Origin of the sequence: Bradyrhizobium sp. McL0616 (genome assembly GCF_049993385.1) — a bacterium.
GTDB lineage: Bacteria > Pseudomonadota > Alphaproteobacteria > Rhizobiales > Xanthobacteraceae > Bradyrhizobium.
Map to the genome: position 1 here is coordinate 1,187,108 of NZ_CP188255.1, position 111,165 is coordinate 1,298,272.

Below are 111,165 nucleotides of genomic sequence, written 5' to 3' on the forward strand. Positions count from 1 at the left end.
GCGCAGAGATCGGACAGTTCCTCCAGAAGGCGATAGGGGACTTTGTCAGCGATCGAAAGGTCGTGGTCGCGTGTGAGCCATTGCAGGGTCGGCATGTTGGGGAATTTCCTAGAAGGGGCTCAATGATTGGAGCTACCATTTGTTGAGTGATTCCAAGTCATAGCTCACCCACCATCCTGCTGCCGCTGTGTAAGGCTTACCTGTACGGCCCACAAATCCTGCCTTCGCCATCTCTGCGGCTTTGCAGTGAGCGACGGCCTGCTTTCAGCGCCTTCACAGATGGCGTCAATCGCCGTGCGCCGCGTCTGTCGCGGTGCTTCTCGGCACCCACGTTCGCTGCGTTGGAGGTCCACAGATTGGAAAGTGTTTTCCTATTTTTTCTGTCAATTCAATACGCTGGACGAGTTTGCGTATCAATCTCCACATAAATTTGGGGAATGAGACCTGGATTTCACCCTGTAATAGAGTCGTTGCGCTATCTAGGCGCCCGGTGGCGGTGCTCGAAAGGAGCGAATCGCACCATCCGGTGGAGGGCCCTCTATGTCGAGTGCGAAGCTGAAATCCGTCGCTGAAATGATCCTCGCGTGGTCGGCTACTCGACCTGCTTGGCAGCAAGACGCGCTTCGCCGTATCGTTGTCGGGGGCGCACTCGATGCGGCCGGCATCGCAGAACTGGTTCAGCTCTGCAAGAAGGGATGCGGCGCCCCGGACATTGCCCTAAGCCCTATACCGTTGTCTCCTGCTCATTTTCCTGCCGCTGCAGCCGTTCGAGGCCAAGACATCGTATTGACCACCATCGCGGATGTAGAGGGCGTCAATCGCCTCGCGGCGGGCCAGGAGCTTCTGTTCGCCGCGCAGGGCATCACGGTCGTCTACGGTGACAACGGCGTTGGCAAGTCGGGTTATTCCCGCATCTTGAAGCGCGCATGCCGAGCCCGCTTCCCTGGGGAAATTCTGCCCAACGCCTTCGATCCCATGGCGCCAGAGCAAGCCTGCGCAACGATCGCCTATATGGCTGGCGGGATACCTGCGGCCCCGATCGCGTGGAGGGATGAGGGCACACCGCATTCGGTTCTCGCGGCGGTTAGCGTGTTTGACCGCGACAGCGGTCAAGTCCATGTCCAAGGGAAGAACGAAGTCGCCTTCCGTCCCTTCGGCCTCGATATCCCGGACGATCTCGCTGCGCTTACCGTCGCTGTGAAGGAAGCGCTCACGAGTGAGCAAGCCAGACTGGAAGGTGCGCGAGATGGTGCCTTCACGCAGCCGACGTTCAGCGCTGAAACCGCTGTTGGTAAATTCCTCAGGGCCCTCTCGGCTAACACCGATCTGGCGCCGTTGGAGGCCCTTGAGACGCTTACGTCGGAGGAGGAAGGCAAGCTTCAACGGCTCAATGCGGACCTGCTCCGCGATCCTTTGAAGGCATCGGAGGAGCAACGAATTTTGGCCGGTTCGCTCACGCGCCTCGCCAATGATCTGGCCGCTGTGCTCGCCAGGACGGCTGACTCCCCGCTATCGCATCTGCTCCTATTGAGCGACGAAGCCCGAAGCAAGCGTGCGGCAGCGGTCCTTGCAGCAGAAACTGCCTTCGCTGGTGCCGCCATGCCCGGAGTCGGGGAAGCAACGTGGCGCGCTCTCTGGGACGCAGCCCGGCGTTACTCGTCCGAGGTTGCCGGCAAGAGTTTCCCGCACCCAGGCTCGGACGCAGTTTGCGTTCTATGTCATCAGCCCTTGTCAGAAGCCGCCGGTAGGCGCATGAGCGCGTTCGAGGCGTTCGTCAAGGCAGACACAGAACGACAGGCCAAGGAAGCAGAAGCGGCGCTCGCCGAATGCTATCAAGAGCTGTTGGCTAAGCCGGTGAAAATATCTGGCTTCAGTGTTCGTCAGCAACTCGTGGTTAGGAAACCCGACCTTGCCCGCTCGATCTTGCGCTGCTTGGCGGCAGCACGCCTCCGGCGAGCCAGCGCACTCGCTTCAGCAATGACCGGTGGCGAGGTGCACATGCCGGAACTGCCGCCTAGCCCTGAAGCTGCGATCCGGCAGCTGGCAAGCGAAGCACTGGTCTATGCGAACGAACTGGCGGAGGTAGCCAGTCTGGAAGGGCGCAAGCGTCTCGAACATGAACGCGATGAGTTGCGTGACCGAGCGGCCTTGGCGGAGTTGTTGCCAAAGGCACGAACGGAGGTGGCTCGGCTCGCTTCACTTGCCCTGCTGAAGAAATGCCTGTCCGAGACGGCTACAAATGCTATCACTGGCCTGGGCAACAGCATCGCGGACGAGGTGATCACCCCGCGCGTGAGAGACCGCTTCCAAGAAGAAATTCAAAAGCTGGCAGCCAGCCGAGTTCGGGTCGATATCGTCAGATCCGGTGGCAAATATGGATCGCCCCACTATCAAATCCGGCTCTTCGCCAACGAGAAGGCGAGAGTGGGTGAGGTATTGAGTGAGGGGGAGCAAACCTGCGTCGCACTCGCCGCATTCCTAACGGAGATGGCGACCAGCGCTGACCGATCGACTCTGGTTTTTGATGATCCTGTGTCGTCCCTCGACCATCGCTGGCGGCACAAAGTAGCAGAGCGATTAATCGAAGAAGCGGGCGTCCGACAGGTCATTGTCTTCACCCATGACCTGATCTTTCTGAATGACTTGCAATCCCTCGCTCTGGAGAACGGAGTCCCGCTCAGCGCATTCTCGCTGAGACAGTCCGCGGATGGCGCGGGAATAGTTAGCACTGACCTACCCTGGATCGCTGCGAAAGTACCCGAGCGCGTCGACAATCTTGAGAAAGAGGCTTGCGCCGCCAAGATACTTTTCGACACCCAGGACGATGCCGGCTACGCGGAAGCAGTTGCCAAGATATACAACAGACTTCGCAGCACCTGGGAACGTGCTTTGGAAGACGTGGCATTCTGCGGCGTGGTGACGCGACACCGCGATTATATTAACTCCAAGGACTTAATGAAAGTGACTGCGCTGGAAGAGCCTGACGTGAAGCTCTTCCAAGCCGGTTACAAGAAATGCTGCGACCAAACTAACGCGCATGATCCTTCTCGCGGCCGGAACGCACCTTCACCGCCTCCCGATGAAGTCTTGGCCGATATCGGACAGTTGCGTCCATGGGTGGACGGAATCCGGAGCCGCCAAAAGGCGATCAAGTGAGGTCAACTAGCCCGGCGAGATTGCAGACCGCAACCTTGTAGTTTCTCGCTTGGATCGTTGCGGCGTGGCCCGCTGACTTGATCGGCCAAGTCAGCAATCGACGGCGACCCGTGCGAAATTCAGGGCACGCGCATTCGCGCCCGAAAGTTCGCAGTTCTGCCGGGGTAATGACAGCCTGCAATATCGGTGCGGCGCAAAAAGCGCTAACATCCTTGCCGATTTCATTGCGCGAAGGCGGTCGCTGTGTGCCCATGCCGTTGGATCAGTACGGGCGCATGGCGGCAGCCTGCTCAGTGGTCGGAATCGACGTCGCGGACCGACTTGTGCGAAATGGGCTCGCATTTGATTAGCCGCGCTACTCCAAGGGCAAGTACGCGGCTGTTCAGCACGACGCCGAACGCAGCGGGCGCGGCATGTGGTCGGACAGCTATGTTCTGCCTTGGCTTTACCGAACGTGCATCAATCAAGGCGGGAAGCTGGCCGACTGCTCTGACGACCAGAACGCGCATCCCTGAATTGGCTAGACGGTCCCATGAGAGCGAACCGATCTGCATGGCGTGGCCGGGCCGGATTTCGCACTCATGAGATGGAGCCGGCACCACCATCGGGACCGAAGGCGGTTGCCCGATCGCCGCAGCCCGCCATGAAGAAGAGAGAACATAATGCGAACGCGAGATCGGTGCGTTAAGTTTCCAACGGATCTTCAAGGTTAAAGGAAAAAGCCCATGGCAATGCTCTTCAATCCTGACCGCACTCAAGGCTTCGTCGGATTCCATCTGCCGCCAGATCAGCTTGCCAGGCTGGATCAGGTGCGCATCGAATTGCGGCTGAGCCGATCAGAGTTGATGCGGCAGGTGATCACTGCGCATCTGCAACGGCTTCAGACGGCCGCGAGAAAGCCCACGGCGTTGGCGCGCCATGGGCTTTAATTCATCCATCATTTGTTCAACCTGCTCAGATCGAACTGAAATCAACATGCCTGAAAAACACTTTGAAATCAACATCAGTCGAGTGCGCCGCGCGATCGACTTCTGGCCGGAGTTTACCGGCGGTGAGAGATCGGTCGCTGGGGTGATCGCCGATCACTTCAATGCCGATGAAGGGTATGCCTTCCCGTCTTATCAATACCTTGAGTTCGTATACGGATTCAGCAGCGCCACGATTGCAAGAACCGTGGAAAAAATGCGCAAAGGATTGATGACGATCGACCAATCAGGAGGAAACACTTCCGAACATGCTGAAGGTGGAATCCATACTGGCCGACTGGAAAAAGAAGCGGAAGGAATGGAATGAGATCAAGGCGAAGCGGCGTGCTTCGCGAGGTAAAGCTGCTTCACGAGGTGAAGTACCCACTTCACTAGGTGAGGTACCCGCTTCACTAGGTGAGGTAGGAGCGCTTCGTGAGGTGAAGCGTAACGTCCAATCCAACGCCCAACCGAAAGCCCAACACGAACGCGCGAAGACTCCCGCCTCCGGCGAGCGTAGACCGGTTGATTTGGATGGGGATGATGTAACCCTGCCCGAGTGGGCAAGTCACCCTCAAGGAGTCCTTGTAGGAGATTGGGCGTGGGATGATAGGCAGTTTCAGCCGGCGATCGATTTGCTAGGTTTCGACGAATACGAAATGGACGCTGAAATCGATCGTTTCATCAAGCACCATCGAGGCGAGCGACGCCACGATTGGAATCCCCACTGGCTGGAATGGATTCAAGCACTGAATGCGCGCCAGTCATCGGCTCGACTGCCGGAGCAGTGCGAAGAAGAGCCGTTCTAGCCGGTCATTTTCATCTTATCATTCGACCATACAGGCCAGCCCTCAACCGAGAGCCGCGAAGAATTTCGATGATCACCGAGGCCATGATCCGCACCGGCAAGACTGACCGCCGGCCTTATGGCAGAGACGCTGTATGCTGGCTCAGCCACGGGCTCCGTGCCGGATGGTCGGATCTACATCGAGCGGATCAACCACCCCTTCATTTCGCGGAGGCGGCGCTGAAGATCCGGAAGACCCAGTTCGTGCTGGACGGCGAAGCCGTCGTGCTCGGGGTCGATGGGGTCTCGGACTTCAACGCGCCCCAGTTGCGCCGGCACGATCACGAGGTCCAGCTCTACGCCTTCGACTGCCTCGCACTCGGCGGCGATGACCTCTCCCGCCTGCCCCTGTTCATGCGCAAGACCAACCTGGCGCAGCTGCTGCGCGGGCGGCCAGAGGGCATCTTCGTGGCGCCGTTCGAGCAGGGCGAGATCGGGCCCGGCCTGTTCGACGCGGCGTGCCGCATGGGGCTCGAAGGGCTGGTCTCGAAGCACCGTGAGCGCGCCTACCGACCCGGCCGGTGCGACCATTGGGTCAAGGTGAAGAACCGGAAGCACCCGGCGTTCAGCCGCGTGAAGGACCAGTTCAGCGCGTAGGCGCCCCGCCCTCTATGGATCGTTGTCCGGCTCGATGGTCCATGTGCGGCGCAGCCGCCGCCACTCCAGCCAAAGCAGCACCCGGCGCGCGCGACCGGGGCGTGGCTCAAGCACCCGCAGCAGCTCTTCCCGCAGGCTCAGGAGCCGGCTCAGCTCGTCAGGTTCGTGCCCGAGTAGATCCATCGGCCTCACTAAACCAGCGCGGCGCGCCCAGCGCAATTGCCCTAGAGTCCAGCGCGGAGCGCTCGCTACACTCGGTCGCAGGAACATGGCGCCGCCCAGCGCTTTGGCAGCCATGGACGACAGAAAGTGGATCGCAGTCATGGTCGCGGGGATGCTGCTTCTGATCGGCGTCGCGGGCCTGCTTGTGCATCAACCGGAGCTGGTCACCAACACCCACGCGGTGATGAGCCGATAGCGCGGCCGCGCTCGCTACCTAGCGTGGTTGTCCTCTTCGAGCATGTCGAGTTGGTGCGCCAATCCCCTGAAGCTTTTCGAGATGTTCGACAGAAGCGCGACCCGCCTCGCCGAAATGCCAGGCTCGTTGGCCTGGGCTTTGTGTTCGTCTGCGAGCTGCCGGCACTGTGTTGCGGTGATCGTGACGCGGCGCTCTGTCATGCTGGCAAGCATGACCGCAGATATCGGTAGCGGCACTTACATTTGTTAGCGCGGAGCGCTCGCTACACTCGGGAACCGGTGGTAGGATGGTCTCGGCACAACCGAGGGGATGATTCATGACCGACCGCTCCGCTGAGACGGCCAGATTGATGAGCGTGTGCGAGGCGATCGTCGACGAGTTTGGCGCCAGGGCGTCCACACAGTCCTCGCGGATCTCGGGTTCGATCCGATGCAGTTGGCCATTGCGGTGATCCGGGCGGCGGATGGCGTCGTGATCCCCTTCCCCTTCCCCGTCAGCCGCGGCTGACCCGGCGGCGATCGCCCGGAAACTCCCCCGGCGCCATGGTCGGGCGGCCGGCGCGGATGTCCTCCAGGATGGCCGCACCGTCTTCTGCGCATCCCATAAAAGCGAATTCCATTTCGCGCTCCATGGGGAGCCGTTTGCATCCGGACTTGACAAAACAGACCACCCGTGGTAGGAATTGGGACACGATACGAGAATATCGCAAGCAAGATCGCCCACCCGAAAGGTGGGTTTTTTCATGCCTAAATCCAACCAAGCCCGCCGCCTCAAAAATTGAGCGCGCGGGCTTTTTCTATGGAGAATCGAATGGCGAACAAATTTGACGCCGCCGAACTCGTTAGCTCGCCTATGCGGAATACCAGCCTTCTGTTGCCCCAGGTGCTCCTGGACGAAATCGATCGAGCCGCAGTGCGCGACGATCCTAGCGCACCAAACCGTTCATCTTGGATGCGACGTGCGCTAGTCGAACGTCTCAAGCGGGAGGCCGCGTGATAACCGACCCAATTGAAGATTTGATCGCTTCTGAGGCTGTCCGTCAGGGCCTTAAAATGAACGCGGAAGCCATGCGGACGGCAGCAACGGACCTCGCTGGCAGCGCCATGACGAAGGATAAGCTAATCCACATGCCCGGGAAAGGCAGCATCAGCCCGCGTGACTACGTCAACTCGCTCCGCGATCTCATGCCGACCGCCTTCACGCCCGCCGTCACCGACAAGACGACTGACCCCGATGAGCGCCGAACCGACGAAACACTGACCACTTACATGCGCCGTCAGATCGGGGCTGGCCGGAAGCAGATTCTGCTTTCCGATGACTTCGACCAGGTTCGAAGCCGGTACGCTGCCAGCACTCTCACTGCCAAAATGATGGATGAACTAGCGGCATCCCGTCGCCACCCAGGAAACAACAACCAATGACCCAACCCTATCGTCGCTTAGCCAGCATGGCTGCCACAGTCGCAGGGCTCGCAAGCGTGTCTTCCGACGTCCGGCAACAGCGCGTTGCCCATCGGCAAGATCGTGAGCGCCAGCAGCGCCTCGCAGAGGCGCAGGCTGACGTTGAAGCCGCTCACCGCGCCCTCGCGCGGGTCCGCGATACCGCGGCGGAGGAAGCCGCGCTTGCTGAGGCTCAGAAACGCCTTGTCGAGATTGAACGCGAGATCGCGAAAGCCTGATCAGTCTCTGCCTGCTGGCATCGCACCGCGCCTGCTCACTACTCAACAGGTGGCCGCATATCTTGGGTTTGGCAATACCAAGTCGGTCACCGACCTTGTGCGGGGCGGCGTCATTCCGCCGCCCGTATTCGGCAAGAAATGGGACCTACGCGCGATCGATGCTGCCCTCGATCGCGTTTCCGGTCTAAGTTTGAAGGAATAGGTCTGGACGGCGGCTTGGTTTCTTTCGAGAAATGCCGTCCAAGGGGAAGGCGCGCCGTGATTTCGAGACAACTCGCAGCAATGTTTATAATCGCAGCGTTGGCATTCGCTGGCGCGCCCCTCCTTGTACTTTCGACACCGGGCATGGCTGAAAGCCCATATCCGACACCAACTCAAGATGGCCGAGAGCGCATCCAACGTACCGGCGCTTGCTCTACGGGCTACATTGGCAAGGGACAGTTCTGCGAGGCGCTGCACCAGGACACGCCGCGTGCCTTTCCGGTCATCCCAGGAACAGCATGTCCGCCCCGGACGTTCCGGAGCGGCGGGGCGTGCGTCGCGTTTCGCTAATTGGCGAGCATCGACGCAACGGCTGACGCGCTGTAGGGGTTCCCATTGGGCGTCTTGTAACCGGCCGTCGATAGCTCCGCGCTGATCTGGCGTAGGGATAGGCGAGGGCGCTGATCGCTCAGCCTGCGGGCCAGCGCTACCAGTTCAGGATTGGACTCAGCATAGGTCCGGCGACCCTCGACCTTAACGCCAGTGCGGCGCTTGCGCTCGCGAGCCCCGCGCAACTTTGCAACAGTCATTGCCTTATCAAACTGTGCGACTGCACCTAGTATCTGCCGGACCATTACGGCCGTTGGGCTGTCATCTGCAAAGCTGTCCGGCTTATCAGCCGCGATCAGGTCGATGCCCTCGGAGCGCAGTCGCGAATATCCCATTTCCTGAACCATCAGGTCACGGGCGAAGCGGTTCGCCGTCTCGACGATGATCGTGCGGACACCATTGCCAGCAATCTTCTCAAGCGCAGCGGCAAAGCCGGGACGGCAATCGATGGCGTCGGTGCCGGTGACGGCGGGATCATCGAACCAAGCGACAATGCGGAAACCCGCCCGGTTCGCGTAGTCCTGTATCGCCTTGCGCTGCCGCGCGACCGAGTCCTTACCCTCACCGATATTCGCGGCTGAACTGGTCCGCGTGTAACCGATCGCGGGCTTTCTCTGGCGTTTCTCTTGATCTAACATCGGCTTAGTCGTGATTTGTACTGAATTCCTGAGAAAACAGTACAATGCAGGTTTGGCAGGGTCAACGAAAATCTTCCTCCAGCCTGCCGGCTGTGCGGTGGTCCTGGTGGCCCCTGTGCTGGCCGCGCTGTGGCGAAGGCTGCCGAGATGCCCACGGCTAAGGCGGTGCTCGGTCGCCAGCCTCCAGCGCTCAGCGATCGTCCGCGCTCGCGTGGTGGCTGTCAGTCATCACTAGGCTGGTGACGCCGTCCGTCCATGGTCTGATGGCTGCCATCTACTCGACGGATCGTTCGTCCCTTGGGTGATCCAGCACGACGGTGACGGGCAGCGCAGCCATGACCGGGACTTGCACGCCCTTCCACTGTCTGCCGGCGCGCGCCACTACCTCCGCCATCGTCATCGCCACTCCACGCGCTGCGAAGGTTTCCCAGCGGTCTGCGAGCCAGAGGGGCAGCATCGAAGTTTTTGTAAGGACGTGCCGCCCTATCGAGAGTCCGCCCGAAATTTTCGATTTGCAAAAAGCGAATTACAGACCCCACCCCGCCTTCAGATGTACCCCCACCCATCTTTGGAGGTTCACGTATCCGGTCGCATTTGCCAGCCGTGATCATGTGATCACCATCAACTAGAGACAGATCACTCCCAATGTCCGAAGAAACCTTAGAAGTCCGCGCTCGGTTCGTCGCCGTCAACGAAATGTCGCCAGCGATCAGGCGCGTTATCGCTGACTTCAAGAAACTTGAGTCCGTAGCCAATAGCGTTAGCGGCTCATTCGCTAACGCCGGTCGCGCCGACATGGAATCCTTCGCCGGTCTCAACCGCACCGCTCAGGCAGCAGTCGCGCAGATGCGAGGTATCAGCAACACCGCCAAGGCAGCCAGCCACTCCTACGTCAGCGATTGGCGAAAGGCGACTGATCAGCGGTTGAGCGACGCGCGCAGAATGTATACGCAGCTTGACCGGCTGGAAGCGCAATATCAGCGGCAAATCGTGCACCGCGTTGCTGCTGAGCGTCGGGCCGAACGAAGCGCCACCGGCCGAGTCGGCATCGGCAGCACCGGCCGCATTCCTGCGCCACGCCTCGGTGTGATCATGCTAGGCGGCGGAGTGATCGGAGCAGGCGTCGCCGGTGTCCTCAAGAAGCGCATGGAAGTGCAGAGCGCCGAAGTTCGATCGCAGATGTTTGGCGACCTGAGTGCAAAGGAGGTCCAGGATTTACGCAAATCTTATGCCGACCGCGCGGGCATCAGGTTCGGCGTCGGCACTTCGAAGGCGCTCGACGTGGCGACGGAAGGGCTCAAGGCTGGTATCGCGAAGCAGTTTGCCGGTGACTTCGGAGAACTCGCCCTCAAAGCGCAGGCTGGTCTAGACATTCCGGTTGAAGATACAGCCAAGCTTATGGGCCGGCTCAGTTCTCAGATGGCTTTCAACAAGGCCCGCTACAATCAGACCTTGAATGCAATCGCTGTTGCCAACAACGCCACTGCAGCTGACGGAAAAGAAATTGTGGAAGCCATGCGCCGGAGCCTGTCGGCGCTCGCGACCACTAGGATGACACCGGAACAACTGGCAGCGCTCGACTCCACGGCTATCTCGCTCGGGGTTCAACCCTTCAAAGCTGGCACATTCATATCGTTTCTGACTTCGCAAATTGCCGGTGCGGACAGCGCCCACGGCCAGAACGCGAAGGACCTAAACAGCGCTGCATCTGCGCTTGGTTTCGGCGGTCGCGGCGCTATGGCCGCCATGATGCGCGACAACCCCGTCCAGGCTATCCAACAGATCCTGGATGGTCTTGCGAAGATGCCAGAAAAGCTGCGGACAAAGGTCGCCAAACAAATCGGAGGTCGCGAGTGGATGGACGAATTGCTTACGCTTGTTCTCGGCAAGGACAAGCTGAAGGACGTGCTCCAAGACGTGGCGACAAAGCAGGGCTTCATCGACAAGGTTGCCTTGCAAAAGATTCGATCCATGCAAGGCCGATGGGCAAGCATCCAGGCCGCGTTCGGTCTGGTCTGGGAGAAGATCGGGGCTGGCTTTGAGTCCATCTTCGAGCAGATCAGCGATGCTGTCATTGAGCTTGCGGACAGATTCAGCTTCGACAGCATCAAAGATCACTTCGCCGCGTTGATTGATGGTCTCCGCGAGGGCTTTGGGCTTCGTGACTGGGGCGAAGTGGTCAAATCCGTTGCTGACAATTTCGATGCCGCGACGGTTGCGAAGTGGCGCGAGTTCGGTAAAGGCTTCGCGGAAGGCATTCGCGAGTTTGCCAGCGGACTGAAGTTCGCCCTTTCAGCGCTCAGTTTCCTCGCCGGTAAAAATCCAGCTGACGCGCGAGAAATGGGAAACTTGGTCGCACAGTTGACCGGGCTCACCGTCGCCCTCGCTGCATTGTCGCCGCTGCTGTCCGTTTTTAGCGCGGTTACCCTTGGCCTGAACGGACTCGGAACTGCGCTCGCATTCATTGCCGGCATACCGGCTGCTGTCGCATTGCTGAGCATGTTTGCGGTACGGAATCAGAATGCAGGAGTGCCTGACGCCAACGTGAAGCAGCCTGGTGAAACCACAAGCCAATGGCGTGAGCGTCAGCGAGCCCACAAGAATGGCCTCTATCACAAGAGCAGCTACGAAGGCGGCGCGACAGACTTTTCGGGCATGCGGCGCAGCAGTGTGGACGATCTAACTGACCAGCTCCAGAAATTCGGTGGCGCAGTGCAGCGCGCGGCCTTCATCGGCAGCGGCTTCAGCAGCAGCAGCTTTGGTGATGCCTTCAACGATGGCAGGGTATCCACCAGCTTCACCGCTCTCGGCAACGGCAGCGGCAGTCCAACGGCGCTGTTCAACAGCACACCGGGCGGCAGGCTTCCGGACTTCAGCGTCGGCTCTCGCGGCATCATTAAGCGCGGCGGTATCCCGTCATTTTCTGCCGCTGGTGGAGGCGTTGGCGGACTCAACCGCGCTGCCTTCGACCGCAAGTTTGCCGGCACCGCTTTAGCTGGCAAATATGCTCAGATTGTTGCCGCAGCAGGGGAGAACAATATTGATCCGGCCTTGCTTGCCGGGGTGATGTCGCACGAAACCGGCAATGGATTGGTCCTCTCGGGAAACAACCCTGGCGGCATCAAGGACCGCGCCACTGGCATGTCACGCAAGATGCAATTCGGCAGCCTCGACGATGGTATTCGGAAAACTGCGCAGGTTGTCGGCAAGCGTTACCGCGAGGCCGGTGGTGACCTTGACAAACTTGGAGGCGCCTACGCCCCGCCCGGTGCCGTCAACGATCCTCATGGTCAGAATGGCGGCTGGGCCAGGGGTGTTAGGAAGCAAATGAACGCGATGGCCGGTGCAGACGTTGGATCAGCCGGTCCCGGTGACGCAGTTGGATGGGCCGAAAAATACAAAGGCATGAACGAGTATACCGATTACCGAGTGCTGGCATCCACACTCGGCGGCGATGTCCGCGGCAAGTCTAATGCCTGGTGCGCACGCTTCGTCAACACAGCGCTTGCGCAGGCCGGCGGCAAGGGCACGGGCAGCGCGGTGGCTAACAGCTACCAGCGCTGGGGCACGACCATCAATCCGCCTGACGTGAAGCGCAACGACGTTCTGCTACAGCCGAACGGCCGAGGCTATAACCGCCCCGGCGGGCATGTTGGTCTCGCGACTGGCGAAACGCGCATGGCCAATGGCCGTCTACAGGTCAAGATGATCGCTGGTAACGACGGTGACTCCGTGCGGGAACGCTGGATCGATGCAGATAGGAACCTGATGGTTCGCCGCGGAAACTCGATCGGCAACGTGCCGACGCCTGCCGAGGCCATCCGCAACGTTCCTGAGGCACCTTCGGCTGGCGCTCTCGGCGGTGGCATGATGCGGGGTGGTTTCGGCCCCTCGACCATCAACATCAACGGCAACAGCCATGATCCGGAAGCCCTAGCCAACCTCGTGCAGCGCCGCATCGACGAGTCAATGCAGTGGCGCATGCACGACACCGAGTCCGAGTACACCTAATCCTCAAGCAGAGGATGATAGAGCCATCATGCGCAGGCGGATGTAACTTCGCGTGGTGGCTCTATTAGCTTGAATGCAAACGTGACCTTCAGCACGGTAGAGGTGCTTCCGGTTGAACGCCGAAAAGGGATTGCTATGAACCAGACATATCGAAACTACAGTATAGCCAACGAGAATGGACGTTACGTCGCCAGACCGACAGACGGGGACCGGTTGGAAATTTCCTCTATACAAGAATTCAGACTACGGGGTGGCATTGATACTCTCTGGCTCACCGCGTCCAAAGTCAACAAGTCTGGCATGGACGTGGACAGGCTCGCCGTGCCTCTTTGGGTTCGGGAATGGTTGATGCGTCCTGTCGGCAGTATCGACCTTGACGACGCTTACAAGCGCGGTGCCTGCTGATCGATCATTGAATTTAAGAGAACCCGACAAATCCTGCCGCGGTTTTTCACTACGAAAGGAACCATCACTCTGTGGGAGCTCACTACTTGAAACCGATTAATGAGATGATCTTGGCGACAGTTGCCAATGATTCACACATGCGCAGGGATGATCACGTTGTCGCCGGTGCTCTGCTCTCGGCGTTCAACAAACACCTTGGCTACGCTCAGGTGTCCTATTCGCAGCTCGTCCAAAGGACAGGCCTTACCCTTGGAGTCATTCGTGGCTCGGTCAATCGACTTGAACGGCATGGCTACTTCAAAAGCTTGAATCTGACACAGCGGGAGATTAGCGAAGGCCTACACTGTCTCGGTCATCGTTACGTTCCTGCCAAGGACCAGAGCGTGCACTCGTAAACCCGGGCTGCAGTCATGGCGGATATGAAGTCCGCTTTCTCCCCGATAGCGGTGCAATAGCCGGCCTCGCCAGGTCCGAGTTGGGCCAAATCGAGCCTATAATGGGCTGGCGTCATCGCTGGGTAAAGCGCGATCTGCATGCACCTGCACGGACCCGAGGCATTTCGCGATTCAGAATGCGCTCGCCGCCGACCTGCGGGATCGGCAAGAATATGCTAGTCTCTCCGGCGCTCTTGTGTGGACCTCAGACGATGAAGCATGATCCTAATTTTGAGCGGGAAAAGTGGCGTGTTGAGGCGGAACTACGCCAGCGCGAATTGAGCCTAAGGGAACGTGATCAAGCCAATCGGGACGCCGAGCTTGATTTAAAGCGGAAGGATCTCGCCGGTTCGAAATGGCGCAGCCCTTTGGTGGTGGCGATTTTCGCTGCTGCAGTTGCAGCACTAGGCAATGCCGGTGTCACGTTCGTCAACGGAATACTTCAACGCGATCTGGAGAATGCGAAGAGCGATGCAGAATTGAAGGTCGAAGAAAGCAAGGCCGAATCAGGCCGCATTCTCGAAATGATCAAGACCGGCAACACTGATGAGGCAGCCAAGAACCTAACATTTCTGCTTGATACTGCCCTCGTCTCCGACCCCAAACGAGCAGAAAAGCTGAGAGCGTTCTTAAATTCACGCGCAGCCCCAGTCTTGCCACCAAATTCTCGGCCGGGGCCTGATCCATTGAAATCATTTAAGAGCAGGGAGAATCGAGACTTCGAAGGGCATGATTTTCGAAAGTTTCCGAATTCGGATCTAAACACCTGCGCGTCGGAATGTGAGGGGAATTCGCAATGTGCGGCCTTTAGCTTCGACCACTTGAATCGGTACTGTTTCCTAAAAGATGGCGTTCCAGACGCGCTACAACTAAATCCAGGAAATACAGTGGGCGTTAGGCTATCGTTGGAGCTGCCAACGATATCGGCGGCGCCGGTCACAATCGCGATTTATAGCAATAGGCGGATCGTTGATCAGCCAACTGACGTAAAGACGACAGCCAATCGGTTTACATGCCAAGCTTCCTGCGCGAATGATCTTCGCTGCGTTGGGTTTAACTTCTTCAAAGAGACGAAAAGTTGCGAACTGTTTAGTTCCATCCTTGGTGTTGAGCGGAACGATACAGTGGACAGTGGAATCAAAAGACAGCTCCCGCCTTAACCGGCGTTAGCAATCCGGGGAATATCGTTGATCACGTGGGCCATGGCGATCACCGAAACATCGCCATAATCCTCGCCGGACGTTCGCGGTGCGTGACCTTGAATGGCGTCAACGACTCGTGGATCGAATCTAAGGTTGCGGGCGATCGTCTTGAGTCGGTGTCGCCATGCGTGGTTCGGCTGGACGCGCTTGTCGGTCACGACTGTCCGAACAAAATCCAGAACCCGCTTGTAGCTGCCTTTAGCAAACAGCGGACCATCGCCCGAGTCTGCAACAAAACGTAGCAAGCCAAGTTCGATCAAATGCGGATGGATCGGGACCAGCCGGAACGTTCCGGTTTTGATGCTACCGGCCAAGGGATTGAGATCGAAGACATGGTGGCCAGCCTCATTTCGGATGTCTTCTTTGCGAAGCTGTAGCACCTCGGCAATTCGAGAGCCGGTATAAGCCGCTATAAGCGGTGCCCATTTCTTAGCGGCTGCAGTCTTACCATCCTCTTTCGGCTTCTTTGCATAGGCGCGGCAAGCCTCGAACAACGCGCTTGCTTCCTGATCGGTGAAGCCCTTCGGCCGACTCCGGATTTTCTTCTCCGACTTGACCTTGATTGCATCGGCCGGATTCGCTGCCAACTTACGATTGTCTACAGCCCATCCAAACACGGATCGGATTCCCGGCAGATCACCATCCTTCAATGTCTTTGCCGATACCACCTTGAGCCGCGCATCCTTGAAGCCGAGCATGTCGTCCTCGGACACGCGGCCAGCATCATCGTGCCCCAGGTGTTTAGTCAGTCGGTCGATGGCCTGCTTGTAAGTACTATAAGTTGACTCGGCCCTTCCCGTCGCCTTGGCTTCCTTCCACCACGACTCTAACAAGCCGCTGATCGTAATCTTTGGCTGCACCGCTCTCACGGTTTCGATCGCAGGAAAGCGTTGCGCTTTTGGATCAGGCGAGTAGTCGCCTTCGGCATTGCGCCTTAGCTGCCATCCTGCATCAAGCGCAGCGGTCCCGATAAGCCTTAGAAAGCGATGCCGATCACTCCCGGCAAGATGAATCCGGTGCCGTATGAGAACCCAATCGCCAATCGGCCCAAACCGATCTTCTAAAGCGTCATATTGTCCGACTGGTAATGCATTCACAGCTTCGGTCAGATTGTCGATGGTCCCAAATTGCTCTATCGCGGCTGCAGCTTCGTTCGGCATCAAGACGGCAGCAGGTGGATTCTTGATACGCCCTTCAAGCGCCGCGCGGTGAAATGCCTTATGATAGGCCCAATCGCTTGGCTCGCCGGGATTGCGGCCGTGTATCTCGGTGTAGAGCTGATACGCGGTCCCAGATAGCGCAACCAGATCTTTGTGCGAGAGGTTGACCGGGCTGGCCTGCGTCATCTCGAACAGCCTGCGAAGGTGATCTAGGGCGTTGGCCTGTCGTGCCTCTGCAATGGTCGTGTCGTCAGTTCCGAGGCTAAACGCTACGTCGTTTCCGATCGTCACCGTTCGGACGAATGGAGAGTCATCCGAGTTCGAGAGACTGAGCAGGATACGCTTGCCGCGCAGCTTATCGACGACTTTGGCAGGGACCCGGATTCGGAATTGGGGAACGGTTGATCTGGCTCGTTTGGACATAGAATGCTTCAAGGAAACCATTGGTCTGTGTGGCACTTTCGTGTGGCACTCAGGACCGAATTTCCAAGAAAATCAATGCAGCCAATAGGATGGATGGTGCTGCCAGACAGGATTGAACTGTCGACCTCTCCATTACCAATGGAGTGCTCTACCACTGAGCTACGGCAGCAGGTGCTGGGATGAGAATCGGCCGCCACGAGGGGCCTACCAAGCGGGCCGATATCTGCCACATGCCCCTCCACTGTGCAAGCTTGCCGGCCGCGTGAAATCGATAAAATCGGCCCGCTTGCGGGCCGGAATCGGCTATTTCGTCCCGAAATGACCGGCTTTCGGCGGATCCGGTTCCGCAAAATCCCCAACCAACTGGCCAGTTGGCCGATGCATCGGTTTCGTCCCATTTTGGAGTTTCGCACGATCGGATCGCGCGGGCCTCTTGAGCTGCCGCTATTCGGTGGCATCCTGCCGCCGATCGCTGTGATGGACCCGTGATGGCTGACGAGAACGACAAGAATACGAGACAGGCGAGGGGATCCCGGGACGACCGGCTGAAATCGGCGCTGCGTGAAAATTTGAAGCGGCGGAAGGTGCAGGCGCGCGAACGCGCCGCAAGCACCGACCCCTCGCAGAATGACGATGCCGCCCTAGATGAGGGGATCGCCGGCAGGAGCTTCGACAAGACCGGCGATTAGATTTTTTGGAGTTAAGTGGACGTGGCAATGGGGCAGGACGGACCGGAACGAACCGACGAGGATACGATGATGTCGCGGTTCTCGCGCCCCGAGCAGACCTTTCCGGCGCTGACATCAGCCGAGATCGCGCGGATGCGGAATTTCGGCGAGCTCCGCTCTTATTCGCATGGCGAGCTGTTGTTCGAGACCGGCAAGCCGGGGCCGGGCATGTTCGTCGTGCTGAAGGGCCACGTCGCCCTCACCCAGCGCGACGGGCTTGGTCATGTCACCCCGCTGATCGACCAGGGGCCGGGGCAATTTTTGGCTGAGCTCAGCCAGCTTTCCGGCCGGCCGGCGCTGGTGGACGGCCGCGCCGAAGGCGATGTCGAGACGCTGCTGCTGCCGCCGGAGCGTCTGCGCGCGCTGCTGGTCGCCGAGGCCGAGCTCGGCGAGCGCATCATGCGCGCGCTGATCCTGCGCCGGGTCAATCTGCTCCAGGGCGGCGTCGGCGGTGTGGTGCTGATCGGACCGTCGAATTCGGCCGGCGTCGTCCGCTTGCAGGGCTTTCTCACCCGCAACGGGCAGCCGCATCATCTGCTCTGTCCCGAGCGTGATCGCGACGCCGCTGAGGTGATCGCGCGCTATTCGCCCAAGCCTGAAGACTGGCCGCTGGTCGTCACCTCCGGCGGCACCGTGCTGCGCAATCCCGGCGAGACCGAGCTTGCGCGCGCGATCGGCATGATCGGCGGCCCGCGCAACGATCGCATCTACGACGTCGCGATCGTCGGCTCCGGACCGGCAGGGCTCGCCACCGCGGTGTATGCGGCGTCCGAGGGCCTCTCTGTTGCCGTGCTCGACACCCGCGCCTTCGGCGGCCAGGCCGGCGCCAGCGCGCGCATCGAAAATTATCTCGGCTTTCCGACCGGCATTTCCGGCCAGGCCCTGACCGCGCGTGCCTTCAACCAGGCGCAAAAATTCGGCGCCGACATCATGATCCCGATGACGGTGAAGTCGCTCGACTGCACGCGCACCGACGGCGCATTTTCGGTGGCGATCGACGGAGGCGATCCCTTGCGCTCGCGCGCGGTGGTGGTCGCAAGCGGCGCACGCTATCGCCGGCCGGAGATCGAGAATCTCGACAAGTTCGAAGGGCGCGGCGTCTGGTACTGGGCCTCGCCTGTGGAAGCGCGGCTTTGCTCCGGCGAAGAGGTCGCTTTGGTTGGCGCCGGCAATTCGGCGGGCCAGGCCGCCGTGTTCCTGTCGGGTCACGCCAAGAAAGTGCTGATGATCATCCGCGGCGGCGGCCTCGGGGCCAGCATGTCGCGCTATCTCATCGAGCGCATCGAGGCGACGCCGAACATCGAATTGATGTTCAACACCGAGATCTCAGCGCTCGAAGGCGACGAGGCTTCGCTGCTGCGGCGCATCCGCTTGCGGAGTCGGCTGTCCGCGGACGAGGATTCCGTCGACATCCGCAATATGTTCCTGTTCGTCGGCGCCGATCCCGCCACCGGCTGGCTCGACGGCTGCGGCGTGACACTCGATCGCGGCGGTTTCGTCGTCACCGGCGCGCAGTCCGAGCAGAACCAGGGTCGGCTCGTTGCGCCGCTCGAAACATCCGTGCCCGGCGTCTATGCCGTCGGCGACGTCCGCTCCGGCTCGGTCAAGCGCGTCGGCGGCGCCATCGGCGAGGGCGCACAGGTCGTGGCCGCCCTGCACGGCTATCTCGGCGACGCGGCAAAGCCGGCGCTTTAGTCAAGGACAAGACAAGCAAATGGCAAGTCGAATGTGACTTGCCATCTTGCCGTGTCCCACGGACTATCACCGCGTCGCGAAACCAATCGCGCGTGGAAAAACAAAGATTCAACGGGAGGACTAAATGGCCGAACTCGTCGTGCTCTACAAGACGCCCAAGGATGCTGCCGCCTTCGACAAGCATTATGCCGAGACCCACATTCCGCTCGCCAAGAAATTGCCCGGCCTGAAGAAATATGCCGTCAGCAGCGGGACGGTCGGCTCCCCTGCCGGGCCTTCCGGAGTTCACCTCGTCGCCATTCTCACCTTCAACAGCGTGGCCGACATCCAGGCGGCCTTCGGCAGCGTAGCAGGCAAAGCGGCAGCGGGCGACGTGCCGAAATTCGCCAGCGGCGGCGCCGACCTGCTGATCTTCGACACCAAGGAAGTGTGAGACTCAGCGCAAGCGCGGCCTGCACATCGCGGGCCGTGCTTGTGAGATCGGATTCAACTTTCGTCGAAAACCTGCCGTCGTTTGTGACAACGCTGCAAAAAATAAAAGCACGGCGTTTGCCGATTCGCACGATGACGCATGGCTTGGCACGCATGTGTGATACCGGCGCATGTGGCAATCCGATGAGGACCGTAATACTAATCTCTTGATCTCAATATTGAGAGTAGGAGAGATGCCATGGTTCTTGGGTTGAGCCTGCCCGCCTTCACGTTAGTCCATGTCATCATCAGCCTGATCGGAATCGCCGCTGGCCTCGTCGTGATGTTCGGCCTGCTCGGCTCGAAGCCGATGCCGGGCCTCACCGCGATCTTCCTCGTCTTCACCATCCTGACCAATGCGACGGGCTTCCTGTTTCCATTCAAGGAGCTGCTGCCCTCGTACATCATCGCCGCCATCTCGCTGGTGCTGCTCGCGATCGCATGCATCGCGCTTTACGGCATGAAGCTCAAAGGCGCCTGGCGCCCGGTCTACGTCGTGACCGCGATGATCTCGCTCTACTTCAACGTCTTCGTGCTGATCATCCAGTCGTTCCTGAAGGTGCCGGCGCTGGCCGCGCTCGCACCGGCCGTGCCGCCGGCGCCGCCGTCGGGCCCGGTGTTCGCCGTGGTGCAGGGCGTCGTGCTGGTGTTCTTCGTCCTGGTCACCATCGGCGCCTGGCGCCGCTACAGGCCGATGGCGTTCGCTTGAGCGTTTCTGACTAAGGGAGGGTCCAATGCCCACGATCACCACCAAAGACGGCGTCGACATCTTTTACAAGGATTGGGGCTCGGGCCAGCCGATCGTGTTCAGCCATGGCTGGCCGCTGTCGGCCGACGACTGGGACACGCAGATGATCTTCTTCGCCAATCAGGGCTACCGCGTCATCGCACATGACCGCCGCGGCCATGGCCGCTCGTCGCAGGTCTCTGACGGCCACGACATGGATCACTATGCCGACGATCTCGCGGCGGTGACCGCGCATCTCGATCTGAAGAACGCCATTCACGTCGGCCATTCCACCGGCGGCGGTGAAGTCGTGCGCTACATCGCCCGTCACGGCGAAAGCCGTGTAGCCAAGGGAGCGATCCTCTCCGCGGTGCCGCCGCTGATGGTCAAGACGGCAGCCAATCCCGGCGGCCTGCCGAAGAGCGTGTTCGATGACTTCCAGACCCAACTCGCCGCCGGCCGCGCGGCGTTCTACCGCGACGTCGCCGCGGGTCCGTTCTACGGCTACAACCGTCCCGGCGCAAAACCCTCGGAAGCGGTGATCCAGAACTGGTGGCGGCAGGGCATGATGGGCGGCGCAAAGGCGCATTACGACGGCATCGTCGCGTTTTCGCAGACCGACTTCACCGAGGATTTGAAGAAGATCAGCGTGCCCGTGCTGGTGATGCATGGCGACGACGACCAGATCGTGCCTTATGCCGATTCCGCGCCGCTGTCGGCCAAGCTGCTCAAGAAGGGCACGCTGAAGACCTACAAGGGCTTCCCGCACGGCATGCCGACCACGCACGCCGAGACTATCAACGCGGACCTCTTGGCGTTCTTCAAGGAGTGAGGCTGAGGCACCTCACCCCAGGATTTCCCTGATCGCGTCAAACGTCCGCTTCACGAAAGCTTCCGGTTTGTCGCGCGGACCTTCGCTGAGCCAGCTCTCGCCGCCGACGCGCATCGCGCCGGTGGCGATCATGGCGACGAGCCGCGCCTTCAGCCGGTCCGATTTGCGGCCGGAGCGTTGCGCAAGCCCGTCCGCCAGCGCGCGCTCGAGCTTTTCGTATTTGAGCTGGTCGCGTGCCTGCAACGCGGGATTGTCGCGCTTGAGCCGCGACATCGCTGCCGCCTCGGTCGGATCGATCCGCTTGACCGCCGCCGCAATTGCATTCTCCGCCGCCGTGAGCATGGATTCGTCCGCGGGCCGCGCCAGGATCTCGGCTACCAGCGCGGCAGCGGCATCCTCCTGCCAGGCGGCGACGACGTCCTCCTTGGACACGAAATAATGGAAGAAGCTGCGGCGCGACACGTCGGCCGCAGTCGCGATGTCGTCGATGGTCGTGGCCTCGAAGCCGCGCTCCAGGAACAGCGCCATCGCCGCGCGCTTCAGTCGCTCGCGGGTCTGCTGCCGCTTGCGCTGCCGCAGGCCGGCTGCCGCCGGTGATTTCTCTCCGGGGGACAAGGGCTTGGCGCGTGTCTTGGTCGGCTTCGAAACCTTCAAATTCTTTCACCTCTTGCAAATTTGCACTAAGTGCACATTTAGACCGGTCGCGGGCCTCTTCCAACCCCCGAAAGCCTGGAGATCAAGGCATGACCGACTGGACCACGGCAGATATCCCCTCGCTCAGCGGCAAGACCGTCGTCGTCACCGGGGCCACGGGCGGCCTTGGCTACGAGACGGCGCTGGCGCTGGCGGGCGCCGGAGCCATCGTCATACTCACCGGGCGCAACGACGCAAAGGGCCTGCGGGCGATCGAGGGCATTTGCGAGCAGTTTCCCAACGCTCTGATTGCCTATGAACATCTCGACCTCGCAAGCCTTGCCTCCGTCGCCGATTTCACCCGGCGCTTTGCCGCCAGCAACGAGCAGCTCGATCTCCTGGTCAACAATGCCGGCGTGATGGCACTGCCGAAGCGGCAGCAGACCGAGGATGGTTTCGAGATGCAGCTCGGCACCAACTATCTTGGCCATTATGCGCTGACGGCGCGGCTGCTGCCGCAGCTTCGCCGCGCCAAGGCCGCGCGCGTCGTCAATCTCTCAAGTCTTGCGCACCGTTCCGGTGCGATCAATTTTGACGACCTCGAGAGCAAGCGGTCCTACCGCCCCTGGCGCGCTTACTGCCAATCCAAGCTCGCGATGCTGATGTTTTCGCTGGAATTGCAGCGTCGCAGCCTTGTCGCCGGCTGGGGCGTGCGAAGCGTTGCCGCGCATCCCGGTTATGCGCGTACCGATCTCATTCCGAACGGTCCGGGTCAGGACCGCTGGCTCTGGCAGATCAATAAGCGGCTCCAGCCTTTCATCAGCCAGTCTGCCGCCGACGGTGCGCTGCCCACCCTGTTCGCGGCCACTGCACCGGCCGCAGAGCCCGGCGGCTATTATGGTCCGAACTGGTTCTACGAATTGAAGGGGCCGCCAGCGCCGGCGCGGATCATGGCGCAAGCAAAGGACTTCGCGTCCGCCGCCATGCTGTGGGATGTCTCGGCGACGCTGACCGGTGTATCCTTCGACGAGATCGCGGCCGCCGCATGAGCCGCGACATCGTTGGGGACGTCCCGATGCAGGTCATCATCTTCGGCGCGACCGGTATGGTCGGGCAGGGTGTTTTGCGCGAGTGCCTGGTCGATCTCGGCGTCGAGCGCGTCCTGGTGGTCGGCCGCAGTCCGACCGGCGTGCGCAACGCCAAGCTGACCGAAATCATCCACGACGATTTCACCGACTATTCGGCGATCGAGGCGCATCTCACCGGCTTCGATGCCTGCTTCTTCTGTCTCGGCGTTTCCTCGATTGGCATGAGTGAAGAGCGCTATCGCCACCTCACTTATGACATCACGCTCGCAGCGGCGACGACGCTGGCGCGGCTCAACCCACAGATGACCTTCACCTATGTTACCGGAACCGGCACCGATTCCACCGAGCACGGCTCGCGGATGTGGGCGCGCGTCAAGGGCAAGACCGAGAACGATTTGCTCAAGCTGCCGTTCAAGGCGGCCTTCATGTTCCGGCCCGGCGCGATCCAGCCGCTGCATGGTGCGCGCTCCAAGACCGCCTGGGTGCAGGTCGTCTACGATTTGAGCTGGCCGCTCTGGGCGGTGCTACGCCGCCTTGCGCCGCGCCTGGTCACCTCGACCGAGCAGATCGGCCGCGGCATGATCCGGGTCGCCCGCGAGGGTTATCCGCGGAAAGTGCTGGAGATGGAGGATATCAATGGCCTCTGATCCATCCGCTGGTTAGTTTCGCGGATATTTTTGCACCTCAGCGCGTTGTGCCGCAGCTGCATCGCAGGAGAAAGGTCGGCGAATGTCTCCCCAGCTTAAACTGATCGCGCTCGACGCCGATGATCTCGCCGTGATCTCGACCCATGTGCAGGATGCCCTGGTGCAGGCCTCCGACATCATCTGGCGGCAGGGCGAGAAGCGCCTGGTGGTCGGCATGAGCCGGCTGGACTGGGAGCAGACGCTGGACGGGGAGGCCGAGCCGCGCCGGCTGGTTTCAGCGCTCCGTTTCGACCGGGTGCTCGCCTGCAAATCGCGCAACATCGACCTTGCGGCGTCCCAGACCGTTCTCGACCTCGTCGGCATCGAATTTCACCCCCAGGACGGCCGCGACGAGGAGCCCGGCGGCAGCGCGCTGCTGCTGTTCGCCCAAGGCGGCGCCATCCGTCTCGACGTCGAATGCCTGGAATGCGAGCTCACCGATCTGGGGACGGACGAACTGGGAACGGAGCTGGGGGTCGAGGGGTGAGGCGGTATACCAGCGAAACTTGCTCCGACGTCGCCCCGGCCAAGGGTTGACGGCGGGGGGCCGCCGCGCCATTGAGCAGGGGGTCTTGTGATGCCGATCCGCCCCGAACACCAGCCAAAAGACCATCGAAAAATGCCCGTTCGCCTCGACCGCAGCAGCGCCGATTTTGACCAGCGATTCGCGGCCTTCCTCGTCGCCAAGCGCGAGGTCTCGGCTGACGTTGAGGCCGCCGCGCGCGCCATCGTCGACGATGTGGCCAAGCGCGGCGACGCGGCCCTGCTCGAGGCCACGCAAAAATACGACCGGCTGACGCTGGATGCGGCCGGCCTTCGCGTCACCGCCGCCGAGATCGAGGCCGCGGTGAAGGCCTGCGATGCCGCGACGTTGGATGCGCTCAAGCTCGCGCGCGACCGCATCGAGACCTACCACGCCCGCCAGCTGCCGAAAGACGAGCGCTTCACCGACCCGCTCGGCGTCGAGCTCGGCTGGCGCTACACGGCAATCGAATCTGCCGGCCTCTACGTGCCCGGGGGGACCGCTGCCTATCCATCCTCGGTGCTGATGAATGCGGTGCCCGCAAAAGTCGCCGGCGTCGCGCGCCTTGTGATGGTGGTGCCATCGCCCGACGGCAAGCTCAATCCGCTGGTGCTCGCGGCCGCCAAGCTCGGCGGCGTCAGCGAGATCTACCGCGTCGGCGGAGCGCAGGCCGTGGCCGCGCTCGCGCACGGCACCGCGACGATTGCGCCGGTGGCAAAAATCGTCGGCCCCGGCAACGCCTATGTCGCCGCCGCGAAGCGGCTGGTGTTCGGCAAGGTCGGCATCGACATGATCGCCGGCCCCTCCGAGGTGCTGGTGATTGCCGACGACACCGGCAATGCCGACTGGATCGCCGCCGACCTCTTGGCGCAGGCCGAGCACGATACTAGCGCGCAGTCGATCCTGATTACCGACTCCGTGCGCCTTGCCGCCGATGTCGAAAAGGCCGTCGCAGCGCAGTTGAAGACGCTGTCGCGCGCAGCGATCGCCAGCGCCTCCTGGGCCGATTTCGGCGCCATCATCATGGTGAAGAGCCTGAGCGAGGCGATCCCGCTCGCGGATGCCATCGCCGCCGAGCATCTCGAGATCATGACGCAAGATCCTGACGCGCTCGCGGCAAAGATTCGCAATGCCGGCGCGGTGTTCCTCGGCGCGCATACGCCGGAGGCGATCGGTGATTATGTCGGCGGCTCCAACCATGTGCTGCCGACGGCGCGCTCGGCGCGATTCTCTTCAGGCCTGTCGGTGCACGACTTCATCAAGCGCACCTCCATCCTGAAATGCGGCCCGGATCAGCTGCGTGCGCTGGGTCCAGCCGCGATGACGCTCGGAAAAGCGGAGGGGTTAGATGCCCATTCGCGCTCGATTGGATTGCGCCTCAATTTGTCATGACCCAGCCGCCCGAACAGGACGACTCGACCAATCGCATCGTCGCGGTCACCCTCGACGAGGACTCGATCGGCCGTTCCGGGCCCGACATCGAGCATGAGCGCGCAATCGCGATCTACGATTTGATCGAGCAGAATTTGTTCGCACCGGAGAGCGCGGACGGGAAGGGGCCATTCACGCTGCATATCGGCATCACCGGCAGCCGGCTGATGTTCGACATACGCCGCGAGGACGGCACGCCCGTGGTTGCGCATCTGTTGTCGCTGACGCCGTTCCGACGGATCGTGAAGGACTATTTCATGATCTGCGACAGCTACTACCAGGCGATCCGCACGGCCACGCCGGACAAGATCGAGGCCATCGACATGGGCCGCCGCGGCATCCATGACGAGGGTTCGCGCACGCTCCAGGAGCGGCTGAAGGGCAAGGTGCGGGTCGATTTCGAGACCTCGCGCCGGCTGTTCACGCTCATCACCGTCCTGCACTGGAAGGGTTAGGGCATGGCCCGGAAAAGTGTGCAGCGGTTTTCCGACAAGGCCATGCCCTCCATCAAAGAAGGCTAGGCGCGATGGCGGGTCCGCCACGCGCACGCGATCCGCAATCGGTGCTGTTCGCCTGCGCGATGAACAGCGTGCGCTCGCCGATGGCCGAGAGCTTGTTGCGGCACATGTTTCCGCAAGGCCTCTACGTGAAATCGGCCGGGGCGAGGAAGGGCGAGCTCGATCCTTTCGCGGTCGCAGTGATGGACGAATTGGGGCAGGACATCTCCACCCACAAGCCGCAGACCTTCGAGGAGCTCGAGGACTGGGAAGGGCTGAATTTCGACCTCATCATCACGCTCTCGCCCGAGGCGCACCACAAGGCGCTGGAGCTGACCCGGACGCTCGCTGCCGACGTCGAATATTGGCCGACGCATGATCCCACCACCATCGAAGGCAGCCGCGACCAGAAGCTCACCGCCTATCGCGACGTCTGCGACCAGCTCCTGATGCGGATCCGCCGGCGGTTTGCCAAGGTCGGTGCTGCCAGCGGGTAGCATTCGCCGCCCGTAACACCCGCGTCACAGACTATGGGCACACGCATCGTGGGCCCATCGAATCAGTAAAGTCCGGGTTCCCGGGTTGTGAAATCAGCCCCCTTCCGATAGGTTCCGCGCGCAATTCACCCCCTGCTTCATCCCCAAAAATCACCTGATGCTCGGCCGCCCCAAATTCGTTCTTGCCTCCGGTTCGCCGCGGCGCCTGTCGCTGCTCAACCAGGCCGGCATCGAGCCGGATGCGCTCCGGCCCGCCGACGTCGACGAGACGCCGAAGCGGGGTGAGCTGCCGCGCGCCTGCGCCAACCGGCTGGCCCGGGCCAAGGCCGATGCGGCGCTCAAATCGGTCCAGCTCGACGACGAACTGCGCGGCGCCTTCATCCTCTCTGCCGACACGGTGGTGGCGGTCGGCCGCCGCATCCTGCCCAAGGCCAACCTCGTGGATGAGGCCGCGCAGTGCCTGCGGCTGCTGTCGGGGCGCAACCATCGCGTCTACACCGCGATTACGCTGGTGACCCCGCGCGAGGCCTTTCGCCAGCGCCTGGTCGAGACCCGCGTTCGCTTCAAGCGCCTCTCGGAAGACGACATCCAGGCCTATATCGGCTCCGGCGAATGGCGCGGCAAAGCCGGCGGCTATGCCGTACAGGGCATCGCCGGCTCCTTCGTGGTGAAGATGGTCGGCTCCTACAGCAACGTCGTCGGCCTGCCGCTCTACGAGACCACCACGTTGCTCGGCGGCGAAGGTTTTCCGATCCGCTTCGGCTGGCTCAACGCCGTCGGCGTGTGAGGGCGGCGTTGGCCTCGCGCCAACAAAAAACTCGAAAACAACCCCATGCAAAGTAGAATAGCCGGCGGCCCCTTGGCGGGGACGCCCGCGCCGCCGCCTCAGGAACCTGTTTACGGACAGGCTCTTGAACTCCCTCACCTCGCAAACGCTGCCCGGATCATGGACGACCACGTCAAAAAGCCCGCCAGTCCCCTCAAGACCTGCTCGATCTGCGGCAAGCCGCAGTCCGAGGCCACCCGCCCGTTCTGCTCGTCGCGCTGCCGCGACGTCGATCTGAACCGCTGGCTGAAGGGCTCCTACGTCATCCCCGGCCGGGATGACGAAGCGGACGGCGAAGAATAACACTATTATATCAATTATTTAAATGCCGAAGGCCCCGCCGTGCGCCGTTCCCTCCGAGCCACGCCCCGTCTTGTGCACAGCCAGGCCGCGCCCCGCTAAACCATCGGCGAAGCGTGGGTGGACAGGCAGCCTTCAGCCCACTATAAACCGCCCGCTCGATGGGCTTTGGCCCCTCTTTGGAGCACGCCCAGGTAGCTCAGTTGGTAGAGCATGCGACTGAAAATCGCAGTGTCGGTGGTTCGATTCCGCCCCTGGGCACCAAATTACGCTTTTCCACGCTGGAGCACGATCTTGCAGGATTGTGTTCGCGGGACGGTCGGCGCTAGCGGCGCTCGCCGATTTCTCTCCCCAGGGGTCGTTAAGTTCACGTACGTTTAAATCCTGCCTCGCAACACCCGGATTCTTGCGATATCGGCGCAGACGACCCGTGAGGGGCGCCTTTCGCGTTTTGGCGACCACTTCGCAGAGATCGGGTGTTGCGCTCCCCGCAACCAAGTTAGAAAACCCGGCAATCTCAATCGATTGTCGCGCACGAACCGGCTGCCGTTAAAGCGGTCTGGCCGGGCAGTCTCTTTCATCTCGACTCGGTAACATCCTCTGGAGGATTTCCTCGATCGAATGTGGCGAAATGCCAAGCTCGGCAAATCCAGGCATCTCCGGTGATGACACAGAGTCGATCCGCATCAGCTCGACCTGATTGCGGGTAAGGGGTGGACGAGGGAGCGTTTCGGAGGCCCATGCCAGCGCGTGCCAAACGGCAAACGGGATCGGAATCAGGAGAGGCGCGAGGCCAGCTTGATGCGCAATCGCTGTGAGCAATTGCTCGTAAGAGGTGGGGGTCGGGCCGCCGAACTCAAAGACCGTCGGGTGAGTCTCGGCTCGCTCCATGATTCGGGCAATCGCCTCTGCAACATCTTCGACATAGGCCGGTTGCAATCTGGTCTGGCCGCGGCCGAACATCGGATAGATCGGAAGCCGACGAAGGAGCTTGAGGACGGTGCTAAGAAACGCGTCGTCCGATCCGAACATCACAGCCGGGCGGACGATAAACGCATCGGCGAATTCCGCACGGACCGCCTGTTCGCCTTCGCCGCGCATTCGGATGTAGTGGGATGGCGAGCCGGCATCGGCACCGATCCCCGAAACGTGAACAAGCCGTTCGACTCCGGCCCGGCGGGCCTGGGCTGCTACAAGTTGAGCCGCCTCAACGTGAACGGAGTGAAAAGTCTCCCCTCCGCGCTCGCGATAAAGGCTGACCGTGTTCACGGCGCCGTAGGCGCCGGCCAGCGCGTTCGCGACGGATCGCTCGTCGTGAATGTTGGCCGCTACGGATTGAAGCTGCACGTCCGGATGCCGTGACGCGATCCGGACGGGATTTCGTGATTGCACAGATGGCGAACGATGCGGCTACCGAGAAACCCGGTTCCGCCGAACACAGTGATGGTGCGCGCGTTCGTTGCTGCCTCCGGCTAGCGTTCGCGGCTCCACGGGAAGAGTGAGGCCGGGAAATCCGCCGCATAGCGGTGACCTATCGGTGGGCGGGGCTGTTGTTCCGGCGGATTCGGGTCAGGCTCGACCACCTTCCGATAAAGATGCCAAGTGGCATGACCGAGCACCGGCAGTACGACGGCGAGGCCGACGAAGAACGGCAGCGAGCCGATCGCCAGCAGTGCCGCGACAACCAGACCCCATGCCGCCATCGGAATTGGATTTTCTCTCACGGCCCGCAGCGACGTCCGGATTGCGTCGATCGCAGTTGCGTGCCGATCGAGCATCAGCGGAAACGACACAACGCTGATGCACAGGGCTACGACGGCGAACAGGAAGCCGACGCCGCAGCCGACGATGATGAGCGACCATCCTTCCGGTGTCGTCAAAACACGCGTTGCGAAGTCAGGGATGCTTGCAGCCGGAGCATGGCCGAAGGTCGCAACGTAGATCGCGTCCGCGGCGCCGATCCAGACCCCGAACAGAACGAACAGGAGGGCGCCGAGTTCGAGCATGGCGCCGAAGGACGGTGCACGCAGCACCTCCATTGCATCCCAGGCCGCGGCTTCCTCTCCGCGCTCGCGGCGGCGGCTGAGCTCATAGAGGCCAAGCCCGGCAAAAGGACCGATCAGGGTAAAGCCGGCGGCGAGCGGAAACAGCAGCGGCAGCACCGAATAGCCGACGACAAGTCTGAACAGGACAAGTCCGAGAACAGGATAAATCACGCATAGGACGATGGCGTGAGTCGGGATAGCCTTGAAGTCTTCCCAGCCCAGGCGCAGCGCGTTGCCCAAATCGGAAAGGCTGATCTTGCGAACGACAAAGGGGGTAGAGACGCCAAACACTTGCAGTTTGGGTCTTGCGAATACTGTTGCCATGGCTCCGGTCTCCTTGCCTGTGATCGCAGGGGAGCGGAGCGCACTCAAATCGCACGCATCCGTCTCGTGCGCGAAATTCGCGATCGAGCCCGGCAAATCAGGTTCAACGTGAAGGAGCTTTGCCGGACGACATCTGTCGCGACCGGTACAGTCAAATTAGTCCGATATGCGATAGAAGCAAGATAGCGCTCGTCGTTGGGTGAATTGTGCATCCGCACAAATCGATTTGCTGCATCGCGCCATCGAATGGTGGCGTCGGCGGGTGTCCGTCGGCTGCGTTGCATCCGGGCCAGTCCGCATCCGGACTGAGGCGGGCATACTCCTCTATTGACTCTATTGACGCCGGGCTCGACGGGGACCATCTTAAAAGCACTGAACGGCCCCGGCTCCTGTGAGATGATCGGTTTTGACGTGCAGTTCGTGTCGACCTTTTACGTCGCAACCGGCCGAATGGGCGAGACAAGAGGCACGATGATGGCGAAGATGACATTCGCCATTGCCACAGACGTGAGCTCCGCCCTCTAGCTCGTATCCGCAGCCTTAATTGGCAAGGATGCATAAGGGATGGCTGTAGCGATCATACTGCTTTTGGTTGCACTGGCCTCGGTGCTGTTTCACATTTTCAGCCCGTGGTGGTGGACCCCGCTTGCCTCAAACTGGCGCTACATCGACGACACGATTACCCTGACATTCTGGATCACCGGGGCGGTTTTCTTCGCGGTCGTCGCTTTCATGGCCTATTGCGTCTTCCGCTTTCGACACACGGAGGGAAGGCGGGCAGCCTACAATCCCGAAAACAAGAAGCTCGAATGGTGGCTCAGCGTCGCGACCGCAATCGGCGTCGCAGCCATGCTCGCACCGGGCCTGGTTGTCTGGCACCAGTTCGTCACGGTTCCGGCCGACGCGACCGAGGTCGAGGTCATGGGACAGCAGTGGCAATGGAGCTATCGGCTTCCCGGAAAGGACGGCCGGCTGGGGACTTCCGATGCGCGCAATATCAGTGCCGAAAATCCCATGGGGTTGAATCCCGGCGATCCCGCCGGACAGGACGATGTCGTCATTCAGAATGACGACCTGCACCTGCCGCTTGGGAAGCCGGTGAAGATATTGCTCCGCTCGATTGACGTCCTGCATGATTTCTATGTGCCCGAGTTTCGGGCGAAGATGGATATGATCCCGGGTTCGGTCACATATTACTGGTTCACGCCCACCCGCACCGGAACATTCGAGGTTCTCTGCGCCGAACTCTGCGGAGCCGCGCACGCGCAGATGCGGGGCAAGGTCGTCGTAGAGGAAGAGAAGGAATATCACGCGTGGCTGGAGAAGCAGCACACGTTCGCCGAGCTTTCGGGGCAGCGCGACGTCGCGAAAGCGGCTTACAAGTCAGGAAGCGAATGAAAACACCGACGAGGAGATCCCACCTGTCGTAAGGCGAACTCCTCACTGAAGCGAGACCAAGGAGGGTATTCCGATGGTCGATGTCCCGTTTGACACGGTTGCAGGCGTTCCACCGGCTGAAGTCGGCGAGGTCGAGCTCTATCATCCGAGAAGCTGGTGGACGAGGTACGTTTTTTCGCAGGACGCCAAGGTCATCGCCATCCAGTACTCGATCACGGCGATGTCCATTGGAATGGTTGCGCTGGTGCTGTCATGGCTGATGCGGCTGCAACTCGGATTCCCCGGCACGTTCTCATTCATCGATCCGAACCAGTATCTCCAGTTTATCACCATGCACGGCATGATCATGGTGATCTATCTTCTCACCGCGCTGTTTCTGGGAGGCTTTGGCAACTACCTTATCCCGCTGATGGTCGGCGCCCGGGACATGGTGTTCCCCTATGTGAACATGCTGAGTTACTGGGTCTACCTGCTTGCGGTCGTGGTGCTGGCCTCGACCTTTTTCGTGCCCGGCGGGCCCACCGGGGCCGGCTGGACGCTATACCCGCCCCAGGCGATCCTCTCCGGCACGCCCGGGCAGGAATGGGGCATCGTTCTGATGCTGGCCTCCCTGATCCTGTTCATTATCGGCTTCACCATGGGCGGGCTCAACTACGTGGTGACGGTGCTGCAGGCGCGCACGCGCGGCATGACGTTGATGCGTTTGCCGTTGACGGTGTGGGGCATTTTCACGGCCACCGTCATGGCGCTGCTGGCCTTCCCGGCGCTGTTCGTCGCCTCGGTGATGTTGCTGCTCGATCGTCTCCTGGGGACCAGCTTCTTCATGCCCTCGCTGGTCGAGATGGGCACGCTGACGAAATATGGCGGCGGCAGCCCGATCCTGTTCCAGCACCTGTTCTGGTTCTTCGGCCATCCCGAAGTCTATATCGTCGCCCTGCCGGCCTTCGGCATCATTTCCGATCTGATCAGCGTCCACGCGCGGAAGAACATCTTCGGCTACCGCATGATGGTCTGGGCCATCGTGGGAATCGGCGCTCTCAGCTTCGTCGTGTGGGCGCACCACATGTATGTCAGCGGCATGAACCCGTATTTCGGGTTCTTCTTCGCCACCACTACGCTCATCATCGCCATCCCGACTGCGATCAAGGTTTACAACTGGGTGCTGACCCTGTGGCGCGGCGACATTCATCTTACCATCCCGATGCTGTTCGCGCTTGCGTTCATCGTCACCTTCGTAAACGGCGGACTGACCGGCCTGTTTCTTGGCAACGTGGTCGTGGACGTTCCGTTGTCGGACACGATGTTCGTTGTCGCCCACTTCCACATGGTGATGGGTATTGCGCCGATCATGGCCGTGTTCGGCGGAATCTATCATTGGTATCCGAAAGTCACCGGACGCATGCTCAATGAGGCGCTCGGACGATTCCACTTCTGGGTCTCGTTCCTCGGGGCCTATGCGATCTTCTTCCCGATGCACTATCTGGGCCTGTTGGGCATGCCCCGCCGCTATCACGACATCGGCGAAACGGCCTTCGTTCCGGCATCCGCCCATGACCTCAATGCGTTCATGAGCGTGGCGGCCCTGATCGTCGGCTTCGCCCAGCTCGTGTTCCTGTTCAATCTGATCTGGAGCCTGTTCAAGGGAAGAGAGGCTGGCAGCAATCCCTGGGGTGCGGCGTCCCTGGAATGGCAGACGCCTGAGACACCGCCGGGGCATGGCAACTGGGGCAAGGATCTCCCGATCGTTTATCGCTGGGCCTACGATTACAGCGTCCCCGGCGCCGCCGGGGATTTCGTGCCGCAAAATGAACCGCCGGCCGGATTGGCGGCGCAGGGGTCCCATCCATGAGCGCCATCATCCTGTTCATGGCCGGAATAGCGGCAATTGCGGGTTGGTGGCTCTCCCATCAACGGTTGACGGCCAAGCCATGGCTGGAGGAAGGAGTGATGGTCGATCTTCGCGAGGAGCGCACGTCGTCCCTTCCGCCGGCGAAAATCGGATTGGGCGTGTTTCTCGCGGTCGTCGGTTCGTTGTTCGCACTCTTCATCAGCGCTTACTCCATGCGCATGAACATGGTGGACTGGCGGGCGCTGCCGATGCCGGGGCTGCTATGGTTCAACACCGTCGTCCTGGTCCTGAGCAGTGTGGCGCTGCAAGGCGCACACGCGGCCGCGCGCCGGAACAATATCGACGGCGTCATCGTCGGTCTGTGCGCAGGCGGAGCATCCGCCGTTACATTCCTTATTGGGCAGCTCCTGGCGTGGCGCGAACTGAGGCTTGAGGGGTATTTCCTCGCGTCCAATCCAGCCAACTCGTTCTTCTACCTGATCACTGCCGTGCATGGGTTGCATCTGATGGGCGGTCTGGTGGCCCTCGGCAGAACGACTGCCAAAGTGTGGCACGGCGCGGCGGTGACCGACGTGCGCCTGAGCGTGGAGCTATGCGCCATCTATTGGCACTTCCTGCTGTTGGTCTGGCTGGTCCTGCTCGGCCTGCTGACGGGCTGGACAGACGATTTCGTCGACATCTGTCGCCAGTTGCTGAGCTAGGGGAGGCAAGGACCAGATGGCAGAAACGGCGCTGATAAACAACGTAGAACCGCCGGCGCGGCCTGCAGGTTGGCGAGGCATCGCCGCCGACTGGTCCTCGGATCAGCGCGCCTTCAAGAACGTTTCCTGGGGGAAGGCCATGATGTGGATCTTCCTCCTCAGCGACACCTTCATCTTCAGCTGTTTTCTGCTGTCGTACATGACGACGAGAATGACCACGACCGTGCCCTGGCCCAACCCCAGCGAAGTCTTCGCCCTCGCGATCGGAGATAAGAAAATCCCGCTCATCCTGATCGCGATCATGACCTTCATCCTGATCAGCAGCAGCGGGACGATGGCGATGGCCGTCAACTTCGGTTATCGCCGCGACCGCGCCAAAACTGCAGCCTTGATGCTGGCGACAGCGGCATTCGGTGCGACGTTCGTCGGGATGCAGGCGTTCGAATGGACCAAGCTGATCATGGAGGGCGTCCGGCCCTGGGGCAATCCGTGGGGTGCGGAGCAGTTTGGATCAAGCTTCTTCATGATCACCGGCTTCCACGGCACCCATGTGACGATCGGTGTGATTTTCCTGATCGCTATCGCGCGAAAAGTTTGGCGGGGAGACTTCGATGTCGGAAGGCGCGGCTTTTTCACGAGCCGGAAGGGGTATTACGAGATCGTCGAAATCACCGGCCTGTACTGGCACTTCGTCGATCTCGTGTGGGTGTTCATCTTTGCGCTTTTTTATCTGTGGTGAGGTCGCAGCATGACAAACGTCGCGGTACATCTGGAGGCGCAGCAACCCTCGCTGCAAGCTCACGCGCATGACGCACTGGCATTAGGAACCACACACACAAAGGGCCAGCAGCATCCGATCAAGCTTTATCTCGTGGTCTGGGGATGGTTGTTCGTTCTCAGCACCTGCTCCTATCTCGTCGACTACTTTGGCCTCCAGGGCCATCTACGATGGTCGCTGATCCTGCTGTTCATGGTGTTGAAGGCTGGCCTGATCGTCGCGGTCTTCATGCACATGGCCTGGGAGCGGTTGGCTTTTGCCTACGCGATCCTGCTGCCGCCGGTGCTGGTGTTGGTATTCGTGGCGATCATGGTGTTCGAATCCGACTACACGCATCTGCTCCGGGTCATGTTCTTCGCGCCAACGGCGTAGCTGGGAGGTTCGTGGATGCAATTTACCGTTGGGCTCAAGCTGAATGGAAAAGCAGACCATGTCGTCTTGGACGCACAGGACGCGCTCGCCGCCGCGCTGAAGGTGAAGACAGAGTTTCCGGAAGCCGTCATCATATACGTGCGCCCACAAAACCGGCGTGGCGATACACGTCATCCGTCACATCCGCTCGCCGAAGACGTTCTTCGGCGAGAAAGGCCGGCGGAACCGGGATAGCGACATAAAAGATGAACCGGAAATCTCCGTCGGGCCCATGATGGATCGAGCCGGGAGCGGAGCTTTTTCGATCGGTTAGCGGCGGGTAACCTGGCTGGATCGGAACCATCAGCGAATGTCGGTATCGGTGATTGCGCCTCCCGGAATTGGACCTAGCCAGGGATTCGCACGAGGGGCAGCTCCCGCGATTGCGGGTTTCGCGATGCATCGAAAGGATTCGCAATCGCTGGTTCGAAGCCCAACGCCACACTGTCCCAACGCGGCTGGTCGTTGCCGATCGTAGGCTTGTCGAACGTCGGGAAGATTTCCCAACACACCGCGGGCAGGGCTCGTTGGACCGTTCTTGTCCGCTCTGATCCAATCCAGCCGAACGGCTTTCTCGCGGGCTGCGTGATGAGTTCGCTCTTCGGTCGGCGAAGCAGCATGCATGTCGTGAGCAGCGCCCGGATCCACGAACTCCGCTCCAGCGATGAGTAAGAGCTTGCGCACGAACGCTGCCAGAGCGGCAATCCTTGCTGTGGGACTTTTCGTCACGACCTCTTTGCTTGCTGGTGATCGTCAATATGGTCAAGGCGCAAGTGATGCTGCGATCAAGATCGGCCAGACGATGCCCTATAGCGGTCCGCTCTCGGCATCCTCCGTGATCGGCAAGGTGCAGGCAGCCTATTTCCGAATGATCAATGATCATGGCGGCGTCAATGGACGCAAGATCACGCTGATTTCCTACGACGATGCGGCGGCGCCGTCCAAGACTGTCGAGCAAGTCCGCAAGCTCATAGAGAGCGACGAGGTGTTGTTCACATTCCAGACGCTCGGCAATGCCTCGAACATCGCAGTCCAGAAATATCTCAATGACCGCAAGATCCCTCAGCTGTTCGTGGCCGGGCGGTCGACGCGTTTCGAGGATCCGATCAACTTCCCTTGGACGATGGGATTTGCTCCCAATCTGCGCACGGAGGTTCGCGTCTACGCGCGCTTCATCCTGGATAACTATCCGAATGCCAGAATCGGCCTGCTCTATCAGAACGATGAGAGCGGCAGAGATTATCTGACCGGGTTGAAGGAAGCGCTCGGCGCAAGGACAGCCGAACTCATCGTCAGTGAAGCTTCGTACGATGTGTCGGACCCGACCGTCGACTCGCAGGTCGTGCGCCTCAAGGCGGCCGGTGTCGACGTCCTCGTCAACATGGCTGCTTCGAAATTCGCCGCCCAAGTCATCCGAAAGATGGCAGAGCTTGAGTGGAAGCCCGTTCACCTCCTTGGCGTCGGCTCGTCCTCGATCGACGCGGTCCTGAGCCCCGCGGGCATCGAGAACGCAAAGGGCATCATCTCGGCGAGCTCGTTCAAGGAGGCCGATGACCCGACCTGGCGAGATGACGAAGGCATGAAGCGATGGAGCGCCTTCATGGACGGCTATTATCCGGGAGGCGACCGGAAAAGCATCTTCACGGTCTATGGCTATAGCGCCGCCGAGCTGCTGGTGCAGGTCTTGAAGCAATGCGGCGACAATCTCTCGCGCGAGAATGTCATGGCACAAGCGACGGGCCTGAAAAACGTGAAACTTGATCTGCTGCTCCCGGGGCTCTCCGTCAACACCGGCCCGACCGACTATCGTGTGGTCAAGGAGTTCCGAATGATGCGTTTCACGGGCGACCGATGGGAGGCGTTTGGGCCGATTGTCACCGATTGATCCCGTGCGGCCGCCGTTCCCGCCACGTTGGCCGTTCTACCGGCGTAGACGTCGTCCATGCTGAGCCGGCTGAAGTGGTCGGGATTGAAGGCGCCACCATGCTAAGGACAAACAGCGGTTCGTCCTGTCGGTGGTTGCGTATGATTCCCTCCCTGGGCACCATGGCTCTTCCGCAAGGGCTCGCCGGTACGGATCTGAACCCAGGTTCAGCTAGCCTCGGCTCAAAGTCACTCCCTACACCGGGAACGTCAGCGACTTCGCCAGCCTGACCAGATCGACCTGGCGCCGACACCCCGTCTTTTCGAAGACATGAAGAAGGTGGCTTTTCACGGTGCTGACGGAGATGCCGAGCAATTGCGAGATCTCGGCCCGTGTTTCGCCTTCGCAAATCAGCTCGAAGATACGAATCTCGGCCGGCGTCAGATCATAGATCTGGTTGAGAGCATCGTGAGGGAGCTGCGGCGGCCCGGAGGCCGACGCCACGAACAGGGCGGCGGCGGCTCTCTGGTTCAAACCGGATCGCATGTGACTGCGTCGCAACGGCAGAACGTGGATGACAAGAGGCGCACCGCCGAGGCCAGGGATCGGGATGCCAATGCCCTTTTGGCCGAGCGTTGCCTCGTCGTTCGCGGCCTGCGCGATGGCTGATTGCAATGTGCCGGTGGTCGCCGCGGATCGAACGGCGATCCGGCCATCTCGAACCACGATCGGATCACCGGCTGCGAGCATGACTGTGGCTGCGGCGTTGCTGTGAACGATCTTCGAATTCTCGTCGGCTAGGACGACTCCGACCGTCAGGGCCTCCACTGTCGCGGCAAATGTCGCGGCTTCGACCGTCTTCATGTCGAATAGATTGCTGATCGTCACCGCGCGGCGGATGTGAGGTGCCAGAATGCGCAATCCGTCGAGCTGCGCATCGCCGATGGGGCCGGCCGACTCATGTTGGCTGAAGATCGCATTGCCAACCATCATCCTGTCGCGCACGAGGCCGACGGCAACAGCGTCGAACAAGCCCTTGGGCAGGGCCCACTCCCGATAATAGCGATTGCTGGCAATGACGTCCTGCCGGACGGCCTGGGATTGAACGATCGGTTCTCCGAGCGGGTATTGCTGAATGCGCTCGACGCCGCCCCAGAGTTCGATGATGTCAGCCCCATAGGCGACCCCGTTCTGGGCCATCTCGGCCAGGTCGCTCCCCGAGACCGCATTGACGCCCGCCCTCATGTTCGAGAGGCTGGCGACCGAGAGCGCACCGGTGGCAAACCCGAACTCTGCACAAATCTCGTCCAGAACCCCGGTCCATCGTTCGGGCGTGATCACACAATCGTAAATGGCGCCGATGAGGTCTGAGTATTTTTCGAACGAAGCCTGCTGCATTCCGAATTGCCCGCTTGGTCGTCACTCACTTCACTTGAAAGTCGCCTCGCGAGCAGCATCATCCGATGGAGGGTGTCACAGCCTGCCAGCTCTGGTCTTTAACACCTCGATTCCGCAACACAACAGGAACGTCGAACACGATGTCTTGGGCGGCTGCGATGATTCGCGCATGGTGGGCCGTTCGCGCCTTTGCGGGAAATCCGGCTCTCGGTCCGCTCGGGGGGCTGATTAAAGCTGAGGCAGATACGTCGCTGTTGGCGCGGCGGCAGAGCTGCGATGAGATGCATGATCCGACGATGCAACTTCAACTGACGCGTGATAGAATTCGGCTCCGGGATGGAATTGACTGTCCCCGCATTTGGAAGGACATGGCCATGACGTTGTCTTTTCGCTTCGTTGCGCGTCCCGCTGTCGCTATTCCATCGATTGCACTGCTGCTGTGCGCGCTGAGCGGCACTGCAATGTCTCAACCGACCCCCACCGACAACCAGCTTCCCGGCGTTACGGTCGATGCGCCGAAGCAAGTGGCGAGGCCTCACAGGCCGGCGCACCATTCGGCAGCGCGCAGCACGACGTCCCGACCAGGATCAGCTGCTCCGACGATCCCGGCGTCGTCGGTGTCGGAAGCCGCGCAGCTTGCCAAGCTTGCGACTACGATGGGCAACTGTGTTGATGGTTGCCAGACGAGCTTCAGATATGGCAACGCCCCCTGGCACGGATGTTCCATTTCGAGTGGCGGCTATTCGCAAACGTGCCGAAACGCCGGCAACTTCAAGACCTACGACGAGTGCAAGGAGGCCGGCCGGATCACCGGTTGGAGAACCGCTGAAGCCTCCTGGTATTGCACCAGCCTGGCGTTGAAGTAGCGACGTCGCGGGTTGCTGACGAAGTGATTGCGGCGACAGTGCACTCAATGCGTGGCCGGACTATCGGTCAGTTTGACCGCCGGCAGAAATCGCTGAGTCGAGTGCACTGTCACCGTCGTTCGGTCATTTGACGTTACATCGGTGGCACGATGCCGTTGGCGCCGACGATCACGAAGCCGGCAGTGAGCGTGCCGTCGGTGCCGCGTTCGGTGGGCACGAAGACGGTGGCACCCGGCTTCAGATCCGCCGCGATGGCGGGCGCCAAGGTGACGACGACCGTGCCGTCCGCAACTGAAATCGTCTTGTCCTTGCCGTTGACCTTCACCGTTATCTCATGCCCATCGACTTCCTTGACGGCGTTCGAGACGGTGGCATTGGTCATCGTGCTCTGGGGTTTGAGATCCCAGGGATAGCTGCCCTCGCCGGTGCCTTTCATGGCCGCCGGGAAAATGAGAACTTCAACGGCACCATCGCCACCCTTTGATTTCGGCAATGAAGCGATGCCTACGAAATCGCCAGGCTTGATATCTTCAACGGACGCCTTTGCCACGGCCATGACCTTGACGCCGGTGGCCAATGCGATCGCCGTCGATGCGCCCTCGCGGGTCTTGACGGTCATTTTCGATCCGTCCGACGTCTCGATCACGCCGCGAACGCGCACGATGTCTGCTGCGTTGGCTGCAGCATTGAAGCCGGTGAGGATTACGGCGCCGATGCTCAGCGCTGCGGCAGTCAACTTCCAATTCATAACTCTTCCTTTTGATGATGGATCATCATTGGCAAGTACGTTCTGCTCGTCAGAACGTTACGCATCGGAATTCGCAGCGCGGTCACGAAGGGGTGATATGGAGGTCGCCGCTTCCACAAATATCGACGCGGTGACGGGTGATCGAAGGGGCCTCAAAACGAAAACCGGCCCACCGGCGAACGCGCGTTCGACGATGGACCGTTCCGGGTGGATGTCGCGAAACTCGTATCGCGCCACAGACCGTTATCCCAACTCCTCAGTTGGATCGACGTTCCTGTCAGGCGCCTCGAGCACAAGTTAGAGCACTCCCAAGCGCCACGCCGGGGGTGTCGATTGGAACTCAGGGAGGTGGCCCGTGTTGCCGTGCGCAACCCACCAAGATGTCATGAATCAGAAAAATTCGATCAACGAGCCAATTTCGGATCTCCGAGCAGGCAAGGCGTCTGATCCCGCGCCGCTTCCCCGAGGCAACAGCTTTGAGCACCTGAGCGATCAGAGCGTGCTCCAACTGTATGAAAGCATTCGACATCAGGTCGAAGCCGATAGAGCGATGGGCAACAGGTATCGGCTGGTCGGCAATGCGGCTAAAGAACGGGCGGAACGATTGCGATCGGAACTGGTCCAAAGAGAACTGAGGTTCATGCCGATCATCTGGCCGCGACTCGAGATGATGGGCACGACCACCGCATCTTCCAGGGGGCCATGGCCGCTCAAGAGCCCGTGTCGGGTTGTGACAAACCATAATGCAACTCGCAACGGAGCGTGATATTCTTCCGTTCAGGGATGGAATTGACCGTCCCTGCATTTGGAAGGACATGGCCATGACGTTGTCGTTAGGCTTCGTTGCGCGTTCCGCTGTCGCACTCCCATCGATTGCACTGCTGCTGTGCGCGCTGAGCGGCACGGCAATGTCTCAACCGACCCCCACCGACACCCAGCTTCCGGGCGTCACGGTCGATGCGCCGCAGCAAGTGGTGAGGCCTCACAGACCGGCGCATCATGTGGTCACCCGCAGCACCGGGTCCCGCACGTCGTCAACCATTTCGACGGCGACGGGGGCGCCGATGTCGGACACCGCGAAGCTTGCCAAGCTTGAACGCGAAACCGGCAGCTGCGTCGGCGGTTGCCAATCGAGCTTCAAGACGGCTAACGCGCCGTGGGTCGGCTGCAACGCCACGGGTGGCGTGTACTCGGCGACATGCCGAAACGTCGGCAACTACAAGACCTACGAAGAGTGCAAGGAAGCAGGACGGGTCACCGGCTGGCGATCCGGCGAAACCATGGCGTATTGCAGCAGCGTGGCGTTGGCGGCGGGCTGGCGTTGACGTCGCGTAGGCTGCGGCTGGAGCCTCCGAACTGAGAGCCGTTCGGGGGCGCCAGCCTATGTGATCCTGGCAAAGCTGACGACCCCACGCCCCTTGTTCACCGAGCGGTCGAAGACGGTGAAATAGTTGTTCATCAGCGGCAGCCCGAGAATCGACGGGCTGTCTCCAGTGTAAAAAACCAGCGAGGCATGGCCGGCTTTTGGGGCATTGGTCTGCCAGTAGGTTTGCGGGGTGACGTGCAAGGTGACGTCGCTGCCCAGCGCGCCTTCCAGGACGAAGGTCAACACCGGCCAATCGGCCAGCTTGAGCTTGCTCATGGGCAAGTACCCGGCGTGAAATTCATCCTCGAGACCGAGAGACGAGAACCGGGCGAGGACCTCCTTGAAGACGGGCTTGTCGAGATAGATTCCGTTAGTGCCGCTGTCCACGATGGCATTGGACGCGTTGCCGCTGGCCTTTGTCGGCGGCAAGACCTGGATAGGTGCGCTCTTGCCGACCTGGACGGATTTCAAATTGACGTTGTAGTAGATGTCGTGAACCACGCGCGCGACCTGGAAGGTCCCGGTGTAGAGATCCGTTTGCTCCTCACCCCCTCCGAGGATGAGAAATCCGCTGTTCAGCGGATCGGATTTGGGCTTCGCCGTCGCCATGCTGACCATTGAGCGCAGCGTGTAGAAGGCGAATTTGTTGGCGACCAAGCCTGTGGCCTCGAGTTGCGAGAAATAAGGCTCGACATGGGTGACGTGGCCGGTCTGAATCTGGTTGTAGGTGTAGTGAGGCGGAATGGTGGGGCCCGGCATCTCGTAGGCATCGTTGAGCTTGGTGTAGGCGAGGCCGAGGATGCCGTGCGACAGCCCGAACATGCTCTTGGTCGCGTGATACGCGACAGCGGTATGGACCTTGGGCAGGACGAGGGGCTGAGCGGAATTGACGCTGATGTCGGTCAGAACGATGCCGCCGACCCAGCGGCTGCCGTCGTCATAGCCGATCTCCTGGCCGATGTTGGTGAGCTTGGCTGCGCTGTCCTTGGTGGGATCGTAGACATGGCCATCCACCGCCAAGGTGCTGCTGCCGGTATCGAGAAGCACGTCGACCTCAACCCTCTTGCTGCCGACATAGATCTTGCCGCTGTAGTCGCCGTCGTTGAGGACGTTGGTGATGGGCATCCGCACGGTGGTTGCGGAGATTTTTCCGCCGAGGGCCGCCGCAGCGCTGCGGATGTTGGGAGTCGCTTGTGGTGCGATCATCGACTTTGGGAGAAAGGCCTTCTTCGTGGCTTTGACCATCACGCACCTCTCTGTCTTGCGGCTTGGCCGCGTGCAATCAGGTTGTGGCGAAATTCTCAGCGGATGCTGGCGATGACTCCCCGGGCAGGCGAAGGCGTTGCTGCGAGTCGCTCCTGTTCGGGGTATTGCTTGATCAAAATCGATATTTCAAATTCCATCGGGAAGAGCTTGCGATCACCCCGAGGCGAGTTTCAGCATAAAGCGAGAATTCAGGCGGTGCAACGTAAACGTGATTCAGTGATCTCTCGCGGCAAGTTGTCGAGCAGCACAATTTCCGTGACTGGCCACCGCGTTGCGATCGTCTAAGATAGGCCCGCGGTTCGCCGTGGCCGTCCCCGCAATCCCGTGAGATTCCCGCAATGCTCCCCATTCCCGCCGACATTTTCACCGAGCAAGAGGACGTCTCGCCCGACGGCCTTGCCAATCTTGGCCCGCTCCGCCGTCTCGCCGGCGTGTGGCAGGCGGACAAGGGCATCGACGTCAATCCGAAGGCGGAAGGGCCGGAGCGGCGGGTGTTCATCGAGCATATCCGGATGGACCCGATCGATCCGCAGGCCAACGGGCCGCAGCTCCTTTACGGGCTGCGCTATCACATCCATATCAACACGCGCGAAGAGGACATCACCTTCCACGACCAGGTCGGCTACTGGCTGTGGGAGCCCGCGACCGGGCTGATCATGCAGACGCTGGCGATCCCGCGCGGGCAGGTGCTGCTTGCGTCAGGAAAGGCCAAGCCGGATGACAAGACAATTTCCGTCACGGCGAAGCGCGGCGATACGGCTTACGGGATCTGCTCGACCGATTTCCTGGAACAAGCCTTCCGCACCGACAGTTATCGTTGCGACATCACCTTCAACGACGATAACAGCTGGAGCTATTTGATCCAGACCGAGCTTTTCGTGCGAGGCGCCCCGTTCAACCATCATGACAGCAACACGCTCAAGCTCGTCGCGCCGCCAAAGCTCAATCCGCTCGCGGTGATCGTGAACGATCGCGCCAACGGCAAAGGGCCGGCGGCTTGAGAAACGGTTGCGGAGAATTGGCATGAAGCCGTACGTCATCTGTCTGATGCACTCGAGCCTGGACGGCCGCACCCATCCCAGCCGCTGGCGCCCGAAGAGCGCGGGCACCGACTGGTTCGAGAAGATCCATGACGAGCTCGGCGGCGATGCCTGGGTGATCGGCCGCGTCACCGGCTCGGAGTTCGCCAAGGGCAAGCCCTATCCCGCGACGTTGAATGAGAGGCTTCCGCGCGAAAACTGGTTCGCGCGGCGCGATGCAAAGACCTATGGCGTCGTGCTCGACGCGCAGGGCAAGATCGGCTGGGGCCGCTCCGATATCGGCGGCGATCCGATCGTCGTGGTGCTGACCGAGAGTGTGCCGGATTCGCATTTGGTCGGGCTGCGCGGCGAAGGCGTGTCCTACGTCTTTGCCGGGAAGTCCGAGATCGACCTGGCGCTGGCGCTCGACATCCTCAATCGCGAGCTTGGCGTGAAGCGCCTGCTGGTGGAGGGCGGCGGCGTTGCCAATGGCGCGTTCCTGCGCGCCGGTCTCATCGACGAATTCAACCTGATCCTCAGTCCCGCGGTGGATGGCGCCAGCGGCGCGCCCTTCGTGTTCGATTCGACGGAGGCCGACAGCGACAAACGCGCGCCACTCACCGCGATGACGCTGGAAAGCACGCGGCAGCTCGGCGGCGGCGTCTTGCTGCTGCGCTACCTGATCCAGAACGACGTCGCGGGCAAGTAAGCAGCGGCAATGTCGGACAAGTCAGAGCACATCGTCATCGTTGGCGCGGGCGCCGCCGGCCTGATCGCCGCGCGCGAGCTTGCGCGCGCGGGCAAACGCGTCACGATTCTGGAAGCGCGCGACCGCTGCGGCGGGCGTATCCATCCGTTGCCCGCTTCGCAGTTTGGCTATGCCGCCGATGGCGGTGCCGAGTTCGTCCATGGCGAGGCGCCGGTCACGCGCGGTCTGCTGGGCGAGGCGGGGCTGTCGCTGCAGGCGATCGAGGGCACGCAATGGAGTTTTGGCGGCGCAAAATTTTCGCGTGAAAGCCGCGATGATCCGCATGAGACCGAGCTTCATGCGGCGCTGAAGGAGCTGAAGGACGACCTCACCGTCGCCGAATTCCTGCGCCGGCATTTTTCCGGTGATGAATATGCGCGGATGCGGCGTTCGATCGAGCGAATGGTCGAGGGCTACGACGCTGCCGACCCGGAGCGCGCCTCGACGCTGGCACTGCGCGAGGAGTGGATGGATGGCGGACACCACACGCAGGGGCGTATCGTCGGCGGCTATGGCGCGCTGATCGCGTTTCTCGCGGCGGAGTGCAGCAGGCATGGTGTTGCGATTCGCCACGGTTGCGTGGTGGCAGCCATCGAGGAGAGCAGCGGCGATCTTGCCGTCCGCTGCGCCGGTGGCGAGGTGCTCTCGTGCGGCAAGGTGATCCTCACCGTGCCGCTGCCGCTATTGCCTGAGATCGCGTTGCCGATCGGCGCGCGGGAGAAGGCCGCGCTCGCTGCCGATATCGGCTTCGGCAATGTCGTCAAGATCCTGCTGCGCTTTACGAAGCCATGGTGGCTCGACTGGACGGATGATCTCACTTTCCTGCTGTCGGATAAGACGATCCCGGTGTGGTGGACGCAGCGTCCCGCCGAGTATCCCGTGCTCACCGGCTGGTTCGGCGGTCCGCGGACGGCGGAGCTCGCGGGCCTCGATCCGCACGCGTTAATCGACGCCGGGATCTCTTCGCTGGCAACGATATTTGGACTGCCGCGTCATGATCTCGCACGCGATGTCGTGGCGGCCGTGGCGACGAACTGGGCGCACGACCCGTTCGCGCGCGGCGCCTATTCCTGGGCCAGGCCGCAGACGCGTGCGGCGCAGACGATTTTGGCGCGCGCCGACGGCCCCGTGCTGTTCTCCGGCGAAGCGCTTTATCGGGGCCGCGACATGGGCACGGTCGAGGCCGCGCTGGCGAGCGGGCTCGAGACGGCGGGGATGATCTTGCGCGGATGAAAAAAGGCCCGCGAGCTTGCGGGCCTTTCGTTCACCAATGATGACCCGTTTACCAGCGACTGCCACCGTAGCCGAAGGTCACGCCGGGGCGGCCGCCGCCGTAGTAACCGTACGGTCCGCCGCCATAGTAGCCGTGCTGGCGCGGGTAATAGCCGTAGCTTCGGTAGTGCGGGCGATGATGATGGTGGTGCCGGTGTTGCGCGCTGATGTCGGTCGATTGGCTGGCGTTCGGTTTCGCTTTTCCGCTGCCGGCCGCGTTCGCCGCGGATCCGCCGGCGAGCGCCGCAGCGCCGACAGCCATCGCGACAAAGAGATACTTCATGTCATCACTCCAGTTGAGATGTCGAGTGACAACAGATGGGCGTTAGCCGCGTTCCGGCGAGAGCGGGCGTCGAAACGACGCAGACGCGAATTGCTGAAGCGCGTTGAGGTTTATTGTCGCACCGCTGCGAGCGAAGTGATCACGTCATTCGCAGTCACAATGCGGGCGAATTCGCCGTTCAGGTTCGACAGCGTCATCGCGTGGATCGCCTCGGCCGAATGCGTATCGCCGTCAGGCCCGACGCGGTCGAACGTCCAGGTCGCATCGCGCACCAGGCCGGCGTCGAAGCCGAGATTTCCGGCCATGCGCGTCGTCGTCTCCACGCAATGATTGGTGGTGGCGCCGCAGATGACGAGCGTTGAGATGTTGCCTGCGCGTAAGCGCCTTTCGAGATCGGTGCCGATGAAGGCGCTGTTGACGCGCTTGACGATCACGGGCTCGCCGGCCTGTTCGCGCGCCTCGTCCTTGACGGCATAGCCGGAGTTTTCGGGGCGGAACGTCGAGTTCGGCTTGGTGCCCTCGTGTCGGATGTGGAAGATCGGCGCACCGCTCGCCCTGAACGCCCTCAACAGGTCGGCGATACGCGCCACCGCGTCCGGATTGTTGCGCCGCTTGCCTGCCGCCTCCCATTCATCGAATGCGCGCTGGACGTCGACGACGATGAGAGCGGGGAGGGAGCGGGCCATGGGAAGCGGATTCCGGTTTTTGTCGAGACCAGTATGCGAGGCGGTGGCGGGTGCACGCAATGCCGATTTCCCCTCGTTTCAAGACGAGTCCCGTAGCCCGGACGAGCGAAGCGATATCCGGCACCACGGCTCCCGCATGTCGCCGCGCTCATGCGGGCTTCGGGTGAAGGCTCACCGCAGCAGCGTCACAAAATGCTGGCGCACCATGTGAAGCAACGCCTGGGCGGTGCGCGACAGCGGCTTGTCGCGCCGTGTGATGACGCCGAGGCTGCGGTGGATGCTGGGGTTGCGCAGCGGCACGGCTGCAAGGCCCGTCACGCCCGGCAGATTGCCGGCGATCTTGGGCACGATCGCGATGCCGACATGCGACAGCACCATCCCGACTGCGGTCTGGAGGTGCTGGACCTCGTAGCGCCAGTTCAGCTTTTCGCGGCGGTGTCCGAGCGCATCGTCGATCAGCACGCGGTTGCCGGCTTGCGGGCTGATGCGGATCAGCGGTGCGGTGCCGAGTTGCGACCAGTTGATGAAGCGGCGCTTGGCCAGCGGGTCGTCCTTGGCGCACAGCAGCACGAAGGGCTCTTTCGCCAAAACCTTGACCTCGACGTCGGCGACGTTCGGCGACACGATGGTCAGGCCGAACTCGGCGGTGCCGGATTGCACGAGCTGCGCGATTTCGCGCGCCGAATTGTCGTAAATCTTCACCGACACGTTGGGGTAGGCCGCGCTGAAGTCGTGCAGCACCCGCGGCAGCTGATAGGCCGCAATCGTCGGCAGGCATCCGATGGTGACGCGCTCGACCTTCTTGGCGCCGTGCCCGCGCACACCTTCGAGCGTGTCGGACAGCTCGTCGAGCAGCGCGCAGGCTCTTGGCAGCAGTTCGAGGCCGACTGCCGTGAGCGAGACCTGCCGCGTCGTGCGCACGAACAGCGCGACGCCGAGATCCTCCTCGAATTTCTTCATCCGATGACTCAGCGCCGTCTGCGACAGATTGAGATGGGCGGCCGCGCGCAGGAAGCTGCCGCGCTCGGCCACGCTGACAAAGGCCTGCAAGCCCAGAAAATCGATCCGCATTCCCGTCCCCGGCACTCCTGCCGCCGGACCTTACTCTGCCGGCGTTTGCGAAAGCCACACTGCACGCGCCGGAACCAACATTCAACTCGTGCGCGTCGCGGGAAAAGGCGGGAAGATCAGAGACGCTGCAATTAATGCGATCCGGCTTCGCCCTGCCGCAGGACCGCGGTCCAGTCGAAGGCTGCGACGGGGATGGGCGCGAGCGGCTTCGGCCGCGTCCCCGCCGGCTCCGCGACGACTTCAGGGCCGAGGGTGGCAGCGGCGGCGCTGCGGGAGGCGAGGCGTCCCGCGGCGCCAGCGTCAGCGCGACCCGCGCGCCGTCCTTTTCGAGCACGGCACGGCCGCGCTGTACCTGCCGGACCGCCCAGCCATTATGCTGCTCGCCGACCTTGAGGCGTATCGCGCGCTTGGCGTTGTCATCGATGAAGATGCCGATCCCTCCGGCTGCGTCGGCCGCGGTCACTGTCCCGAGCAGCGACAGCGCCGGCCTGTCGGGCTGCGCCTGCGTCTGCTGCGGGGCGGATGTTGCTGGATCTTCCTTCGCCGGTGGGCGTGGCGGGCGGCGCGTGGCCGTGAAGATCGGACGCTTGCCGGTTGCGCTCAGCTCAGCGAGCGGCACGGCCCAGAGCGGATTGCCGCTTCGCCTCGTTGGCGCGGGCTCCGGGTTTTGACCGGGCTCGGCGCCGGGCAACGCGGCCACCATTTTCGCCTGGCCGAAGATGAGCAGGCCCGTCAGCACGAGCGCAGGGAATCGCATCGTCAATTGTCACGCGGGAAAGTGGATTGGTCTGGAAAGAGACGCTGCGCGCCAGCCCTTAAGTCGGGGCGTGGCGCGCAGCGCGTTGGCGTCACCTCTGGGCTTCGTCGCGCCGCCCGTCGTCGTCATGCCCGTCGTGCCGCCGGTCGTTCGTGCACACCAGCGTGGTTCCGTCGGCATGGCACCGGGCCTGCGGATAGTCGGGCGAGAACAAATAATTCCCGACGAATTCGCTGACCGGCGGCTCCTTCTTCGGCGTATAGGCGACGAAGTTGGCGGCGACCTTGGGATCGAGCCCGGGTGCCTTCAGCCGCGCCACCGCCGGATACGGATAGACCGGGCGCGAGGTCGACGTCGATGTGTTACTGGCAACGATCGCGTTCGGCGTGGTGTTGGTCTCGACCCAGGACATCAGCGGTGTGACGATGTCAAAGGTGTTCGGCCCGAGCCCGCCGCCGCAATGCGCCATGCCGGGGAACAGATAAAACCGCGCGAACCGGTTGACTTGATCGTCGCCCAGCAAATCGTTGACGGCGTGCCAGTACTTGATGGTGCCGCACGGCGGGATGTGCTGGTCGGCCCAGCCGTGCCACAGCAGCAGCTTGCCGCCGCGGCGCGCGAACGGCCCGAGGTCCGGATTGTTCGCGGCATAGACGGTCGAGGTCGCGACCGTGTTGTTGAAGCCGGATACGGTGAGCTTGAGGTCGTTCAGCGTCCAGCTCGCATTGTAGGTGTTGAAGAAGGTCTTGTAGGCCGCCCACGAGGTGACGAAATTCTCGCTGCCGACGGACGCGCCCTGGGCGGCCGGCACGAACAGGCTCCAGTCGAGTTCGCCGCCCCATTCGGAATTGGCGGTGGGCTCGAGCCGCTGGCCATCAGCAGTCACCGCGCCATCGTGGATGCGTCGGACCACATCGGCTTCCGCTTGCGTCAGGCAGCCGGTCTCGTTGCCATTGTTGCTGCACACGAGTGTCTTGGTGTCGAAGTTGCAGGCCCTGGGATCGTCGATGACGCCGTCGGCGAGGCCGTCGATTGCGTCACAGGCGGCCACCGTCTTGGCGTGGACATAAGCGAGCTTGGCGGCCAGCAGGACATAGGTGTTCCTGGCCGGAATCGGGATCGTGCCCGGCGTGGTCTGGTTGGTGAGAACGCGCCAGCCATGGTGATAGGTGTTCTGCACGTCCATGTCGCTTGCCGGCGCGCCGGCGGCGATGCCGTCGAAATCGTGCGGGTAACGCTGCGCAGCCATCAGCGCCTCGCGGCCGCCATCCGAGCAGCCGCTGAAATAGGAATAGGCCGGCTTCTTGCCGTAGAACTTGGCGATGATTGCCTTGGCGACCTCCGAGGCGACGTGCACGCCGCGATAGGCGAAGTCGATCTGCGCCTGCGGATTGTTGACTGACCAAGTCGGATCGGGCGGGCCTGGCGGGCCGGCATGACCCATATTGGTCGTGGCGCTCGCGATCGTGCCGTTGGTGATCGGCACGCAGCCGGTCGACTGGGTGTAGCCGATGTTGTCGTTGCCGCACTCGCCGCCGCAACCAGTCTGGAGATAGCGCTGTGTCCAGGCATTGGTCGGCAGCCGCATCACAATGGAGTTGGCGCCGGGCCCGATGTTGCCGCGCACACCACAATAGTCGGCTGGATTCGTCGCCGACGCCGGCACAATTGCGGCCGAAGTGATGGTGACGGTGCCGCCGACCTTCTTGCCGACGTCGCTCAGGTCGACGCCGACGAGCGAGCTGCACGTCATCACCGGTGCGATCGACGGCAGGTCCTTGAGGCCTGCGGCGCTTGCGCGCGTATCGGGCGCAAGCATCATCGCTGCGGCCGCGAGGCCGAGCGCGATCTTTCCGATAGATGCAAATTGAACACTGGCACGCTTGTCTGTCATAAATAGTCCTCTCTCTTGGTTCGGTACTTCGGACAGCAGATGGCGTCGTCGCATCCGGCCATGACGCGTCGATCCGGCAATCCAGCAACAGCGTTGCCGGATCGTCAGCGTCGGACGTCTGATCGGAGAGCGAGATCGATGAAATGGTGCGCCGGACAGGCGAGCGCAGCATCCCCCCAGGATCGTGTCGTGTTATTTCACACGAAAGTCGGATTTGGCGGCCGACAAAGCAAATGAATTGTTTGGTGACATTTATGAGCGGATTGCATCCTTCGCGGGGATGCGAGCGCGAGTGAACTTGCGAAGGTGCAAGCGAGTCTCACCGCTGTCGGCAGGCGCGTGTGGATCGTCGCCGCGATCAATCGCCTATTTGAACGGATCCTGGATCGACGGCACCGACTGCCGGATGCGGCGCACGCTCACCGGCTTGCCGTCGGAGACGAACAGCAGCTCGTATTTGCGGCCCTCGCTGTCGGTCGCAGAGCAGGTGACGTCGTTCACCTTCTTGGCGGCGAAATTGCCGGTCTGGCGGCAGACTCCAGTGGAGGACTGTTCCGTCGGCACCGGCAGGCCGTCGACCTTCGGCCGGTCCTTGGAGTTGAGCAGCATGCGGTCGATCAGCAGCTCGTAGGAATTGTCGTCGGCCCGCTTGCCGTTCTCTCCGGAGAACGACACCACGTGGTTCTCGTCGCTGGGGTCGTCGACGGCGACCGCGAAATTGACCCGGCCACCGTCGCCATGGGCGTAGGCCACCGTCTTGCAGGCGAAGGTCCGCCCGGCGACTTTCAGCGTCTTGCAATGGCCGGACATCAGCGCCAGCAGGTCGACAAAAGAGCTCTGCTGCGCGGGCGGATTGTTGACCGGGATCGCGCTGGAAGTCCCAGCAAAACAAGGGCTTACGAGGCAGACGAGGATTGCAGCCAGGACCGGTCGGCGGAGGCGCATCATCAGGCTCACGTGCCAGGGGGCCATGGAATCATTCATGGACAAGTTCCGTCCGACAACCATCCAACCACGAATTGGTTGCGATCCCGTTTGTTCGGCCAAGCCCGTCTGGAATACCACCGTGCCACCCATCCGCGATTCACTACGATCGCCCCGACCCGTCCCGGCAGGCACTTGCCGCCAGACCGGTGTTTTTTTCGTGGCAGAGCTCAAGCCGTCGCCTGCCGCCAGCGAGTATCGCGCAAGGACGGGCGGCGGTGCAAGCGGGCATCGAGCAGGGTGCGGGCGCGCGGCAGGGCGCCGCTGCGCATCAGGGCGACGACAAACGTGTCCTCGAGCAGTTCGCGCTGGGCGTGGCTGCCGCCGATGCGCACGACGTCAGCGAGGACAGGGGAGAGCGCTTGCACGCAAGCGGCATAATCCTCATCCGCAAAAGCCGCCAGCGCGCGGCAGATCGCCGGCACCACGGGACCGGCCGGCAGCTTACCGTCGGCAAGGCGCTGCTCGATCACGGCGAGCCGCGCGGCAAGTGCCTCACGATTTTGCGTCGCGGCGGCGAACAGCGCCATGTGGACGTCGGCGAAAGGCAGGCTCGATTTCGGGAACAGTTTTTGCGCGGCAGCGTCGGCATCAAGCCAGAGCGCCGTCGGCACGGCATGGCCGTAAGCCGACAGGCGCCACAGCAGCGAGGCGCCGTCCGTGATGATGTTGAGCGGCGGCGCCTGCGTCGCGGAAGGCTGAAGCACGTCGGAATAGATTTTGAGCGCCCGTGCCGCATCGCCGTGCTCGAGCGCGCCGAGCGCCTGGTGCCAGAGGATGTGGCCGTGCAAAATTCCGGCGCGGCCGTAAGAGGGGATCCAGTCGTCGATGAGACGGTCGGCCTCGTCGATCGAGCCGTCCTCGAACATCGCATGCAGCACAGCGTGGGCGGCATGGGCATTCTGCCGCCGCAAACCGAAGCCGCGCTCCGTGACTACGCGGCCGCGCGCGACGTTGCCATTCTCGGTCATCGCCCAGCCGTACAGCGTGAGAAACCACCAGTCCTCGCCGTAATGCTGCGCGACGCGTTCGCACAGATCCTGCCGCGCCTGGTCGTGATCGGCCATGCCGGAGAAGGCAAACAGCCCGAACGCGCCGAGCGGCAGCGACAGCACCACTGCATCGCGCGGCCATGTGTCGATGTGCCTCAGCGTCGCTGACCGTGCTTCCGGCAAACGTCCTTCGATCGCGAGCGCCAACGCTTGGACATGCGAGCGCTCGCGACCGTCGCCGCGCTTCGCCACGAGCTCGCGTGCTACGGCGGCCTTGGCGCGTGCGAGGTCGCCCTGCTGATAGAACGCGTGCAGCCGCGCCCGCGCGATATGGGCCAGCGCAAAATCCGGATCGGCAGCGATGGCGCGCTCCAGCACCTCCGCCGTGCCGGTCCAGCCCGCGAGCATGAGATCGACGCCCTCGCGATAGGCGTTGGCTGCCTCATGCGACGAGGTGGAGAGCGGCAGGCCGCAGCGATCTTCCAACGCCATCGTCGTCTCCCGCTCTTACGCCGTCCGCGCGCGGCGGCCCTCGATCGGATATGCGGGGTCGTTGTAGCCCGGTGTCGAGGGATGGCCCGGCGTCACCAGGCGGTCGATCAGCGCCTCGTCCTCGGCGGTGAAGCGATAGTCGAGCGCGCGGATGTAATCGTCCCACTGTTCTTCGGTGCGGGGACCGGCGATCACCGAGGAGACGAAGGCTGAGTTGAGCACCCAGGCGACCGCGAGTTGGCCGGCGGTGATGCCCTTCGTCTCGGCGTGGCTCTTGATCTCTTGCGCGAGCTTCAGCGATTCCGGCCGCCATTCGGTCTGCATCATGCGGGTGTCGTTGCGGCCCGCGCGCGTCTCCTTGTCCGGGGTAGTGTCCGGCCGGTACTTGCCGGTGAGCACCCCGCGCGCCAGCGGGCTATAGGCGACGATGCCGAGGCCATAATAGCCGCAAGCCGGAAAGTGCTCGACCTCGGGCATGCGGTTCATCGCATTGTAATAGGGCTGGCTCGCCACAGGCCGGTCGATGCCGAGCCGGTCGCAGATGTTGCAGATCTCCGCGACGCGCCAGGCGCGATAATTCGAGACACCGAAATAACGGATCTTGCCGGCGCGGATCAGATCGCCCATCGCGCGCACCGTCTCCTCCAGCGGCGTCGCATGGTCTTCCTTGTGCAGATAGTAGATGTCGATGTGGTCGGTGCCGAGCCGCTTCAGGCTCTCGTCGGCCGCCTGCAACACCCAGCGCCGCGACAGCCCGACGCGATTGGGATCATTACCCGTACCAGTGTTCATGGGATTGGCGAGTTTTGTCGCCAGCACCCAGGCATGACGATTGTTGCCGATGGCGCGGCCGACTACCTCTTCGGAGCCGCCCTTGGAATAGGCGTCGGCAGTGTCGATGAAGTTGATGCCGGCCTCATGCGCCTTCGCAATGATCCGCTGCGAGGCGGCCTCATCCGTCGGCCCGCCGAACATCATGGTGCCGAGACAGATCGGCGAGACCTTGAGGCCAGTGCGGCCGAGTTGGCGGTATTGCATGGGCGGGTCCTTTGCTTCTTGTGGCGCCACCATAGCCGCGCAGTCCCGTCATTGCGAGCGCAGCAAAGCAATCCAGAGATGCGCCTACTTCTCGTCGTCCCGGTCTTCGACAGGCGACAGGGGAGTGTGCGGCGGCAGCGATGACCTACCCCGGCCCCTTCAAGATCTTGAACACGCCATTCGCCATCACCACGCAGCGGCCGTCCACCGTCACCTCGGTACTCATGAAAATCAGGCTGCGGGTCGCGCGCACCACGCGCGGGCGGGAGATCAGGAGGTCGCCGATCTGGCCGGCCTCGACGAAATGGGTGTCGAGCTGCACGGTGGCCATGAACTCCTTGCCCGAGACATAGCGGGCAGTCATGCCGCAGGTGCGGTCGGCAAATGTCATCATCACGCCGCCCTGGACCATGCCGCGACGGTTGTGGTGCTTGTCCTCGGTCGCAAGCGCGAATTCGTATTGGCCGTCGACCTTGCGCTCCCAGAGTGGGCCGACCAGGTGCATGAAGCCGGTGGTCTCGAGAATGGTCCAGCCGTCTGATTTTAGCTTTGCGGCGGTCTTGTCGATCATCTCCCGGTCCATCCTTGCAACGCGATCTCTCCTCGTTTCATCAGATGCGGTCCTGGTGTAGTCAAGCATCATGAGACCTTTCGACGATGCCACCAGACGGAATATCGCAAAGGCCTGCGCGGCATTCTCGCGGCTGCCTGATGCGGCCGACCCGTCGGCATTGAAGCGTGCTGCGGTGGCGATTGCGTTGACCGCGACGGGGGAGGGCGACGGCACCGCGCTCCTGCTCACGCTGCGCGCATCACACCTGCGCGCGCATCGTGGTCAGTGGGCGCTCCCGGGCGGACGCTGCGACGTCGGCGAGACGCCGATTGAGGCTGCTCTGCGCGAGCTCGATGAGGAGCTTGGTCTCGCGCTCGGAAGCGGCGAGGTGCTCGGCACGCTCGACGACTATCCGACGCGCTCCGGCTATCTGATCACGCCGGTGGTGGTGTGGGCCGCCGACAGCGGCGTGATCCGGCCTAATCCGGATGAGGTCGCATCCGTCCATCGCATCGCGCTCGATACCATCGAGCGCGATGACGCCTTCGACTTCGTCGCGATCCCCGAAAGCGCGCGCCGCGTGATCCGCTTCCATCACGAGCGGAGCCTGATCCATGCGCCGACGGCGGCCCTGATCTATCAGTTCCGCGAGATGCTGGCGGGGCGGCAGACCCGGGTGCGTGAGCTGGAACAGCCGGTGTTCGCCTGGAAGTGACGATGGTAAACGGCACGTTAACGTGACGGTTACCGGAAGCTTGCTAAGAGGGCGGAATGCACCCGTCCCCGATTCGACGCGCCCTGACGCTGGTTCCATTTGCGCTCGTACTGCTCGCGCCCGTCGCGCGAGGCGGCGACGCCGAGGCGCTGCCGCCGGCTGTCAGCAATGCCAAAGCCCAGCTGTTGTCGCAGTTTTTTGCGCAAGGTGGCGCGTCCCCGGCCGTGCTCGAATATCGCCGCAAGCTGCAAGAATATCAGGCCGTCCGCGGCGCCTTCGATGCCGAGGCCGGCGCCTATTGGACCCAGATCTCCGAGAAGCGGCGCGGCCGCAACGCCAAGCGACGCAGCGGACAGCAGATCACGCTCGACGATTACGTGCTGGAGCAGGCGCCGCTCTATAACGGGCCGAAGCGGCCGGTGAATCCGGAGCCGGAGGAAACGCCGGAGCGTCCCGCCCGCAAGCCGCTTCCGGTAGCCGCGGATCTCGTGCGCGCGGCGCAGGATCTCTATCAATTCACGCCGCAGCGGCCGGCGTCCGAGGTGGAGTTCAAGCGCGTCTATGCGCGCTATGCGCTGGCGTCAGGACTCACACGCGAGCAGGCCGTGCGGGTCTATTCGTTCGAGACCGGGGGCACCGGCAATTACGACGTGCAGGCGGGCATCGAGCATGGCGGCAAGCGCGCGATCTCGACCGCGATGGGCTACAATCAGCTCTTGACCACCAATAGCGTCGAGCTGCTGGCCGAGCAGGGCCACGAATTCATTCGTGCGCTGAGCGAGAAGGTGGCGCAGACCTCGGGCCCGGCGCGAAAATCGCTGGACTACAAGCTGTCTGTGCTGAAGCGCATGGTGGCGCAGGCGAAGTCGGTGCCCGACACCTGGTCGGAGCACGAGAAGATCGGCGACACCGCACAGGGCTGGGCCATGCATGCGATGGTGCTCGACATCGATATCGGGCCGATGCTGCAAACCCACAAGCTGCTGACCTCGGTGCTGTTCGCGCGCGCCAAGGGTTACACCCGTCCGCTCAGCGCCGCCGAGCTCGAGATGATGAACCTCACCGGCGACGGCACCGGCCTCGACATGGTGACGATGCCCCAGGCGATGCGCGAGCAGGTGCCGACCGCGAACTTCTTCCAGCGCGGCGGCTACGAGCGCAATCCGGTCGCGATCCGCCACAACACGGTGGCGAAGCTGCTCGCGGTGACCGATGCGCGGATGGATTCGAACAGCAACAATGCCGGGGCAAGGGAGCTGGCGGCGGCGTTTTAAAGCTAGCTGTCCTGCCCCGCGAAGGCGGGGCATCCAGTACGCCGCAGCCTCTCGGCTCAACAACGACCGCCTCTGGAATACTGGATCGTCCGCCTTCGCGGACGATGACACCGACTGTTTGGCGGACGGCCTTGCCGTCCCCTACTGATTGGACCCGAACTTGAACTTGCCGTCGCCTTCCAGATACGTGCCGCTGCGCATATAGAGCTGGCCGTTCTGGCCGATGAAGAACAGCGTGCCCTTGGGCACCTTCTTGGCGCCCTTCAAGAGCTCGCCGGCATTGCTGGTGCCCATCTTGTAGGAGAAGGTCTTGCCTTCCTTGTCATAGGCATAGCCCGTGTCGGGCTTGAGCTCCCACGGCGTCGCCGCAGTTTGCGCGAATGCGGGGGCGGCGAACGCGCCCAGCATGGTTACAAGCGCAAGGGTCTTCGTTGAAAAAGCCATCATCCCATCCTCCCCATCATTGGGGTACCCTGACTGAACAAATCACGAACGGTGTCTCCGGGTCAATTCTCAACTGCGCCGCAGCGCATCACGTCTTGCCCAGCAGTTTGTGATTTTCACTTCGTCCCCTCGCGACTATGTTCCGCTTTCAGTCTAGAACGCAACTCGACAAAGATATTGGTGGGGGATGATTCGAATGCGCCACGTCATTAAATTTTGCTGGGCTGCTGCACTGTCGCTGACGGCGCTGGCGCCGGCCGCCCGGGCCGACGAATTCCAGCTCAGCCACAACCAGCGGATTTCGTGCAGCCGCGGCCTTGCTCCCGGCAAGCTCAACACCGCGACCTGCAAGTCCTACACCTATCTCTTCAACACCAAGACCTCGGAATATTTCCGCTGCCAGGTCTCGCTGGCGCTGACCCGCGACAACAAGGAAGTCATCAACGTCCAGACCGACGGCGGCTGCGCCAAGAAGCCGCGCATCTTCGAGACCGACGGGCATTATGATTTCGACGCGACCGAGACCGAGCCGCCGAACACCAACTCGTTCTTCGGCCCCGGCGGCTACTCGGTCTGGGCTGCCGACATGAGCGCGCAGAAGATCCGTGGCTGCATCACCATCTCCTCCGGCCTCGGCTCCGACATCTCCAAGTGCCTGGACATGACGTTTCAGTAAGAACTTGCCAGTGAGAGCAAGGCGCGCGTAGCCCGGATTACACTTCACTCCGTCCGGGCTACAAAGAAAATAACAAGGGAGAACGCGCGATGGACCGGCTCAAGGGCAAGGTTGCGATGGTGGTGGGCGCCGGCTCGATCGGGCCGGGCTGGGGCAACGGCAAGGCGACCGCGGTGACCTTTGCGCGCGAGGGCGCGCAGGTGTTTTGCGTCGACCGCAACGGCGCGGCCGCGGAAGAGACCGCCAAGATCATCACGGGCGAAGGCGGCAAGGCGACGGCGTTCACCGCTGACGTGTCGCGGGCAGCCGAGGTCGAGGCGATGGTTGCGGCATGCCTCAAGGCCTATGGCCGCATCGACGTGCTCGACAACAATGTCGGTATCGCCGAGATGGGCAGCGTGGTCGAGGTCACTGAGGAGAGCTGGGACCGCGTCTTCAGCGTCAACCTCAAGAGCGCCTATTTCGCCATGAAGCACGTCATCCCTGTCATGGTGACGCAGGGCGGCGGCTCGATCATCAACATCTCCTCGATCGCCTCGATCCGCCACATGGGGATTTCCTACGTCACCTACGGCACCTCGAAGGCGGCGATGAACCAGATGACGCGCACCACCGCGATCGAATTCGCGCGCCATCATGTGCGGGTCAACGCGATCCTGCCGGGCCTGATGAAGACGCCGATGGTCGAACATTCCGCAGGTCTCGCCGCGAGCTACGCCAAGGGCGATGTGGAGGCAATGTGGCGCGCCCGCGACGCCCAGGTGCCGATGGGCCACATGGGCGACGCCTTCGACGTCGCCAACGCCGCGTTGTTCCTGGCGTCGGACGAGTCGAAATATGTGACGGGGATCGAACTGGTGGTGGATGGCGGGATCACGTGCAAGGCGGGGGCGTAGCCTACGTCGTCCTGGACAAGCGCAGCGAAGCGGAGCGCAGATCCAGGACCCATTACCCCAGCAGCTAGTTTGACGAACGCTGTGGCTGCAGCCAGTTTGAACAATCGGCATTCGGGGTAATGGGTCCTGGCTTCGCCAGGACGACAGTGGAGAGTGTGGGCGCACCCAACTCATCCCCCCGCGCTCAACTCCGCGCGATCGAGCTCTTCCTCCAACCGATGAAACGCGTCGTCGCCGATCACCTCGGTGGCGCGCAGGCTGAAGATCGATTTTCGTGCGGCCTCGATGGCGCGGCGGCGCAGGGGATCGGCGGGGAGTTCGCCATTGGCGATGCCGCCGTTCGGATCATCGTCGGCCTGCATCAGGATGGCGCGATATTCGAGTCGCAGGATTTCCGCCTCCTCCGACGGATCGTCATCGATCGCATCGAGCGCCGCGCGATAGGCCACCGCGCGTGCGCGCGCGACCTCGATGCCGACGGGATCGTCGTCCTTGAGGCCGAAGGCCAGGATCAGCGGCCGCAGCGTCAGGCCCTGGATCACCAGCGAGCCCAGCACCACCGCAAAGGCGACGAAGACGATGAAATCGCGATAGGGAAAATTCTCCGGCAACGCAAAGGCGGTGGCGAGCGTGACGAGGCCGCGCATGCCGCACCAGGAGATGATGAGGCCGCCCTTGGGCGAAGCCACCTGCTTTGGATCCTTGGGATGATAGACGCCGTGCCCGATCAGCACGCGCAGCGTGGTGCGGTAAAACGTGATCCAGGCCAGCCGCACCAGAATCACCGTGAGCAGGATCCAAGCGGCCGCCACGCAATATTCCCAGCGCACCTGCTGGTCGAGGCGCGTCCAGATCGGCCGCATCTGCATGCCGATCAGCATGAAGGCGAGCACGTTCAGCACGAATACCATCGTCTCCCACACCGCATAGGACGGCACCCGGAGCCGCGCCGGCATCCGCGCCGGCGCCGTTTGCGCCATCGTGATGGCGTAGACGACGATGGTGAGGATGCCGGAGAGGCCGAGATGCTCGGCGGCGATCCAGACCATGAACGTGGTGGCGAATTGGACGATGATCGCGCTCGGCACCTCCCTCACGCGTTCCAGGAACAGCGGGATGATGCGGCCTGCGAGAAGACCCGCGAGGACACTGCCGACCAGCCCGAGCGCGATCGTCGGCGCCACCTCGCTCCATTTCAGATGCTGCATTGCGACCGCACCGACGGCGATACGATAGATCAGCAGCGAGGTGGCATCGTTGAGCAGGCTTTCGCCCTCCAGCACCTTCATCATGCGGTAGGGCAGCTTCACCTGGCTCAGGATCGCGACAGCGGCCGCGGCGTCCGGCGGCGCTACGATTGCGCCAAGCGCAACCGCGGCAGCCCAGGGCATGTCTGGAAACAACCGGTGTGCGACGAAGGCGACGCCGACGGTGGTCAGGCCGACCGCGGCCACGACCAGGGTCGAGACCGGAACCCAGTTGTTGCGGAGATCGCGCAGCGAGGTGTCGAAGGCGGCATCCAGCAGCACCGGTGCGACAAAAAGCGCCAGCGCCAGGTCCGGCTCCAGCGTCCAGGACGGGCTGTTCGGCACAAAGGCGATCAGCGCGCCGCCGATGGCGAGAAAGGTCGGGTAGGGGACCTTGATCCGCCGGGCCAGCGCCGATAATGCAACGGCGCCGAGGAGGAGCGCGATGGTCCATTCGAATGTCGACAATTGAGAGCCCCGAAACCGATTTGAGCGACGCCATAGGCTAGCATCAATCCGGCCGTATGATGGATAGTGTGGTTACAAAGCAAGAGCTCCCGACTGCGACGCGCATGCGTTTTTTTGCGCGGATTCAATTTTCCGGTGCTGTGCTGCTGTTGGCGCTGTCACTCGTTGCAGCCCACGCCGCGACCGGGGGCGAGCCGGCCGCGGTCCCGCAGGTCGACGTCGCGTCATGCCTCACGGCTGCAGCGGCCGACGATATGGACAAGGCGGCCTCGGCCTGCGCCGCTGTCATCGACAACGAGAAGACTGCAAAATCCCACCTGATCAAGGCGCTGATCACGCGCGGCGCACTGTTTGCGCGGCATGACCAGATCGACCGCGCCATTGCCGACGACAGCCGCGCTCTTTTGCTCGATCCCACGCTCGCCGACCTCTTCAACGCGCGCGGCGAGCTCTGGCTGAAGAAGGGCGACAAGCCCAGGGCCGTGCAGGATTTTGGCGCAGCGCTGAAGATTGACCCGAACCACGAGAAGGCCAAGGCCAATCACAAGGCAATGGCGCGCGAGCTCGAGCGGATCGGTGCGCAGATGGCGGTTGCCGGCAAGCCCAGCTTCAATTGCGGCAGCGCGCGCAGCCCGCTGGAGAAGGCGATCTGCGCCAATCGGGAGATCGCCGATCTCGACCGCGAGGTCTATGCCGCCAACGCCCGCGTGATCCGCGAGGCGCGCAACGCCGGCGAAGCCAAGGCACTCCAGCGCGAGCAGGATGAATTCACCGCACGCCGGAATGCCGGGTTCGGCCGGCCTGGGTACGATCTGAAGAAGGCGATGCAGGACAGATTGCAGCGGCTGAACGGGGTGGACGGGTATTAGCGGCGCTCTTCTTGAGAGGTCGTCATGCCCGGCCTTGTGCCGGGCATCCACGTTCTTCGTCATCAAGCCAAGAAAGACGTGGATGGCCGGGTCAAGCCCGGCCATGACGGTGTGGAGTGTGGACAGGCCCGATTTGAACCCGTACCTCGCCAGCCGCGACAATGTTGAACACCTGATGTCACGGAGTGCTTCGGCATGCGCACGCGTTCTTCCGCGCAAATATCCAAAATCTCGCTGCGCGCCTTGCTCTTGGGTGCTGCACTGAGCCTCGTTCTCGCTGGCTCAGCCTCGGCCGCCGTCGATTGCGTGGCCGGCAGCAAGGCTGCGCCTGCCGAACTGATCCCGGCATGCAGCGCCATCATCGACCAAACCACAAATTCGACGTCCGACCGTGTTGCGGCGCTGCTGGTTCGCGCTGACGCCAATGCCAGGACCTCGGGCGGCCTCACGGCGGCGCTGCGCGATATCGACCGCGCCATTGCGCTCGACAGCAAGAATGCGCGCGCCCCTGGCGTCTGCGCGGCGACCTGCTGCGCGAGGCTGGCGGCGATCTCAATCGGGCGACAGCTGACCTGAGCAAGGCGATCGAGCTCGATCCGCAGGATGCGGAAGCCTATGAGCTGCGCGGCGTCGCCTACACCAATCAGCGCCGGCTCGACCGTGCGATCGCCGATTACAATCAGGCGATCAAGCTGAAGCCGGATTATGCGCAGGCCTGGTCCGACCGCGGCGCGACCAATTATCTCAACGGCGACAACGAGAAGGCGGTCAGCGATCTCAGCGAGGCCTTGCGGCTCGATCCGAACCGGGCGCGCAGCTACACCAATCGCGGCGCGGCCTACATGAAGCTTGGCCAGCTCGACAAGTCCGTCGCCGACGACAGTGAGGCAATCAGGCTCGATCCAAAAGTGCCGGAATATTACGACAATCGCGGCCTGTCGCTGGCCGCGATGGGCGAGCACGACAAGGCGATCGTCGATTACGACTAGGCGCTGCGGCTGGCGCCGCGGCCGAATTTTTTCACCAACCGCGGCGATGCCTACCAGTTCAAGGGCGAGTTTGGTGCAGCGCTCAGCGACTACGATGACGCGCTGAAACTCGATCCGAATTTCGCGCTGACCTACAACAACCGCGCCGTGCTCTACAAGAAGATGGGCGAGCGCAAGAAGGCGCTGGCCGATTACGAGACTGCGCTCAGGCTCGATCCAGGCAACGAGAACGCCGCTGGCGGACGCCGCACCATGATGGCGGAGATCGCAAAGTTCGGTGCCGAGCCGCCGCGTCCGCTGGCCGCGAATTCGGGCAACGGCCCGTCGTTCGATTGCGCGAGTGCGAAGCGCGAGGTCGAGAAGGTGATTTGCGCCGATCCGCAGCTTGGCGTACTCGACCGCCAGATCGCGGAGACCTATGAGCGCGTGCTGAAATCCGCGAGCGGACGCATCGCGAGTGACCTGCGCAAGTCCCAGCGCGATTTCCTCGTCACCCGCGATGCCAGCTTCCGCCGCCCCGGCTACGACCTGAAAAAGGTCATGCAGGATCGGTTGCAGCGGCTGAACGCGATGGATAGCTGACGGGTGTGCTCTTCACCTCTCCGCGCAAGAACGGGGAGAGGGAGAAGATGGGTTCTTTTCAGCTTGAACCGCGGCCCGTTCCCGGGAAAATACCCCTCAAACAACGCCGGCAGTTGATCTTGGTCATGGCGGGACGAAAGTCCTGCCGTCAGGTCAAGGCCAGGCGAATAAAGGGAACGGGAGCGCGGGAATGAGTGTCCGAGGAAACGTCGACGGAAACAGCCGTTATCACGAGGTCCATGCGCGTTCGCTGGCCGATCCCGCGGGCTTTTGGGCCGAAGCGGCGCAGGAGATCGACTGGATCGAGCCGCCGAAGACGATCTTCGATCCCGCGCAGGGCGTCTACGGCCGCTGGTTCAGCGGCGGCGTCGTCAACACCTGCTATAACGCGCTCGACCGCCATGTCGAACGCGGCCGCGCCGACCAGATCGCGCTAATCCATGATTCGCCGCTGACCAATTCGGTCACCAAATTCACTTATGCCGAGCTGTTGGCCGAGGTGCAGGCGCTCGCAGCCATCATGCAGGATTTCGGCGTCGTCAAGGGCGACCGCGTCATCCTCTATATGCCGATGGTGGCGGAAGCCGTGGTCGCGATGCTCGCCTGCGCGCGCATCGGCGCGGTGCATTCCGTCGTGTTCGGCGGCTTTGCCGCCAAGGAACTCGCCACCCGCATCGACGATGCGCAGCCAAAGCTCATTCTCTCCGCAAGCTGCGGCATCGAGCCCGGCCGCATGGTGCACTACAAGCCGCTGCTCGACGAAGCCATCAGGCTTGCGGGCAGCAAGCCGAGGGCCTGCATCGTGCTGCAGCGTCCGCAGCACATCTGTGATCTCACGCCAAAGCGCGATTACGATTGGGCGAGCCTGCGCCGCAAGGCGATGAATGACGCCAAGCAGGCCGCATGCGTGCCGGTCGCTGCGACCGATCCGCTCTACATCCTCTACACGTCGGGCACGACCGGCATCCCCAAGGGCGTCGTGCGCGACAATGGCGGCCATCTCGTCGCGGTGAAGTGGTCGATGTTCAACCTCTATGGCGTCAAGCCGGGCGAGGTCTGGTGGTGCGGCTCCGACATCGGTTGGGTGGTCGGCCACAGCTACATCATCTACGGCCCGCTACTGCATGGCGCGACCTCGATCATGTATGAGGGCAAGCCGATCGGCACGCCCGATGCCGGCGCGTTCTGGCGCGTGATCAGCGAGCACAAGGCGGTCGCCTTTTTCACCGCGCCGACCGCATTCCGCGCGATCCGGAAAGAAGATCCGGAAGGCAAGTTCATCCGGCAATACGATCTCTCCAAATTCCGCACGCTGTTCCTCGCCGGCGAGCGCGCCGATCCGCCGACGGTGGAATGGGCGGAGCAGCAGTTGAAGGTGCCGGTGATCGACCATTGGTGGCAGACCGAGACCGGCTGGTGCATCGCGGGCAATCCGGTGGGCCTCGGCCAATTGCCGGTGAAGCATGGCTCGCCGACGGTGCCGATGCCGGGCTACCAGGTCGACGTGGTGGATGAAGCGGCCAAGCCCGTCGCCCCCAACACTATGGGCTCGATCGTCATCAAGCTGCCGATGCCGCCGGGCTGCCTGCCGACGCTGTGGAATCAGGATGTGCGCTTCAAGGAGGCCTACCTCACCGAATTCCCCGGCTACTACAAGACGTCGGATGCCGGCTACAAGGACGAGGATGGCTACGTCTTCGTCATGGGCCGCACCGACGACATCATCAATGTCGCCGGCCATCGTCTCTCCACCGGCGGCATGGAAGAGATTCTGGCCTCGCATCCCGACGTCGCCGAATGTGCCGTGCTCGGCGTCAAGGACGCGATCAAGGGCGAGGTGCCCTGCGGCTTCCTGGTGCTCAAGTCTGGCGTGAAGCGCGCGCCGGCCGAAATCGAGAAGGAGATCGTCGCACTGGTCCGCGACCGGCTCGGCCCCGTCGCCGCCTTCAAGCTCGCCATCACGGTCGGGCGCCTGCCCAAGACGCGCTCCGGAAAGATACTGCGCGGCACCATCAAGAAGATCGCCGACGGCGAGGCCTGGACCATGCCGGCGACGATCGAGGATCCGAAGGTGCTGGATGAGATCGGGGAGGCGCTGAAGGGGCGGGTGTGAGGCGCGGGTGTTGCGGACTTACATTTTCCTCATTCCACGCTACAAGTGCCGCCAATAAGGGACCTCGTATGCCGATCTCGACCGCGCCGCGCTTGCTTACAGCGCTACTCCTCGCCATCGCTCTCTCCGCCTGCGCCGCGCGCTACCAGACGCCGACGGCGATGGGCGGCGACGACGACGATGCGGTGTGCCAGGGCCGCGGCTATGCGTCCGGCTCGCCCGAATACGTGGCCTGCCGCAAGGACCGTGATGTCCAGCGCAACGCCGCGGTCGCCCACTCCGATCGCCGTCAGCGCGATCTCGGCGAGTACATGCTGAACCATCCGGATCGGCCGTAAGGCGTGACCTCCTGGCTTTCACCAGGACGACGCCGGGAGGGGATGCCGCCTCTCGACCAAGTGGACACCCAAAACAAAAACGCGGCAGGTCACCCCGCCGCGTTCAAATTGCAATCGATCGCGAAGACCGAGGACTACTCCTCTTCCTCCTGCTTCTTGCCGCCGAGTGTCTTCAGCTTGGCGAACACGGCGTCGACGTTGAGGTCGTCGCTGGATTTCTCCGACGGCTCGAACTCGTCCTTCTTGGTGGTCTCGGAGGCCGGCAGCAGCGTCGCGCCGCCATAGGCTGTATCGATCGGCTTTTCCTTGGCCGCGCGCGCCACCTCGAAATCGAGCTCGATCTGCGAGCACAGACCGAGCGTCACCGGGTCGATCGGCGTCAGCGACGAAGTGTTCCAATGGGTGCGGTCACGCACGCTCGCGATCGTGCTCTTGGTGGTGCCGACCAAGCGCATGATCTGGGCATCCTTCAGCTCGGCATGGTTGCGCAGCAGCCAGAGGATGGCGCTCGGGCGCTCGTGGCGGCGCGACACCGGGGTGTAGCGCGGACCCTTGCGCTTGGGCTGGGGCGGCAGCACCACCTTGCTCTCCTGGAGGCGGAGCCGGGCGTCCGGGTTCTTCTCGCCCTTCTCGATCTCCTCGCGGGTCAACTGGCCGTTGGAAATGGGGTCCATGCCCTTGATGCCCTGGGCGGCGTCGCCATCCGCGATCGCCCGGATCTCCAGGGGGTGCATCTTGGTGAAATCGGCGACCTGGTCGAAGGTCAGCGCCGTGTTGTCGAGCAGCCAGACGGCAGTCGCCTTGGGCATCAGAGGTGCGTTGCTCATGGCAAATCTCCTTTGTGCTTCGCCCACCCCTTTGGAGGCGAAGCCGGTGGTCATCAGCGATGACTGGGAATTCGCGCTATATAAGCCCGGAGGGGGTAGCCACGCAATGGTTCTGCTATAGATAGTGCCTTGACAGCGCCCGAAAGGGGGCCCAATTCCCTGTAAGCCCGTACCCAATCCCTATTCCATCCATCGACCGCTTCCCGCCCATTTGGCGAGGTGATTCGGTCCCGAGATTGCTCAATGTCAGCCAAACCAGACCTCAAGATCGTGCTTTGTTCTCCTCGCGGCTTCTGCGCCGGGGTGGTCCGGGCGATCGATACCGTGGAACGGGCGCTCGATAAATATGGCGCCCCGGTCTATGTTCGCCATGAGATTGTGCACAACAAATACGTCGTCGATGGGTTGAAAAAGAAGGGTGCAATCTTCGTCGAGGAGCTCGCCGAGATCCCGGTAAACACCACCGCGCCGGTGGTGTTCTCGGCCCATGGCGTGCCGAAATCGGTTCCGGCCGACGCTCAGTTTCGCAATTTGTTCTCGCTGGACGCAACCTGCCCGCTGGTGACCAAGGTGCACCGCGAGGCCGCGATCCATTTCAAGCGCGGCCGCGAGATCTTCCTGATTGGCCATTCCCATCACCCCGAGGTGGTCGGCACGCTTGGCCAGCTTCCGGTCGGCGCCGTGACGCTGATCGAGACCGCCGATGATGCCAAGACCATCGCCCCGAAGGATCCGAACAACCTCGCCTTCGTGACCCAGACCACGCTGTCGATCGACGACACCGCGGAGATCGTGGCGCTGCTCAAGGAGCGCTTCCCGAACATCAACGGGCCGCACAAGGAAGACATCTGCTACGCCACCACCAACCGCCAGCTCGCGGTGAAGAAGGTGGCGCCGGTGGTCGACGCCCTGATCGTCGTTGGTGCGCCGAACTCGTCAAACTCGCAGCGCCTGCGCGAAGTCGCCGAGCGCGAGGGCTGCAAGGTTGCGGTGCTGGCGCAGCGCGCCGCCGAGATCGACTGGAAGCGGTTCGAGAACATCACCAGCCTTGGCATCACCGCGGGCGCCTCGGCGCCGGAGGTGATCGTCGAGGAGATCATGGACGCCTTCGCCGAGCGCTTCACACTGCATGTGGAGACGGTCTCGGCCGCGGAAGAGAACGAATTCTTCCCGCTGCCGCGCCAGGTACGCCCCGAAGCCGCCGCCGAGTAGACTTTTATGGCGGTCTACACCGACGTTGCCGCCGACGAGCTTGCGGATTTCCTCAATCGATACGATCTCGGCGAATTGCTCTCCTACAAGGGCATCGCCGAGGGCGTCGAAAATTCAAACTTCCTGCTGCACACCACTCAAGGCTCGTTCATCCTCACGCTCTACGAGAAGCGCGTGGCGAAAAACGATCTGCCGTATTTCCTCGCGCTGATGACGCATCTGGCGGAGCACGGCATCAACTGCCCGCTGCCGGTCAAAGCGAAAGACGGCGAGGCGCTGCGCGAGCTGTCGGGACGGCCGGCGGCGATCATCACCTTTCTCGAAGGCGTCTGGCCGCGCAAGCCGAGCGCCGCCCATTGCGCCGGCGTCGGCGATGCGCTGGCGAAGATGCATCTGGCCGGCGCCAATTTCGCGGTTCGGCGCGCCAACGCGCTTTCGGTCTCGGGCTGGCGGCCGCTGTTCGATGCGGCCTCAGCGCGCGCGGACGAGGTGCAACCGGGCCTGCGCGCATTTCTCGCCGCCGAGCTCGACCATCTCGAGAGCGGTGTCTGGCCGAGCACTTTGCCCGAGGGCGTGATCCACGCCGATCTCTTCAACGACAACGTCTTCTTCCTCGGTGACAAGCTGTCGGGGATCATCGACTTCACCTTCGCCTGCAACGATATGCTGGCCTATGACGTCGCGATCTGTCTCAACGCCTGGTGTTTCGAGCCGGATCACGCGTTCAACGTCACCAAGGCGCGCGCCTTCCTCAACGCCTATGGCCGTGTGCGCAAGCTCAGCGACGCCGAAGAGGCTGCGCTGCCGCTGCTGGCGCGCGGTGCCGCGATCCGCTTCCTGCTGACGCGGCTGGTCGACTGGCTCAACGTGCCTCCAGGCGCGCTGGTGAGACCCAAGGACCCGCTGGAATATGTCCGCAAGCTGCGCTTCCACCAGAGCGTTGCCAGCGCGCGCGATTACGGGCTGATGCCGTCAGGACTGGTCGCGTGAGCGAGCTTCCCACTGTCACGATCTATACCGACGGCGCCTGCTCGGGAAATCCCGGGCCTGGCGGCTGGGGCGCGATCCTGAAGTTCGGCGACAAGGAAAAAGAGCTGCACGGCGGCGAGCGCCACACCACCAACAACCAGATGGAGCTGATGGCGGCGATCTCGGCGCTGGAAGCGCTGAAGAAGCCGTGCACGGTCGATCTCTACACCGACAGCCAATATGTGCGGCAGGGCATCACCGGCTGGATTCACGGCTGGAAGCGCAACGGCTGGCGCACCGCCGACAAGAAGCCGGTCAAGAATGTCGAGCTATGGCAGCGGCTCGATGCCGCGCTGAAGGCGCATGACGTGCGCTGGCACTGGGTCAAGGGTCACGCCGGCCACCCCGAGAACGAACGCGCCGATCAATTGGCACGCGACGGGGTCGCGATGGGCCGGTTGAAGGCGTAGGTGACGGAGTAGCGAGGGCGCACAGTCCCTCCGCTCGTCATGGCCGGGCTTGACCCGGCCATCCACGAGCTACCAAGAACGTGGATGCCCGGGACAAGCCCGGGCATGACGTCGTGGTTGCAGTTTTGCGAAGCTTACAGCTGCCCGAGCAGCGTATCGCCGCCGGACACCTCGACCTTGCCGGGCATCGCCTCGAGGTTCAGCTTCTTGACCACCCCGTCCTCGATCAGCATCGAGTAGCGCTTGGAGCGGATGCCGAGTCCGTTGGCGGAGGCGTCCAGCTCCATGCCGATCGCCTTGGTAAAATCGGCATTGCCGTCGGCGAGGAAGGTGGCTTCGTCGCGCTGGTCGGTGTCGCGCTTCCAGGCGTTCATGACGAAGGCATCGTTGACGGAGACGATGGCGATGCTGTCGACGCCCTTGTCCTTGATGGCGTAGGCGTTGAGGAAGATGCTCGGCAGATGCATCTTGTGGCAGGTGCCGGTGTAGGCGCCGGGCACTGCGAATAGCGCCACCTTCTTGCCCTTGAAGATATCGTCGGTGGTCTTCACCTGCGGGCCTTCCGCCGTCATCACGCGGAATTTCGCCTCGGGCAGCTTGTCGCCAATCTGGATCGCCATCGTCGTTTCTCCTGAAAAGGGGTGGGCAAGTTCTAGAGCATTTTACCGGCTGAGGGAAACGGCTTCACCGCGCTGTGATGGGATCGGTTTGCCGATTTTCTCGTCATTGCGAACCAACGGGTCCGCGCGAAGCGCGGCCCGATTACAGGCTCCGCGAAGCAATCCAGAAATGTCGCCGCGGAGACACTCCGGATTGCTTCGTCGCGAAGAGCTCCTCGCAATGACGGCGGAGAGGGCTAGCTTACGCCGCCTGCGCCTTCTTCTCGTCGCGAAGCTCCCGGCGCAAGATCTTGCCGACATTGGTCTTCGGCAAATCGGCGCGGAATTCGATGTGCTTGGGCACCTTGTAGCCGGTGAGCTGCCCGTGACAGAATTTGATCACGTCCTCGGCGGTGAGGTTGGGATCCTTCTTCACCACAAAAGCCTTCACTGCCTCGCCCGATTTGGAATCGGGGATGCCGATCACGGCGCATTCCAGCACGCCCGGATGGCTCGCGATCACTTCCTCGATCTCGTTCGGATAGACGTTGAAGCCGGAGACCAGGATCATGTCCTTCTTGCGGTCGACGATCTTGGTGTAGCCCGTCTCGTCCATCACGCCGATGTCGCCGGTGCGGAAATAGCCGTCAGCGGTCATCACCTTGGCGGTCTCGTCGGGCCTGTTCCAATAGCCCGCCATCACCTGCGGGCCCTTGGCGCAGATCTCGCCGGGCTGGCCGAGCGGGACCTCGTTGCCGTCATCGTCACGGATCGAGATCCAGGTCGACGGCACGGGGACGCCGATGGTGCCGTTGAACTCTGAATTGGTCGCGGTGTTGCAGGTCAGCGTTGGCGCCGTCTCCGACAGGCCATAGCCCTCCGCGATCGAGCATCCCGTGAGCGCCTTCCACTGTTCGGCCACCGGGCGTTGCACCGCCATGCCGCCGCCGTTGGAGATCTTCAGCTTTGAGAAGTCGAGCTTCTTGAAGTCGGGATGATGCATGAGCCCGTTGTAGAGCGTGTTGACGGCCGGGAAGCTGTTGACCTGGTACTTCGCCAGCTCCTTGATGAAGCCCGCGATGTCGCGCGGGTTCGGGATCAACAGATTGCAGCCGCCGGCGCGCACCGCCAGCAGGTAGCAGGCCGTCAGCGCGAAGATGTGATAGAGCGGCAGCGCGCAGACGATCATGAGCTGTTCGACATGCGGCGGTGCTGCGATCGCCGGCTGGAGCCAAGCGTCGTTTTGCAAGACGTTGGCGACGATGTTGCGATGGAGCAGCGTGGCGCCCTTGGAAACGCCGGTGGTGCCGCCGGTATATTGCAGGAAGGCGACGTCGCCGGGCGAGAGCTTTGGCTTGTTGAAGGGCAGGCCGCGGCCGGCCGAGAGCGCGTCGTTGAACGACACTGCACCCGGCAGCGAATAAGACGGCACCATCTTCTTCACGCGGCGGACGACGAGATTGACGATCACGCCCTTGAGGCCGAGCAAATCGCCCATGCTGGCGACGATGACATGCTTCACAGCCGTCTTGGCGATCACCTGCTCGACGGTGTGGGCAAAGTTCTCCAGCACGATGACCGCTTCGGCGCCGGAATCCTTGAGCTGGTGCTCGAGCTCGCGCGGCGTATAGAGCGGGTTGACGTTGACCACCGCGAAACCGGCGCGCAGCACTGCGGCGGTCGCGACCGGATATTGCAGCACGTTCGGCATCATGATCGCGACGCGCGCGCCGCGCTGGAGGCCGCGTCCCTGCAGGTAAGCGCCGAGCGCCAGCGACATCTGGTCGAGGTCGCGGTAGCTGATCGACTTGTCCATGCAGATGAACGCCTTGCGGTCGGCGAACTTGGCAAAGCTCTCCTCAAGGAGATCGACCAGCGATGCGTATTGGGTCGGCTCGATATCAGCTGGCACGCCGGGCGGATATTGCTTGAGCCAGATGCGCTCCATGGAAAACTCCCCTCATCTACCTGAGCCCGTTGTATCTCGGGCTTGCCTCATTGCCGGCAGTATCGAGCCTGCCGGAACTGCTGGCAAGCGGTCGTGGCTTAAGGCAAAGGCCGGAGAGGGGCTACTGGAATCCTCGCAAATCGCTGCCGCAGGTGCGAAGCGCGGGCGCAACGGAATAGGCTCGCGCCGTTAACCTAACTGTTGTTGGGCGCGGGTTTAGGCGCAGGCTTCGTGGCCGCCTTGGGCTTGGCGGGCTTGGCCGCCTGATCGCCGCTCGCCGCCGGCTTCGCCGCCGCATCGGGCTTGGCTGCGGCGTGCTTTGTCCCTGCCGGCTTTGCCGCGCTCTTGGTATCGCCCTTCGCATCAGGCTTGGCGGTATCCGGCTTCGCCGCTGCCGTCTTGCCATCGCTGCCGGCGTCGGGCTTCTTGGCGACGCGCGACTTCTTGCCACGCGCCTTCGGCGTGGCCTGCTGGTCGGCGTCGGCGGCGACTGCCGCGACCAGGGCGGCACCGGTGCGGGTCGGACCGGTATAGACAATCACGGGCTCTGCGGCCGCCGGGGCCGAGGCCATCAGCTCGGAGGCTTTCATCAGGGGCGGTTGCAGCCCCGCGGTGAAGAAGGTCACCTGGGCTTCGCCGCCAGTGGCCGAGGCCGATCCGGTCGCGCCGCCATTGGTCGCGATCAGCGCATCGTCGTCGTCGCTGGCCGGCCGCTTGCGGTGACCGCCGCACATCTCCTCGCGCAAATTCGGCGGCGAGGCGTCGACCGGCACGAGGTTCTCGACGGTGCCAAGCGAGGGGCGCAGCCACGACAGATTGTCCTGGCTGAAGCCGCGCTCCAGAAGCTGCGCCGCCTTCACTGCGCGCGCGGTGCCGGAATTGGCGCCGAGCACCACCGCGATCAGCCGGCGGCCATTGCGTGTGGCGGATGCCACGAGGTTATAGCCGGAGGCGCAGATGAAGCCGGTCTTGAAACCGTCGGCGCCGGGATAGCGGCCGATCAGCTTGTTGAAATTCCCCGTGACGCGCTTGCCCAGGCGGATCGCCGGGATGTGCACGAAATATTCGTATTCCGGCAGGTCGCGCAGGAACGAGCGTGCGAGAATGCCGAGGTCGCGCGCGGAGGTGATCTGGCCGTCGGCGGGCAGGCCGTTGGGATTGACGTAGCTCGTCTGCGTCATGCCGAGCTTCTTCGCGGTGTCGTTCATCATCACGGAGAAGCCGTCGATCGAACCGCCGACGCCTTCGGCGAGCACCACGGCCATGTCGTTCGCCGACTTGACCAGCATCATCTTGAGCGCGTTGTCGACGGTGAGCTGCGTTCCCGGACGGAACCCCATCTTCGAGGGCGATTGCGAGGCCGCCGTCGGCGACACCGTGACCAGCGTGTCGAGCGTGATCTTGCCGTCCTTCACCGCCTTCAGCGTCACATAGGCGGTCATGATCTTGGTGACGGAGGCCGGATACCAGGGAATGGTCGCGTTATCCGCCTGCAACACCTTGCCGCTGTCGGCCTCGATCAGGAGCAGCGCTTCGGCATTTGCCGTGCGCGGTGCGAGCAGCGCAGCGACCGCCAGGGTCGCAGCGAACAGGTTGAACAGCGAATTGCGAAGCAGCGGGCGAAAGGCGTGCACTATCCGATTTCCAGTCGTTGGAGACCCGCCGGTTCCGGACGGCTCTCGTGATCTCTGTTCGGTTCTGAAATCCAGCGCCGCCGCTTGCGGCAGCGCAAACCTATACCGGCTGTTGCGTCGAGAATAGGGGTCTCTGCCTGGTATTCCGCGATGAAATAGGCCGAATTTCGGCGGTGCTACGGCGACCTGCTATGGGGATTTGGCCGCGGTCGCGATAGCCTCAGCCGGCGTCACGCTGGCCCGTGCATTCGCTTGAGATTGTTCCTGCACCATGAACTGGGCCTTGGCGAGCTCGGCGAAATAGCCGCCTTTGGCCACGAGTTCATCGAAAGTTCCGCTTTCGATCACCCGCCCATTCTCGAACACCAGAATCCGCGTGGCGTTCCGGATGGTGGAGAGGCGGTGGGCGATCACAAAGGTGGTGCGGCCCTTCATCACTTCATCGAGAGCGGCGTTCACCTTGGCTTCGGTGACGGCGTCGAGCGCGCTGGTCGCCTCGTCCAGGATCAGGAGCGGCGGGTCCTTGAGCAGCGCACGGGCAATCGACAGCCGCTGCCGCTCGCCGCCGGAGAGCATACGGCCGCGCTCGCCGGCATTGGTCTCGAAGCCGCCGCTGCGGTCGATGAATTCGAGCGCCTGGGCGCGCTCGGCCGCCTTGCGCATCTCGGCCTCGGTCGCATCCGGCTTGCCGACGCGCAAATTCTCCGCGATCGAGCGGTTGAACAGCAGCGCCTCCTGGAACACCACGCCGATGTTCCGCCGCAGCGATGTCAGCGTGACGCCGCGCACGTCCATGCCGTCGATCCTGATGAAGCCGGATTGCGGATCGAAGGCGCGATGCAGCAGCGCGATCGCAGTCGACTTGCCGGCGCCGGTCGCGCCGACCAGCGCGATGGTCTGGCCGGGCAGCGCGGTAAAGGAGAGGTCCTCGACCGCCGGCCGCTTGCCGTCATAGGAAAAGGTGACGTCGTTGAACTCGACGAGGCCGGAGAGCCGGCCGGCGTCGATCGCGTCCGGCCGGTCGTGCACCGCGGGCACCGCATCAAGCACGTTGAAGAATTCGCGCAGGCGCGGCGCTTCCATGAACACGTTGTTGATGAAGCTCACGACCTGTTCGAGCTTCTGGATCAGCAGTGTCGCGAAGCTCACGAACATCACGATCTCGCCGACCGAAGTCAGCCCCTGGTCGTGCAGCGAAATACCGAGCGCGAAGATCGCGAGCACCGTGATGGTGGTCGAGGCGCGCGTGATGACGGTGACGAGCGCCCACCACGACAAGACCGGCATCTGCGCCGCGAGCAGCTGGTCGGCGACGGAGCGCAAGCCCTTCACCTCGGATTCGACGCGCACAAAACTCTGCACCAGCGCGACATTGCCGAGTGCGTCGGAGGCGCGCGCGGAGAGCTCGCTATAGTGCTCCTCCACCTCCATCTGCATGCCGAAAGTCCTGCGCACCACGAAGGTTGTCAGCGCGGTAAAGACGACGCAGAGCACGAACAGCAGGATCGCCATCCGCCAGTTCAGATACAGCGACAGCGGCAGCAGCACCACGACCGAAAGAATCGCGGCAAAGTGCTCACGGAAGAAACCGAGCCACAGCCGCCACAGCGCGTCGGTGCCGTTGAGCATGACCTTCATCAGCCGACCCGAATGGGTGCCGGAATGGAAGGTCAGCGGAAGTTGCAAAATGTGCTCGAAATAGTTGGTCAGCACCGCCTGGCGCTGGCGGTGGGAGAGCCGGTCGGCTTGCAGCGCCACAAGCGCGCTACAGGCGATGGTGAACAGCCCGAATGCCACCCAGGCCATCAGGAACGGCCAGGCCGAGCTCGATCCGGACACCGTCTTGCCGGAGAGCACATCGACGATCCGGCCGAACAATACCGGTTCGGCAAATTGCGAGGCGGCCAGCAGCAGATTGGCGAATGCCAGCAGCCAGCCCAGCCGCGCCTCCTTGCCGAGCAGCTCGAGGACGCGGGTGTAGAGGCTGAAAATGGACATGCGGGCGCGAACTCGAGCGGATAGAACGAAGTGAGCCCTTATTCTAATCAGGGATCGTCCGCGAGATACAGGGGAAGCTGTCAGTTTTGCTCAATTGATCAGCCGCCCTCTGACCGGCGGCAGGAACCGGTCGTCGAAGATATCGCCGGCCGCAGGCCGCTTGTCGAATTTGAAATCCTCTGCGATCTGGTCGATCGAGCGCTCCAGCCGCGCCGGGTCGACGCCGCCGAGGCCGTTGCGCCTGACCTCGTCGGTCAGGATGTTGTCGGCGAGCACGGTGCGCAGGCGTGAGAGCTCCAGGTCGCGGTCGCCATCGTCGATCCGGCTTGCGGCCTCGTCCGCCGCGCGTGCCGGCTCTCTGACGGTTGCGTTGATGCCGGCGATCAGTGCACGCACAAAGCCTTTCACCGCGTCCGGCTTCGCAGCGGCAAAGGCGGGATTGGCCACCACGGCGAAGCCGTAGGCTTCGCAGCCATAGTCGGCATAGCGGAGCACGGCGAGATCATCGGCCGGCACGCCGCGATCGCGTAGGTTCACGGCCGAGAGATAGGAGAAGCCCGCCACCGCATCGACCTGTCCTGCCGAGAGGACCGGCTCGCGCACTGCCGCGCTCATCTTGAAGAACTTCACATGCGAGGTGTCGATGCCGTTCTGGCGCGCGAGTGCCGGCCACAGCCGGATCGACAGATCGCTGTCGGCGACGCCGACGGTCTTGCCGTCGAGATCGGAGAGCAAATGAATGCCGCGGCTCTTGCGCGCGACGATCGCGTAGGGCGCGCGGTTGAACAGCACGAACATTGCCTTGACCGGCGGCGCATCGGCCTTGTCGCGAAAGCGAATGAGCTCGTTGATGTCGACGAGCGCGAGCTCGCTGTCGCCTTTGGCGACGCGTGCGAGCGCTTCGGGCGATCCGGCCGCGCTGTTGAAGGACACGTTGAGACGCTCGGCGGCGAACTTGCCATCTTTTGCTGCGATGAAGAACGGCGCCATGCTCGCATCGAGCGGACGATCGAAGGTGAAATGGATCGCCACTGACGCCGCGGCAGTTTCGGCCGCATTGACGTCGCGCGCGGCCAGTGCGGCCAGCGCGATCGAGAGCGCCAGCAGGCAGCGAGAGGCGATCGTCTTCAATCCCAACATCGGTCGCGCCGGTTCCGCATTGTTATGGTTTCGTGACGCTCGCAGCCCCGGCCGGTGATCATCGTGTCCGCATCAACATGAACGGCGGATGAGCGGCGGCTGCGTCATGATTACGCAACCCCGTTCAGCTTCTGTTGGGGTTGGGGAACCGAACATGGGCTGCGGGTGTTTGAGTGACATGAGCCTGTCGCGAGGCACCATTGAAGGTCCCAAGGAGGGTCCAAAGTATGTTTGACCGATTTTCGAAATTTGCTGGCCGCAAGGCCGTTTTCGCCACCGCCGCGGTGCTGGCGCTGACCACGGTTGCTCCCACCGCATCGTTCGCAGGCGGCCGTCATTGGCATGGCGGCGGCGGCGCGGCATTTGCCGGCGCGGCCATTGCCGGCATCGTCGGCACTGGCCTTGCGATCGCGGCGAGCCGCGACGCCTACGCCTATGACAACGGGCCCTATTATGGCGGTCCGGCTTATGGCGGTCCGGCCTACTATGATGGCGGGCCGGGCTATTACGGCGGCGATTCCTATTATGGTCCGCGCCCGTACCACCGTTGTGGCGGTCCCTATCAGTCCGCGCAGGGCGGCCAGGGCAACATTGCGACCTGCTACTAGGTCCGGCTGCCAAAGGTTGACCATAACAGGCCGTCGCGCTTGCCGCGCCGGCCTGTTTTGCCTTTTATCGTCGGCGTTAACGCGCTCGCCATTGGTTTAGAGTAGTTTCGAGTCCCATGAGTGATTCGCTTGAGCGGCTATATCTGGCTGTGCTCGCGGCCAGAGACCTTGATCCGGCAACATCGCGCACCGCGCGGTTGTTTCAGCGCGGCCCGTCCAAAATGGCGAAGAAGCTGGCCGAAGAGGCCATCGAGGTCGTCATCGACGCGGTCAATGGCGATAGCGAAGCCGTGATCCGGGAAAGCGCCGATCTGCTCTACAATCTCACCGTGCTCTGGGCCTCGGCCGGCGTGCGTCCCGAAGACGTCTGGCGCGAGATGGCGCGGCGTGAGGACATGCTCGGTATCGCCGAAAAGCTGCCGAAATCGACGATGAAGCTGCCCAAGGCCGCGTCACCGCGTGTTGCCGCGCGGCGGCCAATTGTCGCCCTCGAGGGCCGCGCGGCACGCAAGCGCCACTAGAAACGTCACAAATCGCTCAAAAACTGGCGATGGACAAATCCGTCCCATGGTGCTTCATCGCGGCGCCATGCTGAAACGTATCTACGACTGGTGCATCGACGCCGCCCACAAGCCCTACGCGCTCTGGATCATGGGGGCCGTGGCTTTCGCAGAAAGCTCCTTCTTTCCCGTCCCCCCGGACGTGATGCTGATTCCGATGTCACTGGCGCGCCCGCAGCGCGCCTGGATGTATGCAGCAATCTGCACCGCGACCTCGGTGGTGGGCGGCCTGCTCGGCTACGCCATCGGCGCGCTGCTGTTCGACTCGGTCGGCCACTGGCTGATCCAGGTCTACGGCCTCGGCGACAAGGTCGATGCCTTCCGCGCCTCCTATGCACAGTGGGGTGCCGTGATCATCCTGCTCAAGGGGCTGACGCCGATCCCCTACAAGCTCGTCACCATCACCTCGGGCTTTGCCGGCTACAATATCGGACTGTTCATCCTGTGCTCGATCGTTGCGCGCGGCGGACGTTTCTTCATCGTCGCCATCCTGCTCAATCGCTATGGCGACTGGATCCGGGTCAGGATCGAGAAGCATCTCGGCCTGTGGGTCGCGCTCGGCGCCGCCGTGCTGGTGCTCGGCTTCGTGGTGGCGATCAAGCTGATCTAAACCCCAATGCTTTGACGATGGGCCGGCTTCGGTTACGGTTGCCGTCATGATGGTTCGATCCGGCAATCCGGCGGTGCGGCTGGGGCGGCTTACTTCAGCGGTGCTGCTGTTCCTGCTCGGCTCCGGCGCGGCGGGATGGCCGCAATCGGCACCGCCGGCGCTCGGTCTCCAGGAGCAGGGGCCGCAGGCCGCGCCGCCGCCATCGACGCCTGCCCCATCCGCGCCGCCGGCGCGCGAGGACAATCCCGGGCTGATCAATGAAATGGGCAAGCTGTTCGACAAGCTGCCCTCGATCCTGCCGCCGATCAAAAGCCCCAGCGAGACCATGAACGATTTGTCGCGCTTGGCGAAACCGTCGAGCATGGTGTCTGGGCGCGTGGCCTGTCCGGCCTCGTCAAACGGCGGGCCGGACTGCAAGCAGGCCGCCGACCAGCTCTGCCAGAGCAAGGGCTACAAGGAAGGCAAGGGCCTGAACGCCGACTCCGCCGAAAAATGCTCGGCCAAGGTTTTGATCCCGGGCAGGCAGCGCAAGCCGGACGACTGCCGCACCGATACTTTCGTGACCAGCGCGCTGTGCCAGAACTGACGCGATGACCTGCGCGCATGCAACAAGGAGCGCACATGAGCCGTACAGAGCAGGATTTCCTCGGACAGCGTGAGATCGCCGACGACATCTATTACGGCGTCCAGACCATCCGCGGGAAAGAGAACTTCCACATCACCGGCATTCCGATGAACCAGGAGCCTTACTTCGTGAAGGCGCTCGGTTACGTCAAGAAGGCCGCCGCCATGGCCAATCGCGATCTCGGCGCGGTCGATGCAAAAGTGGCCGACGCGATCATCCTCGGCTGCGACCGGGTCATCGCCGGCGACATGATGGATCAGTTCGTCACCGACTTCATCCAGGGCGGCGCCGGCACATCCACCAACATGAACGCCAACGAGGTGATCGCCAATCTCGCGCTGGAATCGCTCGGCTTCGCGAAGGGCGACTACCAGCATGTGAGCCCCAACGACCACGTCAATTACGGCCAGTCCACCAACGACACCTATCCGACCGCGTTCCGGCTGGCGCTGATCCTGCGGCTCGAAAGCTACATGACGGCGCTGCGCCAGCTCCAGGAAGCCTTCTTCACCAAGGGCCGTGAGTTCGAGCGCGTGCTGAAGATGGGCCGCACGCATCTCCAGGACGCAGTCCCAATGTCGCTCGGCGCCGAATTCCGGGGATGGGGCACCACGATCGGCGAGGAGGTCGACCGCATCTCGGAAGCCCGCGCGCTGCTGCGCGAGATCAATCTCGGCGCCACTGCGATCGGCACCTCCGTCACCGCGGCGGTCGGCTATCCCAAGCTCGCGGTCCGGCATCTGAGTGCGCTGACCGGCGTCGACTTCATTCTGGCCGGCGATCTTGTCGAAGCGACGTCCGACACGGGTGCCTATGTGCAGCTCTCCGGCGTGCTCAAGCGCACTGCGAGCAAGCTGACCAAAATCTGCAACGACATTCGCTTGCTCGCCTCAGGTCCGCGCGCGGGCTTCAACGAGATCAACCTGCCGCAATTGCAGCCGGGCTCCTCGATCATGCCGGGCAAGGTCAATCCGGTGATCCCCGAAGTCGTCAACCAGACCAGCTTCCTCGTCATCGGCCTCGACATGACCGTCACGCTGGCAGCAAGTGCCGGTCAGCTCCAGCTCAACGTGATGGAGCCGGTGATCTCGTTCGCGCTGTTCTTCTCGATCCGCACCATGGAGCGCGCCGTCAATAGCCTGCGCGAGAACTGCATCGTCGGCATCACCGCGAACGACGAGCACACCCGCAACATGGTGTTGAACTCGCTCGGTATCGTCACGGTGCTGAAGCCGCTGCTCGGCTACAAGCAATGCGCCGAGATCGCGCGCGAGGGCTACAAGAGCGGCAAGTCGCTGCACCAGATCGTCGTGGTCGAGCGCAAGCTGCTGACGCAGGAGAAGTGGGACGAGATGTTCTCGTTCGAGCGGCTGATCAATCCGGATATGATCGGGTAGCTGTTCGCTATCCGCAGCTCTCGCACCGCGAGGAGCTTGCGGCAAAATTGCGAAGCAATTTTCGCGCGGATGCGACGAAGCAATCCAGCGTCCCTCCGCGGAGACAGTCTGGATTGCTTCGCTGCGCTCGCAATGACGGTGAAGACGGATAGGTTGTACAGGGACGGAATTCCGCGCGTTGGAATTGCGGTAGCCGCATCCGCCGCGGCGACAAAACGCAATACTTGACAGTGGAAAGATTGCCTTGTTGGTATGGCCTCCAGCTTTCGATTTGCTCGCCAACCCAAGGATCGTTTCGCCTATGTCCATGCCTGCTCTGTTCAAGGGACGCCTGTCGATCCCCGTGATCGGTTCGCCGCTCTTCATCATCTCGGTGCCCGATCTCGTGATCGCGCAGTGCAAGGCGGGCGTGGTCGGCTCGTTTCCGTCGCTGAACGCCCGGCCGCCGGAGCTGCTCGACGAATGGCTGGCGCGGATCACCGAAGAGCTCGCGGCCTATGATCGCGCGCATCCCGACAAGCCATCGGCGCCGTTCGCAGTCAACCAGATCGTGCACAAGTCGAACAACCGGCTCGACCACGACATGCAGCTTTGCGCCAAGTACAAGGTGCCGATGGTCATCTCGTCGCTCGGTGCGCGCGAGGAATTGAACCAGGCTGTGCACGGCTGGGGCGGCATCGTCTTCCACGACGTGATCAACCAGAAATTCTCGCACAAGGCGATCGAGAAGGGCGCCGACGGCCTGATCCTGGTCTCGGCTGGCGCCGGCGGCCATGCGGGCACGATCTCGCCGCTCGCCTTCGTTGCGGAAACGCGAAAATGGTTCGACGGTCCGATCGCGCTGTCGGGCGCCATCGGCAACGGCAAGGCGATCCGCGCCGCGCGCATCCTCGGTGCCGACTTCGCCTATATCGGCTCGGCCTTCATCGCCACCAAGGAAGCCAACGCGGTCGAGAAGTACAAGGAGATGATCGCGGGCTCCACGGCCGACGACATCGTCTATTCCAACCTCTTCACCGGCGTGCACGGCAACTATCTGAAGCCCTCGATCCTCGCCGCCGGCATGGATCCGGAAAGCCTGCCGACGTCCGATCCCTCCAAGATGAACTTCGGCACCGACGCTTCCGGCGAGCGGGCCAAGCCGAAGGCGTGGAAGGAGATCTGGGGCTCCGGCCAGGGCATCGGCAGCATCGACAAGGTCTTGCCCGCTGCCGAACTGATCGCGCGCTTCAAGAAGGAATACGACGAGGCGATCGATCCGCCGTTGTGATGGGCCGTTGAGATTTCAACCGTCGTCCCGGCGAAGGCCGGGACGACATTGATTTTCGAACGCCGAGCGGTTCAGCCAACTGAGATTTGAACGATGCCCGCCATCTATCGCGTCGACGGCAACAGCGTCTTCACCAGCCCTGACGCCGCAGGGCCGTGGGACCGGCGCATGCAGCACGGCTCGGCGCCGGCTTCGCTGGTGACATGGGCGGCCGAACGTATCCCGACGCCGGTGCCGATGGCGATCGCGCGCGTTACCATCGATCTGATGCGCCCCGTCCCGGTGGCACCGCTGACAATTGAGACCGAGGTGCTGCGCGAGGGACGCAAGATCCAGCTTTGCGAAGTCAAGCTGCTCGCCGACGGCGTGCAGGTGGTCAACGCCACCGTGCTCAAGATCAAGACGCAGGCGCTGACGCTTCCCGACGATGTCAGGGAGCTGCCGGTCAATCTGCCGTCGCCCGAGGACTCCCTGGTTGAGGACGGCCACGCCGCCACCAGCCCGTTCGTGCGAGCAGTCTCGATGCGCGCCGCGCGCGGCCGTTTCGGCCAGGCCGGCGCCGGCGCGATCTGGTTTCGCGTCGATCATCCCCTGATCGCGGGCGAGGCGATCTCGCAGGCGATGCGGGCCGTGGTGGCCGCCGATTTCTCCAACGGCACCGCCTCGACGCTCGACTTCCGCGCCTGGACCTACATCAACGCCGATCTCACGGTGAATTTTTCGCGCCAGCCGGTCGGCGAATGGATCCTGCTCGACGGTGAATCCTCAATCGGCCCTGACGGCGCGGGTCTCGCGATGTCGCGCCTTGCCGACAGGCAGGGCTATTTCGGGCGAGCGGTGCAGAGTCTGGTGATCGAGAAGCGGTGAGCGTGACGGCTTTGGCCGCGCCAAGTCCGGGTGCTGTTTGTGCGGGCGCCATTTGAACGGCAGACTTCCGCCGCCGCGGAAGGGATGCCCTGGTCGCGAACCTCTTCTTGTCCGGAGGCCCTCTTGTTCGACGCCAGCGTCCTGCCAGTTCAGATGCCGTAGAAGATCTTGATCTCCCACAGCACGACAACGATAGCCGTGATCAACGTGACCGCAGCCACCGCACTTTCCAAGGAAGCGACTCTCATTTGCTACTCCGCTTCCCAGCCCCATTTAGCGATCTAGTTGATTCGTGGATTCGACGGCAATTGCGCGCGCACCGCCTCCACACGCTCTGTGGCGCGCTGTTGTTTGCCGGCCACAATAACCCCGTAAAATCCCGGGTGCGGACACTGCCATGCGCCGACTTTCGCGCGGCATGTCGGCGGGGAGGGAGAGCGGGCTTCGGCCCCGAGCACGGTTAATCCCGCAGAGCTCCGCCCGGCCGCACTTAACGGCAGATTAACCATCGCCCGCCAACAATCCCCCTCACGGCCGCCAATCAGGACCGAGAGAGACAGGCGATGGACTTCGATTTTCTCAACTCCAAGACCCAGGCGTCGCTGGACGAAATCCGCGTCCGCGTGGCGCATGCGCTGGCCCGTCATCCGATGTGCCGCAATGTCCGCTTTGACATCCTCAGCGTTCCCCGCACCCGCCGCGGCGGCAACTGGACGGTGACGCTGCAATCGGTCGAGCCGCGCGCGGTCTGGGAGGCTTCCGAGATCGTCGCCGACATCCAGGACGCCTATGATCTGGCACTAGCTGCCTGATTTTATTGGATTTTTCACGCGGTGTCGCCGCAGTCCCGGCGATTGCCGCTGCCAAGGCACGGTTAGGCCATATTTCTCGCCCAGTTTCCGGGCATTGATCACATGGACTTGAAGTTGGACGCGGAGGGACGTTTGTCCAGAGCCATCACCATCATCGTGCTGACCTGCTTCCTTGTCCTCGGTGCCGCCACCACTGCCATTCTCGGGCGCGACAGCGTGCCCAGCGTCAGCGCCGAGATGATCACGCCGGCACCCAAGTCGCTCGCCGCCAACCGTGCTGCCAAGGCCGACCGGCTGGTTCCCACGCTGGCGCTGGCCTCGGCCGCGATCAACCCGGTGCAGGTTCCCGCCGACAGGCTGTCGCAGACGCCCGTGCTGACCGAACCGCTGCGCCAGGCCTTTGCCGCGGCGACGCCGTCCGATTTCCCGATGTCCAAAGCGAGCGTGAACGAGGCCCCCGAAGCGCCCGCCGCTGTCGAGGCTCCGGCCAAGACGAAGGTCGCCGCGAAGCCGCAGCCGCAAAAATCCTATTCGCTGCTCTCCGACGTGCAGATCGCCGGCATCCGGGATCGCCTGAAATTGTCGTCCTCGCAGGAATATTACTGGCCCTCGGTCGAGACCGCGCTGCGCAACGTCGTCCGCAAGATCTCGGCCAACAAGCTCTCGAATCCGAACGGCCCGAGCGTGCCGATCGATCCGAATTGCGACGAGGTCCAGCAGCTGAAGTCGGCCGCAATGCCGCTGCTGTTCCAGCTGCGTGACGATCAGAAAGAGGAAGTGCGCAAGCTCGCCCGCATCATCGGGCTCGAGCAGGTTGCGCAGCAGATCTGACGCGCGGTTTCCCTGGAGGGAACCGCCGATATCGGGAACATCCGGCAATCCTCATGCGTTGCCCGCTCCGAACAGGGAGTGGACCAATGCGCGCCTCGACAGCCTATTTCGTCGGTGCCGGATCGATCGTTGCGGCCATCGCCATTGGTCTCGGCGGCGGTATCGTCGCCGGCAACATCATGCATCCGATCGCGCCCAAGCAGGGGCCGGATACCGGTAAGATGGCGCAGCGCGCTGAACCGGCGGCCACCACGACCGCGACGAACGCGCCGTCCGAGCACGTCCAATATCTCACCGGCTCGCAGACCTTCGGTGGGCTGATCGCTGCGCCCGTGCAGGCGCAGGACGAAGCCAAGCCGGATGTTAAGCCGGATGCGCAGGCGACACAGGCCAACGCTGAGCCGCCGGCGCCCCCACCTCCGCAGACGACAGTCGCGGTCGAGCCGCCGAAGCCGTCACCCGCGTCGCCTCCGCACGTCGCAAAACCGGTCGAGCAGCAGGCATCGACAGAGCCGGCTTCCGCACCTGACAACGCCTATGCCAAGGCCAGGGATTCTGACGTGAAGCGTACCGCGACCGAGCGGCGGCGAGCGGAGCGGCGCGAACGCTGGGCCGAGCGCCGCCATTATGACGCGCGCGATGCACGCGGCATGCGCGATCAGACCAATTGGGATGATGTCGCGCGCAACGTCCGCCAGGATTCGGATGTGCGCGATGGCACCAGCCGTCCACGCAGCGGCTTCAGGCTGTTCGGCAATGGCGACGATTAGCGCTTGATGCGCCCGCCGCCGCGCACGCGATCGTGAGCGGCGGTTCGTTCTGTGGCAGCGCCTGCCGCAAATTTCAACTTCCGGATGATCTTCGTTCAAGGCATGATTGACGCTCGCCAGCCAGAGGCCGCGTCATGGGAGTACCGCTGCTAGCTTGGGGACGCTTCTTCGGTCCGCACGGCGAGCGCGTGACCGTGCCGGCGCCCGTCGATGGGCACGGCGCGCCCTGGTTGCTCGATTTCCTCGCCACCCATGTTCGCGCGCTGCGCAATGTCGGCTTCACCGCGATCCAGCTGCCGCCGACGTCGAAGGCGCAAGGCGGCGCGGGTCCCGGCTGTGACGGCTATGGCGTGTTCGATCCCCGCGACATCGGCAGCAAGAGCCAGCAAGGTTCCGTCTCCACGCGTTACGGTCCGAAAGCGTCGCTGACGCGTCTGGTCGCCGTTGCGCATGCCTGCGATATCGACGTCTATCTCGATCTCGTTCTACACCAGCGCAGCGGCGAGAATGGCGGCCCCGGCGTGTTCCGTTATCTCGGCGCGGACGGTGGGACGCTGAACGGCAGGAGCACCACCGCGCCCGGCTGGTTTCGCGGTGTGCCGCCGGACGATCTGCCCGACGATGACGTGCCGAGCCCGCCCAACGATTTTCCGTTCGGCCGCGAGCTGTCCTACCAGCACTGCCGTCCGTCGCGCGTCACCATCGAGGATGCGCTCGACTTCGGGGAATGGGTGTTCCGCACCACTGGCGCGGACGGCGCGCGCTTCGACGACGTCAAGGGCACCTGGGCGCCGTTCGTGCGGGAGTTCATGACCCACGGAATCATGGCCTCGAAATTCTTCTACTCGGAGTATTTCGACGGCAATCGCGCGGTCCTCAACGGCTGGACGACTCAGCCGCCGCTCAGCGGCCGGTCGCTCGTCGCCGACTTCCCGATGCATTGGGCGCTGCAATCCGCCTGCGACGGAGGCAATGCGCGCATGCTCGACGGCGCCGGCTACACCAGTTGGCGTCCCGATCTCACCTGCACCTTCGTCGACAATCCCGACACCGATACGTCGCCGGGCCAGCAGGTGATCAGCAACAAGCTGCTCGCCTATGCCTTCCTGCTGTCGATCGAGGGCTACCCCTTCGTCTACGGCAAGGACTATTTCCCGCCCAGCGTCTGGCCGGGCGCCTACGGGCTGAAGCCGTGGATCGACAATCTCGTCTGGATCCACGAGCACCTCGCCGTTGGGCCGACCAGCGGCCGCTTTCTCGATGACAAGGTTATCGTCCTCAACAGGACCGGTGCGCCCGGCCTTCTGACCGCACTGAACTTCGACACTCTGAATGCGCGCACGATCAGCTGTCAGACCGCATTTGGGGCCAACGTGCATCTGCACGACTACACCGGCCATCACGACGATATCTCGACCGATGAACATGGCGTCGCGAGCTTCACGATTCCGAGCAACGGCTTCAGCAAGGGCCAGAGCTATCTCTGCTTCTCCCGCGCCGGCTTGAACCTCGCGTCCATCCGGCCTGCGCGCCACACCACGCAAACGATTTTCGGCGCCGCCGATCTCGATACGCGGCCTGCCACCAATGCCGAGACGGAGGCGGGACGGATCTGGGTGGAGCAGGGCTCTGGGATCGCCCTGCGGGTCGGCCTCGATCGCCGCGGCGTGCCGGCCGATGGTTCGCTCAAGGTCACCGTCACCGATGCGCAAGGGCGTAGCGTGGTCGAGGCATTGTGCAGCGGCGACCATGTCAGCGCGGAAGGAAAGGCCGGTGTGACCGGCGAACATCATATCCGTGTCGCGGGCCGCCAGCTGCCGGAGCACGGCGCGGCCTTTTCGATCGACGTCACTTATCTTGCTCCACAAGTCATTTGAGTGGATCTCATGTCATTGCATCTGTTGTGGACGTCCATCGACAGCCTGATTGCCGCCTTCGCGCTGTCCTTCGTTGTGTCGGGGCGGCACGCGTTACCGCTCGCTTTGATGTTCGGCCTGTGCGACGGGCTTGGCTCGGCACTCGGCGTTAGCTTGCCGCTCGCGGGTGGGCTCGCCGCCATCCTGCTGACGGCGTCAGGTGCGGCGCTCCTCGTCGGCCTGCTCATCGCGCAACGTCTATTTGCGACGCCGGGCTGGCTCTACGCATTGCCGCCGCTGCTGGCGATCGACAATGTGGTGTCGCGCACGCCGGATACGCCGGCTTTTGCGGTGCTGTCGAGCGCGATGATGGCCGGCCTGGGCTTTGTCTGCGGGGCCGTCGTGTTGAACTGGTGGCGCGCCGGCTTGCGCGATGCGCGGCCGCTGGCGGCGGGTTGCCTGATCGCGGCCGGAAGCTTGCTGGCCTGGGGAGCCTGACCATGGCCGTCTCCGTCACGACTCGCAGCTATGATGCTGCCAGGACTGGTGCGAACAATGCCGAGACGGTGCTGACGGCGACCGCCGTCCGCACCAAGGGCATCGCAAAACTCTTCAGCATTCCCATACCCGACGATTCCCGGCTCGAGGCGCAACCGCTGGCGGTCGGCGCCGTGCACACGGTCGATGGCAACACCCGCGACCTGATCTTCCAGGCCACGATGGGCAACTGGGTCTATGCGTTCGATGCGATGACCGGCGAGAAAATCTGGGCGACGAATCTCGGCCGTCCCATCGTCGGGACGCCGGCCATCGACGGTCACATGACCAACGTCGATTGGGGGATCCTGTCGACTCCCGTGATCGACGAGGGCGCCGGCATTCTCTACGCCTGCGCCTGGATCAGCGATGATGGCAGCGTTGCCAGAGCGCAGCATTTTCTCGCGGCGCTGCGGATCAATGACGGCTCGAAGGTACACGGGCTCTTGAACCTCGAAGGCGCGGTCTACGCCCCGCCGGGCGGCCTTCCCGTGCAGAAATTCGTCTCGACCCAGCGCAAGCAACGCAGCGCGCTGACGCTGACGCAGAACCACGTGCTGATCCCCTTCGGTACGGTCAGGGAGACTTCGGCGACGGCGCGGGGCTGGCTGATCGCGGTCGACGTTCACGCCTGGCATCTTGCGGCCGCGTGGTGCTCCACCGTCACGGGCTCCGGCGGCGGGCTGTGGCAGAGCGGGGCCGGCCCGGCCATTGCTCCCGACGGTTCGATCTATGTCATCACCGGCAACGGGGCGTTCTCGCCGCAGCTAGGCGATTTCGGCGAGAGCGTGGTGCGGCTGGCCTTGCACACCGGACCTCGCGCGCATTTCGAGGTGCTGTCGTGGTGGACACCATGGACAGACGCCAACCGGGTCGGCGCTGCCGCCGCTGCGCTCCTCGACGATGATGATGACGCGCACGCGCTGCCGTCGAACGTTTCGCTAACCGCGGTGATCGGCCATGCCAAGCGGATGGGAATGGCGCTCACGCCGCTTCATGCGAGGGAGATGGCGCATGTCGCGGTGACGTCCGGGCCCGACGCCATGGATGCGCAGATCGCACCGGTCGTGGCGCGACATCTGGCGGCGATGAATGAGTCGATGTGGAGCGACCAGGACTTTGGCTCGGGTGGCCCGGTCTATGTCGGACCGTCCCACGCCGTGCTCGCAGCGGGCAAGGACGGTATTCTCTATACCGGCAATGCCGAGGCGCTCGGCAATACGCAACAAGTCGATCTTGCAGCGGGTCACTTCGCCGCCAATTATGCCAAGCTCAAGATGCCGCCGATCCTCTACACGTTTTTCGATCCCGCGGTGCCGCCGGCGCCGGCCTCGCCAATGCAATTGAATCTGTATCCGGGCGGCGCGACGCGGCATCTGCATGGCACGCCGCTGCTGTTTACGTCTGCCCTCCATGGCGTGATGCATTTCGTCGGCGGTGAGAACAGCGCATTGCGGGCATGGTCGATCGCGGCCGACGGGACGTCGACCTATCTCGCCGGATCGAACGAGATCGCTTCGCCGCAGTCGCCGCGCCCGTCGGGCGGCATGCCCGGCTGGAGCATCACGCTCGCCGCCAACAACGGCACTGATGCCATTATCGTCGCGATGGTCCCCTACAAGGACAGCAACATGCTGCTCAGCCCGGGCCGCTTCCTAGTCTATGACGCGCAGAATTTTGCCGTCAATCCGGACGGCTCGCAACGGCTCCAGGTGATCTGGGACAGCGAGAACTGGGGTCCGGAGCACGCCTTCACGCATCCGAAGTTCAACCGCCCGATCATCTGGAAAGGCCGCATCTATCGCCCGACCTATGACGGGCGCCTCGACGTCTATGGTTTGACCAACTGACGCGGAAGAATCACCCGCCTGTAACATCATGCGGGGATCGCGGTCGGCTGTGCCGAGCGCATCGCGGCGTAGCGCACCGCTACTTGCTCGCCAGCGGCGACGCCGTCTTCGCCGAGGGCAGTGCCGGTGCGGGTAGGCGCTGCACCGTGATCTTCGCCGTGCCGGTGTTGTTGTGGTAGTAGAGATCCGGCGGTCCTTGGAGGATCTGGAGCCACGACGGGACCATCCACTCCGGCATGAGCTGCGGGAAAATTTGCACGGCATTGTTGACGTAGAAAAACAGCTCGCCCGAGTCGGGCGCGACGAACTCGGCGACGACGCGGTCGGTCAGTCCTTCCTTCCTCCAGACCTGCCCTGCATCATCGAGCATGGACTGAGGGATTGGTTCGAAATTGCCGAGCGTTTTAAGGCCGCCCTTGAACTGGTCGATGTCGTCGAGGCTCACTGGATATTGATCCTGTCCTTTAACATCGTCCTCGGCAGGAAGCGTTGGATTCGTCCGACGCGGCAATGCGTCAGCCGGGATCACGTTGACGGCCTGCAACGGCAGATCATTCATGCCTTTCGTTCCGATGCGAACCACTGGTTGGAACCAATTTGCCGCGTATAGACGCAACTCCGGCAAAGCGACGTAATGGCGTAGCCCGTGCGTCTGGAAGCCATTCGCTCCACTCAGGGTGGTACGGTCGAACCAGGGGTCCTTGACCTCTACAAAGACGCGGTATTTGCGGCCCTTCTCGACGGCGAGCCCGCTCCACCAGCAGAAGGTCTTGGTATCGAACAGGGCGGTTGCGTCGGTCGGCTCGTCGCGCACCGGCGTGCCGATCTGAGGTGCGGCAGGATACTGGCTCGTCGTGCAGACCTTTCCGAGCGCAACGCGCCCGGTGAATAGGCTGTTCGACAGCAGAAGCGCCGCCGAACCGAAGACGGCGAGTAGGAAGACCGCCGGCACCAGCCCTTTGGTGATGACCAGGCCTGCCGGTCCCGCATTCATCCGCATCCGGTGGCCGAACTTCAGGAGCGGGCCCGGCTCGTCGATGTGACTGAGGCTCGCCTTGCGGCGCGGCGTATTCCAGGCGAGACGCGCGCGCTCCTGGATGGAGTCGCGCAGCTCCGAGTTCTTGTTCCAGACCCACCAGGTCAGGGCCACCATGATCGAGGTCAGGAAGGGATAGTAGATCGCGATGTTGAGCCAGGGCGCGGCATAAGACGGCAGCACGTCCCTGACGAGGTTGGCGAGCGGAGCCACCACGGCGCCAAACACCCAGTCGATGTTGCCGATGATGGAGATCCCTTGGTGGCCCACCGGATCTTTGGACCATTGCACCAGCGGATGCGCGATCAAGGGCCAGGCGGCGATCAAGCCGACCATGAACAACAGCGAGAAATAGGCGACGCGCCGCCACCAAACGGTGTCGCGCGCGAGCGAGGCCATCGCGGCGTCCGGCATGCTCATCGCGGTGAAGGCGTCTGCCTCCTTCTGCCGTCGCGGTCCCCTGGCCTTCGCCAGATAGGCCGTCTTCATCGCCTCGCGAGTCCCATCGTGGGTGAGATCGAGCTCGTCGCCGTTCGGCATCAGCACCCGGGCGTCGGCAGGAAGCATGATCGGCGCATAGTCGTCGCAGCCGTGCAGCATGCGCTCGACCACAGCGAAATGCACCACAGGCGCGCCGCCATTCGCTGCGCCCGCCAGGACCGGACGCGGGCCGTAGCGGTACAGCACCGCTGCGCCGCTGCGTGAATCATGCCTTGGCCCGATCGCCGATTGATAGTCCTTGAAGTGCTGGATGGTGCCGCCCTGGAAGCGGAGCTTGCCGCCGAGCTGATCGACCATCCAGACCAGCGGGACGAAGGACAGTGTGCATTCCGGATAGCCGCCGCCGATGTCAGAATGGACGCCGACGAACCATACCTCCTTGACCGTCTGGTCTGCCGCCAAATGGCTCTGGTCGATCCGCAGCGGATGGAAGGTGGTGCGCTCGTCGTCGAGCGCGAGCGCGTGACAGATGTGCTTCGCCTTGTGCGAGGGCCGGTGATTGCGGAACGAGATCGGCCAGATTGCCCAGTCGATCGCGACGCGCAGCTCCTCGACTGGAACGCCAAAGGCCTCGACCGTGTCGAACAGCCCGAGAAATTCGATGTTGACGTTCTTGCGGCCGTTCATTGCCGCGCGAACATCGGCGTAGGAGCGGTGTCCGCAGATCAAATGATAAAGATAGAGCAGGACGTCACGGATGAAACGCGCGATCCAGATCGTCGGCAGGCTCTTCTTCAGCGGCACGGTGTCGCGGCGGTATTCCCGCCAGGCGGACATGGCATTGCGCTCCATCTCTGCATGCGACACCGGGGTGTCTCCGATCACCGCAGGCACCAGACCCTGGCTCGCGATCAAGGCTGCCAGCGTGCGCGCGGTGAAGGCGCCACGGCTGAAGCCGAAGATGTAGATCTCGTCGCCCTCGCGCCAGTTCCAACATAGGAAGCGATAGAGCTTGCGGACGTTGGAAGGCACGCCAATTCCGGTGGCGCCGTCGATGGCCGCAAGTGGCGCCCAGCCTGCAGTGCCGACGCCTTTGATGTAATGCGCAATCTGGTCTGGCTGGGTATGGTCGAGCGCCTCGTAAAGACGCCAGATGCTGGATTCCTGGGCCGTGAATGCGTTGCCCGTTCCGTCCGCGAACAACACGAGCTTGCGCTTCGCCTGACTGGCGCCGGCATTCGCCTGGTTGCAGTCGTCGTCTTGAGCGGAATGAACAGCACGATCTTCCACGTCGTGGTGCGACATGAGCCCCTCCGGCAATTGCGGGAACGCGTCCGATTCCGGATCGGGCGGTGCCCGAATTCGATCAATGATTGCGTAATCAAAATATGAGTGCATTCTGTGCACAGACCCGCCGAGGTAGCAAGTGCGATTGCGGTGCCTCGCCGTGGCGGCTCGCAGCGGAATGAAGACGAAAATGCCCGGGGCAAGCCCGGGCATGACACGTTTTGTGACGCGCCCGTTCGCGGCGCTGCGCAGCAGCGCGGCGAGGCCGCGTGCTCAGCTCTTATCTGCCGTTGCCGCGGCAGGCGCCGCCGGGACCGATGTGGTAGCCGCGCGGGCAGGCATGCGCGGCGGGATCTTCGAAGTTCTTCAGGCAGCCGCCATTGGGGCCGCGGTGCCAGCCGGCGCCGCAGCCACCGGCGACGGCGATGACAGCGCCATTGGGCTGCGCGCCAAACGGCGCCAGCGGCATGGCCTGCGCAGAGCTTGCGATCGCGCCGAGCGCGAGCGCCGCGGCAAAGAAAGTCCGTATCATGCGTGTGCTCCCTGATGTCAGTGGGTGGCGGCGAAGGCGATGCCGGCGCGGACTTCGGCGATCGCCTGGTCGATCAGTCCCAGCGCCCGTTCACGATGGCCGCCCTTGTTGGGCTCGGCCTTGGCAAGCTCGGCGCGGGCCGACTGCAGGATCGCGACGGCTTCGTCCATATGCGGCTGCGCGCCGAGCGCATAGCCGATGCAGAGGCTGGTCGCGATGACGCCGCCGAGCACGAGGCTGCGGGGTAGAGAGATTCGCATGTCGTTGTCTCCTCCAGCGGGCGTCAGGCTGGGGCCGCCCGGTTGCCCGGACGCGATTCGCATGTGGCGGGATGTCGCATCCGCTGCCTGAATAGGCTGGGGGTGTACGGTTCGTCTTGGACTCTCCGGCGCCGGTCGCACGCCGGCTTGGACTGACCGGCGCCGCTTGAATCAGATCGCCGTGCTGGTAGCCTGTGACCGTCGGCCTTCAGCGCGGGTTCATCCCCGGCCTGCAAGGCTCGGCCGTTTCGCGCACGATTTTTTCCGAAAAAGTCTTTCCTGGAAGTCCATATCGATGCCCGTCATCAAGAAGACGCTCTCGACCGACATGCTGCCGCAGGGTCTGTCCGACCGGCAGCGCTTCATCCGGTTCGCCGAATTGTTCGAGCACTTTTCCAACACCGGGGAGCTCGACCCGGCCGCCGACGTGCCGTTTCGCGCGACGATGAATTCGATCCACATCGGCACCACCATGCTCGGCCGCTGCGATGGCAGCTTCGTCACGGTGCGGCGGGAAAAGCGCCAGGTGATTGAGACCGGCGACGACCGCTATTGCCTCGCGCGCAACACCGGCGACCGTCCCTCGCAGGTGATCCATCGCGGCCGCGAATTCACCATGCGGCCGGGATCGATGGTGCTGTTGAAGCTCGACGAGCCGTTCTCCGCAGCCGACGGTGCCAGCCACAAGCGTTTCACCAACGTGCATCTGCCGGTCACCACGCTGCGGGCGATGGTGCTCGATGTCGACGATCTCGTCGGCTGCGAGCTCGAGCCCGGCGGCGCACTGTCGCTGGCGATGGATTACAGCGATCTCCTGCTGCACCATCCGGCTGCCGCCGACGAAGCCGGCATGGCGATCGCCGCCCATTTGCTCGATCTCACCGCGATCGGCCTCGGCGCCCGCAGCGACGTCGCCATCGCGGCGCGGCGCCGGGGCTTGCGCGCGGTGCGGCTGAAAGCCGTGGTGACGATCCTGGAGGCGCGCTTCCACGAGCCGGATTTTTCCGCGCAGAGGCTCGCGGCCGGCGCCGGTCTCTCCGAGCGTTACGTCAACGAGCTCTTGTTCGAAGCCGGCGCGAGCTTCACCACCCGCCTGACCGAATTGCGCCTGCGCAAGGCGGTCGACCTGCTCGCCCATCGCGAAGGCCGCATCAGCGACATCGCGTTCGCCTGCGGCTTCAACGATCTCTCTTACTTCAACCGCTGCTTTCGCCGCCGGTTTGGGCTGACGCCGACGGCGGCGCGGGGGAAGTGAGGTCTTCGTTTTCGCGACTGTCAGAGGGGGGTTACGCCTTACAGGTTTACCCGTTGTGCGACCGAGATCGTAAATAGGCTAATCCACCCTACGAAATCTCTACCCGCGGCGGCGGATAGCGCTGGGCCAGCATCGATAGCGGCAAGCGCCGCTCGTCAGCCGGCAGCTCCAGCCAGGCCAGCACAAGCGGCCGCTTCCAGTCGCCCACGCCGAACTCCATCGCCACCCATTTCTGCGGCTCGGGCCCTTCGAGGCCCCGGACCCAGACGAAATAGCGGGGAAGCGCGTCGGCGTCTGTCTCCGTCGTGCGTCTCCTGGCCATCACATGCTCGCTATATCGACACGCGTTGCCGGTAGGATATAGGCATCGGCTCGGTGAAGTCGAACCGGCCGGTGAATGCGCAGGTCCAAAAGATATGAACGAAGCCGCGATGGATAGCTGGGGTGACGCCTCGGAGGTGACGACAAAGCTGATTGGCTCCTGGTCCTTCGACCGACTTATCGAGGGTCAAGCCACGATGCAGGGCATCGCGACCTTCACGCCATTGGACGAGGGAAGCCTGGCCTATCGGGAGCAGGGACATTTGAAGCTCCAAAACGGCACTGAGCTTGCGGCAGAACGCGAGTACATCTTCAGCAACAGCAACGGAGGATTCGAGGTCCTCTTCAAGGAGAATCCGCCGCGGCTATTCCACGCGATCTCACTGTCTGCCTCCATGGGAGGAGAGCTGAGCGGACGCGCGGGCCATCTGTGCAATCTCGACGACTATCAGTCGACTTACACGTTCCTGGCCGATGGCCGCATCGTCATTCGTCATGTGGTGTTGGGTCCACGCAAGGACTACACGATGACGACGACCTACACGCGGGTCGGATGATGCGCGCCGCCGCTTCGTGGCGTCACTGCCAGAGCTCGCAGGTCGCCACGCGATTGATGTCGGCGAGCCTGCGGTTGGGATCGCCGCGAAGATCGAGGCTTGCGACCAGCGTCAGCAGGCGATGATAGGCGTCGTTGGCGATTTCGACCGGGAGCGGGGCCTCGTCAAAGGCCTCGACATAGCCGCCGACAAGGTTGCTGAGGAGACGGCACAGGCCGCGCTGGGCGGGGTCGTTCCGGCCGAGCGTGTCGAGCTTCTGCTGAAAGATACGGAAGGTCCGCAAACCGTGGTGCTGTTCGGAAAGCCACGCGTGCAGGTCGTTCATATGAGCCTCTTCGGTCAAGGGAAGAAGCTGCCGATTTATATAGTGGGGATGTGACGTTTGCTAGGGAGAGGGGATGGCGCTTCATCGCGGCAGTCCGTCTTCGCCAAGAGGCTTCGCCGGACACGCTTCGCTCTTTCGGTCTCGCATGGCCGCGCCACGCGAAGCCCGAAAGGGCGAAGCGTGGTGCCCCTGGCCGGAATCGAACCAGCACTCCTTGCGGAACTCGATTTTGAGTCGAGCGCGTCTACCAGTTCCGCCACAGGGGCCCTCGGTTGGTCCCAGGAAGGTTCCTCGCGAAGCCGGCGGACTATAGCCATGAACAAAGCGAGGTCAACCCGCGCCAAAGTGATCCCGGCCGTTCTCGACAGGGCTGCGGGCCGGAGTTAGAGGCTTGGGGCCACGACCCATCCGGAGGGCTGCCGTGACGAGCCATAGTGCCGCAATACCTGCCTTCAAACCGGCTTCCAGCGCGCCTGCGCTGACGGCCTCGCTGGCCGTCACCCTGATCGCCGCGGCGACGATCGCGGGCGCCTGGTTCTTCCAGCTCGTGCTGGAGATCCTGCCCTGTCCGCTCTGCCTCGAGCAGCGCTACGCCTATTATCTCGCGATCCCGCTCGGTGCGCTCACCGTGCTGGCGGCAAGGAGCGGCGCGCCGCGGCCGCTGCTGCTCGCAGGGCTGGCGATCCTTGCGCTGGCGGCGCTCGCCAATGCTGGCCTCGGCACCTATCACTCCGGCGTCGAATGGGGGTTCTGGAAGGGGCCGACCGATTGCTCCGGCCCCGTCGTCAATCTCGGCAGTGCCGGCGACCTGCTGTCGCGGCTCGACACGGTCAAGGTCGTGCGCTGCGACGAGGTGCAGTGGCGCTTTCTCGGCCTCTCGCTCGCCGGCTACAATGTGCTGATCTCGCTGCTCATGGCCGCGATCGCCGCCTGGGGATTTGTGCAGACTGCGAGGCGCGTGTAGCTAAAGCGCGCTTGCCGCTTCGTGCTGGAAGCCGAGATAGCTTGCCGCAACCTGCTCGTTTGCGGCGACGTCGCTGGCCTTGCCGCTGAGCACGAACTCGCCGAGCTCCATCACGTAGGCCTGGTCGGCGATCTTCAGCGCGGCCTGCGCGTTCTGCTCGACCAGCAGCACCGAGACGCCGCTGGCGCGCAGTTCAGTGACGATCCGGAAAATGTCGGCGACGATGATCGGCGCGAGACCGAGACTCGGCTCGTCCAGCATCAAGAGTTTCGGTTCGCCCATCAGCGCGCGGCCCATTGCGAGCATCTGCTGCTCGCCGCCGGACAAGGTGCCGGCGAGCTGCTTGCGCCGCTCCTTCAGGCGCGGAAACAGCGTGTAGATCCGCTCGATCGAGGCCTTCGCCCGGCTCCGCTCGATGCGGAAGGCGCCGAGCTCGAGATTGTCCTCGACATTCATGGTCACGAACAATTCGCGGTGCTCCGGCACGAGCCCAAGCCCCATCGCGACGCGGTCTTCGATATCGAGCCGCGCCAGGTCTTGTCCAGCAAAGGTGACGCGGCCCTTCAGCGGGAAAATGCCCATGATGGCGGAGAGCAGCGTGGTCTTGCCGGCGCCGTTGGCGCCGACGATGGTGACGATCTCGTTCCGCCCCACTTCGAGCGAAACGGAACGGACCGCCTCGACCTTGCCATAGGCGACATGGGCATCAGTGACGGATAACAGCGCGCTCATGCCGCCACTCCGAGATAGGCCTTGATCACTTCGGGATTGGTCTTGATCGTGGCAGGCGTGCCTTCCGCGATCTTGGTGCCGAAATCGAGCACCACGATGCGGTCGGCGAGGTTCATCACGAAGCCCATGTCGTGCTCGACCAGCAGCACGCTCATGCCGCCGTCGCGCAACTCGCGCAGCAGTTTTGCGAGCTGCTGCTTCTCCATGTGACGAAGGCCGGCGGCGGGTTCGTCGAGCAGCAGCAGCATCGGATCGACGCACAGCGCGCGCGCGATCTCGACGATGCGCTGCTGTCCCAGCGACAGCGAGCCTGCGAGCTGGTGCATCTGATCGGCCAGGCCGACGCGCTCGATCTGGCGCGCGGCTTCCGCGAGCAGTTTTGCCTCGTCGGCGCGGTCGAGCCGCAGCATCGAGGCGATCGGGCCGGAATGGCCGCGCAGGTGCGCGCCGATCGCGACATTTTCCAGTACGGTCATGTCGGGCACCAGCTTCACATGTTGGAAGGTGCGGGAGATGCCGAGCTTGACGATCTCCTGCGGCGGAGCCCTGTCGACCTTCTTGCCGAGCACCGAGATCGAGCCGGACGTGGCCGACAGCACGCCGGTGATCAGGTTGAACGTGGTGCTCTTGCCGGCGCCGTTCGGGCCGATCAGCGCGACGATCTCGCGGGCCTGGACCTCGAAGGAGACGTTGTTGACCGCAATTACGCCGCCGAACTGCTTGCGCGCCTTCTCGACCTGAAGCAGGACGCTGGACTTATCCGCCGCGCGGGTGCGCGCCTCGAGCTTCAGCGAAGTGTCGGGCTTCCTGCCACTGGTACGCTCGGGCAGGAACGATATCAGCCACGGCCAGACACCGCCGGGCGCAAGTTGCAACAGCGCCACCAGCATGATGCCGAACACGATGGTCTCGACCTGGCCGGAGCCGGGCAGGATCAAGGGCAGATAGCTTTGCAGCACCTCTTTCAGGATCACGACGATCGCTGCGCCCAGCACGCCGCCCCAGACATAGCCGGCGCCGCCGACCACCGCGATGAAGAGATATTCGATGCCGGCCTGTGCACCGAACGGCGTCGGATTCACTGCGCGCTGGAGATGGGCATAGAGCCAGCCGGAGAGGCCGGCGAGCACGGCGGCATGGATGAACACCAGCATTTTGGCGCGCGGCGTCTGCACGCCAAAGGCTTCGGCGGCGACGTGGCCGCGCCGCAGCGCGCGGATGGCGCGACCGGTGCGGGAGTCCAGCAGGTTCATGGTGAGCAGGGCCGAGACGATCACGGCGACCCAGATCGCGTAATAGATCGATCCGGGTGAGAGCATCTTGAACGAGCCGATCGACAAAGGCGGGATCGCCGAAATGCCGTCGTTACGCCCGAGGAATTCCAGCTTGCTGAACAGATAGAAAAGCCCGAGCCCCCAGGCCAGCGTGCCGAGCGGCAGATAGTGGCCGGAGAGACGGACCGTGACCAAGCCGAGCAGCACCGCCAATAGTCCGCTGACCAGCAGCGACAGCGGTAGGGTCAGCCAGGGCGACAGGCCGTAGGTCGTCGACAGCACCGCGGTGGTGTAGGCGCCGAAGCCGACGAAGGCCGCCTGACCGAATGAGGTGAGGCCGCCGACGCCGGTGAGCAGGACGAGGCCCATCGCGACCAGGGCGGTGAGGCCGATATTGTCGAGCAGCACGATCCAGAACGGCGGCATGCCCGGAACGAACGGGATCGCCGCCATCACAGCTGCGAAGATGAGAATGGGAAGCCGGCTCTGCATAGCGCCTCAGTCCTTCTCTTCTTCGACCGCGGGGGCTGCGAGCGAACGCAGCAGCAGCACGGGGATCAAGAGCATGAAAACGATCACCTCCTTGTAGTTGGAGGCATAAAAGGACGAGAACGCCTCGACGATACCGACGAAGAGCGCTGCGACGGCGGTGAGTGGATAACTGACGAGGCCGCCGATGATCGCGGCGACGAAACCCTTCAGGCCAATCAGGAAGCCCGAGTCATAGTAGAGCGTCGTGATCGGCACGATCATGATGCCCGACAGCGCGCCGATGACGGACGCCAGCAGGAAAGCGATCTGCCCCGACAAAGTGGTGCGGATGCCGACGAGCCGCGCGCCGAGCCGGTTGACCGCGGTGGCGCGCAGCGCCTTGCCATACAGCGTCAGCCCGAAGAACAGCCAGAGGCCGACGATGAAGGCAACGGTGATGCCGTAGACCGTGAGGCTCTGGCCGGTGAAGCGCAGCGAGCCCGCGGTGAACGCGCCGGACAGCACTGCAGGTCCGCGCTGGCCTTCGGCGCCGAAGAACAGCAGGCCCAGTCCCTGGAGCGCGAGATGGACGCCGACCGAGGCGATCAGCAGCACCAGCACGGAGGTATGCGCCAGCGGCTGGAACGCAATCCGATAAAGAAACAGGCCGATCATCGCGACGATCAGCAGCGACAGCGCGATGCAGACCGCGACCGGCGGCTTCTGGCCGGCGAAGTAGAGCGTGATCGCCAGCACGATGGCCGGCAGCACGATGTTGGTGAGGAAGGTCCGCACGATCAGCCGGCCATGCAGCGCCTTGCGGGCCACGAACAGGTCGAACGCGAAGGCGACGATGCCCATGGCCAGCGCGAGCTTGGCCGTGCCCGGCATCTGGCCCGAGGCCAGCGAGGCATAGGTCAGCGCGCCATAGGTGACGAACTCGCCCTGGGGGATCAGGATGACGCGGGTGACGGCAAACACCAGCACCAGCGCCAGGCCGAGCAGCGCATAGATGGCGCCATTGGTAATGCCGTCCTGCAACAGGAACAGCATGATAGTGGTGTTCAAGACCGGACGCTCCCCCTCAAAGATCCGGACCCCCGATTGCGGTGGACGGTCCGTTCACAGCCATTGAAAAACGCTGGCGATATTTGATATAGTCCATAACAATTATCAAATATAATCTCAAGGGCAGCAAACGACCTGTCCCGAATTTAGCGGGATTACGAGCACGAGGCGATGACCGTTTCCAAAACCGTTGAAAAGTCTGCTGAAAAATCCGCTGATACGGCCAAGGGCCGCAAGGACCCGCCCGAGGGCTTGCCGGAAGCCCTCCAGCTCGGCGAGCTCTCCGAACAGCTCGGCTATGTGCTCAAGCGCGCCCAGCTCAAGGTGTTCGAGAATTTCTTGCGCTGCATGGCCTCGCTCCAGCTCACGCCGGCGCAGTTCTCGGTGCTGCTGCTGGTCGAGAAGAATCCCGGCCGTAACCAGACCGAAATCGCCTCCACGCTCGGCATCCTGCGCCCGAACTTCGTGGCCCTGCTCGACAATCTCGAAAGCCGCGACCTCTGCGCCCGGATCCGCTCCACCAACGACCGCCGCTCGCACATCCTGGTGCTGACCGACAAGGGCAAGGCCGTGCTGACGCGGGCGAAAAAGCTCGTCGCCACCAAGCACGAGTCGCGGCTCAACCAGCTGCTCGGGCAAGCCAACCGCGAAGCGTTGCTCGAGATGCTGTCCAAGATCGCCAATGAGTTTTGAGCGGGCGGTCTCCCACCCCTCCCTCCAGGGGAGGGTAAGAGCTCAATCCACCAAGATCACTCGAATATCGTTCACGTTCGTGAGCGTCGGACCCGGCATCAGCAGATCGCCCGTCGCCTCGAAGAACGTCGTCGCATCGTTGTTGTCCAGGTACGCCTGCGGCTGAAGCGCCAGCGCCTTCATCTTCGCGAACGTCGCCGCGTCGATCAGTGCGCCGGCGGGATCGGTGGGATGGCCGGCGCCGCCATCGGCGCCGTCGGTGTCGCCGGCAAGGGCCGAGATCCCGGCCGTATCCTTCAACAGGTCCGCAAGCGCCAGCGCGTATTCCTGGTTCGGGCCGCCGCGGCCATTGCCGCGCACGGTCACGGTGAGCTCACCGCCGGACAGGATCGCAATGCGCTTGCCTTCCGCGCGGGCCTGGAGCGCGCGTTTGGCGTGATCGGCGGCGACCTCGCGCGCCTCGCCTTCGAGATCGGCGCCGAGATCGATGGTCTCGTAGCCGGCGTCTTTTGCGAGTTTCACCGCGGCGTCGAGCGATTGCTTCGGACGCGCGATCAATTCGAAATGCGCGCGCGCAAACGCGGCGTCGCCCGGCTTGGCGCTTTCGTTGGCGGGATCATCGAGCGCGCGGCGCACGGCATCGTCGATGTCGAGCTTGTACTTCGCCACGATCGCGCGCGCATCGGCCAGCGTGGTCGGATCGGGCACGGTGGGGCCGGAGGCGATCGCGGACGGATCGTCATGCGGCACGTCGGAGATCGCGAGCGTCACGATCTCGGCGGCATTTTCGCCGGCGCGCGCCAACCGTCCGCCCTTGATGCGCGACAGATGCTTGCGCACGATGTTCATCTCGCCGATCGGCGCGCCCGAACGTAACAGCGCCTTGTTGACCGCCTGCTTCTGCGCAAAGCTGATGCCGTCCACCGGCGCGATCCAGTTGGCCGAGCCGCCGCCGGTGAGCAGCACCAGGAGCAGATCGTCAGGACCGGCCTCGCTTGCGAGTGCGAGCGTGTCGGCCGCGCCTTTCAGGCCAGCCTCATCCGGCACGGGATGGCCGGCCTCGACCACGCGAATGCGGCGCGTCGGCACGCCGTAGCCGTGGCGGGTGGTGGCGATGCCGACCAGGCGCTCGGGCGCAAGTTTCAGCGTATCGAGATAATGCCGTTCCGCGGCCGCGGCCATCGCGGCTGCGCCCTTGCCGGCGGCGAGGCAGATCACGCGCCCTTTCGGCGCGGGCCGCAGATGCGGCGCCAAAATCGTGTTGGGATGAGCGGCGGCAACGGCGGCGTCGTAGAGCGCGCGGAGCAGGGGACGTCGGTCGGTCATGACGATGGCCTTCGGCAGAGCAGACTGAAGTGATGGCGATGAACGCGCCATTCACCTGCCTACCGCATCGGGCGCGAAAGCGTAAGCTGGCTTTGCCGTCATTCGATTGTGCAATCGCGTAATCATAATCGGCGCACAGCAAAAAGCCCCCCGCGATGGTCTCGCGAGGGGCCTTTGCGCTTCTGTAGTTGAGGCGGCTAGCCGCCGACGTCGGCGCTGATCACGTCGCCGAACAGATCCCACTTCTCGCCCTTGAATCGCTCGAGCTGGAGCTGGCTGATCGGCGCAAAGTCGGTCGGGGAGGTGTTGATCTGGATCCCCGGCAGCAGCACCTCGGTGCGGAAGTTCTTCAGGTTGGCGGCCTGCCTGATGACGTTCTCGCGCGTGAGATCGTCGCCGCACTGCTTCAGGATCTGGACCAGGGTCTGCGCCACGCCGTAGCCGACGATGGTGCCGTGGTCGAGCTTGTCGCCTTCAGGGAAGTATTTGGTCATGAAGGCGAGGAAGTCCTTCATGCCGGGATCGCTGTTCCACTGCGGGTCCGAGACGTCCTTCAGATAGTCGGCGGAGACGATGTCCTGCGCATTCTCGAAGCCCGCGGGCTTAAGCACGCTTCCGACCGAGCCCGAGACGTTGTTGAGGAAGTGCAGCGGCTTCCAGCCGACCTCCGCAACCTTCTTGATCGCTTGGGCTGCGAATTTCGGCGTCGTGATGTTCATGAAGACGTCGGCGCCGGTCGATTTCAGCCTGACGATGTGGCTGTCGATGGTCGGCTCCGATGTCTCGTAACTCTCCTCGGCAACGATCATCGACGCGGCCTTGGCACCCAGGCCGTCCTTCAGGCCCTTGAGATAGTCCTTGCCGTAATCGTCGTTCTGGAACAGCACGGCGATCTTGGCGTCCGGCTTGTTCTTGAGCAGCCATTTCGCGTAGATCTGCGTCTCGCTCTGGTAGGAAGGCTGCCAGCCCATCGTCCAGGGAAAATTCTGCGGATCGTTCCATTTGGTAGCGCCGGTGGCGACCAGGATCTGCGGCACTTTCTTCGAGTTCATGTATTTCTGGATCGCCGAGTTCGACGGCGTGCCGAGCGAGTTGAAGATGAACAGCACCTCGTCGCTTTCGACCAATTTGCGGGCCTGCTCCACCGCCTTGGGCGGTGAATAGGCGTCATCGTAGGAGACGAAGTTGATCTTGCGGCCATTGATGCCGCCTTCCTCGTTGATCTTCTTGAAATAGGCGGCCTCGGTCCGCCCGATGATGCCGTAGGCGGAGGCCGGTCCGCTGTAGGGCATGATGTTGCCGACCTTGATCTCGGTATCGGTCGCGCCAGTGTCGTATTTCTTCTGGGCCGATGCGATGGAGGTCGAGGCCGCAATGAGCGCGAGCGCCAGTGACGCGGCCGCAAGCTTACCGGTGACAGCGGGCATTCCTATCTCCCTCTTGGTGTGTGTGCGTTCCTCTTTTTGTCTTGATTGTTTTTGGCCGACGCGGTCGCAATTCAATACGATTTGGCTGGTGCCTTCAACAGAAAGCCCCTGCGACCGAGTCGCAGGGGCTGCTTCTTTAGTAGTCAGGAGCGCCTGAGATCGGCGTGTGCGACTGCGAGAAGGCGGACTTCCTTGAATTGTTTTATGGTATCCAGACTATTTTGAGTTGCCGGCCCTTAATGGCTCAATTCGCTCGAGATGATCTCGCCGAACAGCTCCCATTTCTTGCCCTTGAACCGCATCATCTGCAGCTGCTCGATCGGCGCGAAATTGTCCGGCGCGGTGTTGATCTTGATCCCGGGCAAGAGCGTATCGGGTTCGAAATCCTTCAGATGTGCGGCCTGCTTCATGATGTTGTCGCGGCTGAGATCGTCGCCGCACATCTGCAGCACCTTCACCATGGTCTGCGCGGCGGCATAGCCGAACACGACGCCGGCATCGAGCTTGTTGGCTTTCGGATGGTACTGCGCGAGGAAGTTATAGAATTTCTTCATGCCGTCATCGGAGTTCCATTGCGGGTCGGATCCGTCCTTGATGTAGCTCGCCGACAGGATGCCTTGCGAGATCTCGAAGCCCGCCGGCTCGATCACACCGCCGACCGAGGCCGAGACGTTGGAGATGATGTGCATCGGATGCCAGTTGATCTCGGCCGCCTTCTTGATCGCCTGGGCGGCGAATTTCGGCGTGGTGATGCTGATGAAGACGTCGGCGCCCGCGGCCTTCAGCTTCACGACGTGCTCGTCGACCGCAGGCTCCGAGGTGTCGTAGCCTTCTTCCAGCACGATCATCGAGGCCTTGGCGCCGAGGCCGTCCCGCAGGCCCTTCAGATAGTCCTTGCCGAAATCGTCGTTCTGGTAGAGCACGCCGATCTTCGCGTCCGGCTTCTCCTTCATGATGTATTTGGCGTAGATTCTCGCCTCGCTCGCGTAGCTCGGCTGCCAGCCCATGGTCCAAGGATATTGCTTCGGGTCGTTCCATTTCGAGGCGCCGCTTGCCACGAACAGTTGCGGCACCTTCTTGTCGTTCATGTATTTGCGGATGGCGCCATTGGTGGAGGTGCCGAGCGAGCCGAAGATCAGCAGCACCCCGTCGCTCTCGACCAGCTTGCGCGCCTGTTCCACCGTCTTCGGCGGCGAATAAGCATCGTCATACGAGATGAACTTGACCTTGCGGCCGTTGATACCACCCTCGGCATTGATCTTGTTGAAATAGGCGTCCTGGGTCTGGCCGATCGCGGCATAGGCGGAGGCCGGGCCGCTATAGGGCATGATATTGCCGATTTTGATCTCGGTATCGGAAGCGCCGCTGTCGTATTTCTTCTGCGCCAGCGCCGGGTTGCACATCGCAGTGCACAACGCGAATGCGGCCAAAAGGGCCGCAACCTGAAATCGAACGGCAGTCATTGCACTCCCACCTCGGCTGGATCGGCCCGCATTGAACAAAATTGACGCATCACGTCAACAAAAAGCCCCCGCGTTCGTTCGCGGGGGCTTTTCAGGCTTTGGACTTAAGCCTTGGACTATTGCGTCAGCGAATTATTCCGGAGCGACGTCGCCGTTCAGGATCTCGCCGAACTGTTCCCATTTCTCGCCCTTGAAGCGCTGCATCTGGAGCTGGCTGATCGGGGCGAAATCGCTCGGGCCGGTGTTGATCTTGACGCCGGGCAGCAGGGTGTCAGGCGAGAAGTCCTTCAGGCTCGCCGCCTGCTTCATCAGATTGGCGCGGGTGAGATCGTTACCGCACTGCTCCAGCGCCTTGACCAGCGTCTGTGCGGCACCGTAGCCGTAGACGACGCTGGAATCGGTCTTGTCGGCGCCGGGCATGTACTTGTCGAGGAACTCCACCCACTTCTTCATGGCCGGATCGTCGTTCCAGCGCGCGTCGGCGCCGTCCTTGGCATAGGCCGCCGACAGCACGCCCTGGGAGGCTTCGAAGCCCGCCGGCTTCATCACGCTGCCGACCGAGGCCGACACGTTGGTGATGATCTGGAGCGGTTTCCAGCCGAGCTCTGCGGTCTTCTTGATGGTCTGGGCGCCGAACTTCGGCGTCGTGTAGATCAGGAGCACGTCGGGATTGGCGGCCTTGATCTTGACGATGTGGCCGTCGATCGAGGGCTCGGACACCTCATAGCTCTCCTCCATGATGATCATGGACGAAGCCTTGGCGCCAAAACCGTCCTTGGTGCCCTTGAGGTAGTCTTTGCCGAAATCGTCGTTCTGATAGAGGATCGCGACCTTGGCGTCGGGCTTCTCCTTGATCAGCCATTTCGCGTAGATCTGCGCTTCGCTCTGATAGGACGGCTGCCAGCCCATGGTCCAGGGGAAGCTCTTCGGGTCGTTCCACTTGGTGGCGCCGGTGGCGACGAACAGCTGCGGGATCTTCTTGCTGTTGAGGTATTTCTGGATCGCGCTGTTCGAGGGCGTTCCGAGCGGGTTGAACACGGCGAGGACCTCGTCGCTTTCGACCAGCTTGCGGACCTGCTCGACCGCCTTCGGTGGCGAGTAGCCGTCGTCATAGGTGACGTAGGTGATCTTGCGGCCGTTGATGCCGCCCTTGTCGTTGATCATCTTGAAATAGGCTTCTTCGGTCTTGCCGATGATGCCATAGGCCGAGGCCGGACCGCTGTACGGCATGATGTTGCCGATCTTGATCTCGGTATCGGACGCGCCGGTGTCGTATGTCTTCTGAGCAAGTGCTGCGCCGGAGGTGAGGGTCGCGACCGCCGTTACGAGTGCGGTGGTTCGCAGTATTCTTCCAAGAAACAAATCTGGTCTCCTTCTCTAATGAGGTTCAGTTCTTTCTGAGCTTTCCGGCGAGTTGCTGGCCCAGGATTGCGATTTGCCTTGCGCCATGCGGCACGAGGTAGATGACGCCGAACAGAAGCACGCCGAACACGGCGCCGGAGAGGCCCTTCGAGATGCCCTCCGCGATGTTCGGCACGAAGATGATGAAGGCGGCGCCGACGATCGAACCGGGCAGCCAGCCCACCCCGCCGACGACCATGCCGAGGAACAGCTGGATCGCGAGCGTGATGGTGAAGCTGTCGGGCGCGACGAACTGCACCGCGATGGCGCTTAAGCCCCCGGCGACGCCGGTGATGGCCGCGGAGACGCCGAAGGCCAGCGTCTTGTAGAGCGCGACGTTGATGCCCATGGCGGAGGCCGCGATCTCGTTGTCGCGGATCGCCATGAAGGCGCGGCCCGAGCGGGAGCGCAGCAGGTTCACCGAGAAGATGTAGATCGCGAGCACGACAGCGAGCGTGAAGTAGTACAGCCACATGTCCTGCGACATCTGCAGCCCGAACGGCGCATCAGGCTTGGTGACGACGAGACCCTGCACGCCGCCGGTCCACTTCTCGAGGAAGTTCAGCTTGAGGAGCTGCGGCATGGCGGTGGCGAGCGCGAAGGTCGCGAGCGCGAGGTACACACCGGAGAGCCGCAGCGCTGGCTGGCCGAACAGGAAGCCCGCGCCGAAGCAGACCACGGCCGCGGCCGGCAGGCAGAGGAAATAGGGGACGTTGAACTGCTCCATCATCACCGCGGTGACGTAGGCGCCGATGCCGTAGAAGGCGCTCTGGCCAAGCGAGAACTGGCCCGAGCCGCCGGTCAGAATGTTCAGCGCCAGCACCGCGAGACCCAGATACAGCAACTGCGTCAGCTGGAAGATGACGAAGTTTTTCGCAAACAGCGGCACGGCAATGAGAAGCAGCAGCACCAGCAGCGAGGTGCCCGTGCCCAGCGTCATGGCCCGCTTCGGAACCGCCTCGACCGCCTCGTGGCCTTCGGCGACGACTTCTTCTGCTGCGCTCATGATCAAACTCGCTTGACGATGTGCCGGCCGAACAGACCAGCGGGTTTGACGACCAGGACGGAGATGATCAGCGCGAGCGCGATCGGGAGCTTCAGCTCATTGCCGACGCCGGGGATATAGGTGCCGGCGAGGTTCTCGAAGATGCCGACGAGGAAGCCGCCGACCACGGCGCCGAACGGGCTCGTCAGTCCGCCGAGCACCGCGGCGGCAAAGCCGTAGATCAGCACGCCGCCCATCATGTTGGGCTCCAGGAACACGACCGGGGCGATCAGCATGCCGGCGATGGCGCCGATGGCGGACGCCATGCCCCAGCCGAGCGCGATCATCCAGGAGGTGTTGATGCCGACCAGGCGGGCCGATTCAGGCACCGAGGCGGCCGCCCGCATGGCGAGGCCGATCCGCGTGTACTGGAAGAAGAAATAGAGCGCGATCAGCAGCAGCACGGTGACGCCGATCATGCCGGCCTGGTGGGTCGAGATCAGCTGGCTGCCGAGGAACGGCGAGGAGCCGAACGGGGTCGGATATTGCTTGATGGTGAAGTCCCAGATCAGGCCGGCCGAGGAGTTGATGATCGCATAGAGTGCGATGAAACCGGCGACATTGGTCAGGATCGGCGCCTTGGCGAGCGGCTTGAACAGGATGCGTTCGATCGCGATGCCGCCGACGAAGGAGAGCGCCAGCGCGAGGACGAATGCGCCCCAATAGGGCACGCCCCATTGCATCAACTGCCAGGAGATGAAGGTCGAGAACATCGCCATCTCGCCCTGCGCGAAGTTGAGATGGTCGATCGCCTGGTAGATCATGACCACGGCGAGCGCCATGCAGGCATAGATCGCGCCCGTAGCGATGCCGGCCAGCACTTGATTGGTGAAAAGCTCCATCGTGCCGGCTCCTCAGTAACCCAGATAGGATTTGCGGATTTCTTCGTTGTTCGCGATGTCCTTGGCATTGCCTGACATCACGATGCGGCCGGTCTCGATCACATAGGCCTGGTCGGCGAGCTCGAGTGCGAGCTGGGCGTTCTGCTCGACCACCAGGATCGACACCTTATCCTCGCGATTGATCTTGCCGAGGATGCCGAACAGGTCGCGCACGACGAGCGGCGCAAGGCCGAAGGACGGCTCGTCCAGCAGCATCAGCCGCGGCCGCAGCATCAGCGCACGGGCGACCGCGAGCATTTGCTGCTCACCGCCGGAGAGCGTGCCGGCCTGCTGGGTGTGCCGCTGCTTCAGAACCGGGAAATGCGCATACATGCGCTCGATGTCGGAGACGATGCCGGCATTGTCCTTGCGGGTGATGGCACCGAGCTGGAGGTTTTCCTCCACCGTCATGGTGGTGAAGGTGCCGCGGCCCTGCGGCACATGGGCGATGCCGAACCGCACGATGCTCTCGGTGGAGCGGTTGTTCAGCGGCTTGCCGTCGAACTCGATGCCGCCGGTGGAGCGCACCATGTTGCAGATCGCGCGCAAGGTCGTGGTCTTGCCGGCGCCGTTGGCGCCGAGCAAGGTCGTCAGCGAGCCCTCGTTGAGCGAGAACGACAGGCCGTGGAGCGCCTGGACCTGGCCGTAATAGGCGCGCAGGTCCTTGACGTTGAGCAGCGTCGTCATTGGTCCTTGCTCCCGAGATAGGCCTTGATGACGTCGGGGTCCACCTGCACCTGGGCCGGCGTGCCTTCCGCGAGCTTCTTGCCGAAATTCAGCGCGACGACGTGGTCGGCGATCGACATCACGAGACCCATGTGGTGTTCGACCAGAAGCACCGTCATGTGGCGCTCGTCGCGGATGCGGCGGATCAGGTCGCCGAGCACATAGACTTCCTCATGGTTGAGGCCGCCCGCGGGCTCGTCGAGCAACAGGATCTTCGGGTCGGCCGCGAGCGCACGCGCCAATTCGACGCGCTTCTGCGTGCCGAAGGGCAGGCCCGACACGATGCTATGGGCGACGTCCTCGAGGCCGAGATAAGCGAGAATCTCGTGCACCTTCTTGTTGATGCTGCTCTCGCTGCGGCGGATCCAGGCCAGGCGCAGCGAGTCGCTGATGATGTCGCTGGAGGTGCGGGCGTGCGTGCCGACGCGGACATTGTCCATCACCGAGAGGTTCGGAAACAGCGCCACGTTCTGGAAGGTGCGGCCGATGCCGATTTCGGCGATCCGGTGCGGAGGCCGCTTCAAGATGCTTGCGCCGTCCATCAGGATGTCGCCGGAGGACGGCTGGTAGAGCCGGGAAAGGCAGTTGAAGAGCGTGGTCTTGCCGGCGCCGTTAGGGCCGATCAATCCGAGGATCTGGCCCTTGTGCATGTCAAAGGACACGCCATTGAGCGCGACGATGCCGCCGAACACGACGCTGACGTCGCGAACCGCGAGCAGAGGCGATGTCCCCTGCGCGAGCTGTGCCTGCGTCATCTCGTCTCGCCCACACCGTTTTGTGGGCGATGGGGCGATGCGAACCGCTCCCGGCAATGACAAAGGCTATCTGAATCCCTCGGCCACACGCGCAACTTTTCCTCCTGATTTCAGCTTTTTGCTGACTTCTTTTTTGGATTGCGGCACCAGTCCCCCGAGTGCCGCTTCGATGTTCCTTACCATCGCAAGCAGACGCGGTCCAATGTCGTTGATCAAATGCTCTTCCGTGAAGCGGAATGCAGGTGCGCCACAATTGAACGCATAGGGCCCGGTTCCGTCGTTGAGCTTGAGCGCGACGCCGGCGGCGCCGATGTCGTCGTGCCAGTCGCCGACCGAAATCGCAAAGCCGTATTTTGCGACGGTCTCGCCGGAACGCTCCAGCCCGTCGCGCATCTTCGGCCAGCGGCTGCCGTAATGTTCGCGCAGGACGCGCGACAGTTCGGCGCGGTCGTCTTCACCCAGCGACCAGAAATAGGCACGGCCCATCGCGCTGGTTGCAATCGGCACACGGGAGCCGACGTCAAGTTGAACGCCAACCGTCTCGCTGCCGCGGCTCTGGCCGAAATAGATCATGCTGTGTCGGTCGCGGCCGCCGATCGCGACGGCGCCACCGGTCGCGCGCATCATGTCCTCGCGGAACGGCTCGGACAAATGCCGAACGCCGAGATTGGCTAACGCCGCGTAACCGAGCGCCATTGCGGCCGGTGCGAGCTGATACTTCTCGAAGCGGGGAACCGGTGTCAGATAACCAAGCCTCGTCAACGTGTAGGTCAGCCGCGAGACGGTTGGCTTGGGCAAATTGGTGCGCGCCGCGATTTCCTGGTTGCCGAGAAGGCCGTCGCTGGGGTGGAATGCGCGCAATACATCAAGTCCGCGGGAAAGCGCGACGACGAAATTCCGATCGGTCGCGGTCTTCTTTCCTGTACGCTTCATCCCGGATCTGCTTCTTGCGCGGAGTCGTTGACAACGTCCGTGCTTCAAAATAACCCTGCCGTCAAGATGCGGAATTAAATTCCGCACCGCGAAATCGAACAAAAGTACATCCCCACCAAGGAGGGACACCGTGAGCGAAGTGGTCAAGCTTGAGCGTCATGACGAAGTCGGGATCGTCACGGTCAACAGCCCTCCGGTCAATGCGCTGAGTGCCGCAGTCCGCGGTGGTATTCTGGAGTGCATCAAGGCCGCAATCGCCGATCCCGCGATCAAGGGCATCGTGCTGACCTGCGCCGGCCGCACCTTCATTGCCGGAGCCGACATCACCGAATTCGGCAAGCCGCCGAAGCCGCCCGGCCTCAACGAAGTGCTGGCCGAAATGGAGAATTCGCCGAAGCCGATCGTGGCCGCGATCCACGGCACTGCGCTCGGCGGCGGCCTCGAGGTCGCGCTCGCCTGCCATTTCCGCGTGGCTGTGAAAGAGGCAAAGCTCGGACTGCCCGAGGTGAAGCTCGGCCTGCTGCCGGGCGCCGGCGGCACCCAGCGCCTGCCGCGTGCGGTCGGTCCGGAGCTCGCGGTCAAGATGATCGTCGGCGGTGACCCGATCGGCGCAGCCGAAGCACTCAAGAACGGCCTGATCGAGGAGATCGTCGAAGGCCCGGCCTCCGGCGGCGAAGCCTTTGTCCGCAAGCTGCTGGCCGAGAAGCGTCCGCTGCGCCGCCTGCGCGATGACGATTCCAAGATCGCGGCGGCCAAGGCGGACCGCTCGATCTTCACCAATGCGGTTGCCGCCATGACCAAGAAGTCGCGCGGCCTGGAAGCGCCGTTCGCGGCGGCCGACGCCGTCGGCGCAGCGATCGATCTGCCGTTCGACGAAGGCCTGAAGAAGGAGCGCGAGGGCTTCCTCAAGCTCGTCGCCAGCGACCAGTCCAAGGCGCAGCGTTATGCCTTCTTCGCCGAGCGCGAAGCCGCCAAGATCGCAGGCGTGCCGGAAGGAACCAAGTCGCGTCCCGTGAACCGCGTGGCCATCCTCGGCGCCGGCACCATGGGCGGCGGCATTGCGATGTCGTTTGCCAATGCCGGTGTTCCCGTCACCCTGATCGAGACCGGCGAGGAACAGCTCAAGCGCGGCCTCGGCATCATGCAGAAGAACTGGGAGGCGACCGCGGCGCGCGGCGGCATCCCCGCTGATGCGCCCGCCAAGCGCATGGCGCTGATCACCGGCGTCGTCGGCATCGAGAATGTCGGGGATGCTGACCTGGTGATCGAAGCCGTGTTCGAGACCATGGCGGTCAAGAAGGAAGTGTTCGGCAAGCTCGATCAATACGTCAAGCCGGGTGCGGTGCTCGCCTCGAACACCTCGTACCTGAACATCGACGAGATCGCGAAGGCGACCAAGCGTCCGCAGGACGTGCTCGGCATGCATTTCTTCTCGCCTGCCAACGTCATGAAGCTGTGCGAGATCGTGCGCGCCGACAAGACTGCGCCGGACGCGCTGGTGACTGCCGTGACAATCGCGCGAAAAATCGCGAAGGTGCCGGCCGTGGTCGGCGTCTGCGACGGTTTTGTCGGCAACCGCATGCTCGCCCAGCGCGGCAAGCAGTCCGAGAAACTGTTGTTTGAAGGTGCGTTGCCCCAGCAGGTCGACGCTGTCGTGACAAAATTCGGCATGCCGATGGGGCCGTTCGCGATGGGCGATCTCGCCGGCCTCGACATCGGCTGGCGCTCG

The 111,165-nt window shown here is 62.9% G+C and carries 109 protein-coding genes, 3 tRNA genes and 1 pseudogene (2 of these 113 only partly in view); 66 read left to right on the forward strand and 47 right to left on the reverse strand.

Going from position 1 to position 111,165, the window contains the following annotated elements:
- Positions 1-95, reverse strand: the 5' end (the start) of a protein-coding gene (locus ACPPVR_RS05715; RefSeq protein ID WP_426613279.1) for a site-specific DNA-methyltransferase. 1,447 nt of this gene lie to the left of the window's left edge; only the first 95 of its 1,542 coding nucleotides appear in the window; it begins with the start codon at positions 93-95; its stop codon lies beyond the left edge, outside the window.
- Between the two features lie 445 nt (positions 96-540).
- Here ACPPVR_RS05715 and ACPPVR_RS05720 point away from each other — a divergent pair, with 445 nt between their 5' ends.
- Positions 541-3,156 (forward strand): AAA family ATPase, encoded by a 2,616-nt coding sequence (locus ACPPVR_RS05720; RefSeq protein ID WP_426613280.1) that lies wholly within the window; start codon positions 541-543, stop codon positions 3,154-3,156.
- A gap of 290 nt (positions 3,157-3,446) precedes the next feature.
- Here ACPPVR_RS05720 and ACPPVR_RS05725 read toward each other — a convergent pair whose 3' ends face one another.
- The gene (locus ACPPVR_RS05725) at positions 3,447-3,932 is read right to left on the reverse strand and encodes a hypothetical protein (RefSeq protein ID WP_426616346.1); all 486 of its coding nucleotides are present in this window, start codon (positions 3,930-3,932) and stop codon (positions 3,447-3,449) included.
- Here ACPPVR_RS05725 and ACPPVR_RS05730 point away from each other — a divergent pair.
- The 5 genes from ACPPVR_RS05730 (at position 3,888) to ACPPVR_RS05750 (ending at position 5,983) form a co-directional block, all read left to right on the forward strand.
- Positions 3,888-4,085, forward strand: coding sequence for a ribbon-helix-helix protein, CopG family (locus ACPPVR_RS05730; RefSeq protein WP_426616036.1), 198 nt, complete (start codon positions 3,888-3,890; stop codon positions 4,083-4,085). The two genes, ACPPVR_RS05725 and ACPPVR_RS05730, sit on opposite strands and share 45 nt — an antisense overlap.
- Before the next feature lie 46 nt (positions 4,086-4,131).
- Positions 4,132-4,449: a hypothetical protein gene (locus ACPPVR_RS05735; protein WP_426613281.1), complete on the forward strand. Its 318-nt coding sequence runs from the start codon at positions 4,132-4,134 to the stop codon at positions 4,447-4,449.
- The gene (locus ACPPVR_RS05740; protein WP_426613282.1) at positions 4,391-4,930 is read left to right on the forward strand and encodes a hypothetical protein; all 540 of its coding nucleotides are present in this window, start codon (positions 4,391-4,393) and stop codon (positions 4,928-4,930) included. The genes ACPPVR_RS05735 and ACPPVR_RS05740 overlap by 59 nt, the downstream gene beginning before the upstream one ends.
- 68 nt (positions 4,931-4,998) lie before the next feature.
- Entirely contained in the window at positions 4,999-5,565 is a 567-nt protein-coding gene (locus ACPPVR_RS05745) for a hypothetical protein (RefSeq protein WP_426613283.1), read from the forward strand.
- A gap of 295 nt (positions 5,566-5,860) precedes the next feature.
- Positions 5,861-5,983, forward strand: a complete 123-nt coding sequence (locus tag ACPPVR_RS05750) for a hypothetical protein (protein ID WP_426613284.1) — start codon at positions 5,861-5,863, stop codon at positions 5,981-5,983.
- Positions 5,984-6,476: 493 nt separating this feature from the next.
- On the opposite strand, the gene ACPPVR_RS05755 is transcribed toward ACPPVR_RS05750, so the two are convergent.
- Positions 6,477-6,602, reverse strand: a complete 126-nt coding sequence (locus ACPPVR_RS05755; protein WP_426613285.1) for a hypothetical protein — start codon at positions 6,600-6,602, stop codon at positions 6,477-6,479.
- A 373-nt stretch (positions 6,603-6,975) separates the two neighbouring features.
- On the opposite strand from ACPPVR_RS05755, the gene ACPPVR_RS05760 reads away from it, so the two are divergent.
- Positions 6,976-7,404, forward strand: coding sequence for a hypothetical protein (locus ACPPVR_RS05760; RefSeq protein WP_426613286.1), 429 nt, complete (start codon positions 6,976-6,978; stop codon positions 7,402-7,404).
- The gene (locus tag ACPPVR_RS05765; RefSeq protein WP_426613287.1) at positions 7,401-7,661 is read left to right on the forward strand and encodes a hypothetical protein; all 261 of its coding nucleotides are present in this window, start codon (positions 7,401-7,403) and stop codon (positions 7,659-7,661) included. Before ACPPVR_RS05760 ends, ACPPVR_RS05765 begins: the two co-directional genes overlap by 4 nt.
- 548 nt (positions 7,662-8,209) lie before the next feature.
- On the opposite strand, the gene ACPPVR_RS05770 is transcribed toward ACPPVR_RS05765, so the two are convergent.
- Positions 8,210-8,890 (reverse strand): recombinase family protein, encoded by a 681-nt coding sequence (locus tag ACPPVR_RS05770; RefSeq protein WP_426613288.1) that lies wholly within the window; start codon positions 8,888-8,890, stop codon positions 8,210-8,212.
- Positions 8,891-9,164: 274 nt separating this feature from the next.
- Positions 9,165-9,347, reverse strand: a complete 183-nt coding sequence (locus ACPPVR_RS05775) for a hypothetical protein (RefSeq protein WP_426613289.1) — start codon at positions 9,345-9,347, stop codon at positions 9,165-9,167.
- 188 nt (positions 9,348-9,535) lie between these two features.
- On the opposite strand from ACPPVR_RS05775, the gene ACPPVR_RS05780 reads away from it, so the two are divergent.
- Complete coding sequence (locus tag ACPPVR_RS05780; protein WP_426613290.1) at positions 9,536-12,901, forward strand: phage tail tape measure protein; 3,366 nt, start codon at positions 9,536-9,538, stop codon at positions 12,899-12,901.
- A 1,051-nt stretch (positions 12,902-13,952) separates the two neighbouring features.
- The gene (locus ACPPVR_RS05785) at positions 13,953-14,900 is read left to right on the forward strand and encodes a PAN domain-containing protein (protein ID WP_426613291.1); all 948 of its coding nucleotides are present in this window, start codon (positions 13,953-13,955) and stop codon (positions 14,898-14,900) included.
- On the opposite strand, the gene ACPPVR_RS05790 is transcribed toward ACPPVR_RS05785, so the two are convergent.
- Both ACPPVR_RS05790 and ACPPVR_RS05795 read right to left on the reverse strand, forming a co-directional pair.
- Complete coding sequence (locus ACPPVR_RS05790; RefSeq protein WP_426613292.1) at positions 14,897-16,525, reverse strand: hypothetical protein; 1,629 nt, start codon at positions 16,523-16,525, stop codon at positions 14,897-14,899. The two genes, ACPPVR_RS05785 and ACPPVR_RS05790, sit on opposite strands and share 4 nt — an antisense overlap.
- Before the next feature lie 94 nt (positions 16,526-16,619).
- A tRNA-Thr gene (locus ACPPVR_RS05795) sits at positions 16,620-16,694 on the reverse strand.
- A 319-nt stretch (positions 16,695-17,013) separates the two neighbouring features.
- Here ACPPVR_RS05795 and ACPPVR_RS05800 point away from each other — a divergent pair.
- The 5 genes from ACPPVR_RS05800 to ACPPVR_RS05820 all read left to right on the forward strand — a co-directional run bounded on the left by ACPPVR_RS05800 (position 17,014) and on the right by ACPPVR_RS05820 (position 20,978).
- Positions 17,014-17,214: a hypothetical protein gene (locus ACPPVR_RS05800; protein ID WP_426613293.1), complete on the forward strand. Its 201-nt coding sequence runs from the start codon at positions 17,014-17,016 to the stop codon at positions 17,212-17,214.
- A gap of 27 nt (positions 17,215-17,241) precedes the next feature.
- Positions 17,242-18,948 (forward strand): FAD-dependent oxidoreductase, encoded by a 1,707-nt coding sequence (locus ACPPVR_RS05805; protein ID WP_426613294.1) that lies wholly within the window; start codon positions 17,242-17,244, stop codon positions 18,946-18,948.
- Positions 18,949-19,072: 124 nt separating this feature from the next.
- On the forward strand, positions 19,073-19,381 hold the full coding sequence (locus ACPPVR_RS05810; protein WP_426613295.1) for an EthD family reductase: 309 nt from the start codon (positions 19,073-19,075) through the stop codon (positions 19,379-19,381).
- A gap of 237 nt (positions 19,382-19,618) precedes the next feature.
- On the forward strand, positions 19,619-20,128 hold the full coding sequence (locus ACPPVR_RS05815) for a hypothetical protein (RefSeq protein WP_426613296.1): 510 nt from the start codon (positions 19,619-19,621) through the stop codon (positions 20,126-20,128).
- A 25-nt stretch (positions 20,129-20,153) separates the two neighbouring features.
- A complete protein-coding gene (locus ACPPVR_RS05820) occupies positions 20,154-20,978 on the forward strand; it encodes an alpha/beta fold hydrolase (protein ID WP_426613297.1) in 825 nt (274 codons plus the stop codon).
- A 12-nt stretch (positions 20,979-20,990) separates the two neighbouring features.
- On the opposite strand, the gene ACPPVR_RS05825 is transcribed toward ACPPVR_RS05820, so the two are convergent.
- Positions 20,991-21,632, reverse strand: coding sequence for a TetR/AcrR family transcriptional regulator (locus tag ACPPVR_RS05825; RefSeq protein WP_426613298.1), 642 nt, complete (start codon positions 21,630-21,632; stop codon positions 20,991-20,993).
- Between the two features lie 89 nt (positions 21,633-21,721).
- Here ACPPVR_RS05825 and ACPPVR_RS05830 point away from each other — a divergent pair, with 89 nt between their 5' ends.
- The 9 genes from ACPPVR_RS05830 (at position 21,722) to ACPPVR_RS05870 (ending at position 27,723) form a co-directional block, all read left to right on the forward strand.
- Entirely contained in the window at positions 21,722-22,660 is a 939-nt protein-coding gene (locus ACPPVR_RS05830) for an SDR family oxidoreductase (RefSeq protein WP_426613299.1), read from the forward strand.
- Between the two features lie 26 nt (positions 22,661-22,686).
- Positions 22,687-23,346 (forward strand): NAD-dependent epimerase/dehydratase family protein, encoded by a 660-nt coding sequence (locus tag ACPPVR_RS05835; protein WP_426616037.1) that lies wholly within the window; start codon positions 22,687-22,689, stop codon positions 23,344-23,346.
- Positions 23,347-23,428: 82 nt separating this feature from the next.
- Positions 23,429-23,872 (forward strand): DUF2948 family protein, encoded by a 444-nt coding sequence (locus ACPPVR_RS05840; RefSeq protein ID WP_426613300.1) that lies wholly within the window; start codon positions 23,429-23,431, stop codon positions 23,870-23,872.
- Between the two features lie 132 nt (positions 23,873-24,004).
- Positions 24,005-25,300: a histidinol dehydrogenase gene (hisD, locus tag ACPPVR_RS05845; protein WP_426613301.1), complete on the forward strand. Its 1,296-nt coding sequence runs from the start codon at positions 24,005-24,007 to the stop codon at positions 25,298-25,300.
- Positions 25,297-25,794, forward strand: coding sequence for a UPF0262 family protein (locus ACPPVR_RS05850; RefSeq protein WP_426613302.1), 498 nt, complete (start codon positions 25,297-25,299; stop codon positions 25,792-25,794). The genes hisD and ACPPVR_RS05850 overlap by 4 nt, the downstream gene beginning before the upstream one ends.
- Positions 25,795-25,865: 71 nt before the next feature.
- Complete coding sequence (locus ACPPVR_RS05855; protein ID WP_426613303.1) at positions 25,866-26,333, forward strand: low molecular weight phosphatase family protein; 468 nt, start codon at positions 25,866-25,868, stop codon at positions 26,331-26,333.
- Between the two features lie 157 nt (positions 26,334-26,490).
- A complete protein-coding gene (locus tag ACPPVR_RS05860; RefSeq protein WP_027520709.1) occupies positions 26,491-27,120 on the forward strand; it encodes a Maf-like protein in 630 nt (209 codons plus the stop codon).
- A gap of 159 nt (positions 27,121-27,279) precedes the next feature.
- Entirely contained in the window at positions 27,280-27,462 is a 183-nt protein-coding gene (yacG, locus tag ACPPVR_RS05865) for a DNA gyrase inhibitor YacG (protein WP_426613304.1), read from the forward strand.
- A 185-nt stretch (positions 27,463-27,647) separates the two neighbouring features.
- Positions 27,648-27,723 (forward strand) — tRNA-Phe (locus ACPPVR_RS05870).
- Between the two features lie 285 nt (positions 27,724-28,008).
- Here the strand turns inward: ACPPVR_RS05870 and ACPPVR_RS05875 are convergent.
- Both ACPPVR_RS05875 and ACPPVR_RS05880 read right to left on the reverse strand, forming a co-directional pair.
- Positions 28,009-28,806: a complex I NDUFA9 subunit family protein gene (locus ACPPVR_RS05875; RefSeq protein ID WP_426613305.1), complete on the reverse strand. Its 798-nt coding sequence runs from the start codon at positions 28,804-28,806 to the stop codon at positions 28,009-28,011.
- A 125-nt stretch (positions 28,807-28,931) separates the two neighbouring features.
- On the reverse strand, positions 28,932-29,828 hold the full coding sequence (locus tag ACPPVR_RS05880; RefSeq protein ID WP_426616038.1) for a DUF2189 domain-containing protein: 897 nt from the start codon (positions 29,826-29,828) through the stop codon (positions 28,932-28,934).
- Positions 29,829-30,392: 564 nt separating this feature from the next.
- Here ACPPVR_RS05880 and coxB point away from each other — a divergent pair.
- The 7 genes from coxB to ACPPVR_RS05915 all read left to right on the forward strand — a co-directional run bounded on the left by coxB (position 30,393) and on the right by ACPPVR_RS05915 (position 36,850).
- Complete coding sequence (gene coxB, locus ACPPVR_RS05885; RefSeq protein WP_426613306.1) at positions 30,393-31,226, forward strand: cytochrome c oxidase subunit II; 834 nt, start codon at positions 30,393-30,395, stop codon at positions 31,224-31,226.
- Between the two features lie 73 nt (positions 31,227-31,299).
- Positions 31,300-33,075: a cytochrome c oxidase subunit I gene (ctaD, locus tag ACPPVR_RS05890; RefSeq protein WP_426613307.1), complete on the forward strand. Its 1,776-nt coding sequence runs from the start codon at positions 31,300-31,302 to the stop codon at positions 33,073-33,075.
- Positions 33,072-33,776 carry a cytochrome c oxidase subunit 3 gene (locus tag ACPPVR_RS05895; RefSeq protein WP_426613308.1) on the forward strand — a complete coding sequence of 235 codons (705 nt, stop codon included), beginning with the start codon at positions 33,072-33,074 and terminating at the stop codon, positions 33,774-33,776. The genes ctaD and ACPPVR_RS05895 overlap by 4 nt, the downstream gene beginning before the upstream one ends.
- Positions 33,777-33,792: 16 nt before the next feature.
- On the forward strand, positions 33,793-34,515 hold the full coding sequence (locus ACPPVR_RS05900) for a heme-copper oxidase subunit III family protein (protein ID WP_426613309.1): 723 nt from the start codon (positions 33,793-33,795) through the stop codon (positions 34,513-34,515).
- Between the two features lie 9 nt (positions 34,516-34,524).
- Positions 34,525-34,926, forward strand: a complete 402-nt coding sequence (locus tag ACPPVR_RS05905) for a cytochrome C oxidase subunit IV family protein (protein ID WP_426613310.1) — start codon at positions 34,525-34,527, stop codon at positions 34,924-34,926.
- Positions 34,927-34,941: 15 nt separating this feature from the next.
- Positions 34,942-35,160 carry a hypothetical protein gene (locus ACPPVR_RS05910; RefSeq protein WP_426613311.1) on the forward strand — a complete coding sequence of 73 codons (219 nt, stop codon included), beginning with the start codon at positions 34,942-34,944 and terminating at the stop codon, positions 35,158-35,160.
- A gap of 481 nt (positions 35,161-35,641) precedes the next feature.
- Positions 35,642-36,850, forward strand: a complete 1,209-nt coding sequence (locus tag ACPPVR_RS05915; RefSeq protein ID WP_426613312.1) for an ABC transporter substrate-binding protein — start codon at positions 35,642-35,644, stop codon at positions 36,848-36,850.
- 234 nt (positions 36,851-37,084) lie between these two features.
- On the opposite strand, the gene ACPPVR_RS05920 is transcribed toward ACPPVR_RS05915, so the two are convergent.
- Positions 37,085-38,227, reverse strand: coding sequence for a LuxR C-terminal-related transcriptional regulator (locus ACPPVR_RS05920; protein ID WP_426613313.1), 1,143 nt, complete (start codon positions 38,225-38,227; stop codon positions 37,085-37,087).
- A 158-nt stretch (positions 38,228-38,385) separates the two neighbouring features.
- Here ACPPVR_RS05920 and ACPPVR_RS05925 point away from each other — a divergent pair, with 158 nt between their 5' ends.
- Positions 38,386-39,093: a hypothetical protein gene (locus ACPPVR_RS05925; RefSeq protein ID WP_426613314.1), complete on the forward strand. Its 708-nt coding sequence runs from the start codon at positions 38,386-38,388 to the stop codon at positions 39,091-39,093.
- 133 nt (positions 39,094-39,226) lie between these two features.
- Here the strand turns inward: ACPPVR_RS05925 and ACPPVR_RS05930 are convergent, their stop codons facing one another.
- Positions 39,227-39,841 (reverse strand): hypothetical protein, encoded by a 615-nt coding sequence (locus ACPPVR_RS05930; RefSeq protein ID WP_426613315.1) that lies wholly within the window; start codon positions 39,839-39,841, stop codon positions 39,227-39,229.
- Between the two features lie 385 nt (positions 39,842-40,226).
- Here ACPPVR_RS05930 and ACPPVR_RS05935 point away from each other — a divergent pair, with 385 nt between their 5' ends.
- Both ACPPVR_RS05935 and ACPPVR_RS05940 read left to right on the forward strand, forming a co-directional pair.
- A complete protein-coding gene (locus ACPPVR_RS05935) occupies positions 40,227-40,607 on the forward strand; it encodes a hypothetical protein (protein ID WP_426613316.1) in 381 nt (126 codons plus the stop codon).
- 55 nt (positions 40,608-40,662) lie between these two features.
- A complete protein-coding gene (locus tag ACPPVR_RS05940; protein ID WP_426613317.1) occupies positions 40,663-41,166 on the forward strand; it encodes a hypothetical protein in 504 nt (167 codons plus the stop codon).
- Positions 41,167-41,222: 56 nt separating this feature from the next.
- Here the strand turns inward: ACPPVR_RS05940 and ACPPVR_RS05945 are convergent, their stop codons facing one another.
- Positions 41,223-42,452, reverse strand: coding sequence for a pepsin-like aspartic protease (locus tag ACPPVR_RS05945; RefSeq protein ID WP_426613318.1), 1,230 nt, complete (start codon positions 42,450-42,452; stop codon positions 41,223-41,225).
- Between the two features lie 359 nt (positions 42,453-42,811).
- Between ACPPVR_RS05945 and ACPPVR_RS05950 the strand changes: the two genes are divergently transcribed.
- Genes ACPPVR_RS05950 through ACPPVR_RS05960 form a run of 3 tightly spaced genes read left to right on the forward strand, consistent with a single transcriptional unit; the run spans position 42,812 to position 45,473 of the window.
- A complete protein-coding gene (locus ACPPVR_RS05950) occupies positions 42,812-43,474 on the forward strand; it encodes an FABP family protein (protein WP_426613319.1) in 663 nt (220 codons plus the stop codon).
- Between the two features lie 22 nt (positions 43,475-43,496).
- Complete coding sequence (locus tag ACPPVR_RS05955; RefSeq protein WP_426613320.1) at positions 43,497-44,201, forward strand: RibD family protein; 705 nt, start codon at positions 43,497-43,499, stop codon at positions 44,199-44,201.
- A 9-nt stretch (positions 44,202-44,210) separates the two neighbouring features.
- On the forward strand, positions 44,211-45,473 hold the full coding sequence (locus ACPPVR_RS05960) for a flavin monoamine oxidase family protein (protein WP_426613321.1): 1,263 nt from the start codon (positions 44,211-44,213) through the stop codon (positions 45,471-45,473).
- A 49-nt stretch (positions 45,474-45,522) separates the two neighbouring features.
- On the opposite strand, the gene ACPPVR_RS05965 is transcribed toward ACPPVR_RS05960, so the two are convergent.
- From ACPPVR_RS05965 to ACPPVR_RS06000, 8 genes are all read right to left on the reverse strand, one after another.
- Positions 45,523-45,795, reverse strand: a complete 273-nt coding sequence (locus tag ACPPVR_RS05965) for a hypothetical protein (RefSeq protein ID WP_426613322.1) — start codon at positions 45,793-45,795, stop codon at positions 45,523-45,525.
- Positions 45,796-45,905: 110 nt separating this feature from the next.
- Positions 45,906-46,481: a cysteine hydrolase family protein gene (locus ACPPVR_RS05970; protein WP_426613323.1), complete on the reverse strand. Its 576-nt coding sequence runs from the start codon at positions 46,479-46,481 to the stop codon at positions 45,906-45,908.
- Positions 46,482-46,652: 171 nt separating this feature from the next.
- Positions 46,653-47,552 (reverse strand): LysR substrate-binding domain-containing protein, encoded by a 900-nt coding sequence (locus ACPPVR_RS05975; protein WP_426613324.1) that lies wholly within the window; start codon positions 47,550-47,552, stop codon positions 46,653-46,655.
- 848 nt (positions 47,553-48,400) lie between these two features.
- A complete protein-coding gene (locus tag ACPPVR_RS05980; protein ID WP_426613325.1) occupies positions 48,401-50,203 on the reverse strand; it encodes a tannase/feruloyl esterase family alpha/beta hydrolase in 1,803 nt (600 codons plus the stop codon).
- Positions 50,204-50,569: 366 nt separating this feature from the next.
- Positions 50,570-51,148, reverse strand: a complete 579-nt coding sequence (locus ACPPVR_RS05985) for a hypothetical protein (RefSeq protein ID WP_426616039.1) — start codon at positions 51,146-51,148, stop codon at positions 50,570-50,572.
- A gap of 209 nt (positions 51,149-51,357) precedes the next feature.
- On the reverse strand, positions 51,358-52,671 hold the full coding sequence (locus ACPPVR_RS05990; protein ID WP_426613326.1) for a tetratricopeptide repeat protein: 1,314 nt from the start codon (positions 52,669-52,671) through the stop codon (positions 51,358-51,360).
- Positions 52,672-52,686: 15 nt separating this feature from the next.
- On the reverse strand, positions 52,687-53,709 hold the full coding sequence (locus tag ACPPVR_RS05995; RefSeq protein WP_426613327.1) for an aldo/keto reductase: 1,023 nt from the start codon (positions 53,707-53,709) through the stop codon (positions 52,687-52,689).
- 145 nt (positions 53,710-53,854) lie between these two features.
- Positions 53,855-54,280 (reverse strand): PaaI family thioesterase, encoded by a 426-nt coding sequence (locus ACPPVR_RS06000; RefSeq protein WP_426613328.1) that lies wholly within the window; start codon positions 54,278-54,280, stop codon positions 53,855-53,857.
- A 70-nt stretch (positions 54,281-54,350) separates the two neighbouring features.
- Between ACPPVR_RS06000 and ACPPVR_RS06005 the strand changes: the two genes are divergently transcribed.
- On the forward strand, positions 54,351-54,977 hold the full coding sequence (locus tag ACPPVR_RS06005) for an NUDIX hydrolase (RefSeq protein WP_426613329.1): 627 nt from the start codon (positions 54,351-54,353) through the stop codon (positions 54,975-54,977).
- 56 nt (positions 54,978-55,033) lie between these two features.
- Positions 55,034-56,251, forward strand: coding sequence for a hypothetical protein (locus tag ACPPVR_RS06010; protein ID WP_426613330.1), 1,218 nt, complete (start codon positions 55,034-55,036; stop codon positions 56,249-56,251).
- A 141-nt stretch (positions 56,252-56,392) separates the two neighbouring features.
- On the opposite strand, the gene ACPPVR_RS06015 is transcribed toward ACPPVR_RS06010, so the two are convergent.
- Positions 56,393-56,695 (reverse strand): hypothetical protein, encoded by a 303-nt coding sequence (locus ACPPVR_RS06015; RefSeq protein WP_426616040.1) that lies wholly within the window; start codon positions 56,693-56,695, stop codon positions 56,393-56,395.
- Positions 56,696-56,891: 196 nt separating this feature from the next.
- On the opposite strand from ACPPVR_RS06015, the gene ACPPVR_RS06020 reads away from it, so the two are divergent.
- Both ACPPVR_RS06020 and ACPPVR_RS06025 read left to right on the forward strand, forming a co-directional pair.
- Entirely contained in the window at positions 56,892-57,371 is a 480-nt protein-coding gene (locus ACPPVR_RS06020) for a hypothetical protein (RefSeq protein ID WP_426613331.1), read from the forward strand.
- 89 nt (positions 57,372-57,460) lie between these two features.
- A complete protein-coding gene (locus ACPPVR_RS06025; protein WP_426613332.1) occupies positions 57,461-58,267 on the forward strand; it encodes an SDR family NAD(P)-dependent oxidoreductase in 807 nt (268 codons plus the stop codon).
- Positions 58,268-58,437: 170 nt separating this feature from the next.
- On the opposite strand, the gene ACPPVR_RS06030 is transcribed toward ACPPVR_RS06025, so the two are convergent.
- A complete protein-coding gene (locus ACPPVR_RS06030) occupies positions 58,438-59,982 on the reverse strand; it encodes a cation:proton antiporter (RefSeq protein WP_426613333.1) in 1,545 nt (514 codons plus the stop codon).
- Positions 59,983-60,086: 104 nt separating this feature from the next.
- On the opposite strand from ACPPVR_RS06030, the gene ACPPVR_RS06035 reads away from it, so the two are divergent.
- From ACPPVR_RS06035 to ACPPVR_RS06050, 4 genes and pseudogenes are all read left to right on the forward strand, one after another.
- Positions 60,087-60,851, forward strand: a complete 765-nt coding sequence (locus tag ACPPVR_RS06035) for a tetratricopeptide repeat protein (RefSeq protein WP_426613334.1) — start codon at positions 60,087-60,089, stop codon at positions 60,849-60,851.
- Between the two features lie 195 nt (positions 60,852-61,046).
- Positions 61,047-62,422: pseudogene (locus ACPPVR_RS06040) on the forward strand (tetratricopeptide repeat protein).
- A gap of 190 nt (positions 62,423-62,612) precedes the next feature.
- Positions 62,613-64,535 (forward strand): propionyl-CoA synthetase, encoded by a 1,923-nt coding sequence (locus tag ACPPVR_RS06045; protein ID WP_426613335.1) that lies wholly within the window; start codon positions 62,613-62,615, stop codon positions 64,533-64,535.
- Between the two features lie 68 nt (positions 64,536-64,603).
- Entirely contained in the window at positions 64,604-64,873 is a 270-nt protein-coding gene (locus tag ACPPVR_RS06050) for a hypothetical protein (protein ID WP_426613336.1), read from the forward strand.
- Positions 64,874-65,007: 134 nt separating this feature from the next.
- On the opposite strand, the gene ACPPVR_RS06055 is transcribed toward ACPPVR_RS06050, so the two are convergent.
- Positions 65,008-65,700 (reverse strand): DUF1013 domain-containing protein, encoded by a 693-nt coding sequence (locus tag ACPPVR_RS06055; RefSeq protein WP_426613337.1) that lies wholly within the window; start codon positions 65,698-65,700, stop codon positions 65,008-65,010.
- Positions 65,701-65,943: 243 nt separating this feature from the next.
- Between ACPPVR_RS06055 and ispH the strand changes: the two genes are divergently transcribed.
- From ispH to rnhA, 3 genes are read left to right on the forward strand one after another with little or no spacing between them, the layout of a single operon-like run.
- Positions 65,944-66,912: a 4-hydroxy-3-methylbut-2-enyl diphosphate reductase gene (ispH, locus tag ACPPVR_RS06060; protein WP_426613338.1), complete on the forward strand. Its 969-nt coding sequence runs from the start codon at positions 65,944-65,946 to the stop codon at positions 66,910-66,912.
- Positions 66,913-66,918: 6 nt separating this feature from the next.
- On the forward strand, positions 66,919-67,902 hold the full coding sequence (locus ACPPVR_RS06065) for a homoserine kinase (RefSeq protein WP_426613339.1): 984 nt from the start codon (positions 66,919-66,921) through the stop codon (positions 67,900-67,902).
- Positions 67,899-68,351 carry a ribonuclease HI gene (gene rnhA, locus ACPPVR_RS06070; RefSeq protein ID WP_426613340.1) on the forward strand — a complete coding sequence of 151 codons (453 nt, stop codon included), beginning with the start codon at positions 67,899-67,901 and terminating at the stop codon, positions 68,349-68,351. Before ACPPVR_RS06065 ends, rnhA begins: the two co-directional genes overlap by 4 nt.
- 134 nt (positions 68,352-68,485) lie before the next feature.
- Here the strand turns inward: rnhA and ACPPVR_RS06075 are convergent, their stop codons facing one another.
- The 5 genes from ACPPVR_RS06075 to ACPPVR_RS06095 form a co-directional block, all read right to left on the reverse strand.
- On the reverse strand, positions 68,486-68,971 hold the full coding sequence (locus ACPPVR_RS06075; protein WP_426613341.1) for a peroxiredoxin: 486 nt from the start codon (positions 68,969-68,971) through the stop codon (positions 68,486-68,488).
- Positions 68,972-69,212: 241 nt separating this feature from the next.
- Positions 69,213-70,898, reverse strand: a complete 1,686-nt coding sequence (locus tag ACPPVR_RS06080) for a long-chain fatty acid--CoA ligase (protein ID WP_426613342.1) — start codon at positions 70,896-70,898, stop codon at positions 69,213-69,215.
- 194 nt (positions 70,899-71,092) lie between these two features.
- Positions 71,093-72,532, reverse strand: a complete 1,440-nt coding sequence (locus ACPPVR_RS06085) for a D-alanyl-D-alanine carboxypeptidase family protein (protein ID WP_426613343.1) — start codon at positions 72,530-72,532, stop codon at positions 71,093-71,095.
- Between the two features lie 189 nt (positions 72,533-72,721).
- Positions 72,722-74,530, reverse strand: coding sequence for a glucan ABC transporter ATP-binding protein/ permease (locus tag ACPPVR_RS06090; RefSeq protein ID WP_426613344.1), 1,809 nt, complete (start codon positions 74,528-74,530; stop codon positions 72,722-72,724).
- 90 nt (positions 74,531-74,620) lie between these two features.
- Positions 74,621-75,670, reverse strand: a complete 1,050-nt coding sequence (locus ACPPVR_RS06095; protein WP_426613345.1) for an ABC transporter substrate-binding protein — start codon at positions 75,668-75,670, stop codon at positions 74,621-74,623.
- Positions 75,671-75,897: 227 nt separating this feature from the next.
- On the opposite strand from ACPPVR_RS06095, the gene ACPPVR_RS06100 reads away from it, so the two are divergent.
- The 13 genes from ACPPVR_RS06100 (at position 75,898) to ACPPVR_RS06160 (ending at position 88,263) form a co-directional block, all read left to right on the forward strand.
- The gene (locus ACPPVR_RS06100) at positions 75,898-76,278 is read left to right on the forward strand and encodes a hypothetical protein (RefSeq protein WP_426613346.1); all 381 of its coding nucleotides are present in this window, start codon (positions 75,898-75,900) and stop codon (positions 76,276-76,278) included.
- A 116-nt stretch (positions 76,279-76,394) separates the two neighbouring features.
- Positions 76,395-76,799 carry a phosphoribosyl-ATP diphosphatase gene (gene hisE / locus ACPPVR_RS06105; protein WP_426613347.1) on the forward strand — a complete coding sequence of 135 codons (405 nt, stop codon included), beginning with the start codon at positions 76,395-76,397 and terminating at the stop codon, positions 76,797-76,799.
- 46 nt (positions 76,800-76,845) lie between these two features.
- On the forward strand, positions 76,846-77,448 hold the full coding sequence (locus tag ACPPVR_RS06110; RefSeq protein ID WP_426613348.1) for a YqaA family protein: 603 nt from the start codon (positions 76,846-76,848) through the stop codon (positions 77,446-77,448).
- Positions 77,449-77,494: 46 nt separating this feature from the next.
- On the forward strand, positions 77,495-78,034 hold the full coding sequence (locus ACPPVR_RS06115) for a hypothetical protein (protein WP_426613349.1): 540 nt from the start codon (positions 77,495-77,497) through the stop codon (positions 78,032-78,034).
- A gap of 35 nt (positions 78,035-78,069) precedes the next feature.
- Positions 78,070-79,470 carry an aspartate ammonia-lyase gene (locus tag ACPPVR_RS06120; RefSeq protein WP_426613350.1) on the forward strand — a complete coding sequence of 467 codons (1,401 nt, stop codon included), beginning with the start codon at positions 78,070-78,072 and terminating at the stop codon, positions 79,468-79,470.
- A 301-nt stretch (positions 79,471-79,771) separates the two neighbouring features.
- On the forward strand, positions 79,772-80,740 hold the full coding sequence (locus ACPPVR_RS06125) for an NAD(P)H-dependent flavin oxidoreductase (protein WP_426613351.1): 969 nt from the start codon (positions 79,772-79,774) through the stop codon (positions 80,738-80,740).
- 93 nt (positions 80,741-80,833) lie between these two features.
- Positions 80,834-81,607, forward strand: a complete 774-nt coding sequence (locus ACPPVR_RS06130) for a thioesterase family protein (protein WP_426613352.1) — start codon at positions 80,834-80,836, stop codon at positions 81,605-81,607.
- 563 nt (positions 81,608-82,170) lie between these two features.
- The gene (locus ACPPVR_RS06135; RefSeq protein ID WP_426613353.1) at positions 82,171-82,419 is read left to right on the forward strand and encodes a hypothetical protein; all 249 of its coding nucleotides are present in this window, start codon (positions 82,171-82,173) and stop codon (positions 82,417-82,419) included.
- Between the two features lie 132 nt (positions 82,420-82,551).
- Positions 82,552-83,250, forward strand: coding sequence for a hypothetical protein (locus tag ACPPVR_RS06140; RefSeq protein ID WP_426613354.1), 699 nt, complete (start codon positions 82,552-82,554; stop codon positions 83,248-83,250).
- A gap of 86 nt (positions 83,251-83,336) precedes the next feature.
- Positions 83,337-84,020 carry a hypothetical protein gene (locus ACPPVR_RS06145; protein ID WP_426613355.1) on the forward strand — a complete coding sequence of 228 codons (684 nt, stop codon included), beginning with the start codon at positions 83,337-83,339 and terminating at the stop codon, positions 84,018-84,020.
- Between the two features lie 134 nt (positions 84,021-84,154).
- Complete coding sequence (locus tag ACPPVR_RS06150) at positions 84,155-85,897, forward strand: hypothetical protein (RefSeq protein ID WP_426613356.1); 1,743 nt, start codon at positions 84,155-84,157, stop codon at positions 85,895-85,897.
- 9 nt (positions 85,898-85,906) lie between these two features.
- Positions 85,907-86,374, forward strand: a complete 468-nt coding sequence (locus tag ACPPVR_RS06155) for a hypothetical protein (RefSeq protein ID WP_426613357.1) — start codon at positions 85,907-85,909, stop codon at positions 86,372-86,374.
- 2 nt (positions 86,375-86,376) lie between these two features.
- Positions 86,377-88,263 carry a hypothetical protein gene (locus ACPPVR_RS06160; RefSeq protein WP_426613358.1) on the forward strand — a complete coding sequence of 629 codons (1,887 nt, stop codon included), beginning with the start codon at positions 86,377-86,379 and terminating at the stop codon, positions 88,261-88,263.
- Between the two features lie 79 nt (positions 88,264-88,342).
- Here the strand turns inward: ACPPVR_RS06160 and ACPPVR_RS06165 are convergent, their stop codons facing one another.
- The 3 genes from ACPPVR_RS06165 to ACPPVR_RS06175 all read right to left on the reverse strand — a co-directional run bounded on the left by ACPPVR_RS06165 (position 88,343) and on the right by ACPPVR_RS06175 (position 91,819).
- Positions 88,343-91,045 carry a DUF2235 domain-containing protein gene (locus tag ACPPVR_RS06165; RefSeq protein ID WP_426613359.1) on the reverse strand — a complete coding sequence of 901 codons (2,703 nt, stop codon included), beginning with the start codon at positions 91,043-91,045 and terminating at the stop codon, positions 88,343-88,345.
- A gap of 262 nt (positions 91,046-91,307) precedes the next feature.
- Positions 91,308-91,559, reverse strand: coding sequence for a GCG_CRPN prefix-to-repeats domain-containing protein (locus ACPPVR_RS06170; RefSeq protein WP_426613360.1), 252 nt, complete (start codon positions 91,557-91,559; stop codon positions 91,308-91,310).
- 17 nt (positions 91,560-91,576) lie between these two features.
- Positions 91,577-91,819, reverse strand: a complete 243-nt coding sequence (locus ACPPVR_RS06175) for a hypothetical protein (protein WP_426613361.1) — start codon at positions 91,817-91,819, stop codon at positions 91,577-91,579.
- Between the two features lie 295 nt (positions 91,820-92,114).
- Between ACPPVR_RS06175 and ACPPVR_RS06180 the strand changes: the two genes are divergently transcribed.
- Entirely contained in the window at positions 92,115-93,074 is a 960-nt protein-coding gene (locus ACPPVR_RS06180; protein ID WP_426613362.1) for an AraC family transcriptional regulator, read from the forward strand.
- Positions 93,075-93,162: 88 nt separating this feature from the next.
- Here ACPPVR_RS06180 and ACPPVR_RS06185 read toward each other — a convergent pair whose 3' ends face one another.
- Entirely contained in the window at positions 93,163-93,396 is a 234-nt protein-coding gene (locus ACPPVR_RS06185) for a hypothetical protein (protein WP_426613363.1), read from the reverse strand.
- 94 nt (positions 93,397-93,490) lie between these two features.
- Here ACPPVR_RS06185 and ACPPVR_RS06190 point away from each other — a divergent pair, with 94 nt between their 5' ends.
- Positions 93,491-93,952 (forward strand): DUF6314 family protein, encoded by a 462-nt coding sequence (locus ACPPVR_RS06190; RefSeq protein ID WP_426613364.1) that lies wholly within the window; start codon positions 93,491-93,493, stop codon positions 93,950-93,952.
- A 22-nt stretch (positions 93,953-93,974) separates the two neighbouring features.
- On the opposite strand, the gene ACPPVR_RS06195 is transcribed toward ACPPVR_RS06190, so the two are convergent.
- Both ACPPVR_RS06195 and ACPPVR_RS06200 read right to left on the reverse strand, forming a co-directional pair.
- On the reverse strand, positions 93,975-94,277 hold the full coding sequence (locus tag ACPPVR_RS06195; RefSeq protein ID WP_426613365.1) for a hypothetical protein: 303 nt from the start codon (positions 94,275-94,277) through the stop codon (positions 93,975-93,977).
- Between the two features lie 181 nt (positions 94,278-94,458).
- Positions 94,459-94,543, reverse strand: a tRNA-Leu gene (locus tag ACPPVR_RS06200).
- Between the two features lie 155 nt (positions 94,544-94,698).
- Here ACPPVR_RS06200 and ACPPVR_RS06205 point away from each other — a divergent pair.
- A complete protein-coding gene (locus tag ACPPVR_RS06205) occupies positions 94,699-95,241 on the forward strand; it encodes a disulfide bond formation protein B (RefSeq protein WP_426613366.1) in 543 nt (180 codons plus the stop codon).
- On the opposite strand, the gene ACPPVR_RS06210 is transcribed toward ACPPVR_RS06205, so the two are convergent.
- Genes ACPPVR_RS06210 through ACPPVR_RS06220 form a run of 3 tightly spaced genes read right to left on the reverse strand, consistent with a single transcriptional unit; the run spans position 95,242 to position 98,786 of the window.
- Positions 95,242-95,973 carry an ABC transporter ATP-binding protein gene (locus ACPPVR_RS06210; protein WP_426613367.1) on the reverse strand — a complete coding sequence of 244 codons (732 nt, stop codon included), beginning with the start codon at positions 95,971-95,973 and terminating at the stop codon, positions 95,242-95,244.
- Complete coding sequence (locus tag ACPPVR_RS06215) at positions 95,970-97,739, reverse strand: ABC transporter permease subunit (protein ID WP_426613368.1); 1,770 nt, start codon at positions 97,737-97,739, stop codon at positions 95,970-95,972. The genes ACPPVR_RS06210 and ACPPVR_RS06215 overlap by 4 nt, the downstream gene beginning before the upstream one ends.
- Positions 97,740-97,745: 6 nt before the next feature.
- Positions 97,746-98,786, reverse strand: coding sequence for a branched-chain amino acid ABC transporter permease (locus ACPPVR_RS06220; RefSeq protein WP_426613369.1), 1,041 nt, complete (start codon positions 98,784-98,786; stop codon positions 97,746-97,748).
- 171 nt (positions 98,787-98,957) lie between these two features.
- On the opposite strand from ACPPVR_RS06220, the gene ACPPVR_RS06225 reads away from it, so the two are divergent.
- Positions 98,958-99,479: a MarR family winged helix-turn-helix transcriptional regulator gene (locus ACPPVR_RS06225; protein ID WP_426613370.1), complete on the forward strand. Its 522-nt coding sequence runs from the start codon at positions 98,958-98,960 to the stop codon at positions 99,477-99,479.
- Positions 99,480-99,521: 42 nt separating this feature from the next.
- On the opposite strand, the gene ACPPVR_RS06230 is transcribed toward ACPPVR_RS06225, so the two are convergent.
- The 9 genes from ACPPVR_RS06230 to ACPPVR_RS06270 form a co-directional block, all read right to left on the reverse strand.
- Positions 99,522-100,805 (reverse strand): glycerate kinase type-2 family protein, encoded by a 1,284-nt coding sequence (locus ACPPVR_RS06230; protein ID WP_426613371.1) that lies wholly within the window; start codon positions 100,803-100,805, stop codon positions 99,522-99,524.
- A gap of 197 nt (positions 100,806-101,002) precedes the next feature.
- Positions 101,003-102,232 (reverse strand): ABC transporter substrate-binding protein, encoded by a 1,230-nt coding sequence (locus ACPPVR_RS06235; protein WP_426613372.1) that lies wholly within the window; start codon positions 102,230-102,232, stop codon positions 101,003-101,005.
- A 236-nt stretch (positions 102,233-102,468) separates the two neighbouring features.
- On the reverse strand, positions 102,469-103,695 hold the full coding sequence (locus ACPPVR_RS06240) for an ABC transporter substrate-binding protein (protein ID WP_426613373.1): 1,227 nt from the start codon (positions 103,693-103,695) through the stop codon (positions 102,469-102,471).
- Positions 103,696-103,827: 132 nt separating this feature from the next.
- Complete coding sequence (locus ACPPVR_RS06245; RefSeq protein WP_426613374.1) at positions 103,828-105,057, reverse strand: ABC transporter substrate-binding protein; 1,230 nt, start codon at positions 105,055-105,057, stop codon at positions 103,828-103,830.
- 25 nt (positions 105,058-105,082) lie between these two features.
- Complete coding sequence (locus ACPPVR_RS06250) at positions 105,083-106,102, reverse strand: branched-chain amino acid ABC transporter permease (RefSeq protein WP_426613375.1); 1,020 nt, start codon at positions 106,100-106,102, stop codon at positions 105,083-105,085.
- A gap of 2 nt (positions 106,103-106,104) precedes the next feature.
- Positions 106,105-106,983, reverse strand: a complete 879-nt coding sequence (locus ACPPVR_RS06255) for a branched-chain amino acid ABC transporter permease (RefSeq protein ID WP_426613376.1) — start codon at positions 106,981-106,983, stop codon at positions 106,105-106,107.
- A 12-nt stretch (positions 106,984-106,995) separates the two neighbouring features.
- The gene (locus ACPPVR_RS06260; RefSeq protein ID WP_045009758.1) at positions 106,996-107,709 is read right to left on the reverse strand and encodes an ABC transporter ATP-binding protein; all 714 of its coding nucleotides are present in this window, start codon (positions 107,707-107,709) and stop codon (positions 106,996-106,998) included.
- The gene (locus ACPPVR_RS06265; RefSeq protein WP_426613377.1) at positions 107,706-108,503 is read right to left on the reverse strand and encodes an ABC transporter ATP-binding protein; all 798 of its coding nucleotides are present in this window, start codon (positions 108,501-108,503) and stop codon (positions 107,706-107,708) included. Before ACPPVR_RS06265 ends, ACPPVR_RS06260 begins: the two co-directional genes overlap by 4 nt.
- 66 nt (positions 108,504-108,569) lie before the next feature.
- Entirely contained in the window at positions 108,570-109,436 is an 867-nt protein-coding gene (locus ACPPVR_RS06270; protein WP_426613378.1) for an IclR family transcriptional regulator, read from the reverse strand.
- Positions 109,437-109,566: 130 nt separating this feature from the next.
- Here ACPPVR_RS06270 and ACPPVR_RS06275 point away from each other — a divergent pair, with 130 nt between their 5' ends.
- A protein-coding gene (locus ACPPVR_RS06275; RefSeq protein WP_426613379.1) for a 3-hydroxyacyl-CoA dehydrogenase NAD-binding domain-containing protein crosses the window boundary here: on the forward strand, positions 109,567-111,165 show its 5' portion. Its footprint extends 498 nt past the window's final position; the window shows 1,599 of its 2,097 coding nt (coding positions 1-1,599); its start codon is at positions 109,567-109,569; its stop codon lies beyond the right edge, outside the window.

Coding starts and splice junctions, on each gene's coding strand:
- ACPPVR_RS05720 (WP_426613280.1), top strand. CDS start 541: ATGTCGAGTGCGAAGCTGAAATCCGTCGCTGAAATGATCCTCGCGTGG.
- ACPPVR_RS05730 (WP_426616036.1), top strand. CDS start 3,888: ATGCTCTTCAATCCTGACCGCACTCAAGGCTTCGTCGGATTCCATCTG.
- ACPPVR_RS05725 (WP_426616346.1), bottom strand. CDS start 3,932: ATGGAATCCGACGAAGCCTTGAGTGCGGTCAGGATTGAAGAGCATTGC.
- ACPPVR_RS05735 (WP_426613281.1), top strand. CDS start 4,132: ATGCCTGAAAAACACTTTGAAATCAACATCAGTCGAGTGCGCCGCGCG.
- ACPPVR_RS05740 (WP_426613282.1), top strand. CDS start 4,391: ATGCTGAAGGTGGAATCCATACTGGCCGACTGGAAAAAGAAGCGGAAG.
- ACPPVR_RS05745 (WP_426613283.1), top strand. CDS start 4,999: ATGATCACCGAGGCCATGATCCGCACCGGCAAGACTGACCGCCGGCCT.
- ACPPVR_RS05750 (WP_426613284.1), top strand. CDS start 5,861: ATGGACGACAGAAAGTGGATCGCAGTCATGGTCGCGGGGATGCTGCTT.
- ACPPVR_RS05755 (WP_426613285.1), bottom strand. CDS start 6,602: ATGGAATTCGCTTTTATGGGATGCGCAGAAGACGGTGCGGCCATCCTG.
- ACPPVR_RS05765 (WP_426613287.1), top strand. CDS start 7,401: ATGACCCAACCCTATCGTCGCTTAGCCAGCATGGCTGCCACAGTCGCA.
- ACPPVR_RS05770 (WP_426613288.1), bottom strand. CDS start 8,890: ATGTTAGATCAAGAGAAACGCCAGAGAAAGCCCGCGATCGGTTACACG.
- ACPPVR_RS05775 (WP_426613289.1), bottom strand. CDS start 9,347: ATGCTGCCCCTCTGGCTCGCAGACCGCTGGGAAACCTTCGCAGCGCGT.
- ACPPVR_RS05780 (WP_426613290.1), top strand. CDS start 9,536: ATGTCCGAAGAAACCTTAGAAGTCCGCGCTCGGTTCGTCGCCGTCAAC.
- ACPPVR_RS05785 (WP_426613291.1), top strand. CDS start 13,953: ATGAAGCATGATCCTAATTTTGAGCGGGAAAAGTGGCGTGTTGAGGCG.
- ACPPVR_RS05790 (WP_426613292.1), bottom strand. CDS start 16,525: ATGTCCAAACGAGCCAGATCAACCGTTCCCCAATTCCGAATCCGGGTC.
- ACPPVR_RS05800 (WP_426613293.1), top strand. CDS start 17,014: ATGGCTGACGAGAACGACAAGAATACGAGACAGGCGAGGGGATCCCGG.
- ACPPVR_RS05805 (WP_426613294.1), top strand. CDS start 17,242: ATGGGGCAGGACGGACCGGAACGAACCGACGAGGATACGATGATGTCG.
- ACPPVR_RS05810 (WP_426613295.1), top strand. CDS start 19,073: ATGGCCGAACTCGTCGTGCTCTACAAGACGCCCAAGGATGCTGCCGCC.
- ACPPVR_RS05815 (WP_426613296.1), top strand. CDS start 19,619: ATGGTTCTTGGGTTGAGCCTGCCCGCCTTCACGTTAGTCCATGTCATC.
- ACPPVR_RS05820 (WP_426613297.1), top strand. CDS start 20,154: ATGCCCACGATCACCACCAAAGACGGCGTCGACATCTTTTACAAGGAT.
- ACPPVR_RS05830 (WP_426613299.1), top strand. CDS start 21,722: ATGACCGACTGGACCACGGCAGATATCCCCTCGCTCAGCGGCAAGACC.
- ACPPVR_RS05835 (WP_426616037.1), top strand. CDS start 22,687: ATGCAGGTCATCATCTTCGGCGCGACCGGTATGGTCGGGCAGGGTGTT.
- ACPPVR_RS05840 (WP_426613300.1), top strand. CDS start 23,429: ATGTCTCCCCAGCTTAAACTGATCGCGCTCGACGCCGATGATCTCGCC.
- hisD (WP_426613301.1), top strand. CDS start 24,005: ATGCCCGTTCGCCTCGACCGCAGCAGCGCCGATTTTGACCAGCGATTC.
- ACPPVR_RS05850 (WP_426613302.1), top strand. CDS start 25,297: ATGACCCAGCCGCCCGAACAGGACGACTCGACCAATCGCATCGTCGCG.
- ACPPVR_RS05855 (WP_426613303.1), top strand. CDS start 25,866: ATGGCGGGTCCGCCACGCGCACGCGATCCGCAATCGGTGCTGTTCGCC.
- ACPPVR_RS05860 (WP_027520709.1), top strand. CDS start 26,491: ATGCTCGGCCGCCCCAAATTCGTTCTTGCCTCCGGTTCGCCGCGGCGC.
- yacG (WP_426613304.1), top strand. CDS start 27,280: ATGGACGACCACGTCAAAAAGCCCGCCAGTCCCCTCAAGACCTGCTCG.
- ACPPVR_RS05880 (WP_426616038.1), bottom strand. CDS start 29,828: ATGGCAACAGTATTCGCAAGACCCAAACTGCAAGTGTTTGGCGTCTCT.
- coxB (WP_426613306.1), top strand. CDS start 30,393: ATGGCTGTAGCGATCATACTGCTTTTGGTTGCACTGGCCTCGGTGCTG.
- ctaD (WP_426613307.1), top strand. CDS start 31,300: ATGGTCGATGTCCCGTTTGACACGGTTGCAGGCGTTCCACCGGCTGAA.
- ACPPVR_RS05895 (WP_426613308.1), top strand. CDS start 33,072: ATGAGCGCCATCATCCTGTTCATGGCCGGAATAGCGGCAATTGCGGGT.
- ACPPVR_RS05900 (WP_426613309.1), top strand. CDS start 33,793: ATGGCAGAAACGGCGCTGATAAACAACGTAGAACCGCCGGCGCGGCCT.
- ACPPVR_RS05905 (WP_426613310.1), top strand. CDS start 34,525: ATGACAAACGTCGCGGTACATCTGGAGGCGCAGCAACCCTCGCTGCAA.
- ACPPVR_RS05910 (WP_426613311.1), top strand. CDS start 34,942: ATGCAATTTACCGTTGGGCTCAAGCTGAATGGAAAAGCAGACCATGTC.
- ACPPVR_RS05920 (WP_426613313.1), bottom strand. CDS start 38,227: ATGCAGCAGGCTTCGTTCGAAAAATACTCAGACCTCATCGGCGCCATT.
- ACPPVR_RS05925 (WP_426613314.1), top strand. CDS start 38,386: ATGATTCGCGCATGGTGGGCCGTTCGCGCCTTTGCGGGAAATCCGGCT.
- ACPPVR_RS05930 (WP_426613315.1), bottom strand. CDS start 39,841: ATGAATTGGAAGTTGACTGCCGCAGCGCTGAGCATCGGCGCCGTAATC.
- ACPPVR_RS05935 (WP_426613316.1), top strand. CDS start 40,227: ATGAATCAGAAAAATTCGATCAACGAGCCAATTTCGGATCTCCGAGCA.
- ACPPVR_RS05940 (WP_426613317.1), top strand. CDS start 40,663: ATGACGTTGTCGTTAGGCTTCGTTGCGCGTTCCGCTGTCGCACTCCCA.
- ACPPVR_RS05945 (WP_426613318.1), bottom strand. CDS start 42,452: ATGGTCAAAGCCACGAAGAAGGCCTTTCTCCCAAAGTCGATGATCGCA.
- ACPPVR_RS05950 (WP_426613319.1), top strand. CDS start 42,812: ATGCTCCCCATTCCCGCCGACATTTTCACCGAGCAAGAGGACGTCTCG.
- ACPPVR_RS05955 (WP_426613320.1), top strand. CDS start 43,497: ATGAAGCCGTACGTCATCTGTCTGATGCACTCGAGCCTGGACGGCCGC.
- ACPPVR_RS05960 (WP_426613321.1), top strand. CDS start 44,211: ATGTCGGACAAGTCAGAGCACATCGTCATCGTTGGCGCGGGCGCCGCC.
- ACPPVR_RS05965 (WP_426613322.1), bottom strand. CDS start 45,795: ATGAAGTATCTCTTTGTCGCGATGGCTGTCGGCGCTGCGGCGCTCGCC.
- ACPPVR_RS05970 (WP_426613323.1), bottom strand. CDS start 46,481: ATGGCCCGCTCCCTCCCCGCTCTCATCGTCGTCGACGTCCAGCGCGCA.
- ACPPVR_RS05975 (WP_426613324.1), bottom strand. CDS start 47,552: ATGCGGATCGATTTTCTGGGCTTGCAGGCCTTTGTCAGCGTGGCCGAG.
- ACPPVR_RS05980 (WP_426613325.1), bottom strand. CDS start 50,203: ATGACAGACAAGCGTGCCAGTGTTCAATTTGCATCTATCGGAAAGATC.
- ACPPVR_RS05985 (WP_426616039.1), bottom strand. CDS start 51,148: ATGCGCCTCCGCCGACCGGTCCTGGCTGCAATCCTCGTCTGCCTCGTA.
- ACPPVR_RS05990 (WP_426613326.1), bottom strand. CDS start 52,671: ATGGCGTTGGAAGATCGCTGCGGCCTGCCGCTCTCCACCTCGTCGCAT.
- ACPPVR_RS05995 (WP_426613327.1), bottom strand. CDS start 53,709: ATGCAATACCGCCAACTCGGCCGCACTGGCCTCAAGGTCTCGCCGATC.
- ACPPVR_RS06000 (WP_426613328.1), bottom strand. CDS start 54,280: ATGATCGACAAGACCGCCGCAAAGCTAAAATCAGACGGCTGGACCATT.
- ACPPVR_RS06005 (WP_426613329.1), top strand. CDS start 54,351: ATGAGACCTTTCGACGATGCCACCAGACGGAATATCGCAAAGGCCTGC.
- ACPPVR_RS06010 (WP_426613330.1), top strand. CDS start 55,034: ATGCACCCGTCCCCGATTCGACGCGCCCTGACGCTGGTTCCATTTGCG.
- ACPPVR_RS06015 (WP_426616040.1), bottom strand. CDS start 56,695: ATGGCTTTTTCAACGAAGACCCTTGCGCTTGTAACCATGCTGGGCGCG.
- ACPPVR_RS06020 (WP_426613331.1), top strand. CDS start 56,892: ATGCGCCACGTCATTAAATTTTGCTGGGCTGCTGCACTGTCGCTGACG.
- ACPPVR_RS06025 (WP_426613332.1), top strand. CDS start 57,461: ATGGACCGGCTCAAGGGCAAGGTTGCGATGGTGGTGGGCGCCGGCTCG.
- ACPPVR_RS06035 (WP_426613334.1), top strand. CDS start 60,087: ATGCGTTTTTTTGCGCGGATTCAATTTTCCGGTGCTGTGCTGCTGTTG.
- ACPPVR_RS06045 (WP_426613335.1), top strand. CDS start 62,613: ATGAGTGTCCGAGGAAACGTCGACGGAAACAGCCGTTATCACGAGGTC.
- ACPPVR_RS06050 (WP_426613336.1), top strand. CDS start 64,604: ATGCCGATCTCGACCGCGCCGCGCTTGCTTACAGCGCTACTCCTCGCC.
- ACPPVR_RS06055 (WP_426613337.1), bottom strand. CDS start 65,700: ATGAGCAACGCACCTCTGATGCCCAAGGCGACTGCCGTCTGGCTGCTC.
- ispH (WP_426613338.1), top strand. CDS start 65,944: ATGTCAGCCAAACCAGACCTCAAGATCGTGCTTTGTTCTCCTCGCGGC.
- ACPPVR_RS06065 (WP_426613339.1), top strand. CDS start 66,919: ATGGCGGTCTACACCGACGTTGCCGCCGACGAGCTTGCGGATTTCCTC.
- ACPPVR_RS06075 (WP_426613341.1), bottom strand. CDS start 68,971: ATGGCGATCCAGATTGGCGACAAGCTGCCCGAGGCGAAATTCCGCGTG.
- ACPPVR_RS06080 (WP_426613342.1), bottom strand. CDS start 70,898: ATGGAGCGCATCTGGCTCAAGCAATATCCGCCCGGCGTGCCAGCTGAT.
- ACPPVR_RS06090 (WP_426613344.1), bottom strand. CDS start 74,530: ATGTCCATTTTCAGCCTCTACACCCGCGTCCTCGAGCTGCTCGGCAAG.
- ACPPVR_RS06095 (WP_426613345.1), bottom strand. CDS start 75,670: ATGTTGGGATTGAAGACGATCGCCTCTCGCTGCCTGCTGGCGCTCTCG.
- ACPPVR_RS06100 (WP_426613346.1), top strand. CDS start 75,898: ATGTTTGACCGATTTTCGAAATTTGCTGGCCGCAAGGCCGTTTTCGCC.
- hisE (WP_426613347.1), top strand. CDS start 76,395: ATGAGTGATTCGCTTGAGCGGCTATATCTGGCTGTGCTCGCGGCCAGA.
- ACPPVR_RS06110 (WP_426613348.1), top strand. CDS start 76,846: ATGGTGCTTCATCGCGGCGCCATGCTGAAACGTATCTACGACTGGTGC.
- ACPPVR_RS06115 (WP_426613349.1), top strand. CDS start 77,495: ATGATGGTTCGATCCGGCAATCCGGCGGTGCGGCTGGGGCGGCTTACT.
- ACPPVR_RS06120 (WP_426613350.1), top strand. CDS start 78,070: ATGAGCCGTACAGAGCAGGATTTCCTCGGACAGCGTGAGATCGCCGAC.
- ACPPVR_RS06125 (WP_426613351.1), top strand. CDS start 79,772: ATGTCCATGCCTGCTCTGTTCAAGGGACGCCTGTCGATCCCCGTGATC.
- ACPPVR_RS06130 (WP_426613352.1), top strand. CDS start 80,834: ATGCCCGCCATCTATCGCGTCGACGGCAACAGCGTCTTCACCAGCCCT.
- ACPPVR_RS06135 (WP_426613353.1), top strand. CDS start 82,171: ATGGACTTCGATTTTCTCAACTCCAAGACCCAGGCGTCGCTGGACGAA.
- ACPPVR_RS06145 (WP_426613355.1), top strand. CDS start 83,337: ATGCGCGCCTCGACAGCCTATTTCGTCGGTGCCGGATCGATCGTTGCG.
- ACPPVR_RS06150 (WP_426613356.1), top strand. CDS start 84,155: ATGGGAGTACCGCTGCTAGCTTGGGGACGCTTCTTCGGTCCGCACGGC.
- ACPPVR_RS06155 (WP_426613357.1), top strand. CDS start 85,907: ATGTCATTGCATCTGTTGTGGACGTCCATCGACAGCCTGATTGCCGCC.
- ACPPVR_RS06160 (WP_426613358.1), top strand. CDS start 86,377: ATGGCCGTCTCCGTCACGACTCGCAGCTATGATGCTGCCAGGACTGGT.
- ACPPVR_RS06165 (WP_426613359.1), bottom strand. CDS start 91,045: ATGTCGCACCACGACGTGGAAGATCGTGCTGTTCATTCCGCTCAAGAC.
- ACPPVR_RS06170 (WP_426613360.1), bottom strand. CDS start 91,559: ATGATACGGACTTTCTTTGCCGCGGCGCTCGCGCTCGGCGCGATCGCA.
- ACPPVR_RS06175 (WP_426613361.1), bottom strand. CDS start 91,819: ATGCGAATCTCTCTACCCCGCAGCCTCGTGCTCGGCGGCGTCATCGCG.
- ACPPVR_RS06180 (WP_426613362.1), top strand. CDS start 92,115: ATGCCCGTCATCAAGAAGACGCTCTCGACCGACATGCTGCCGCAGGGT.
- ACPPVR_RS06185 (WP_426613363.1), bottom strand. CDS start 93,396: ATGGCCAGGAGACGCACGACGGAGACAGACGCCGACGCGCTTCCCCGC.
- ACPPVR_RS06190 (WP_426613364.1), top strand. CDS start 93,491: ATGAACGAAGCCGCGATGGATAGCTGGGGTGACGCCTCGGAGGTGACG.
- ACPPVR_RS06195 (WP_426613365.1), bottom strand. CDS start 94,277: ATGAACGACCTGCACGCGTGGCTTTCCGAACAGCACCACGGTTTGCGG.
- ACPPVR_RS06210 (WP_426613367.1), bottom strand. CDS start 95,973: ATGAGCGCGCTGTTATCCGTCACTGATGCCCATGTCGCCTATGGCAAG.
- ACPPVR_RS06215 (WP_426613368.1), bottom strand. CDS start 97,739: ATGCAGAGCCGGCTTCCCATTCTCATCTTCGCAGCTGTGATGGCGGCG.
- ACPPVR_RS06225 (WP_426613370.1), top strand. CDS start 98,958: ATGACCGTTTCCAAAACCGTTGAAAAGTCTGCTGAAAAATCCGCTGAT.
- ACPPVR_RS06230 (WP_426613371.1), bottom strand. CDS start 100,805: ATGACCGACCGACGTCCCCTGCTCCGCGCGCTCTACGACGCCGCCGTT.
- ACPPVR_RS06235 (WP_426613372.1), bottom strand. CDS start 102,232: ATGCCCGCTGTCACCGGTAAGCTTGCGGCCGCGTCACTGGCGCTCGCG.
- ACPPVR_RS06240 (WP_426613373.1), bottom strand. CDS start 103,695: ATGACTGCCGTTCGATTTCAGGTTGCGGCCCTTTTGGCCGCATTCGCG.
- ACPPVR_RS06250 (WP_426613375.1), bottom strand. CDS start 106,102: ATGAGCGCAGCAGAAGAAGTCGTCGCCGAAGGCCACGAGGCGGTCGAG.
- ACPPVR_RS06255 (WP_426613376.1), bottom strand. CDS start 106,983: ATGGAGCTTTTCACCAATCAAGTGCTGGCCGGCATCGCTACGGGCGCG.
- ACPPVR_RS06260 (WP_045009758.1), bottom strand. CDS start 107,709: ATGACGACGCTGCTCAACGTCAAGGACCTGCGCGCCTATTACGGCCAG.
- ACPPVR_RS06265 (WP_426613377.1), bottom strand. CDS start 108,503: ATGACGCAGGCACAGCTCGCGCAGGGGACATCGCCTCTGCTCGCGGTT.
- ACPPVR_RS06270 (WP_426613378.1), bottom strand. CDS start 109,436: ATGAAGCGTACAGGAAAGAAGACCGCGACCGATCGGAATTTCGTCGTC.